This is a genomic window from uncultured Roseicyclus sp. (assembly GCF_937892565.1).
GTDB lineage: Bacteria > Pseudomonadota > Alphaproteobacteria > Rhodobacterales > Rhodobacteraceae > Roseicyclus.
In genome coordinates this window covers 1-97,884 of the sequence record NZ_CALAHQ010000004.1, presented here as the reverse complement: position 1 = coordinate 97,884, position 97,884 = coordinate 1, and the positions used below count along the sequence as shown (strand labels likewise).

Genomic DNA, 97,884 nt, shown 5'->3' with positions numbered 1-97,884 from the left:
GTCGGTCGGGCTTGTGTCGATCGCCTTTGGCTTGGGTCTGTGCGGCTTTGGGCCGTTGTCAGCCCGATCGGCGGAGGCGGCGGGCTTGCGCGGTCGTTCGACGGCCGCCACGGGCGCGGCTGCGGGTGCCGGCGCGGCCTTTGGGGCGGGGGCCGGTTCGGGTTCCGGCTGCGGTGCGGGCGCGCGGACAGGGGGGGGGGCGGCGATCTCGGCCGCAACCGGGGGGGGCGCGGTGTCTTCGATGGGGCGCGCGGGTTTGCCGCGTGCGGGTTTGGGCCGGTCGGGGTTTGCAGCGCTTGCGCGTGGCGCGCCGCTTGGGGCCGCGCTTTGCCGGGCGGTGATCCCGTCCTCCAGCATGCCATCGCTGCCCAACCGCGCCATCAGGCCCGGCACGGCGCCTTCGGCGATCTCGACCAGGGTGCTGTCCTCTTGCACGCGGATCTTGCCGATCGATGATTTCTCAAGGTTTCCCGCCCGGCACAAAAGCGGCAAGAGCCAGCGCGCCTCGGCGCGCCCGGCGCGGCCGACCGACAGTTCGAACCAGACCGAAGGCCCAAAGGCCTGCCGCTCGGGGCGCGCACCCGCGGCCATGGGCGCACCCAGATCCTCGGGCGCGGACAAGCCCGCGCGATAGAGCCGCAGACAGGCGGTCGCGATCTGGTCGGGGCTGTGGCTGGCCATGAGCTTGGCGGCAAAGGCCGCCTCTGCATCCGTGGCGCTGGCGGTCCAGATGTCATCCGACAAAAGCCGCGTCTCATCGAGTGCCAGAATTTCGTCGGCGGTCGGTGCAAAGGTCCATTCCGCCTCGATCTTGGCCCATTTGAGCAGCCGCGAGGCCTTGTTGGTCATCTTGTCGGGCACGATCATCGCCGAAATGCCCTTGCGCCCGGCGCGGCCGGTCCGGCCGGACCGGTGCAACAGCGTCTCGGTGTTGGTCGGCAGATCGGCATGGATCACCAGATCGAGCTTGGGCAGATCGATGCCACGCGCGGCCACGTCGGTGGCCACACAGACCCGCGCGCGCCCGTCGCGCATCGCTTGCAGCGCATGGCTGCGCTCGTCCTGGCTGAGTTCACCCGACAGGCTGACAACCGACAGCCCGCGATTGGCAAAGCGCGCCGCCAGACGCGCGACCATGGCGCGGGTATTGGCAAAGACAAGAGCGGTCGGCGCATCGTGAAACCGCAACAGGTTGATGATGCCGTTCTCCGCATCCTGCGCCGCGACCTGAACCACCTGATAGCTGATGTCGGCATGCTGGCTGCCGCGCGCCAGTGTGGTCACGCGCACCGCGTCGCGCTGAAACTGTTTGGCCAGTTCCGCGATGGCGGGCGGCACGGTGGCCGAGAACAACAGCGTGCGCCGGTCCGACGGGGCGGCCCCCAGCATGAATTCCAGATCCTCGCGAAAGCCCAGATCCAGCATCTCATCGGCTTCATCCAGCACGATGGCACGGATATCGGTCAGATCCAGAACGCGGCGCATGATATGGTCGCGCAGCCGCCCCGGCGTGCCCACGACGATATGCGCGCCGCGTTCCAGCGCGCGGCGCTCTTCGCGGGCATCCATGCCGCCGATGCACGACACCACCCGCGCGCCCGCCTTGCCATAGAGCCAGGCCAGTTCGCGCTGGACCTGCATCGCCAATTCGCGCGTCGGCGCGATGACCAGCGCCAAGGGGGCGGCGGGCGGGCCAAGGCGGCTATCCTCGCCCATCAGGGTGGATGCGATGGCAAGCCCGAAACCCACCGTCTTGCCCGATCCGGTCTGCGCCGACACCAACAGGTCGGCTTGGGCCAGTTCGGGGGCGGTCACGGCGCGCTGCACATCGGTCAGCACATCGAACCCGCGTTCGGCGAGGGCTTCGGTCAGGGTTGGGATCATCAGGAGGGGTCCGTTGGCAATACACGCATAAGGCGTGCCACACCTCCCTGCTAGGCGATCCCGGCCGATATGTCGAGAACCCGCCGCACGAAAGCTGCCACTCGGCAGACATCGCCCGGATTTTTTCCGATTTTGTGCCCGCTGCCTGCCAAAAGCCTCATGTCCACAAGGATGGCGGGCCCAACAGGCGGGTGCTGCCACGCCCAGCACGCACGCGGCAGCGCCACCCATCGGCCGGAACACGCAGGGCCCACGGATGTCAGCGCCCAAGGCGCGCGCCTCACCCGCTTGACCCCGGCCGGGATCCGCGAAAGGTATCGGGCCTTGGGCAAAGGGCCGGGAGGTCGCGATGAAGGCATCGCTGGTGACATCGGGGCTGGTGGCGGTCGTGGTGGGCTTTGGTGGATCGGTCGCGGTGGTGATTGCCGCCGCGGACAGCCTCGGTGCGACCGAGGCGCAAAAGGCCTCGTGGATCACCGTCTTGTGCCTGTCGATGGCAGCGGGCAGCCTATGGCTGTCCTGGCGCAGCAAGATGCCTGTCGTTCTGGCATGGTCGACACCCGGCGCGGCCTTGATTGCAGCCTCGGTGGGCATCGACATGGAACAGGCGGTCGGGGCGTTCCTGGTTGCGGGCGCGCTGATCGTGCTGACGGGCGTGATCCGGCCGCTGGGGGCCGCGGCCGCACGCATCCCTGCGGCATTGGCCACCGCGCTGCTGGCGGGGGTGCTGTTTGATTTCGTCGCGGGTGCGGTGGTCGACAGCGTGGCGCTTCCGGTGCTTGGGGTGCCGATGGTCGCGGCCTTTTTGCTGGTGCGGCTGTGGTCGGCGGCTTGGGCGGTGATCGCGGCGATCTGTGTGGGGGTGGGGATCGTGCTGGCGGCCGGGATGCACGGCGCTCTGCCGGCCATCGCGCTGTCGCCGCCGGTGCTGATCGTGCCGGTGCTTGATGCGGGCACGGTTCTGGGTCTGGCGCTGCCGCTCTACATCGTCACCATGGCGTCACAGAACCTGCCCGGCATTGCGGTGCTGAGGGCCGATGGCTACGCGCCGCCGGTGCCCGCGATCTTGAACGTCACGGGGGCCTTGTCGGTGCTGACCGCGCCCTTTGGCGGCCATACCACCAGCCTTGCCGCGATCACGGCGGCAATCTGCACGGGCCCTGATGCCCATCCCGATCCGCAGGAGCGCTGGAAAGGCGGTCTTGTCTATGGTGCAGGATATGCCGGTCTGGCGCTGATCGGGGCTTCGGTCGTGGTGATGGCGGCCAGCCTGCCGGGTGCGCTGATCACGATTCTGGCCGGTCTGGCGCTGATCGGGCCCTTCATGGGCGCGCTTCGGGCCGCTTTTGGCAGCGGGGGCGACAGTTTTCCGGCCGCGCTGACCTTTGCGGTGACGGCTTCGGGCGTGTCGTTCTGGTCGGTCGGTGCGCCATTCTGGGGGCTGGCCTTGGGGTTGTTGGCGATGGCGCTGGCCGGGTTGCGGGCGCGGGCCGGGGCGCGATAGGCGCGGTGGGGCAAGTTGGGGCTTGCCTCGGCGGGGCGGGGCGTGCTGATCTTTGGCCATGCCCTATCACGCCGATCTGAACGCGACACGCTACAGCTTTCCCTCGCTCAAGGTGCTGCTGGCCCGCGCCTCGCCCGAGCGGTCGGGCGATGTGCTGGCAGGCCTTGCCGCCGATGGCCCGCTCGAGCGGATCGCCGCCCAGCATGCGCTGGCCGATGTGGCGCTGGGGGATTTTCTGCAAGATGTGCTGGAGGTCGGGGGCGACAGCGTGACCGACCTTATCATGGCCCAACATGACGCGGCCGCCTTTGCGCCCGTGGCCGCGCTGAGTGTGGGGGCCTTGCGCGACTGGCTGCTTGATCCGGCCACGACCGGGGCGGATCTGGCCGCACTCGCCCCCGGTCTGACACCTGAAATGGTGGCCGCTGTCAGCAAGATCATGCGCGCTCAGGATCTGATCGCGGTGGCCGCCAAGGTCGAGGTCGTGACGCGGTTTCGCTCTACCATCGGGCTCAGCGGCCGGATGTCGACGCGCAACCAACCCAACCACCCCACCGATGACAGCCGGGGCATCGCGCTGTCGGCGCTTGACGGGTTGTTGATGGGGGCGGGGGATGCGGTGATCGGGGTCAATCCCGCCACCGATAGCCTGCCCGATTACATCCGGATCTGCGAGGTGCTGGAGGCGATCCGCACCCAGTTGGACATCCCGACGCAAAGCTGTTGCCTTGGCCATGTGACAACGGCACTGGCGGCAATGGCGGCGGGCGCGCCGGTCGATCTGGTGTTTCAATCGGTTGCAGGCTCGCAAAAGGCCAATGAGGGCTTTGGCATCACTCTGGCCATGCTTGATGAGGCCGCCGAAGCCGTGGCAGGGCTGGGTCGCGCGCCGCCGGGCGCACATCTGATGTATTTCGAAACGGGCCAGGGGGCGGCGCTGTCGGCGGGGGCGCATCACGGCATGGACCAGCAGACGATGGAAACGCGCGCCTATGCGGTGGCGCGGCGCTACCGGCCGCTGCTGGTCAATAGCGTCGTGGGCTTTATCGGGCCGGAGTATCTGGCCGATGGCAAGCAGATCATCCGCGCGGGCCTCGAGGATCATTTCTGCGGCAAGCTTCTGGGCCTGCCGATGGGGGTGGATGTGTGCTACACCAACCATTCCTTTGCCGATCAGGAAGACATGGACATCTTGCTGACCGCGCTGGCCGCGGCCGGCGTCAATTTCGTCATCACCGTGCCGGGTGCCGATGACATCATGTTGAATTATCAATCGCTGTCGTTCCACGACGCCCAGTTCATCCGCCAGACGCTGGGCCGCCCGCCTGCGCCCGAATTCGCGGCGTGGATGGTGGCCAATGGCATCGGCGTGCCCGGTGTCAGCCAGCCCAGCCTTGCGGCGGCACTGGGACGGGTGCGGTTGCCGGGGTCATGAGCGATCTGCCCGCATCGTTGCGCGCCGTGACACAGGCACGGCTCACGCTGGGCCCGCGCGGCCGGGCGCTGGCCACCGCCGACAGGCTGGGCTTTGCGCTTGATCATGCGCGCGCGCGTGCCGCCGTGCTGGCCGAGTTGGACCTGCCCGAACTGGGCGCGACGCTGGACCGGCTTGGGCTTGCCCATCATGTGGTCAGCAGCGCGGCCACCGGGCGCGACAGTTTCATCCGCCGCCCCGATCTGGGCCGCCATCTGCCCCAGGATGCCGCCCGCGCGCTGGCCGATATCGGCCCGGCCGATGTCGCCCTGGTGTTGGGTGACGGCCTGTCTGCCACAGCCGTGATGCTGAACGGGGCAGCCTTCATGGCCGAATTGGCTTTGCTCTTGCGTCAGATGGGGCTCAGGGTTTCGCCCGTCATCTTGGCGCGGCAGGCCCGGGTGGCGCTGGGCGATGGGATCGCGCGGGGCTTGGGGGCTCAGAGCGTGGTGATCGCCCTGGGCGAGCGGCCGGGCCTGTCGGCCGCCGACAGCCTTGGGGTCTATATCACCCACCGCCCCGCCGCTCGGACGCAAGACAGCGCGCGCAACTGCATCTCCAACATCCGCGCGGCAGGCACAGGCGTGACGGATGCCGCCGATCAGGCCGCCCGCCTGATCGCCGCGATGCGGTCATCTGGCCTGTCGGGTGTGGCGCTCAGCCAAGCGATGGCCAATGCGCCGCTGCCTGCTGCGGGGGATCAGACGCATCGCTGATGGTGTCGGCCTCAAGGCGCGATCCGCAGGGTGTCGCGCAGCGTCACGCTTTCGAAATCGCTGATCAAAAGGCGAAGCGTCACCTCCCACGCACCGGGACGGGGCAGGGTGAAGGGGGCCGTGTGCCAAAGCCCATCCGCACCGGGCCGTGCGGTGATGCGCAAGGGCTCGAGCCCATAGCCGGGCTGCGCAAGGATCACCGTCACCTCGCGCGGGACCAGCGCGGTGAAATCGCCCGTCTGAACGCCAAGCGTCATTTCCCACGCGGCGGCAGGGCCGGGGCTGAGGCGGATATCGGCCATGGCACGCTCGCCGTGAAAATGGGCATGGAGCGGTTCTGGCACGGCCAACAGCGCGCGGGGTGGCGGCACCAGCCGGAGCGATGAGGCCAAGATCACGATCACGATGGCCAGCACGATCTCGGCCCGGATCGCGCGGGCCAGACGTGGGGCAGCAGCCGGCGCATCGGCCGCCAAGGCGGGCGTCAGGACCAGCCGGTTTCGCAGCGCCAGACCCAGAAGTGCCCCGACCAGCGCCAGCTTGGCCGAAAGGATCACGCCCCATGGCGCGCCGAACAGGTCCATGGGGTTTCTTGTTTGAAGCCATGTCAGCACCAGACCGCTCAGGATCAGCACCGCGACCAGCGGCGTGATCAAGCGGCCAAAGCGCGCCAGCGCAGGCGCGCCACCCTGCGCGCGCGCCAGCCGCACCAGCGGCCAGAGCGCGCCCAGCCAGACCAGAAGCGCGCCGCCATGCAAGACCAGCACAGCCCGCGCCACGGCCTGCGGTTCGGCGGTCGCGCCATGGCCCGACAGCGCAAAGGATGCAGCGCCCAGCGCCCAAGCGACCAGAGCCAGCACCAGACGCCGCCCCCGGTCTTGCGGGCCTGGCGCCAAGGCCAGCGCAACAAACCCAAGCGCCAGCCCGATCACCGCAACGGCCGCGACCAAGGGTGTGGCCTGAACGGCCCGCCATGGCGCAGACGTGAGCAACGCCCCGGGCGGCAGCGACACCAGGGCCAGCCCTTCGGCCGCAACCAGCGCCAATCCCGCGACGCTCCCAAGCGCTACCGCGACCAGCCCGCCTTGGCGCAAGATCCGGTCCGGCGGCGTTGCGGTGATCAGGCCGGGCGCCAGCACAGCGCCAAGCGCGATGGCCAGCGACAAGGTCAAGATCGCCCGCGCCGCGACCGCCACCCGCGCCGCTCCCGATGCCGGCGCCTCGGTCGCTTCCGCCCGTGCCGTGGCCGTGCCGATGTGAAAGCTGTGCGTGCCGCCCACGCCATGCCCATCGGCCGAGACCACGCGCCATGATACAAACTGCGTGCCCGGCTTGATGCCGGCGGGCGGGGTCATGATGAGGCTGTCGCCTTGAGCCTCGGCGGCAAGATCGGTGATGGCCCCATCGGGCCCGATCCAGCGCAAGACCAAGGGCGTCACAGGCTCATTGAAGCGCAGTTGGACCTGTTGGGGTATCTCGGCCAGCATCGCCCCCGGCGCGGGATCAGCGCTGCGCAGTTGCGCATGCGCCAGAGCGGCCCCGGGCAGGACCAGCATAAGGGCAAGACCAAGCAAGAGCGCGCGCATCGGGGCATAATCCTTGGGGCAAGGGGAGGGGCCGCGCCAGATCGCGCGGCCCCTTGCGGATTTGGTCCTCGATCAGTGGCTGTGACCGGCGGGCATCACCATCACGCCCGGAGCGGGGCCTTCCAGATCGCCCGAGGTCTGGCCGGGGCCGGGAATGTCGATCCAGCGTTCGGCCCCGTTGGCGCATTCCTGCACCACGGGGATGTAGAGCATCTCGCCAGCCGGGGCTTCCTCGGTCACGCGGGCGCGGAACACGAATTCATCGTAAAAGGCATCGGGCAGCTCGCCCGACCAGATGATCTCGCGCACGCCCTCGGTCACGGTGCGGCCGTGCACGGTATGGGCGTTTGCGTAAGGGCCTGTCACGGTTTCCAGCGCCCACCCGGCTTTGACCATGGGTTGAGCGGAGATGACGCCCTCGGGGATCTGGATGCGCACGCGCAGCGTGGCCTCGTCGCCGCAGCCATGGGGCACGCGGAGCGTCAGGCGGGCGGTCTGGTTCTGAACCACCTCGGTTTCGGCGAAGGTGGCATGGGCTGCGGTCTCGGTGGCGACGGCAAGCGGCAGCGCAAGGGCTGCAAGAGCAATCAGGTGTTTCATCGGTTTTGATCCGTTCATCTATGTTGGAATGGCCGCAGCCCGCGGGGGGGCCGTCCGGCAGGGGCGCAAGGGCCCGATGGATCGTGCTGATCAAGACAGTCGGCAGCGCGCAGGGTCTTGAGACCCAAGCCAAGCCGCAAGCTGCGCTCTGGGGATTAGATCACCGCGGCAACCGGGGGGGCGCGTGCCTCGGGGAGATGGGGAACAGGGCCGATGGGAACCGCAAGCGCAGGCCAGATCGCACGGGTCTTGCCGCAACCCACTGGCGCGGATGGCCCGGCCTGCGCGCCCGCAAGCGCCATGCCCTTGCACAGCGTGCAGGCCGGGCAGTCCGAGAGCATCCCCTCATGCTCGCCATGCCCGCCCGGATCATCGGTCAGGCACAGATCATGGAGCGAGCCGCCAAGCGCCAGATAGGCCGCGATCTGGGGCTCGGGCAGGGGCTGGGCGGCGGGGCGATGGGCAAAGCCCGACAGCGCCAAGCCCAGCACGACAAGTGCCGCGGCAAGCCTGTTGCGGAGAATTGCGCCAAACCTTCCCATGGAGGAAGGTTCTGCCGCACCCCCGCGCGAATTCCAGTGCGACATGCGGCCTCAGGGGGGCTTGTCTAGGGTTGGGCCGTCCGGCGCAGGAAAGCGTTCACCGCATCCAACAAGGCCGGCGCACGGGCTTCGGCATTGATGAAATGCGTGCCGCCCGCGATCTCGACATAGGTGCGATCGGTGGCCCCCAAGCGGTCGAACAGCGCCAGCGTGTCGGTGCGGGTCGAGGTCGGATCCTGTGCGCCCCGGATCAGGAGCGTGGGGCAGGTGATGGCGCCCGGGTCATGGATGGGCCGGCCATTGAAGCATTCCCACAGATCGAGAAATGTGCCGTTGGGCACGCGGAAATGATCGGATGCCCCGCCATCATCGTCGATCGAGGCGGCAACCATCGCCTGCAACACGGCCTCATCGCGCCAATCGGCCCCTTGCGGCAGTTGCGCATCCCAGCGCGCGCGGGTGTCGTCGAGCGTGACATGGCGATAGGGGGCGAAATCGCGGTGGCGGGTCTTGTCGGCGGGGTCGGCCATGACGGCGACCCATTCCGCGTTCACCTCGGCATAGATGGGCGCGTAAAGCGCCAGCGCGCGGATCTTGCCCGCGCCCGCCCCCAGCGCATAGCGCGATGTGGTCAGCGTGCCCCATGACCAGCCCACCAGCGCCACCCTTGCTCCGCCATGGCGCGCCGCGATCCAGTCGACGGCATCGCCGATATCGGCGATGGCCTCGTGGCCCTGGGCATAGGCCCGGCCTTCGGGAAAGGCATCGGGTTTTGACAGCCCATAGCCCCGGATGTCGATGGCATAGGCGGCAAAGCCCGCATCGGCGGCCACCTGCAGCCAGTTCAGACCGGGATGAGGGATGTCGAAGAGCCGCCCCGAAAAGGTCGCGCCATGCACGAACAGCACCGGTGGCCCCGCCGCGCCGCGCTGACGCAAGGTCAACATCAGACCCGGCGTGCCGGTCGAGGCGATCCGGTGACGCCGCGACAGGTCGTGATCGCGCCAATCGCCCATGCTCAGATCACCTTGAGGATGATCTTGCCGATATTGGCCGAACTTTCCATCCGCGCATGCGCCCGGGCCGCTTCGGCCAAGGGAAAGACGCTGTCCATCACCGGGGCAATCGCGCCGCTGTCCAGATGCGGCCAGACCTCGGCCAGAAGATCGCGGGCGATGGCGGCCTTGGCCGCGTGCGATTGCGGGCGCAGTGTCGATCCCGTGATCGTCAGCCGCCGCGTCATCACCTGCATCATGTCAAGCGAGACCTTGGAGCCTTGCAGATAAGCGATCTGCACCAGCCGCCCATCCATCGCCAGCGCATCGAGATTGCGCGCGATATAGTCGCCCCCCACCATGTCGAGGATCACATCGGCGCCCTTTTCGGCGCGCAGGGCGGCCACATAATCGGTGGTGCGGTAATTGATCGCCTGTTCGGCACCCAAAGCCACGCAGGCCGCGCATTTCTCATCCGAGCCTGCGGTGGCAAAGACCCGCGCACCGCGCAGGCGCGCCAGTTGAATCGCCGTCGTGCCGATACCCGAGGATCCGCCATGCACAAGGAATTTCTCGCCCGCCGTCAGGCGGCCGCGCAAGAACACATTGGTCCAGACGGTGAAAAACGTCTCGCAGAGCCCCGCCGCGGCCTCCAGCGACATGCCGCGCGGCACGGGCAGGGCGTGATCGGCGGCGGTTACGGCATATTCGGCATAGCCGCCACCCGGCAAGAGCGCACAGACCGCATCGCCCACCGCCCAGCGCGTCACGCCGGGGCCGATGGCCGCCACATGGCCCGAAGCCTCGAGCCCCGGAAGGGGCGAGGCATCCTTGGGGGGCGCATAGTTTCCGGCGCGCTGCAAGGCGTCGGGGCGGTTCACCCCGGCATAGGCGATCTGGATCAGGATCTGGCCCTCGCCGGGTTGCGGCACGGGCGCTGTCGCAGGCAGCAAGACCTCTGGCCCGCCGAATTGCGAGATTTCAACCACGGTCATGGTGGCGGGAAGGGGCATGATGTCCTCATCTGTCAGGTCGCACAACACGCGGGGGCCGGCGCACCGGCCCCCGCAGATCTTGACACTAGGCGATCAGGCACGTCCTGTCATGCGCAGGAATTCGTGCAGCATTTCACCCAGACGACCGCAATAGGTCGGGTCTTGCACCGAGAAGTCATCCACGACCGCCAGCGAGGCGGTGCGCAATGCTGCCAGCGCCTCATCATCGATGCGCACCAGTTCACCGCCCATTTCGGCAACGAATTTCTGCTTGAAGGTGATATCGCGATAGAGGAAATGCGCCGCCGCCTCGGCCGAGGTGGCGCGCACGATTTCGGTGACGACGGCGCGATGGTCGTCGCCGACCGCGTTCCAGGCATCCAGACCCACCATGACTTCGCCGTTCAGATGGCCAAGCAGATCGGGCTCCATGATGTATTTGCACACTTCCTGGAAATTCATGCCCCATGCGGTCGAGGTCGATCCCCAATGCGCGCCTTCGACCACGCCCGACTGCAGCGCCTGATACAGCTCGCCGCCCGGGATCGACACGGGCGATGCGCCCATCTTGGCCAGCACAAGGCCCGCCGCCCCCGTCGAACGCACCGGCCAGCCCGCGAAATCGGCGGTGGTGCGCAGCGGGCGGTTGCCCCACAGCGTCAGACCCGAATAGGACACCGGGCCCACCTGATGGACACCTTGCTCGGCATAGGCTTCGCGGATCACATCCAGCGCGCCCATTTCATAGTAGAAGATGTCCATTTCCTCGTGGCGGTCCCAGACGCCGATATGGCCGTTCAGGTGACCTGCGGCGGGCACGCGCCCGATCCAGTAGGCCGGATAGATGAAGGCGCTTTCCAGCAAGCCACGGCGCACGGCGTTCAGCACTTCGCCGGTCGGCACAAGGCTTTCGGGGGCGTGGGGTTCCACGGTCAGCTCGCCGCCGGTGGCCTCGGTGATGCGGTTGCAGAACTTCACGAAGACATCTTCGTAATACCAGTTGCCGGTCGGCCAATGGGTCTGCATGCGCCAGACGGTCTTGGATTGTGCAATCACCGGCGGTGCAGCCAGCGTGACGCCAGCAGCAGCGCCTGCCGACGCGGCGAAAAAGCCGCGGCGTGAAAGCGGTTGGGTCTTGTCTGTCATGGTCTTCTCCTCCTCTGGTGGGCAGTCGCCCCGGCGCCTCAACGCGCGGGGATGGCGGTGAAGCTGGTCACGATTTCGGGGAACAGGAAAATCGCGGCCCCCGTGGCCAGCATCAGAAAAAAGAACGGGAAAATCGCCTTGTAGATCTCAAGGATCGGCGTCTGCGGGCTCAACGTCTTGAGATAGAACAGATTATAGCCAAAGGGCGGCGAGATGTAGCCGATGCACAGGTTCAGCTGGAACAGGATGCAAAACCAGATCGGATCATAGCCCAATGCGGTGACGATCGGGAAAAAGATCGGCAGCACCAGCAAGATGATCCCGATGGGATCCAGAAACATGCCCAGGATCAGCGTGATCAACTGCATCAGCAAGATCATCATCCAGGGCTCGATCTCGATGCCCAGCAGAAAGCTGGTCATGAAGCGCGTGCCGCCGCCGCCGCCATAAACCGCCACAAAGGCCGAGGCGCCAAACACGATCCAGATCACCATGCCGGTCATCGACGCGGTGTCATGGCTGATCTTGCGCATGTAATCGAGCGTCAACTCGCCCCGGATCGCCACCGACAGAACCACCGCCAGCGCGCCCACGGCGGCCGCTTCGGTGGGGGTCGCGATGCCCGCAAAGATCGACACCAGAACCGACAAGATCACCATCAAGGGCAAGATCACCGCGCGCAGCGACCCGATGCGCTCCGCCAGGGGTGCGGTGGTGTCGGATGGCGGCGCAAGGGCGGGATTGCGCCAGCTCTTGATCGCCACATAGGCCATGAACATGGCCAGCAGGAACAGCCCCGCCACCAGCCCGCCCATGAACAGCCGGCCCACCGATTGCCCGGTCTGCATGCCGATCAAGATCAGCGTGATCGAGGGCGGGATCAAGATCCCCAAGGTGCCCGATGCCCCGATGGTGCCCAGCACAAAGCGCCTGTCATAGCCGCGCTGCGCCATGGCGGGCATGCCCACAAGCCCCGTCGTCACGGTCGAGGCCGCGCAGCTTCCCGTCATCGCCGACAGCGTCGCGGCAAAGCCCGAGGTGCCGATCAGCAATCCCCCCGGCATCCGCCCCGACCACAGGTAGAAGGCGTGATAGAGATCCTCGGCGATCCTCGATCGCGCCAGCGCCACGCCGATGAACACGAACAGCGGAATGGCCGACAACAAGATCGACCACATCGATCCGAACATGGTCGACACGATGGTGAACATGCCGTTGGGACCAAACATCAACAGCCCGAACACCACCGCCGTGCCGCCCAAGGCAAAAGACAGCGACACGCCGAGCAAGATCGCGACCAGCAGCATGCCGAACATGCCCAGCGTCAGAAGTTCGGGGGTCATTGTGCGGCACTCCCCGCGGTTGCGGCACGGCCAAGATCGGCGTCCGGATTGACGATACGGATCATCGCGCGCACTGCTTCCACCACGCCTTGCAACGTGATCAGCGCGACACCCGCGAACATGGCCAGCTTGACCGGCCACATCGGGTGGCGCAGCGCGCTTTCATCGACCTCGCCAAAGCGCCAGCTGTCTTCGAAAAACCAGAACGCCTCCCAGGACAGGACCGCGCCCCAGATGATCAGGAAGCTGAAATTGAGCAGATCGAGCAGCGCCCGCCGCCGCGCAGAGCCCGTGTTGAGCAACAGATCGACCCGCACATGATCGTTGCGGATCAGCGTATAGGCGCCCACCAGCACGAAATAGGAGCCAAAGATGCGCTGCGTGTAGCCATGTGCCCAAAGCGTCGGCTGGCCAAAGATGTAGCGCGCCACCACCTCGTAGCACAGCACCACGATCCCCGCCCAGATCAACAGGCTGATTGTCTTGCCAATCGCGATGTTGAGTGCATCGATTGCCTTAAACAGCACCATGGCTTGCCCCCTGTGATGGTTCGATGGCCGCGATCACCTCGCGTGCGCGGCGTGCAAAGCGTTCGGCCAGTGGGCCAAGATCGGCCGCTTCGCGCGATGCGGCCGATCCGGCCCGCGCGCGGTCCGCGATGCCCACAAAGATCACCGCAAAACGAAACAGCGCAAACGCGATGTGAAACGGCAAAAGCGGGCCGGTGGGGCGCGCATGGGCCAGATATTCGGCCACAAAGCCATCGCGTGCGGGAATGCCGGCGGCCTGCCAATCGCTGCCCATAAGCCCGCCATATTCATCGGGGGCGCTGTGCCACGGGATGGCACAAAAGCCCAGATCGGCCAGCGGATGGCCGAGCGTGGACAATTCCCAATCCAGCACCCCGATGATGCGGGGCTCGGTCGGATGCCACATCATGTTGCCCAGCCGGAAATCGCCATGCGCGATTGCGACCGCGCCGTCATCTGGCGGCATATGGCCGGGCAGCCAGTCCACCAGAAAATCCAGCGCCGCGATGCGCGGCCCGGTCGACCCGGCGTATTGCGCGCTCCAGCGGCTGATCTGGCGGGCAAAGTAATTGCCGGGCTTGCCGAAATCGGCCAGCCCCACCGCATCGGGGCGCACCGCATGCAGCCGCGCCAGAACGCGCGCCATGTCCAGATACATCGCGCGCCGTTCAGCCGGCGACAAGCCGGGCAGGCTGGTGTCGTTGAACACCCGCCCGTCCAGCCGCTCCATCACGTAAAAGGGCGTGCCTAGGATGTGTGTGTCTTCCTCAAGCCACAGCGCGCGGGGAACCGGCACATCGCTGTTCCACAGCGCGCGCAGCACGCGAAATTCGCGCTCGACCGCATGCGCCCCGGGCAGGATCGGGCCTTGGGGCTTTTTGCGCAGCACAAGCCGGGCGGTGCCCCAATCGACGAACCATGTCGGGTTGGATTGCCCGCCGCCGATGGGGGTCAGCGCGGGCAGACCCGATCCCGGCAGGCGCTGGGCCAGCCATTCGGCCAAAGCCACGCGATCGATGCCCGCGCCGCTCATGCGACCGTCTCGGCGGCGATGGTGTCGGCCGCGTGCGCGCGCAGCACGAACTTCTGGATCTTGCCGGTGGCCGTGCGGGGCAGGGGGCCGAACACAAAGCGCCGCGGGCGCTTGTAGCCCGCGAGATTGTCCTTGCAGAACGCCTCCAGCGCGGCGGCGCTGGTGCTGGCACCCTGGCGCAATTCGACAAAGGCCCAAGGCGTTTCGCCCCATTTCGGATCGGGTGCGGCCACCACGGCGGCCAGCAGCACATCGGGGTGGCGGTAAAGCACCGTTTCCACCTCGAGGCTCGAGACATTTTCGCCGCCGGTGATGATGATATCCTTGGCGCGGTCGCGGATCTGGATCTGTCCGTCGGGATGAACCACCGCCAGATCGCCCGACCAGAACATCCCGCCGCGAAACGCCGCCTCGGTGGCTTCGGCGTTGCGGAAATAACCGGCCATCAGGGTGTTCCCGGCCAGCACGATCTCGCCCATGGTTGTGCCATCGGCGGGCACGTCATGGCCGTGTTCATCCAGCACGCGCGCGCGCCCGGCGGTGGGGTGACGCCGGCCCTGGCGGGCCATCAACGCCGCGCGCGTGTCCGGGTCGGCGGCCGGATCGCCGGGGTCGTTCAACGTGGCGGGCCCATAGCTTTCGGTCAGCCCATACATATGCGTCAGATCAAAGCCGAGTTTCGACAGCCCCGCCAAAAGCGCAGGCGTCGGCGCCGCGCCGCCAGTCGTCACCCGCACCCGCACGGGCGGGGCCTGTGTGGCATGGTCAAGCAGCATGTAAAGCACCACCGGCGCACAGCTCATGTGGGTGACGGCATGGCGGTCGATTTCCGACAGGATCAGCCCCGGATCGACCCGGTCGAGGCAGACATGCAAGCCCCCCGCCGCCGTCACCGCCCAGCCCTGACACCAGCCGTTGCAATGAAACAGGGGCAGCGTCCACAAATAGCGGCTGTCGCAGGTCAGCCCCAGCGCCAGCACATTGCCCACCGCGTTCAGGTATGCGCCGCGATGGGTATAGACGACGCCCTTGGGTTTTCCCGTCGTCCCCGAGGTGTAGTTGAGCGCGATGGGCTGCGCCTCGTCCATGATGGCGCCCGTCAGGTCAAGATCGGGCAGAGGTCCGGAAAACCAGTCGATGCCGTCGCCCGCGCCGGGCGCGCTGCACAAGACCAGCCGGGGCAAAGGCGCATCGGCCGCATCGGGCAGATAGGCGGCCTCGGCCACCAGGATCTTGCTGCCCGCATGATCAAGGATATAGCCCAATTCCGCGCTGGACAGGCGGATGTTGAGCGTGTTGAGAACCGCCCCCAACGCGGGCACGGCGAAATGGGCGGCCAGCATCTCGGGGCGGTTGCCAAGCGCCACCGACACGACATCGCCCGGCCCCACGCCCTGTGCGGCCAGCGCGCCGGCCATGCGCGCCACCAGATCGCCGAACTCCGCATAGCTCCAGACATGGTCGCGCCATGCCACGGCCGGGCGTGCGCCATGGCATTCGAGCGTGCGCGCCAACAGGTCAAGCGGCGTCAGCGGCCGGAAATTCGCCGCGCGCGGGGCCAGATGCGGATCGCTGAACATGGCGTGTCGTCCCCCCTTGCCCTGATTTCAGCCAGACGCGCTGTCCCAGCGCCAGAAATCGCGCCCCTCGTCGGCCAGATGGCGGTTCAACACCATCTGGTGCACCTCATCGGCGCCATCGACGAGCCGCGCCTGACGGGCGTAGCGGTAAATCCATTCCAGCACCGTGTCGCAGCTGTAGCCGCGCGCCCCGTTGATCTGGATCGCCACATCGGCAGCCTTGTGCAACAGATTGGCGACATGGATCTTGGCCATCGACACCTCTTTCCTGGCAAATCCGCCGCGCTCCAGCTCCCATGCGGCCTTCATCACCAACAGGCGGCCGATCTCGATGCCCATGGCCAGATCGCCCAGCTTGATCTGGATGCTTTCGCGATCCGACAGGCGCACGCCGAACCCATGGCGGCTGTCGGCATAATCGCGCGCGATTTCCGTGCAGCGCTTGGCCAGACCCAGCCAGCGCATGCAATGGGTCAGCCGCGCAGGCCCCAGCCGCATCTGCGTCAGCTTCAGCCCCAGGCCTTCGCCCAGAAGGATCCGGTCGGCGGGCAGCACCAGATCCTCGAACACCAGTTCGCAATGCCCGCCATGTTCCTCGGGGCCCATGATCGGGATGCGGCGGTCGATGTGCCAGCCCGGTTCGTCGCGGTCGAACAAAAAGGCCGTCAGCCCCCGGCGCGGATCGTCCGAGGTGCGGGCGAGCAAGATGAAATGCTGCGCCTCTGCCGCCCCGGTGATGAACCATTTGCGCCCCCGGATCACATAGCTGTCGCCGCGTCTGGTCGCCGTGGTCCGCATCATGCCGGGGTCTGATCCGCCGCCCGGATGGGGTTCGGTCATCGCGAATGCCGACCGCACGTCGCCCGCCACGATGGGCGCCAGCCAGCGCGCCTTTTGTGCGGGCGTGGCGGCCTGTTCCAGCACCATCATGTTGCCATCATCGGGGGCGGCGGAATTGAACACCACCGGCCCGAAGATCGAGCGGTTCATTTCCTCGTAGCATACGGCCATGCCGATCTTGCCCAGGCCCTGACCGCCGGTTTCGGGCCTGAGTTGCAGGCACCACAACCCGTCCGCGCGGGCGCGCGCGCGCAGATCGTGCAGCGGCGCATGGGCGATGTTGCCATGCGCGTCCCACTGCGTGCGATCGGCCTCAACGGGCATCACCGCCTCATCGACGAAGCGCGCGATCCGGGCGCGAAAATCCTCGATGCGGGGGGAAAGGGTGAAATCCATGGGGGTTCCCTGCGTTCAGCCGCTCAGAGTGAGGTGACCAGATGGCCGCCATCGACCACGATATCGGCACCCGTGATGTAGCGGCCCGCATCCGAGACGAGCAGCAGGAGCGCCCCATCAAGATCTTCGGGTCGGCCCAGCCGCCGCTGCGGGATGCGCCGGATCAGCGTCGCCCCGGCCTCGGTCGCGAAGAAATCGGCGTTGATCGGGGTTTCGATGTAGCCCGGGCAGAGCGCGTTGACCCGGATGCCGTGGCGCGCCCATTCCAGCGCCAGCGCGCGGGTCAGATGCAGAAGCCCGGCCTTGGATGCAGCATAGGCTGCGGTGCGTGCCGTCACCCGATGGGCGAGGATCGAGGCGATGTTCACGATCGCGCCCCCGCCCGCGTCGCGCATCCCCGCCGCCACCGCCCGGGCCACGTGGAAGGCGCCCTTTAGGTTGACGTCGAGCATGGCGTCGATCTGGGCTGTGGTCTGTTCAAGCGCCGAACCGGCATCGCCGATGCCGGCGTTGTTGACCAGGATGTCGAATCGGCGCCCGGAAAGAACCCGTTCGACCGCGTCGGTATCGCCCACGTCGAGCCCCAGCGCCTCGGCCGTGCCGCCCGCAGCGGTGATCTCGGCGGTGAGCGCCACCATCGGATCCATCCGCCGCGCGGCGAGCGTGACCATGACCCCCTCCCGCGCCAGAAGCCGCGCGAAATGCGCGCCCAGCCCAGACGACGCGCCCGTCACAAGTGCGGTTTTCCCGGTCAGCCCGGGCCATGGATTGGCGGCAATCTGCGACACGGTCGTCAAGGCCTCCCTTCCTTTTCGAGCGATCGTTCGATAGATACTGGTAGACACCGACCCCGAATTTGGCAACAGATTCCTGCCTGGACCAAGGTGTATCGATGATCAAAGCCAGCCCAACCCCTGACCCTGTGCCGGGCGCCATTGTGGCGATGCCCACGATCGAGGAATTGTGCCGCTCCATTCTGGCGCGCCATCACGACACGATCAGCGTGCGCAAGCCCGCCGTGGCCGTGCCGCGGCTTGCCCGCATCCTGGAGGCGGCCCTTGATCTGTCGAACCGCGGCGGGTTTCAGGCGATGTCGCTGCGCGATCTGTCGCAAGCCTCGGGGCTGTCGGCGGGGGGGCTTTATGCCTATTTCGACAGCAAGACGACGCTCTTGAAAATGATCCTGGCCGAGGTGGCCGATCTTGTGCAGCGCGTTCTGTCGTCCCCGCCCGAGGCAGTGACGCAAGATGCGGTTGCGCATCTGACATGGCTGATCGATACCCATCTGCGCCTGACCGAGGCGCTGTTGCCATGGTTCACCTTTGCCTTCATGGAGGCCAAGAATTTCCCCCCCGCCGAACGCCGCATGGCCGTGGACAGCGAAATGCTGACCGAGCGTTTCTTTACCGATGTGATCGCGCAAGGTATCGCGACCGGACAGTTCCGCCCCGAGACTTCGCCGCTGTTGCCCGCGCTGATCAAGCCGCTTTTGCAAGAATGGTATGTCAAGCGCGCCAAATATCGCCGCCGGGGCATCACGCTTGACAGCTACAGCCTTGAGGTTCAGGGCGTCGTGCTCAGCGCGTGCTTGCCCGATGGCGTTGTGCTGGCCCCGCGCAGCATCCGTCCGGTCATTGGCTAGCAACGGGGCGCCCGTCAGCGCCCGCCCGAGATCTCGACGATGGTGCCGGTGACATGGCTGGCCGTATCCGACAACAGCCAGACCACGGCTTGGGCGATTTCATCGGCCCTTCCGACCCGGCGCGATTGCACGTCGCGGCACAGCGTTGCGGCCCCCATGCCCCGCCTGCCGCCCGTGACCATCACCGGACCCCGATCAGAAGGCGACACCATCCGCCCCTTTCAGATCGAGCATCTGGCGCGCCTCATCCGGGCTGGCCACCTCGAGGCTGAGGCCGGTCAGGATCTCGCGCACCTTGCGCACCTGATCGGCATTGCTTTCGGCCAGCCGCCCCGGCGCGATCCAGAGCGAATCCTCCAGCCCCACACGCACATTGCCCCCTTGGGCGGCGGCAAGGGCTGCGACCGGCATCTGGTTGCGCCCCGCCCCCAGCACCGACCAGACATAGGCATCGCCAAACAGCCGGTCGGCGGTGCGCTTCATATGCGCCACATCCTCGGGGTGGGCGCCGATCCCGCCCAAAAGGCCAAAGACCGTCTGTACCAGAAAGGGCGCCCTGACCAGACCGCGATCGACAAAATGGGCAAGATTGTAGAGATGGCTGGTATCATAGCACTCGAATTCGAAGCGCGTGTGGTTGGCGTTGCCGATGCGCAAGATATGCTCGATATCGGCAAAGGTGTTCTTGAACACCAGATCGCGGCTGTTTTCCAGATGCGCCCGTTCCCAATCATGGCGGAATTCCTTGAAGCGGTCGAGCATCGGGTAGAGCCCGAAATTCATCGACCCCATGTTGAGCGATGCCACCTCGGGCTTGAGGTCTGCGGCCGGGCGCATGCGTTCGGCCACGCTCATATGCGGCGAGCCCCCCGTGGTCAGGTTCAGAACCGCGCCCGTGGCCTGTTTGAGTTGCGGCAAGAAGGCCCGGAATGCGTCGGGGTCTTGCGTCGGGCGGCCCGTTTCGGGGTCGCGCGCATGCAGATGCAGGATCGTGGCCCCGGCTTCGGCGGCCTTCAGCCCGTCGGCGATGATTTCCTGTGGCGTCACCGGCAGATGCGGCGACATTGACGGCGTGTGGATCGCGCCCGTCACGGCGCAGGAGATGATCACTTTGCGGGTTTTGGCGGCCATGGGGGCGGTCCCTTTCCTTGGGTCGGCTCTGGGGTCAGCTTTGGGGTGTTTCGCGGCGAAAATGCGCCATCAAGGCCATCAGGCGCCGGTCGCGGCGGGTCTGTGCCTTGGGCAGATCGGCAAGCGGCAGCGCGGCACGGCGCGCGGCCTCGATCCGGTCGAGCGTTGCGCCCTCCCAATCGGGGAGCGTCGTCTGACGCGCGCCGATGATGCGATACATCGGCCCGTAGCGGGCCACATAATCGCGCACGCCGCCGGGCGCGTTCAGATCGATCGCCTCGAACGGGCCGCACAGCGACCAGCGCGGCGCAAGCCCGTCGCGGATGCCGGTGTCGATATCCTCAGGCGTTGCGATGCCATCGGCCACAAGGCGCATCGCCTCTTGCAACAGCGCGCCTTGCAGCCGGTTCATGATGAAGCCGTCGATCTCGCGCGCCATGCGGATGGGCTTTTGGCCGATCCCCGCCATGGTGGCGGCGCAGCGGTCCATTGCGGTGGCACCCGTCCATGGGGCGGGCACGATTTCCACCGCAGGGATCAGGCTGGGGGGGTTGATCGGGTGGGCCACCAGACAGCGCGCGCGGCCCTTGAGCGTTTCGGTGAAGCTGGAGGGCAGAAGCGCCGAGGTAGAGCTTGCCAGGACCGCATCGGGAAGCGCCGCGGCATCAAGGGCGGCAAAGACCGCGCGCTTGACATCGACATTTTCAGAAACGTTTTCTTGGACATGAAGGGCGTTCTTCACGCATGTTTCAAGATCGGGGGCCAGCGTCACACGCGCCGCCACCTGCGCGGGCGTTTGCCCGTCCAGCAGCCCAGCGGCCTGCATGTCGGTGGCAATTTCGGTCACGCGGGCGTGTGCCGCCTGCGCGGCCTCTGGCCATTGATCCCAGAGCGTGACCGGGTGGCCCGCGCGCGCAAAGCCAAAGGCCCAGGCCGAACCGATCAGCCCCGCGCCGATCACCGCGATGGGGTCGGGGCGCATCACAACCCCTCCACGCCGGCGCATACGCTCAAGCTTTGGCCGGTGATGTTGGCCCCAGCGGGTGCTGCCAGAAACAGGCACATCGCCGCGATGTCCTCGGGCGCGACCATGCGGCGGAGCGAGACCTTTTCAAGGGTCTGCTTTTCGGTTTCCGCATGGCTTTGGCCAAGGTGCTGGGCGCGTGCGGCGATGACGCGTTCGATGCGCGGGCCGCGCACAATGCCGGGCAGGATCGCATTTGCCCGCACCCCTTGCGGGCCCAGTTCCACCGCAAGGCTTTTGACCAGCCCCACAACGCCCCATTTCGACGCCGCATAGGGCGTGCGCAGCGCAAAGCCCATTCGCCCTGCGACCGACGAGATGGCGATGAAGCTGCCGCGGCTGGCGATCAGATCGGGGGCGCCAAACCGCGCCGCCAGATAGGCGCCGCGCAGGTTCACCTCGAGCGTGCGGTCCCACGCGGCCTCATCGACATCGGCGATGCCGACGGTCGGCCCGGCGATGCCGGCATTGGCGATCACCACATCAAGCCCGCCCATCGCCGCGCGGGCTTGCTCAAATAGTGCGCGCGACTGGTCCGGGTCGGCGGCATCACAGACCGTGCCGATGCATCCATTCTGCGTCGCCTGCGCCACCGCCCCGGCATCGATATCCGAGACATGGACCGCCCCGCCCGCCTCCAGAAAGCCGCGCGCGATGGCCTGACCGATCCCGGCCGCGCCTGCGGTGATCACAACCCGCAGACCCGGCGGCGGCGTCAGGGAGCGAAGGATGTTCATTTCGCGGTCTCTTCCTTTTGGCGGTGGGTTGCGGCGGCCGTTCCCGCGCCGACCAGGGTGGCGCGGATGTCGCGGGCGGCGGTGGTGATGTCGTCAAGAATGGCCGCCCGCAGCGCCGTGGCATCGCGCAGCGCCATGGCCGCCACCATGGCGTCATGATGCCCCATCGAGCGGCTGACATGCCCCTGATCGGGCACGCTGGCGCGGATCGACGGGCCCACGATCAGCCAGAGCCGCTGGATCATGCCCAGCAAGAGCGGCCAGCGCGCGGCGGCATAGATGCCGGCGTGAAAGCTTGCATTGGCGGCCAGATAGCGGTCGGCATCGCCGTGATCGGCGGCCTGCGCCAGATCGGCATGCAGCGCGCGGATGCGGGCGATGTCGGCGCCATCAAACTGTTCCCCCGCGCGTTGGGCGGCCATGCCTTCCAGCCGGGTACGAATGGCCGTCACCTCATCGAAATCTTCGCGCGAAAGCACCCGCACCCGCAGCGTGCGGCTGGCGGTCAGTTCCAGCGCCCCTTCGGCGGTCAGCCGCGTCAAGGCCTCGCGCACGGGCATCGCGCTGACGGACAGTTGCTGGGCAAGCCCGCGGCTGGAGATCGCCTCACCGGGGCGAAAGGCGCCTGCGATCAGCCCGGCATGCAAGCGGTCGTAAATCTGCTGTTGCAGGCTGTCGCGCTGAAGCGGCGATGGCTCTGCACCGTTGATGGCCGCCAGAAACTGCTGCATATCCGCCCTTTGACGCCGCCATCCTTGATCTGAGATCGCAGATTGCACCGCGCCAAGGCGCAAGTCAACGCACCCTGTGGGCTTAGCGTTCGGTGCAACGCGACATGGCGCCAAAGCCCGCCGCCGAACAGATATACGTGCCGTGACCCGGTGCGCGCATCTGTCTTGCCGAGGGGCGCGGGGCGCGCGCGGCCGGATCGGGGCGATTGGCCAGCCAGTCGAACTGCACCGGGCGACCGCCGCCTTGGCGCGGGGGCGGGGCCTGTGTCGCGCCGGCCTCTGGCGGGCGGGGGCTGTGGGCAAGCGCCGCCGATTGCAACGCCATCACCGCAAGGCAAAGTGCCGCCATGGCGGATCGTGTGAAAAATGTCATGTCAATGAGCCCCCTTGCCCGCGCTGTGCAGCACCGACCGGGGCAGGGGCCGTGGCCCGCTGCATGGCTGCGCCGCGCACCTTAGCTGGCACGCGGACACAGGGCCGTCAAACCCACCCAACCCACAGCGACAGGCGCAACGGGAACAGCCCGCGCGGATCCTTGTGAAATCCGCGCGGGGTCAAAATCTTGCCCGGCAAAGTTCGATCAGCGAAACCCTGCCGATCGTGTGTTGCGATCAGCTCGACATCGCGATCAACCGCTCATTGACCCGCCAATCGGGGCGGCCGAAATCCTCGGGCCAGTCATAGACCTCGGGGTAGTTGAAATAGACCACGCCCACCAGGGTGGGAAAGCTGGTGGCCAGGCTGCGCACATCGCGGTCCCACGCGGCCAGATAGGCGGCATCGCCGCTATAGCCCAGCTCTGCCACCACCACCGGTTTGCCAAAGGTCGCGGCGCGGTCGTAGCGGGGCCCAAGGATTTCCCCAAAGCTGCGGTCGCGGCCGTATTTGGCCCGGTCCCATGCTTGCAATCCAAAGACCGTCAGCCCGGTCAGATCGACATGATCATCGCCGGGATAATAGGCCTCCATCCCCGCATCGCCCAAGGGTGACCACATCAGATTGATGCCGGGCACCGTTTCACGGGCGATATCGGTTATGCGCCGATAGGCGGCGATGTAGTCATCTGGCTGCCAGCCAGCCCAGATGAACTGGCCGTTGTCGTCATCCATCTCGTGGCCCCAGCGCAATGTCAGCGGGCTTTCCAAGGCGGCCAGCACATTGCAGATGGATCGCATCGTGGCGTCATAGGCGCCATCGCGGATGCCACGACGCAGCGCTGCGGGTGTGTTGCGCTCGCTGCGCGACCATGTCCATGGCTCAAGCGTGACCAAAAGCGCGCGGTTGCGGTCGCGGGCGTAGCGGTCGGCGTCAAAGAGCGAACTGATCGCCACATCTTCCCAGGGCAAGAACAGGTGTTCGATCACGAAATCGGTTTCGTCGGCGAAATCGCCACCGGGGTCATAGGCGCCAAAGGGGATCGTGCCGGGCGGCACGGAGCCGGGCGAGGGCCGCAAGGACAAGGCACTTGCCGCACCTGCGGCTATCGTGCCAAGCACCATCGTCCGGCGCTGAAGGAAGAACGGCATGCTGCTAGGGGGTAGCATCGGGGGTCTCCTTTTCGGGGGTGGCCGCGCGGGGCCAGGTCAGAGATGGGGTGTTGAACCGGATGCGTGCGGCGCCAACCTCGGCCCCGCTGGCGGCACCCGAGACGATGAATTCGGTGCGTGTCAGCGCGGTCAGGCCCGTGCCATACGTCAGCGCATGCACGCCTTCGGCCGCGCGCAGCGATATGGCCGAGACCACAAGCACGGCCCCCAGCCCGGCGGTGCCCAGATGCGGGCGCATCTCGCGCCACCAGCGATGCGGCCCCCGCGCCAGCCCGGTTTCGCGGATATGGCCCAAGACCGCGACCCAGAGTATGGCCGCATAGAATAACCCGTTCAGGGCCGATAACAGGTAAAAGCCCGCCGCATCCTCGACCCGGTCAAGGATCAGCACAGGCGCCACCGCGCCGATCAGCAATACGCCATAGACCGCAAGGATCCGATAGGGCAAAGGGGCGGCGCTGTCGGCGCCCTTGGGCGTGATGCGGAAATCCACAAAGCGCCCCGTCACCCGGTCACGCAGCGCCATGATGCAGCCCCACGCGACCCAGGGCCATTGCACCAGCAAGAACAGCGCCTTTTCCCAACTGATCACGCGTGCATCTTGCGGCCGGAACAGCCCATCGCGCCGGATCTGCCATGCAAAGAGCGTGATCGCCGCCACCGTGGGCAGGCTGTGGCCCAGAAACCCGGCATAGGTGACATGGGCATAGGGCTGATCGAACCACAGCGCGGCAATCGGCAGGGCATAGATCAGCGCCGCACTGAGCGCGAGCATCGGATAGAGCGCCTGACAAAACAGAAACTGGAACCGCAGCCGCCAGGGCAAGGCCCGCAGATAGCGCGGCGTATGCGTCAAGAGCAGCGCCACCAGACTGCGCGACCACTGGAATTCCTGTGTGACCATGTCGGCCAGTGTGCGCGGCCCGTCGCCGATGGCGATGGCGTCCATCGCATGCACCCCGCGCCAGCCGCCCGCGTTCAGGATCATCGAGGTCGAATGATCCTCGGCCAGTTCCGGGCCAAGCCCGCCCACCGCCTTGAGCGCCGCCGTGCGCACCGCGTAGTGCGACCCGATGCACATCGGTGCAAGGCTGCCCGTATAGCCAAGCTGGAACACGCCATGAAACGCCGCCTCTGATTGCAGCCGCGCCCGCGCGGCCCAACTGGCATCGGCATTGGCCGAACAGATCGAAGGCGCGCTGACATAGCCCACGGCCGGATCGGCAAAGGGGCGCACCATTTCGCGCAGATAGCCCGGCCCGGGCACATGATCGGCGTCAAGCTGGGCCACGATGTCATAATCGCGATAGCCCCAATGATCGTAGAAATAGGCCAGATTGCCCTCCTTGCAGCGTCTGCGGCGGGGCCATGCCGGGTTGTGGTATCGCGGATCGGTCTTGCGGCTTGAGATCTTGACGCCATGGCGCGCGCACCATGCCCGCGTCAGATCATCGGGGTCTTCATCGGCCAGCCATGTGTCGTGGGGATAGTCTTGCGCCAACATCGCGCTGAGCGTGGGGATCAGCACGGCAAGTGGCTCGGACGGGGTTTTCGTCACCACCATCGCCACGCGGAACGCGCCCGGCCGGGGGGCCGGCGCGGCCGAACGCTTGGCGCCCAGAAACACCGCCACAAAATACAGCTGCAACCCATAGATCCAGCCCAAGGCCAGCGTTGACAAGGCATAGCCCAAGGGGCTGGCCACATGGCCGGGATCCAGCCACCACAGCCAGAACCACGCCACACTCAGGCCCCAGAGCGCGGTGATCGCCAGATAGCGTGCGCGCATGCCCCCGGTCAGCACCGAGGCCAGAAGGGCGGGATCAAGCCGTCGCTGCATGGCGCACCTCATGGCCGAACCAGGGGGCCGCATGGGCGATGATCGTGTCGATGTCCTGGAACCGCGGCACAAAGCCAAGCCTGGCCGCCGCCAGTCTGGGGTCGGCCACCAGCGTCGCGGGGTCGCCTGCGCGGCGCGGTTGGGTGCGAAAGGGCACGACGCGCCGCGTCACACGGGCGATGGCGTCCAGAACCTGTAGAACCGACACGCCGCGGCCGCTGCCCAGATTGAGCGTCAGCGGCCCGCCCCCTTGCATCAGATGACCAAGCGCCAGAACATGCGCGCGCGCCAGATCATCGACATGGATATAGTCGCGAATGCAGCTTCCGTCGGGCGTATCGTAATCGGTGCCGAACACCGCCAGGGGCGGGCCCCGGCGCGACGCCGCCAGCAAGGCCAGCGGGATCAGATGCGTCTCGGGGCTGTGGGCCTCGCCCAACTCACCGGCGGGATCGGCACCCGTCGCGTTGAAGTAGCGCAAGATCGCGGGCTGCATGCCATGGGCGGCCACATGGTCAAGCAGCATCCGTTCGCAAGCCAGCTTGGTAAAGCCATAGGGGTTGATCGGCACCTGCGGCGTGCTTTCCACGATCGGCCCGGGGCCCGCATGCCCATAGGTGGCACAACTCGACGACAAGACCACCCGTCGCAACCCCGTCTGGCGGCACGCATCGAGCAGGCCGATCATGCCGCCGATGTTGTTGTCGTGGTATTTCAGGGGGTCTTTGACCGACTCGCCCACATAGGCCGATGCCGCAAAGTGCAGCACCGCCGCGATGTCATGGCGCAAGATGGTGTCGCTGAGCGTTGCGCGGTCACGCACATCGGCAAAGACCGATGGCCCCCAGCGCACATTCGCGGCATGCCCGGTGGACAGATTGTCGTAAACCACCGGCCTGTAGCCCGCCGCCGCCAGTGCCTTGCACACATGCGCGCCGATGAACCCCGCGCCGCCTGTCACCAGAATGGCTGGCCGATCGCTCATGACAGCACCACTTCCTTGGGGGTGCCCAAGGTCTCGGCGAAATGCGCGATCATCCGGTCAAGCCCGTCGTTCAGGCTGACGGTCGGCTGCCAGCCCAGCACCATCTGCGCCCGCGTGATATCGGGGCGGCGCTGGCGCGGATCGTCGGGCAGCGCCTGCAGGTAGCGCAGTTGCGAGCTCGATTGCGTCTTGTCCAGCACCAGCTGTGCCAGTTCCAGCACGGTGAATTCGCGCGGATTGCCCAGATTGACAGGCCCGCCAAAGCCGATGTCGGCCGCCATCAACCGGATCAGACCTTCGATCAGATCATCGACATAGCAAAAGGACCGTGTCTGCCGCCCGCTGCCATAGATGGTGATGTCTTGTCCGCAGAGCGCCTGAACCACGAAGTTCGACACCACGCGCCCGTCTTCGGCATCCATACGCGGGCCATAGGTGTTGAAGATGCGCGCGATGCGCGTGTCCGCGCCAAAGCGGTGGGCATATTCGTAAAACAGCGTCTCGGCGCCGCGCTTGCCCTCGTCATAGCACGCTCGGGGGCCATAGGTGTTGACCGCGCCGCAATAGCTTTCGGGCTGGGGCGAAAGCTCGGGGTCGCCGTAGACCTCGGAGGTGGAGGCCTGCAAGATGCGCGCATCGTGCTTGAGCGCCAGATCCAGCATGTTTTGCGCCCCATCGATCGAGGTGCGAAAGGTATGCACCGGATCACGCTGGTACTTGGGCGGCGAGGCAGGGCAGGCCAGATTGTAGATCGCCCCGATCTGGCCATCGATTTCCACAGGCGCGATGATGTCGTGTTCGATCAGTTCGAAGCGCCCGGTCTGTTCCAGATGCGCCACATTGCTGCGCCGCCCGGTCGACAGGTTGTCGACAGCAATCACCCGGTGGCCCATGTCGAGCAAGCGGGCGCACAGATGCGAGCCCAGAAAACCCGCCCCCCCCGTGACCAGCGTGATCCGGTCCGGATCGCTGCAAAAGGCCATCGGCCGAAGGACGGGCGCGGGGGTCGTGGTGGCTGTGATCGGGGTCATGGGCATCCTCGTTTCCTGACAATCTGGCCCATCCGGGCCAAAGGGGCGTGCTGCGACCGGGCCTCGGCCAAGGCTCCGCCCTTGCGGGGCAAAGCCCACATCCGGCGAATGGCCAAAGCCCGTTTCGGGCACAGGTGGAGGTCGTGAGATGACTTTGACTCAAGATGCGGATGATTCATTGACGGTGATCATTATATTGATCGCAACCGGATGGTGTCGGTTCGGTTGCGGAAAGAATTCAATCAAATATCTGAATTAATGAGATAATTTTTCTGTCCCGCTGCCATGGGCCGGGGGGTTGGCCCGCATGGCTTCGGGATGGACGCAGCGTCTTGGCCCGGTTAGCCTGATGCAGGTCACCAACCAAGGGAGCGATCATGGACCATTCTGAGACCCGTGCCGATCTGGCTGCCGCCTTTCGCCTGACCGCGCGCGAAGGGATGAACGAAGGGGTTGCCAATCATTTCTCGATGGCGGTCAACGCCGATGGCACGCAATTCCTGATCAATCCGCGCCGCCATTTCAGCCGCATCCGCGCCTCGGATCTGTGGGTGATCGACGCCAACGACCCGGACACCGCCAAGGGCCACGATGCCCCCGATCCGACCGCCTGGGGTCTGCATGCCAGCCTGCACCGCCATGTGCCGCATGCACGCTGTGCCATGCATGTGCATTCGACCTATGCCACGGTTCTGGCCAGCCTGGCCGACAGCCGTTTGCCGCCCATCGATCAAAGCTCGGCGATGTTTCACAACCGCATCGTGATCGATGAACACTACGGTGGTCTGGCCCTTGAGCAAGAAGGCACGCGCTGCGCGCAGATGTTCCAGGATCCCTCGATCCGCACCATGGTGATGGGCAATCACGGGGTGCTGGTGATCGGCGAGACGGTCGCGGAAACCTTCATGCGGATGTATTATTTCGAGCGCGCCGTGCGGACCTATATCATCGCGCTGTCGACCGGGCGGCCCTTGCGCGAGCTCTCGCCCGAGGTGGCCGAGATCACCGCCCGCCAGCAAGAGGGCGACCCCCAGGCCGAGGCTGATTTCATGCGCGGCATGCGCTTGGTGCTTGATACGGAAAGCCCCGATTACGCCCATTGACAGGTTCCGCATGCCCGGCACGCGTTGCTCACGCGTGCCGGCGGGCGCCATGGTCTGGCCCCGCGCCTAGCGCTGTTCCATGGCATTTTCCCATTCGGCCAGAAAGGCGCGCCGGTTCAGCGGATCGAGATAGACCATCAGCGCGGGGCCCAGCCGGATCGGGCTGAACCCTGCCTCATCCACGCCGCCCGACTGTCCCAGAGGGGGCAGGGGCCAGTCGTCAGCCGTGGTCCTTAGCCCGGTTTCCAGCAACAGATCGATCAGCGCGCCGGCTGCCTCTACCTGTTGGGCCATGCGCGGAATGATCGCGGTGCGCAGCATGATATTCTCGAAATCCTCCATCCGCAGGATTTGCACCCGCCCGCCGGAATCCCGCGCCAACCGCTCGGCGGCATAGCTTCCAAGCACGTTGTAGGCGACCGCCAGACGCCCCGTCGCCACATCATCGATCATCTGGCCCGAGCAGCAGTAAAGCTGTGGGTCAAGCCGCCCCATCACCTCGGCCAGTCGCCAATAGACGTCGGTTGACCGGGTTTCCTTGGTGGCAAAGAGATATCCCAGCCCGCTCTCGCGCACATCATAGGTGCCGACCGCGCCATGAAAGCGCTGCGGATGGTCGCGCAACAGCGCGATCAGTTCCTGGCGTGTCGCCGGAAGCGGCAGCCCCGCGATGCGTTCGGCATTGACCACCACGACCGCGCGTTCGGCGCTGAAGGCAAAGATCAGGTCGCGCCAGCGCGCCCAATCGGGCAGATCGGCGGTGATGGGCGAGCGATAGCTGCGCGCGAACCCGTCATTGGCCAGTTGGAATTGCAGATCCATCGCCGATGACAACGCCAGATCAAAGGGCGCGCCATCGCGGATCGCTGCGGCCAGATCGGCCGATGAGGTGACGGTGTAATCGATCCCGATGTCGGGGCGCTGTTGCTGAAACGCCAGCAGATAGGGCGTGAACACCGCCAGATCGGCGGTCGAGATGATGCGCAGCACCCGCGTGCCCGTGCCGGGGTAGAACCGCTGTTCCTCGACCTCAAAGGCCAGAACCGGCCCAGCCAGCCCAAGGATCAGGCCAAGGGCAAGACCAAGGATACGCATGCGCCCCTCCCATGTTCGCCATGTTGCAGATCCAGATGCCCGCCATGGGCCACGACCACGTCGCGCGCGATGGTCAGGCCCAGCCCCGACCCGACGATCCCGGCGGTGTTTGCGCCCCGGCGAAACCGTTCGGTCAGCATCTCGGTCGGTCCATCGCCCAGGCCCGGCCCCTCATCGGTGATGGTGATGCGGCCCATCTTGCCCACTGTGGTCAAGGTGATGGTGACGGTCGTGTCCTCGGGCGAATACTTGATCGCGTTGTCCAGCACATTGCGCAACGCGCTGTCGAGCAACACCGCATCGCCCGCAACCGCCACCGGAACCAGATCAAGATGCAGTCGGATATCGCGCAAAGCGGCCGTCGCTTCGAGCGTGGCGGCGGTTTGTCGGGCCAAGTCGGCCAGATCGATCGGATCGCGCGCCAGATCATCGGCGCGAAAGGCGACGGTGGCGTGGTCCAGCAATTGCCCCGCCGACCGAGAGCTTTCATCCACCGCCCGGATAATGCCACGCATCCTTTGGCGCTCGGTCTCGTCGCTGATGGTATGCAATGCAATTTCGGCCTGTGCGCGCACGGTGGCCAGCGGCGTGCGCACGCGGTGGGCGGCCTCGGCGATGAAATCCTCGGAACGGCGGATCGATTGCCCAAGCCGGTCCATCAGCCGGTTCAGCGCGCTCATCAGCGGGGCCAGCTCCGCCGGGGCCGCCCGCCGCAGCGGCCGCAGATCAGAGGGGCCGCGCCGCGACACGGCTGCCGCGATTTCGTTGAGCGGGCGCAGCGATGTGCGCGCGGCAATCGCCGACAGACCGACGGCGACGACGAAAAACCCCACCGACAAGGCCGCAGCCAGCCGCGACATCTCGGTCGCGATCTCATCGACGCCTTGCCGGGTCTGGGCGACCGTCACCGTGACGGGCACCGGCTGTGCGCCCGCCAGAACCACGCGCTGCACCGCGACCATGCGGATTGCTTCGCCAGAATAATCGCCGGTCTGGAAATGCACCCGCCCGGGCAAGAGCGCCTTGTCGGGGTCGGGCAGATCGGCGTAGCCGGTCAACAGCGCCCCCGCCGCCGTGACCCGATAAAACACCCGGTCCTCACCGATGGCGTCCAGCATCGAAAAGGCGGAATAGGGCAGTTCCAGCCGCACCTCGCCCTGTTCGCTGCGCAGTGTCTCGGCGATGGTGGTGGCCGATGCCACAAGCACATTGTCTTGCGTGCGTTCGGCCGCTTCGCGCGCCAGCCCGGTGACAAGGCTCCAGCTCAGGAACGACAAAAGGGCAGCCACCCCCGCCAGCAACAGCGTCAGACGACGCCCGATCGAACCTGTCGGCGTCACGCGGCCCCCGTTTCGATCCGGTAGCCCAGACCGCGCACCGTTTCGATCCTCAGGCCCACCGCCTCGATCCGGCGGCGCAAGCGGCCCACATAGACCTCGATCGCGTTTTCGGTAACGGCGGTGTCATAGGAAAACAACCGATCCATCAGATGCGCTTTCGACAGGATCTGTCCCGGATGGCGGGCAAAAACCTCGAGCAGGCGAATTTCGCGGTTCTTCAGCTCCAGCACGGTATCGCCGCGGCTGAGCGTGCCCGAGAGCGCGTCGAACACGCACGCGCCCAGGCTGATCTGGTTGCGCGCCGCCCCCCCACGGCGGCGCAGCACCGCCCGGCAGCGTGCCTCCAACTCCGAGAAATCGAATGGCTTGGTGATGTAGTCATCGGCCCCCTGATCGAGCGCGCCCACCCGGTCAGAGACCTGACTGCGCGCGGTCAGAACGATCACGGGCGTCTCAAGGCGGGTTCGGCTGCGCGCCAGAAAGACGCGCCCATCGCCATCGGGCAGCATCACGTCAAGCAAGATAAGGTCATAACTGGCCACAGCCAGACAATCCTCGGCCTCCGACAGGGTTGCTGCATGATCCACGGCATGACCATCAAGCACCAGCCGGCCGATCACGGCTTCGGCCAGTTCCTGATTGTCCTCGACCAGAAGATACCGCATCACCCCCCCCTTGCTCAGCCGCCCCGCCGGACGGCGTTTTCCCCTGTCAGGCTTCTGTCAGCTTGTCGTGATCGTGTCGCAGAATGGGCGGCACGGGACCGCCTGTCAAACGGGAGGACGATCATGAACACCTTTGGGTGGACCCGCCGCGCGCTTTTGGCTGCGGCAACTGCAACTTTGGCCGTTTCGGGCGTGGCAAAGGCACAGCCGATGATGGAAGCTGTTCATTTCCTGATCCCCGGCGGCGCCGGCGGCGGCTGGGATGGCACCGCGCGCGGCACGGGCGACGCGCTGGTCGCGGCGGGCCTGTTGGGCACGGTGACCTATGAAAACCTGTCGGGCGGCGGCGGCGGCGTGGCCATTGCAAGCCTGATCGAAAATGCGGCCTCGAGCGATGGCACCTTGATGGTCAATTCGACCCCCATCGTGATCCGCGCGCTGACCGGCGAGATTTCCCAAAGCTTCCGGGATCTGACCCCCGTGGCGGGCACCGTAGGCGATTACGCGGCCCTCGTGGTGACCGCCGACAGCCCCATCACCACGATGGAAGAGGCGCTGGCGATGTATCGCGCCGACGGGATCGGCTTTGCCATTGGCGGCGGTTCCGTTCCGGGTGGCATGGATCACCTTGTGGCCGCGATCGTGATGCAGGCCGCGGGCGAGGATCCGACCGCCTTCAACTATGTCGGCTATGATGCCGGCGGCGAAGCGATGGCGGGCCTTCTGTCGGGCGAGATCGACGCGCTGTCCACCGGCTTTTCCGAGGCCATTGCCCTTTCGGCGCAAGGTGTCGTGCGCATTCTGGGCGTGACCGCGCCCGAGCGCGTGCCCGCGTCGGCCGACACGCCGACCTTTGTCGAACAGGGGATCGACGCGCAGTTCGTCAACTGGCGCGGTTTCTTTGCCGCCCCCGGCATGGATGCGGCCAAGGTCGAAGCCTATCAGGCGCTGCTGGCGGCGATGCTGGAAACCCCGGAATGGGAAGCCACCCGCGCCAGCATGGGTCTGGTCAACATCTGGCGTCCCGGCGCGGAATTCACCGAATTCCTCGAGGCGCAGGAAACGCAGCTTGGCGATCTGATGCGCCAGCTTGGCTTCCTCTGACCCACAAGGGGGGGCGCCCGCCTTTGGCGCGGCGCCCCCTGCTTGGGCCGGGCTGCCGCGCGACAGGGCGCAGTCCGGCCCTCTTTGCCTGAACCGATCCCCAACCCCGGGAGGGATGACCATGGCGCTGGATCGCTGGGTCGCGCTGGCCTTCATCACGCTGTGCTGCGTGTATGGCTATGCCGCCTTTTTCACGATGGATGACAGCTTGCCGCCGATCTTGCGGCGCAATCCGATCTGGCCCTCGACCTTCCCCAAGATGCTGACGGTTGCGGGCATCATCGTGGGCATGATGGTGCTGTTTGCGCCCAGATCCGCAAATTCCCCCAAGCCCACCGCCACGTCGGATGGCACGATGGATATCACCCGGCTGCGCGACTATCAGATCATCCCGGCGCTGGCGCTGGTGGTCTTGATGATCGGCTATGCGATGACATTGCGCCCGCTCGGGTTTCTGGGCTCGACGACCCTGTTTCTCATGCTGGGCGCGATGATCCTTGGCGAGCGCAAGTTCCACATCCTGATCCCCGTATCCGCGCTGGCTGCGTGGTCGATCTGGTATCTGGTGCAGGAGGTGCTGGGCATATTCCTGCGCCCTTGGCCGGCTTTTCTGGCCTGAGGAGGGCGCATGATGCTTGAAGGTCTCCTGCTTGGTCTGGCCGCTGCGGTCACGCCCTTCAACCTGATGATGGTCGTGCTGGGCTGCGTGATCGGCACCGTCATCGGGATGCTGCCGGGGCTGGGGCCGATGTCGATCATCGCCATCATGATCCCGGTGGCGATCAGCATCGGCGATCCCGCTTCGGCGCTGATCTTGCTGTCGGGGGTCTATTACGGCGCGATTTTCGGTGGCTCGACATCATCCATCCTGCTCAACGCGCCGGGGGTCGCGGGCACGGTCGCCACCAGCTTTGACGGCTATCCCATGGCGCGCAAGGGGATGGCGGGCAAGGCGCTGACCATTGCCGCCATTGCCAGTTTCGCGGGCGGCACGATCGGCACGATCTTGTTGATGATCTTTGCGCCCGCCTTGTCCTCGGTGGCGCTGTTGTTCCATTCGGCCGAATATTTCGCCCTGATGGTGGTGGGGCTGTCGGCCATCGCGGCCTTTGCGGGCACGGGTCAGGTCGGCAAGGCGCTGATGATGACGATCCTTGGCCTGATGATGGGCACGGTGGGCGAGGGCGCGCTTTCGAACATGCCGCGCTTCACCTTTGGCATCATGGAGCTGCAATCGGGCTTTTCCTTCATCACGCTGGCCATGGCGATGTTTGCGCTGCCCGAGGCGCTGTTTTTGGTGATGAACCCCGCCCGCGCGGCCACCGGGGCCGGCGGCAAGATCACCAATCTGCGCATCAGCCGCGCCGAGGCGCGCACCATCGCCCCGGTGATCGGGCGCCAATCGCTGCAAGGGTTCTTTATCGGCGTTCTGCCCGGCGCCGGGGCAACCATCGCCTCGTTCCTTGGCTATGCGGTCGAACGCAATCTGGCCAAGGGCAAGGAGCAAGAGGAATTCGGCCATGGCTCGATCAAGGGGCTGGCAGCACCCGAGACGGCCAACAACGCGGCTTGCAGCGGGTCCTTCGTGCCGCTGTTGACCTTGGGCATCCCGGGATCGGGGACCACCGCGATCCTTTTGGGTGCGCTTCTGGCGCTGAGCGTCACACCGGGCCCGCGCTTGATGGTCGATGAGCCCGACGTGTTCTGGGCGGTCATCGTCTCGATGTATATCGGCAATCTGGTGCTGTTGATGCTGAACTTGCCGCTGATCCCCTATATCGCAAAAATCCTCACGATCCCAAGGCAGTATCTGATCCCCTTCATCTTGTTTTTCACCTTGATGGGCAGCTACATCGGGCAAAACAATTCCACCGAACTGCTGATCCTGGTGGGCTTCGGGGTGATCGCAACGATTTTGCGCTTTGCCGATTATCCGCTGGCGCCGCTTTTGATCGGGTTCATCCTTGGCACGATGATGGAGGATAATTTTGCCCGCGCGATGCAGCTTTATCAGGGCTTTGGCTTTATCCTCGATCGGCCGATGACCTTGGGTCTGTTGGTGCTTGCGGCCATTTTGGTGGTGCTGCCAAGCTATCGGGCGCGCCGGGCGCGGCTCAGGGCGGCGGGCGTGGCCGATGGCGACTGACGCAACCGCGCCCCTTGCAGGGGTGCGGGTTCTTGATCTGACCAATGTGCTGGCGGGGCCGTTTGCCTGCCAGCAGCTTGCCCATCTGGGCGCCGAGGTGATCAAGATCGAGGCTGTGGGGCGCGGCGATCTGGCCCGCAATCTGGGTGCCGATCCCGCCTTGTCGGCACGCGGCATGGGGATCAGCTTTCTGGCGCAGAATGCGGGGAAATCCTCGATCACGCTCAATCTCAAGGATCCGCGCGGGCGCGTGATTCTGGAACGGCTGGTGGCAGACGCCGATGTGCTGGTCGAAAACTTCCGCCCCGGCGTGATGGATCGGCTGGGGGTGGGGCCCGATCATCTGCGGGGCCTGACCCCACGGCTGATCTATTGCGCCATCTCGGGCTTTGGTCAGACCGGCCCATGGGCAGACCGCCCTGCCTATGATCAGATCGTGCAAGGCGCCGCAGGCGTCATGGCGATCACGGGCGACAGCGCCAGCGCGCCCTTGCGCGTGGGCTATCCGCTGGCCGACACGATCGGCGGGCTGACGGCGGCCATGGCCATCGGGGCCGCGCTCAATGCCCGCCCGCGCGGCGCCTTCATCGATGTCTCGATGCTCGAGGCTGTCTTGGCGACGATGGGGTGGGTGGTGTCGAACCATCTGGTGGGGGGCATCGCGCCGCAACCGCAGGGCAATGAAAACCCGACATCCGCCCCCTCGGGAACCTTTCAATGCCGCGATGCGCCCATCAACATCGCCGCCAATACCGATGAGCAATGGGTTGCACTGGCCCGCCATCTGGGGCGGGCCGATCTGTGTGAGAACCCCGATTTCGCCACCCGCGAGGATCGCAAGCGCAACCGCCACCGCCTGCGGGCCGAGCTTGAATGCGTGCTGACCACGCGGCCCGCCGAGATCTGGGCCGAGCAATTGGCCACCATCGGCGTGCCGGCAGGCGCGGTGATGAGCGTGCCCGCGATCCTGGCCCATCCCCAGATCACCAGCCGCGATTTCATCGGTCGGTTCGACGATGTGCCGGGCCTGGGCCGGGCGGTCGATCTGGTGCGGCTTGGGGCGATGATCGATGGCGCGCGCCCCAGCGTGACGGCCCCGCCCCCCGCCCTTGGCCAGCACAGCGATGACATCTTGCAGCGCCTTGGCTATGACGCGGAGCAGATCCAAACCCTGCGCGCGGAGGGCGTGATTTGACCGACACAAACGATGTCGCCGATTGGTGGCGCACCCGCATCATCGATATGGAACCGGGGCGCATCACCTTGCGCGGTCATCCGGTGCAAGAGTTGATCGGCACGATCGGTTTTGCGCCGATGATCTGGCTGATGGTGATGGGCGACAAGATCGAAGGCCCGCGCGCGGCCCTGTTCGAGGCGGCCCTGGTTTCGGCGGTCGATCATGGCCCGCAAGCCCCTTCCATTGCTGCGGCGCGCATGGCGGCGACCTGTGGTGTGGGTCTGCAATCGGCCATGGCCACGGGGCTGAACATGCTGGGCGATGTGCATGGGGGCGCGGGCGAACAGGCGGTGGCGCTGTATCATGCCGTGGCTGATGCCGATGATCTGGCGCGCGGTCTGGATCAATGGCGGGCGACACATGGCCGCTACCTGCCGGGATTTGGCCACAGGTTTCACAAACCCGTCGACCCGCGCGCCCCGCGCTTGTTGGCGTTGGTCGATGCGGCCGCCGCGCAAGGGGCGGTGTCTGGCCGTTTCGCCGGCATCGCGCGCGCCATCGGCGCGCATCTGGAGGGTGAGCGGGGCAAGCCCGTCGCGCTCAACATCGATGGGGCCACGGCCGTGATCTTTGCCGAACTGGGTTGCCCCGCGCCGCTTGCGCGGGGGTTTTTCGGCCTGTCGCGGTCGGTCGGCATCCTGGCCCATGCCTGGGAGCAACGCGAGCAAGGCGGCCGCAACAAGGGCCCGACCCCGCCCGGTTATCGCTGGACCTTTGATCCATCCTGATCTCGCCATCTTGACAAGACCGCCTTTGGCTATGATTCCTGTCGTGTGACGGGGGCGTCCGGGCATGGGTCCGGGCTGAGAAGCACCCTTTGAACCTGAACCAGATCATGCTGGCGTAGGGAGTCCGTGACCGGGTGCATCGGGGCCATAAGCCTGCAGGCGCCCGCCATCGGCCTCCCCCCAGCTGCGGGAGGACAAGATGGACACGACCGGCCACCATTTGCACCAGATGCGCGCCACCGCGCCCTTGGTGCACAACATCACCAATTTCGTCGCCATGAACATCATGGCCAATGTGCTGCTGGCCGCAGGTGCGTCGCCCGCCATGGTCCATGCGCGCGAGGAGGTGGCGGAGTTCGCAGGTCTTTCGCAGGCGTTGACCGTCAATATCGGCACGCTTGACGCCCCATGGGCCGAGGCGATGGAGACGGCCGCCGCCGTCATGGCGGGTTTGGGGCGGCCTTGGGTGCTGGACCCGGTGGGGGTGGGGGCCACGCGCTTTCGGCAAGATGTCTGCGCGCGGCTGATGCGGTTGCGCCCCGATGTGATCCGGGGCAATGCGTCGGAAATCCTGGCCCTGTCGGGGATCGGGGCCAAGGGGCGGGGCGCGGACGCCGCCGATCCGGTCGAGGCGGCCGAAGCGGCCGCACGCGATCTGGCGGCGCGCACGGGCGCTGTCGTGGCGGTATCCGGTCCGGTCGATTACATCACCGATGGCGTATCGGCCTATCACGTCGCCAACGGTCATGCGCTGATGCCGCGCGTGACCGCCTTGGGCTGTTCGCTCAACGGTGTGATCGCGGCGTTTCTGGTGGGCCAGCCCGCGCTTTGCGCAACCGCTGCCGCCATGGCCTATTACGGGCTTGCGGGCGAGCGCGCGGCGCACGCCGCCACTGGCCCCGGCGGGTTTCAAGCCGCCTTTCTGGATGCGCTCTACACCATCACGCCCGAGGATCTGAGCATGGGCGCGCGGATCACACGCGCATGAAGGGCCCGCTTTACGTCGTGACCGATCCAGAGGCTGCGCTGCCCGTGCCAGATCAGGTGCGGGCGGCGGCCAAGGGCGGGGCGCGGATCATCCAGATCCGTGACAAGACCGCGCCCGATGCCCGGATCGCGGCGCTTGTGCATGCGCTTTTGCCCGAGATGGCGGCGCTGGGCGTGTGCCTGATCGTCAATGACCGGGTCGAGGTGGCGCTGGCCGTGGGCGCGCATGGGCTTCATATCGGTCAAGGCGATGGCGATCCGGTGGCGATCCGTCGGCGTCTGCCACCGGGGATGATCCTTGGCCTGTCGATCGAGACCGAGGCACAGGCCAGACATGTGCCCCCTTGCGTCGATTATGCGGGCGTGGGCCCGGTGCGCGCCACACCGACAAAGCCCGACCACGCCGCCCCCATCGGGTTTGCGGGGCTGGCGCGCATCACCGCGCTTTTGCCCGTGCCAAGCTATGCCATTGGCGGGATCAGGCCCGGCGATGCGGCAGCGCTGCGCGGGGCAGGGGCCGTCGGCATGGCCGTGGTCAGCGCGGTGACGCGCGCGGCCGACCCGGTGGCGGCTGCCCGCGCTCTGATTGAAGAATGGAACACGCCATGATCCCCAATATCCTGTCGATCGCCGGGTCCGACCCCTCGGGGGGCGCGGGCATTCAGGCCGATCTCAAGGCAATTTCAGCGACGGGCGGCTACGCCATGGCCGCGATCACGGCGCTGACCGCACAAAACACCCAAGGCGTGCGCGCCGTGCAGATGATCGAACCCGCGATGGTGACGGCACAGATCGCCGCGATCCGGGCCGATATCACGCTTCACGCGGTCAAGATCGGCATGCTGGGCACGCCGCCGATCATTCGCGCGGTGATGAACGCGCTGGACGGGCTCGATGTGCCCATCGTGCTTGACCCGGTGATGGTGGCCAAAAGCGGCGATCGCCTGCTTCTGGCCGCGGCGGTGGCGGCGCTCCGCGCGGTCTTGCCGCACGCCACGGTCATCACCCCGAACCTGCCCGAAGCGGCCGATCTTTTGGGCCAGCCCGAGGCCATCAGCCGCGATCAGATGGAGGCACAGGCCCGCGCGCTTTTGGCTTTGGGCCCACGGGCGGTGCTGCTCAAGGGCGGGCACCTGCCGGGGGCCGATTGTCCCGATCTTTTGGCGGGGCCAGGGGGGGTCACCTGGTTGGCCGGCCCGCGCCAGATCACCCGCAAGACCCATGGCACGGGCTGCACGCTGTCATCGGCGCTGGCCTGCTTCTTGGGCCACGGGCTTTCCCTCGATCAGGCCGCAGCACGGGCCAAGGATTACGTGGCCCGCGCGATCGCCCATGCCGATGCGCTGAATGTGGGCCTTGGCCATGGCCCCACCCATCATTTCCACGCCTTTCAAAAGGATGCTCTCACATGACCCGTTCGCTTGCCGATCAAACCGTTCTTGTCACCGGCGCGGGCCGGGGCTTGGGTGGCGCCATCGCGCGCGCCTTTGCCCGTGAAGGGGCGCGGGTCGCGATCAACTATCGCCAGAGCCGCGAGGCGGCCCATGCTTTGGCCGCCGCGCTTGGCCCCCGCACAGCCGCCTTTCAGGCCGATGTGACCGATCCCGAAGCGGTCGCGGCGATGGTCGAGCAGATCACCGCACGGCTTGGTGCGCCCGATGTGCTGGTCCATAACGCGCTGGCCGATTTCGCCTTTAACGGCGATGCGCGCCGCAGCCTCGACCAGATGACATGGTCCGAGATTGCCGCACAGGCGCAAACCGCAGTGGGCGGCGCGCTGCACTGCATCACGGCGCTCAGGCCCCATTTCGCCGCCCAAGGCTATGGGCGCGTCATCACCATCGGCACGAATTTGATGCAAAATCCGGTCGTGCCCTATCACGACTACACGGCCGCCAAGGGCGCGCTGCTGGCGCTGACGCGCACGGCCGCCAAGGAACTTGGACCCTTGGGGGTGACGGTCAACATGGTCTCGGGCGGGCTGTTGCGCACAACGGACGCAAGTGCTGCCACGCCCGAGTTCGTGTTCGACATCGTGGCCGCCCAAACGCCCCTTGGCCATGTGACCACCCCGGCCGAGATGGCCGATGCGGTGCTGTTTTTCGCCTCACCCTGGGCGCGCGCGGTGACGGGGCAGAACCTGATCGTGGATGGCGGCTTGGTCTTTGGGTGAGCGGCGGCCATCCATTCCGGCTGTGCTGACAGGGCAGCGCTGTTCAGGTCAGCCGCGCGGGAAAGCCCTCGGCGCGCAAATCGGTGCCCAGCGCATCCTCGAGCAGTTTGACGATCTGGGTCGATTGCGCCTCGCCGCCATAGACGGCCCGGCCCTTGAGAAAGGTCTGGTTGGTCATGCTGGCAAGATCCAGCGGCACGCCGAATTCGCGGCCAAAGCCCATCGCAAAGCCCAGATCCTTGAGCGCCAGATCCATGGAAAAGGCGATGTCGTAGCTGCCGTTCAGGATCAATTGCCCCTCGGTCTCATGCACAAAGGAACTGCCCGAGGAGGCCGTGATCGCCTCCCACGCCGTCTTGAGGTCAAGCCCGCCACGCTTGGCCAGCATCAAGGCTTCGCCATCGGCCACCAGATGGATGAAGGCCAGCATGTTGGTGATCACCTTGATGATCGCGGCACTGCCCAGGGGGCCCATATGGAACAGCCTGTTGCCGATCACCGCAAGCGCGGGACGGTGCAGCGCGACCAGATCGGCGTCACCGCCCGCCAGCACCGTGATCTCGCCGCGCGCGGCCAGATGCACGCCGCCCGTCACGGGTGCCTCGAGCAGACGGATACCAGCGGCCGCGGCCACCCCACCCAGCCGCACGATGTCGTCGCGGCCAAGGGTCGAATTCTCGATCCATGTGGCGCCCGGTTTCATCTTTGGCAGGATCTCGGCCAGCACCAGTTCTGAGACAGCAGGCGAGGGCAGGCAGGTGAACACATGATCTGTCGCCGCTGCGACCTCGGCCGCGCTGCCGGCCACGGTTGCTCCCATTTCGGCAAGCCGCACCGCAAGGCTGGGGTCACGGTCGTAGACCGTCACCTGATGGCCCGCGCGGATCAGGCTTGCCGCCAGATGCCCGCCCAGATTGCCCAAACCGATATAGCCGTAATTCATGATCCGTATCCCACCAGTGCCTTGATTTCGCAAAAGTCGTGTATGCCCCAATCGGCATATTCGCGGCCATTGCCCGATTGCTTGTAGCCGCCGAAGGGGGCGAAGGTATCCCAGTCGGGGCCGTTGATATTGACCTGTCCGGCGCGCAGCCGTCGCGCCACGCTGCGCGCCTGATCCAGCGGACCGCTGACATAGGCGGCCAGCCCATAGACCGTGTCATTGGCCATTTCGACGGCGTGATCGACGCTGTCATAGCCGATGATCGACAGCACGGGACCAAAGATTTCCTCGCTCGCGATGGTCATCTGGGGCGTGACGTCGCCAAAGACGGTCGGGCGGACGAACCAGCCTGTGTCGCAGCCGTCGGGGCGTCCCGGCCCGCCCGCAACCAGATGCGCGCCTTCGGAGATGCCGGTTTCGATCAGCGCCTGAACCTTTTGGAACTGCGCGCCCGAGATCAGCGGACCCATGCTGACAGCCGGATCGGCAGGATCGCCCACCACCACGCTGTGGGCCGCTGTCTGAGCGGCGGCGCAGGCATCGGTCATTCGTGCCATCGGCACGAACATCCGCGTCGGCGCATCGCAGCTTTGGCCGGTATTGCCGAAACAGGCCAGTGTTCCGGCCTGAACCGCCGCATCCAGATCGGCGCCGGGCAGGATGATATTGGCCGATTTTCCGCCCAATTCCTGCGCCACGCGCTTGACGGTGGGCGCGGCGGCTTGCGCCACCGCCACACCCGCCCGGGTCGATCCGGTGAAAGAGACCATATCGACCTCGGGATGGGCGGCAAGCGCCGCGCCGACATCCGCGCCGGTGCCATTGACAAGGTTGAAGACGCCGGCTGGAACGCCCGCCTCATCGCATAATTCGGCGAACAAGAGCGCAGACAGCGGCGCAAGCTCCGAGGGTTTCAAGACCATGGTGCAGCCCGCCGCGAGTGCCGGGGCCACCTTGCACACGATCTGGTTCATCGGCCAGTTCCACGGCGTGATCAGCGCGCAAACGCCGATCGCCTCGCGGATGATGCGGGTCGTGCCGCGCGCCTCTTCCCAATGGAAACTGCGCGCGGCCTTGATGGTGGTTTCAAGATGGATCTGCCCCGCCCAGGCCTGTGCGCTGCGCGCTTGCGTGATGGGTGCGCCCATCTCGGTCGACATGATCCCGGCGATCTCGTCAAAGCGTGCGGTGTAGCGGGAAAGGATCGCCTCAAGCAGCGCGATCCGATCGGCCACGGGCCAGCCTGAAAAGCCGTCAAAGGCCCCGCGCGCAGCCATTACCGCACGGTCGGCATCGGCCGCCCCGCCCAGAGACAGTTGGCCCAATACCGCGCCTGTGGCGGGGTTTTCGAATGCCATCTTGTCGCGGCCCAAGGGCGCGTGCCACGCGCCCCCGACATAAATCTGGGAAAGCCGGTGCAGCATGCGCGCTTACTGGAAATAGATGTTGAAGCGCGACCGGATCGCCGTGTCGATCTCGGGCGAGACCTGACAGCCCGCGCTGGCCAGGATCGCGTTCTTGCGCGCGATCGCGGTATCAAGCAGCAAGGGTTGGCCCGCCTCGACCCATTCCTTGGGGCTCATCCGGTTGCCGACCTTGGGATAGATGTATTCCGTTTGCATCAAGCCCAGCGTCTGATCGGTGCCAAGGTAATGGCCGGGGCCGCCAAGGCACACCTGTTTCATCGCGTCGATCGAGGTGCTGTCCTCGGTCACGTCGATGCCGCGCACAAGGCGCATGGCCTGACCCAGCAGATCATCGCCGAGGATCAGGCTTTCCAGACAGAACCCCAACAGCGAGGCATGCATGCCCACCGCCTCGTAGCACATGTTCAGCCCCGAAAGCCCCGCAAGGGAATTGGTGATGCCCTGTTCCCAGCCCGCCTGCATGTCGGGCAGCTTGCTGTCGGAAATGCCCGAGGCTGCCCCACCGGGCAGATCGTAGAAGCGGTGCATCTGTGCGCAGCCCGCCGTGAGCAGCGCCTGTTCGGCCGATCCGCCCGACATCGCCCCCGTGCGCAGATCACTGACAAAGGGCCATGTGCCAAAGATCGCGGGCGCGCCTTTCTTGATCGCGTTGACATAGACGACGCCGGCAAGGCATTCCGCCACCGCCTGAACGATGGCCAGCGCGATGGGGGCAGGGGCCGTGGCGCCTGCTTGGCCCGCAGAGAGCAGAAGCATCGGCATGCCACGGCGGATGCAATCCTCCATCGTGATGCAGCTTTCTTCGGCGAATTTCATCGGCGGCACAACGAAACAGTTGGAATTGCTGACAAAGGGGCGTTCCAGCCATTTGTCCTCGCCGCCTGCCACCATGTGCAGCATCTCGAAGCAATCGGCGACATGGGCCGGGTCGCTGAACGAGGTGCCGACATGTTTTTTCGTGCCCGCCAGACAGGCATAAAGCGTGTTGAGGTCCATCTCGCGGTTGTCCTTGACATCGCGGCAGACCATCGTGCGCTGGTAGAAATGGATGTTGTCGAGATTGTCGACCAGCCGTGCGGCATCATAGAGGTCCTGCGCGGTGGATTCGCGGTAGTCATGCGTGACCGGATCGACGATATGCACCGCCGCACCCGCCGTGCCGAAATGCACGTTGCTGCCCGACAGATGCATGTCATGCTTGGGGTCGCGCGCATGCAGCGTGATGTTGCGCGCGGCAACCGTCAGCATGTCCTCGACAAGGGCGCGCGGAAAACGGATGCGCCCGTCATCGCCCAGGATCGCGCCAGCCCCGGTCAGGATCTCGACCCCTGAGGGTGGGGCATCGGCCAGACCGATCACCTCGAGCGCCTCGAGCGCGCTTTGGTGAATTTTCTGGACACCCGCATCGGTCAATGGCCGATACTGGCCACCCGGCATGCCGGGGCGCACGGGGCGCATGTCCTCGGCCAGGGGCGCGGCGCGCAGTGCCACACGGGCCGCCCGCCCCCCCGCCCGCCGCGCGCGGGCCGGTTCGCAACTTGCGCCGATCTCTGACGTGTCGATATCTGCGATATGGTCTTCCGGTATCATGCTCACATCCGCACCCGTTCGGCTTTGGGGTCATAAAGGGGGGTCAGGCTGGCGCGTGCCTTGTGTCGCACGCCCGCCACATCGATCTCATAGCGCGAGGCCAGAACATCCTCGGCGGTCTGGTCGGCGCAGGGCACATAGCCCATGCCGATCGCACCACCCAGCGCATGGCCGTAATTGCCGCTGGTCACCGGCCCCACGATCTTGCCATCGCGCAAGATCGCCTCGTTGTGAAACAGCAGCGGCGCAGGGTCTTCCAGTTGGAACTGCAGCATCATCCGGCCCAGCCCCTGATCTTGCTTGCGCAAGACCGCGTCGCGGCCGATGAAATCGGGTTTGGCCGTCTTGACGGCGAAACCAAGCCCGGCTTCCAGCACATGATCCTCATCGGTGATGTCATGGCCGAAATGGCGATAGGCCTTTTCGATGCGACAACTGTCAAGCGTGTGCAGACCGCAGAGCTTGAGCCCATGATCGGCGCCCGCGTCACGCAGGGTTTCAAAGACATGCGCGGCCATGTCGGTGGAAACGTAAAGCTCCCAGCCCAGCTCGCCCACATAGGAAATCCGGTGCGCCCGTGCGATGCCAAGCCCGATTTCGATCTCGCGCGCGGTGGCATAGCCAAAGCCCTTGTGGCTCAGGTCATCGGGGCTGACGGCCGACATGAGATCGCGCGACTTGGGGCCCATGACGCAAAACACGGCTTCGGCCGCGGTCATGTCGATGATCGCCACGGCCCGGTCGCCCTGATGGCGGCGCAGCCATGCCAGATCGCGCTGGAGCGTCGCCCCCGGCACCACCAGCAAGAACGCTGTTTCCGACAGCCGCGTCACCGTCAGATCGCTCTCGATCCCGCCGCGCTCATTGAGCATCTGGGTATAGACGACGCGGCCGGGCGCCACATCGATCTGATTGGCGCACAGGCGGTTGAGCAAAGCGCACGCCTCGCGCCCTTCGACCCGGATCTTGCCAAAGGAGGTCATGTCGAACAGGCCCACGGCATCGCGGACCGCCAGATGTTCGCGGCGTTGATTGTCAAACCAGTTCTGCCGGCCCCAGCCATAGCGGTAAGCGCGGTCCTGACCGGGGTCGGCGAACCAGTTGGCGCGTTCCCAGCCCGCCACCTCGCCAAAGACGGCACCTTCGGCCTTCAGATGGTCATGGATGGGCGAACGCCGCACCCCGCGCGCGGTTTCGACCTGACGATAGGGCCAGTGATCGGCATAGAGCAGGCCGAGTGTTTCGGTCACGCGTTCCTTCAGGTAGCGGCGGTTGCGCTGAAATGGCTGGGCGCGGCGGATATCCACCTCCCACAGGTCAAAGGGCGGGGTGCCGTCCTCCATCCATTGTGCCAGCGCCATGCCCGCGCCCCCCGACGACACGATCCCGACGGAATTGTAGCCCGCCGCGATCCAGTAGCCTTTCAACTCGGGCGCCTCGCCCAGATAGTAGCGGTCATCGGGGGTGAAGCTTTCGGGGCCATTGAAAAAAGTGTGGATGCCTGCGGTCTGGAACATCGGCATGCGCCGGGTCGCCATCTCAAGGATCGGTTCGAAATGCTCGAAATCCTCGGGCAGGGCATCGAAACAGAAATCCTCGGGGATGCCGCCCATGCCCCATGGCTTGGCCTTGGGCTCAAACGCGCCCAGCATCATCTTGCCCGCATCCGATTTGTAATAGGCGCATTCATCGGGCACGCGCAGAACCGGCAAATGACCCAGCCCCTCGATGGGTTCGGTCACAAGGTAGAAATGTTCGCACGCATGCAGCGGCAGCGTGACGCCTGACCGGGCCGCCAGATCACGGCCCCACATGCCGCCGCAATTGACCACGATGTCGGCCGCGATGTGGCCCTGTTCGCTGCCAGTGTCCCAGTTCACACCGGTCACGCGCGCACCATCATTCGTGACGGCCGTGACCTTGACGCCTTCGAGGATCTGGGCGCCGCCCATCCGTGCGCCCTTGGCCAAAGCCATCGCGATATTGGCCGGGTCGCATTGGCCATCGCCCGGCAGATGCAGCGCGCAGGTGACATCGCCGATTTCCACATGCGGATACATGGCGCGCACTTCGGCGGTGGTGATCTCATGAACCTCGACGCCAAAGGTGCGGGCAACCGTGGCCTGTCGCAGCAATTCCTGACGCCGGTCTTCGGTCAGCCCCAATGAGATCGAGCCCACCTGACGCATGCCGGTAGCCACCCCGGTTTCCGCCTCCAGCCGCTTGTAGAGATCGGCGGAATACTTCGCCAGCCGCGTCATGTTCTGGCTGCCGCGCAATTGGCCCACCAGCCCGGCCGCATGCCATGTGGTGCCACAGGTCAGCTGTTTGCGTTCCAAAAGAACGACGTCTTTCCAACCGAGCTTGGCCAGATGATAGGCGACCGAGCAGCCGGACACGCCACCGCCGATGATGACCGCACGTGCATGTTTGGGGGGGGTGGTCATGGATCAGGCCTTCAATCTTGTGTTCTCGGGATCCCAGAGCGGGCGGTCTTCCTGCACCACGGCACGGCAGCGCTGGCCGAAGATATCGACCTCCAGCACGGTGCCGGGCGTTGCCAGATCGGCGCGCAGCATGCCCAGTGCCACAGACCCGCCCACGCGGTAGCCCCACGCGCCGGATGTGGTTTCGCCCACCACCTGTCCGTCATGCCAGAGCGTCGACATGTAAGGCGCATCGGCGGCCCCCGCATCGACGCGCAGCGTGACAAAGCGTTTGGTGACGCCTGCCTGTTTCTCGGCCAAAAGTGCTTGCTTGCCGGGGAAATCCTGCGGTTTGTCAAACCGGATGAACCGGTCAAGGCCGCCCTGCAACAGGCTGTAATCGGTGGACAAATCGCCCTTCCACGCGCGATAGCCCTTTTCGATGCGCAAGCTGTTGAGCGCGAACATGCCAAAGGGTTTTGCCCCATGCGCCAGGATGGCATCGTAAATATGGGGAACATGTTCGTTTTCAGCGTGAACTTCCCAGCCAAGCTCGCCCGCAAAGGACACCCGCGCCAGCCAGCAGGCCCGCCCCGCCAGTTGGGCGGTCTGATGGGTAAGCCATGGCAGGGTCAGATCGGCATCGGTGCCGATGGCGGCCAGAAGATCGCGCGATTTCGGGCCGGTCACGATCAGCGTGCCGATCGCGCCGCTCTGGTCGCTCAGCGACAGGCCCGGCGCCAGATCGCGGTCCAGCCATTCGCGGTCATGCCATTGCGCCACCGCGGCGGTGATCAGCGTGTAATCATCGACCCCGTGACAGGCCACCGACATCTCGGTCACGATGCGGCCACTTGTATCGGGGAAATAGGCCAGCCCCAGCCGCCCCGGCTTGGGCAAGCCGCCCGCGATCTTGCCCAAGAGCCAATCGCCCGCGCCATCCCCCGTCAGGCGGAAGCGCGAAAAGCCGGGCAGGTCGAGAACCCCCACACCATCGCGCACCGCCTCGCATTCCTCGCGCAGGCGCGCCTCCCACGGGCCGGCGCGGTTCCAGGTCTGGGTTGCCGCCTCGGAGGTGTCATCGCCGGGATGTGCAAACCAGTTGGCGCGTTCCCATCCGGCATAGGCGCCCATCTGACCGCCCATCGCCTTGACGCGGTCATGCACGGGCGAAAGCTTGCGGTCAGGCGCGGCGGGCCAGCGGTGCATCGGGAAATGCATGGCGTATTCATGGCCATAGGCCTCCATCCCCTTTTGCACGCAGTAGTCGGGATCGGTGTAATCGGTGAAGCGGCGCGGGTCGCATGACCACATGTCCCATTCGGTCGCGCCTTGCGTCACCCATTCGGCCAGGACCTTGCCCGCGCCACCGCCCTGCGCGATGCCAAAGGTAAAGACGCACGCCTCGAACGCATTGGGCACGCCCGGCATCGGCCCGATCAGCGGGTTGCCGTCGGGGGTATAGGGGATGGGGCCGTTGATCACACGCGCCAGCCCTGCTTCGGCCAGCACAGGCACGCGCGCCATCGAATCCTCGATCTGAAAGGACAGCCGTTCCAGATCGTCGGGATAAAGCTGAAAGCTGAAATCCTCGGGCATGGGGTCGGACGGGTCGGCCCAATGCGCCCGGCACGGCCGCTCATAGGGGCCCAGATTGAAGCCGTTCTTTTCCTGTCTGAGGTAGTAGGAGGTATCGACATCGCGCAACAGCGGCAGCTTGTGGCCCGCTTGCGCGGCCCAGTCGCGCACGGCGGGCACCTCGTCGAAGACCATGTATTGATGGCTCATCACCATCATCGGCACGGTGCGCCCGCCATGGGGCTTGAACCACTCGCCGACGCGCTGGGCATAATAGCCGGCCGCGTTCACCACGATCTCGCAGCGGATGTCGCCCTTTGCGGTGTGCACGATCCACGCGCCCTTGTCGCGGCTCACGCCCGTGGCGGGGCAAAAGCGCAAGATCGTGGCGCCCAGATCGCGCGCGCCCTTGGCCAGCGCCTGGGTCAGTTGCGCGGGGTCGATATCGCCATCGGCCGGATCGTAAAGCGCCCCCTTGAGGTCGTGGGTTTCGATGAAGGGATATTTCGCCTTGATCTCATCAGGGCTGAGGATTTCCAGCGCCATCCCCTGATACAGCCCCATGCCGCGCGCGCGGGCAAATTCCTGCATCCTTTCCTCGGAATGGCCCAGCCGGATCGACCCCGTGACGTGATAATTCATCGGGTAATCCACCGCCGCACCCAACCCGCGATAAAGCTCGGTCGAATAGCGCTGCATGTTCATCAGCGACCATGATGTCGAAAAGGTCGGCACATTGCCCGCCGCATGCCATGTGGACCCGGCGGTCAATTCGTTCTTTTCCAACAGCACGCAATCGGTCCAGCCCAGCTTGGCCAGATGATAGAGCGAAGACACGCCCACCACGCCGCCGCCGATGATCACCACACGGGCCTGATCGGGTATGTCTGACATGATGCGCGCTCCCTTATGTGTTGGTGCAAGTATTCCCGCTGCGCGATGACAGTTCAATTCGCTGCGTGACTGTGTATTGATCGGGAAAACCGATCAGGAACGCCCATGAACCTTGAACAGATCGATACCTTTCTGGACCTGTGCGAAACCCGCAGCTTCAACCGCACGGCCAATCGGCTGGGCGTGACGCAATCGACGATTTCCGGCCGGGTGCAGGCGCTTGAGGCCGCGCTGGGCTGCAAGCTTCTGGATCGCAGCCGCGCGGGCACCGAGCTGACGACCGAAGGCCTGCGCTTTGAGCCGCATGCCCGGGCGCTGCGCAATGGCTGGACGGCGGCGGGCCAGGCGGTGCGCGGGGCGGGCACGGCGGCCATGGCGATGCGGATCGGTATTCAACATGATCTTCTGGGCGATCAGGTGGCCGCTTGGGTCAAGGCAGTGCAAGGGGCGGTGCCCGACATGGCGCTGTATGTCGAGGCGGATTATTCCGCCCAGATGTGCGCCGATGTGCGCGATGGCCAGCTTGATCTGGCCATCCATTACACGCCCAAGCCCCATCCCGATCTGCATTTTGAAGGCTTGGGCGAAGTCGCGTATGTCATGGTCTCGACCGAGGCCGATGATCTGGGCAGCATCCGCCCCGACAGCTACATCTTGCCCAATTATGCGCCCGCCTTTTCGGCCACGCATGCAGCACTTTTGCCGATGCTGTCGGGGGGCGCGGTGTCAAGCGGGCAGAACGCGGTCATTCGCGGGCTTTTGATCGCCTTGGGCGGCAGCACCTATGTCTTGCGCGAAACCGCGCTGGAGCTGACGCGCATGGGGGCCGCCCGCCGGGTGGCGGGTGCGCCGCAAATCCATCAGCCCGTCTATGGTGCGGTGCATCTGCGCAATCGTCACCGGGGCGCGCATCGCCGCATTCTCAAGGCGTTGCGGTCGCTTTTGCAAACGCGGACGGGATGACCGGGCCGCGGTGTGCGGCCTCGGCCAGAATCCATGCCACGCAGGCCATGATTTCGGGGCGGTGATGATTGCCCGCATGCGGCAGGACCAGATGATGGCTCAGCCGTTCGGGCAGATCGGCCGCGCAGGCCACGACCAGATCGCCGCGCGCCAGATAGGGGGCGGCCAGAATATCGGCGACCAGCGCATAGCCATGCCCATCCTTGGCCATTTCCAGCGCGATCAGCGATTGATCGACCACCGCCACCGGATCGGGCAGGGCATGGCCCGGCAGGTGATCTTGCTGAAACTGTGCCCAGGTATCGACCGCCCCGGTGATGTCGATAAGCGGGCCTTGCAAGATGTCCGCCACGGGGGCCGCCAGACGCGGCACGCAGACGGGCATGACCCGCCCCTTGGGCAAGGCGATGACCGCGCCATCGGGCCATGTGCCGTCGCCATAGCGGATGTCGATGTCGATGGGGTCGCGGCCACCGCTGTCTGACCATGAGCTCGACAAGAGGCGCAGATTGATTTCAGGGTGTTTTGCTCGAAACGCCCCCATGCGCGGCACCAGCCACAACAGGTTGAACGAACTCAGGCAGCGCAAGGTGACCGTGGCCGGGCGCTGTTTGCCAAACAGCCCCGACGTGCCGGTGTCGATCACCGCAAAGGCCTTGGCCACGACGGGCAGGTAATTCTGCCCCAGCCGCGTCAGCGTCAAAAGCCGTTGCCGTCGATCAAACAGCTTGTGGCCCAGCTCCGCCTCCAGCGCACGGACCTGATAGCTGACCGCCGACGGGGTAAGGCACAATTCCTCGGCGGCGCGGGTGAAATTGCCAAGCCGGGCGCTGGCCTCGAAGGCGCGCAGCCACGGCAAGGGGGGCATGTTCTTGTACATCCGGGCATTCAACGAATTATTTGGTGGTCGTCTCGAAATTTTTTTCGCTATGTGGCGCGCGCAAGCCATGACCACTGTGCAGCGCGTGCACAAGAGGCATTTCACCATGGAAAGCTATGATTTCGTGATTGTCGGCGGCGGCTCGGCGGGCTGCGTTCTGGCCGAACGGCTGACGCGATCGGGGCGGCATCGGGTGCTGCTGCTTGAGGCGGGCGGTTCGGATTGGTCGCCCTGGATCAGCCTGCCGCTGGGCTATGGCAAGCTGTTCCATCACCCCACCCTGAACTGGCAGTTCCAGACCGAACCCGAGACCGCGCTGGCCGGGCGCAGGGGTTATTGGCCGCGCGGCAAGGTTCTGGGCGGATCGGGATCGATCAACGCGATGGTCTATGCGCGCGGCCTGCCCGGCGATTTCAACGATTGGGAAGCAGCAGGTGCCACCGGCTGGGGCTGGGACAGCGTCGAGCGGGTCTTTGATGAGGTCGAAACCCAGGTTGCCCCGGATGGAACCGAACAGGGCCACGGCCCCGTGCATGTGCAAGATGTCTCCGATCAGATCCACCCGGCCAATCGCCACTTCTTTGCCGCCACAGCCGAGCTGGGTTTTCCCGTCACCCGAAATCTCAATGGCGCCCAGCCCGAAGGCGCGGCGGTCTATCGCATCAACACCCATCGCGGGCGGCGCGACAGTTCGGCCCGGGCCTATCTGGCCAGGGCGCGGGGGCGGTCCAATCTGCGCATCCTGACCCATGCCCATGTCGACCGCATCGAGTTCGAGGGGAAGCGGGCGGTTTCGGTCAGCTTTCAGCGGCGCGGCGCGCGCGTCACGGTGCGCGCAGGGCGCGAGATCGTCGTGTCGGCGGGCGCGGTTGCCTCGCCATTGATCTTGCAACGCTCGGGGCTGGGTCCCGCGTCCGTGCTGAAGGGGGCCGGCATTGCGCCCGTGGCCGATCTGGCCCATGTGGGCGAAAACCTGCAAGATCATATCGCGGTCAGTTATTTCTTTCGCGCCACCGAACCCACGCTCAACAACGAACTGGCCCCCCTTTGGGGCAAGATCCGCGCTGCCCTGCGCTATGGGCTGTCCCGGCGGGGGCCGCTTGCGCTGTCGGTCAACCAGTGCGGCGGCTATTTCCGGTCGCACCCCACGCTCGACCGGCCCGACCAGCAGCTTTATTTCAACCCCGTGACCTATACCACCGCCAAGGAAGGCAAGCGCACGGTGATTGCGCCCGATCCGTTCCCGGGCTTCATCATCTGTCATCAGCCCTGCAGACCCACCAGCACGGGCACGATCACAATTTCGGGTGCCGATCCCTTGGCCCGCCCGATCATCCAGCCAAATTCGCTATCGACACAAGCAGACCGCGCCAGTGCGATCGCGGGGGGGCGGTTGTGTCAGGATTTGGTGCGCACCAAGGCGCTGAGTGGGCTGATCGCATCCAGCATGGACCCAACCGATCTGCGCGACATGGATGACGCGGCCATTCTGGAGGATTTCCGCGCCCGCTGCGGCACTGTCTTCCACCCCGTCGGCACCTGTCGCATGGGGCAAGATGCGCGGGGGTCGGTGGTTGATCCGGTCTGCCGGGTGCATGATGTCGCGGGGCTCAGGGTGATCGATGCCTCGGTCTTTCCCAATCTGACATCGGCCAACACGAATGCACCCACGATGATGTTGGCGCATCGCGCCGCCGATCTGGTATTGGACAGCCTATGAGCATTCCCTATTCCGCCTCGGGCGCTGTGCCGCTGGCCACCCCGCGGGGCTTGGACGATACCGGCCCACGCATCACGCGCATCGAAACCTTTGCCACGCCCCTGATCGGTTTCGTGCGGGTCACGGCCGAGGATGGCGCACAAGGCTGGGGGCAGGTGTCGACCTACAACAGCGACATCACCTGTCAGATCCTGCATCGCCAGGTGGCGCCCTGGGCGCTGGGTCGCGGGGCTCACGCGCTGGAGGATGTGATCGCCGAAATCCCGCTGCGCGAACACAAATACCCCGGCACCTATCTGTGTCGTGCGATGGCGGGATTGGACACGGCCGTGTGGGACCTGCGGGGAAGGGCGGTGGGCCTGCCTGTCGCGGCCTTGTTGGGTGGCACGCCCGGGCCGATCCGTGCCTATGCCTCGTCCATGCGGCGTGACATCACCCCCGAAGCTGAGACCGCGCGCCTGATTGCCTTGCGCGATGCGCATGGGTTTGATGCCTTCAAGGTGCGGGTGGGCGCCGAATGCGGGCAAGACCGGGATGAATGGCCCGGCCGGACCGAGGCGATCATCCCCGCCATGCGCCGGAGCTTGGGCGCGGATGCGGCCCTTCTGGTCGATGGCAATTCCGGCTTTTCGCCAGGGCGTGCCATCGCCGTGGGGCATCTTTTGCAAGATCACGGCTATGAGCATTTCGAAGAACCCTGCCCCTATTGGGAGCTGGAACAGACCGCCGAGGTCGCCGCGGCCTTGTCCATGGCGGTGGCGGGCGGCGAACAGGATTGGGATCTGCAGAACTGGCGGCGGATGATCGCGCTCGGGTCCGTCGATATCGTGCAGCCCGATGTGCTGTATGTGGGCGGCATGATCCGCGCGATGCAGGTGGCCCGCATGGGCCATGCGGCGGGCCTGCCGTGCACGCCGCATGCGGCGAACCTGTCGATGGTCACGATCTTTACCATGCATCTGTTGCGCGCCGTGCCCAATCCGGGGCGCTATCTGGAGCTCTCGATCGAGGGCGATGATTATTACCCCTGGCAGCGCGATCTGTTCGTGAACGATCCCTATCGGGTGCAAAACGGTCATGTCACCGTCACCGACGCGCCGGGCTGGGGGGTAGAGATCAACCCCGAATGGCTGGCCAGATCGGCCTATCTGGTCAGCGACCGGGCGTGATGACAGCGGGCGCGCGCATGGCGCGCGGCGACAGGCCAAAGGTGCGGCGGAAATTGCGCGTCATCGCCGAGGCATCGGCATAGCCCACGCGCCCCGCAATCTCGGCCACGGAAAGCGGTGTGTCTTGCACAAGCCGTTGGGCCTCGGCCATGCGGATCAGCGCGTAAAGCCCTTGCGGCGACTGTCCGGCGGCCGTCTGGCACCGCTGTTCCAGCCCGCGCTGGCTCAGCCCCAGATGGCGGGCGATCTCGGGGATGGACAGTGGATGTTCCAGATGCCGCCGCATCAGCGCAGCGGCCGCCCGCACCACCCGGTCGCCCGCCACACCGGGCAGAAGGGGACCGACACCGGGGCGCTCGCCATGCATGAACAGCGCGCCCACATCAAGGCTCAGCATCGGGCCATGGTGGCGCGCGATCAGTTCCAGCATCAGCTCCATCGTGGTGGTGGCGCCCCCGCAACTCAACCGGTCGCGGTCGATCACAAAGCGGTCTTGCACCACTGTGACCTCGGGGTAGCTTTCTTCGAATTCGGTCAGCACATCCCAATGCGAGGTCGCCCGGTAGCCATCCATCAGGCCCGCCGCCGCCAAGACAAGGCTGCCCGTGTCCAGACCGACCAGTGCCGCGCACCGCCCCGCCGCCGCGCGCAGGCGGCGCAAGATCGGCGCGCGCAGGAATTCGCGGTGTCCATAGCTTGGCATCACGCACAGGTAATCCGCCCGCACCAGATCGGACAGGGCCATTTCGGGCGTGACCGGCAAGCCGCTTGACGACAAGACCGGCCCCGCATCCAGCCCGATGAAATGCCATTGATACAGCGTCTTGCGCGACAGCGTGTTGGCCGCGCGCAACGGCTCGACCATATTGGCAAGGCACAGGTTCGAGAATTGCGGAAACAGCAGAACGGCGATCTGGCGATGCATCGGATAATTTCGAATCCTGCATGATAAATGCTGAACTCAGCATGATGTAGCCGGGCGCCGCTTTCTAGCATTTTTGCAGGCGCGCAAGGGAGAGCGGCGTGGAATTCGGCCTGAATCCGGAACAACAGATGATCGTCGACACGGTCCGCAGCTTTGTCGAAACCGAGATCTACCCCCATGAGGCCGCCGTCGAGCGCGCGGGCGCCGTGCCGCCCGATCTGGCTGCGGACCTGCGCCGCAAGGTGGTGGAGATGGGCTTTTGGGCCTGCAACTTTCCGACCGAGGTGGGCGGTGGCGGGCTGAACCATCTGGAATTCACCCTGGTCGAGCGCGAATTGGGGCGCGGGTCGATGGCGCTCACGCATTTCTTTGGCCGGCCTCAGAACATCCTCATGGCCTGCACGGGCGATCAGCGTGAACGCTATCTGTTTCCGGCCGTGCGGGGCGAGCGGATGGATGCGCTGGCGATGACCGAACCCGATGCCGGATCGGATGTGCGCGGCATGACCTGCAGCGCGCGGCGGCAGGGCGGCGATTGGGTGGTCAACGGCACCAAGCATTTCATCTCGGGCGCCGACCACGCCGATTTCTTCATCGTCTTTGTTGCCACGGGCGTTGATGACACGGCCCATGGCCCCAAGAAACGCATCACCTGTTTTCTGGTCGACCGCGGTCATCCCGGCTTCAGCGTGCGCGACGGCTACAATTCCGTCAGCCACCGCGGCTACAAGAACTGCATCCTCGAGTTTGACGATTGCCGCCTGTCCGATGCGCAAGTTCTGGGCGCGGTCGATGGCGGCTTTGACGTGATGAACACCTGGCTTTATGCCACCCGCCTGACGGTTGCGGCTTTTGCGGTGGGGCGGGCGCGGCGCTGTTTCGATCACGCCGCCGATTACGCCGCCCAGCGCCGGCAATTCGGCCAGCAGATCGCAAGGTTTCAGGGCGTAAGCTTTCAGATCGCCGACATGATCACCGAGATCGACGCCGCCGACTGGCTGACGCTGGCAGCCGCCTGGCGGCTTGACCAGGGCCTGCCCGCCAACCGCGAGATCGCATCGGCCAAGCTTTACGCCACCGAGATGCTGGCGCGCGTCACCGACACCACGCTGCAGATCCACGGCGGCATGGGATTGATGGATGATTTGCCGATCGAACGGTTCTGGCGCGACGCGCGGGTGGAACGGATCTGGGACGGCACATCCGAAATTCAGCGTCACATCATCGGGCGCGAGATTTTCCGCCCCAAGGGTGCTTGAGGATGGAACCGCTGTCGCGTCTGTTGCGCCCGTCCTCCATCGCGGTGATCGGTGGCGGGGCGTGGTGCGCGAATGTCATCGCGGAATGCCGCAAGATCGGCTTTGGGGGCCCGGTCTGGCCGGTTCACCCGACCAAATCCGAAATCGCCGGGCTGCCCGCTTATGCGTCGGTCGCTGATCTTCCCGCTGCACCCGATGCCAGTTTCATCGGCGTCAACCGCGAGGCCAGCATCGAGAGCTTGCGCGCGCTTGCCGCACGCGGCGCGGGGGGGGCTGTGTGTTTTGCCTCGGGCTTTCGGGAGGCTGCCGCCGAAACCGGCGATGGCGCAGCACTCGAGGCGGCGCTGGTCGAGGCCGCGGGCGCGATGCGCATCCTGGGGCCCAATTGCTACGGATTTCTGAACCTCGCGGATGGGGCGGCGCTGTGGCCCGATCAGCACGGGGCGTTGCGCGCGGATCGCGGCGTTGCCTTGATCACGCAATCCTCCAACATCGCGATCAATCTGACGATGCACACCCGTGGCCTGCCGCTGGCCTATGTGGTGACGGCCGGCAATCAGGCCCAGACGGGCATGGCCGAGATTGCCAGCGCCCTGCTCGACGATCCGCGCGTCACGGCCCTTGGTCTGCATATCGAGGGGATCGGCGATCTGGCGGGCTTTGCTGCCATGGCCGCGCATGCGCAGGATTTGGGCAAACCCATCGTGGTGGTCAAGGCCGGCGCCTCCGATCAGGCGCGCTTGGCCGCCGTGTCGCACACAGGCTCTCTGGCGGGCAGCGATGCGGGGGCGGATGCGCTGTTTGCGCGGCTTGGCATCGCCCGGGTGACTGGGCTGGCCGAATTGCTCGAGACACTGAAAATCCTGCATGTGGTGGGCAAGCTGGCATCGCCCGACATCGCGTCCATGTCCTGTTCCGGGGGCGAGGCCGGGTTGATGGCCGATCTTGCAACGCGGGCGGGGCTGAATTGCCCGGCCCTGACCCAGCGCCAGCACGCGGATTTGCGCGCGGCCCTGGGCCCCAAGGTGGCGCTGGCCAACCCTCTGGATTACCACACCTATATCTGGGGCGATGAGGGCGCGATCACGCGCGCTTTCAGCGCGATGATGGCCCCGCATCTGGCGATGGGGGTTGTGGTGCTGGATTTCCCGCGCCCCGACCGATGCGATGGTGCTGCATGGGATCTGGTTGTCAACGCCGTCGCAGCCACCCGGAAAGCGACCGGGCGGCCGATGGCGATCTTGTCGAGCCTGCCCGAAACCATGCCCGAAGGCGTTGCCGCCGACATGATCGCGCGCGGCATCGTGCCCCTGGCCGGGATGGCCGAAGGTCTGGCCGCCATAGCGGCGGCGGCACGGATCGGGGCACATGGGCCCATGTCCGCGCCCCTGATCCTGCCCGGCCCTGAACCGGTCGCGACGCGCCTTTTGACCGAAGCCGAGGGCAAGACCGTGCTTGCCGCGCATGGCGTGACGGTGCCCCGCGGGGTCTTGGTCACTACCGCCGCCGCCGCCGCCGAGGCCGCCCAGTCCATCGGTGGTCGCGTGGTGCTCAAGGCCTTGGGCCATGCCCACAAGACCGAGGTTGGGGCGGTCGCGCTGAATTTGACCTCACCGGATGCTGTAGGCCTTGCCGCGCAGCGTATGGGTGGTCATCAGTTTCTTGTAGAAGAAATGGTGGAAGGTGCGGTGGCCGAACTCCTCGTGGGGGTCTTGCGGGACCCTGCGCATGGCTTTGTCATGACGCTTGGGGCGGGGGGCGTTCTGGCCGAGATCATTGCCGACACAGTATCGGTCTTGCTGCCTGCAAGCGCTGCCGCGATCGACGCCGCGCTCGACAGCCTGCGCATCGCGCCGCTGCTGTCGGGCTATCGCGGCGGTCTGCCTGCCGACCGTGCGGCGCTGCGGGCCGCAATCATGGCGGCGCAAGACTATGCCATCGCGCAGGCGGACGCCTTGATCGAGTTGGAGATCAATCCGATGATCGTCACACCTGACCGCAGCGTTGCGGTCGATGCTCTGATCAGACTGGGAGACAGACCATGACCGAGACGCCGATCAAGACCCTGCGTCGTGGGGCGGTGCTGGAGGTCACGCTTGACAGACCCCGCGCCAATGCCATCGATGCGCCCACCAGCAAGATCATGGGTGCGGTCTTTACCCAGTTCCGCGATGATCCGGATCTGCGTGTGGCAATCGTGACCGGGGCTGGCCAGAAATTCTTTTGCCCCGGCTGGGATCTCAAGGCAGCCGCCGATGGCGAGGCGCCCGACAGCGATTACGGTGTCGGCGGATTTGGCGGCCTGCAGGAATTGCGCGGTCTGAACAAGCCTGTGATCGCGGCGGTCAATGGCATTGCCTGTGGCGGCGGGTTCGAGCTGGCGCTTTGCGCCGACATGATTCTGGCGGCTGACCATGCGCGCTTTGCCTTGCCGGAAATCCGTTCGGGAACGGTGGCTGATGCGGCCTCCATCAAGCTGCCCAAACGCATCCCCTATCATATCGCGATGGAGATGTTGCTGACCGGGCGGTGGATGGATGCCCAAGAGGCCGAGCGCTGGGGCTTGGTCAACCGCGTGCTGCCTGCCGCAGATCTGATGACTGCCGCGCGCGCCATCGCCGACGAACTGGCTGCGGGCCCGCCATTGGTCTTGGCCGCGATCAAGGAAATCGTGCGCGAGGCCGAAGCGATGGCGTTTCGCGATGCGCTCAACCGTGTCACGAAAAGCCAGTTTGAAACGGTTGAGCGGCTTTACCGCTCGGACGACCAGAAAGAAGGCGCACGCGCCTTTGCCGAGAAACGTGACCCGGTCTGGACGGGGCGCTGACGGATTTTCGTACGAAAATCCGCACCATGCGATTTTTCGTACGAAAAATCGGGACAGGAAAGGAAATGACATGCCGCTGACCATGAGCCGAGAGGTCTTCATCACCTGCGCCGTGACGGGATCGGGCGCAACGCAAGATCGCAGCCCGCACGTGCCTCGCAGCCCCAAACAGATTGCCGACAGTGCGATTGCGGCGGCCCGCGCAGGGGCGGCCATCGTCCATTGCCATGTGCGCGACCCCGACACTGGCGCCCCGTCCCGAAGGCTTGATCTTTATCGCGAACTCACCGACCGCATTCGCGCGTCCGAGGTCGATGTGATCTTGAACCTGACCGCCGGGATGGGGGGCGACATGGTTTTTGGCCCGACCAATGCCCCATTGCCCTTGAACCCCAAGGGCACCGATATGGCAGGCGCGGAAGAACGCGTCGCCCATGTGGCCGATTGCCTGCCCGAGATCTGCACGCTCGATTGCGGCACGATGAACTTCGCCGAGGCCGATTACGTCATGACCAACACGCCCGGCATGCTGCGGGCCATGGGGCGGATGATGACCGATCTGGGCGTCAAGCCCGAGATCGAGGCCTTTGATACCGGGCATCTGTGGTTTGCCAAGGAATTGGTGCGCGAGGGGGTTCTGGACAGCCCGGCTCTGGTGCAGCTGTGCATGGGTGTGCCATGGGGCGCGCCCGATGATCTGAACACCTTTATGGCGATGGTCAACAATGTGCCCCCCGATTGGGTCTTTTCGGCTTTCTCGCTCGGGCGCAACCAGATGGCCTATGCCGCGGCCGCCGTTCTGGCGGGCGGGCATGTGCGCGTCGGGCTGGAGGATAACTTGTGGCTCGACAAGGGTGTCCTGGCCACCAATGCCCAGCTGGTCGAACGCGCGGCAGGCGTGGTCGAGGGCATGGGCGCACGCATCATGACGCCGGCGCAGGTGCGCGACAAGCTCGGCCTTGTGAAACGGGCCCCTCGGTGAGCCGCCGGGTCGTCATCACCGGCGGGGCCTCGGGTCTTGGCCTTGCGATGGCACAGGCCTTTTGCGATGCGGGTGATCGGGTGGCGGTGTGCGATGCCGATCACGCGGCGGTGGCGGCCGTGCCGCCAGCGCTGCACGCGGTGCAGGCCGATGTGACCGACGCCGCCGCCATGGCGGCGTTTTTCGCCCAGATCGAGGCGGAATGGGGCGGGGCGGATGTGGTCATCTCCAATGCGGGCATTGGCGGGCCGGCGGGGCCGATCGAAACCCTTGAAGTCGACGATTGGCGGCGCTGTCTTTCCGTCAATCTGGATGGCGCCTTTCTGACCTGTCGCTGGGCCGCGCGGGTGATGCGGGCGCAAGGGGCGGGGGTGATCTTGCTGACAAGCTCGGTCTCGGGGCTGTTCGGCTTTCCGTGGCGCACGCCCTATGTGGCGGCGAAATGGGGGATCGTGGGGCTGACCAAGGCGCTGGCCTCGGAGCTGGGGCCGGCCGGGGTGCGGGTCAACGCGATCTGTCCCGGCGCGGTCGAGGGGCCCCGCATGGGCCGCGTCATCGCCATGGAGGCACAGGCCCAGGGTCGTTCCGAGGAGGATGTGCGCGCGGGCTTTACCCAAGGCGTGGCGCTGCGCCGCTTTGTCACCGCCGATGAGGTCGCGGCGATGGCGCTTTTTCTGGCCTCGCCGGGGGCGGCCTCGATCAGCGGACAGGCGATGACGGTCGATGGACATACCGAAAGGACAACATGATGGGACAAAAGGCAGCGATCATCGGGGGGGGCGTGATCGGCGGCGGTTGGGCCGCGCGGTTCTTGCTGAACGGCTGGGATGTGGCCGTGTTCGACCCCGACGCCGAGGCGGAACGCAAGATCGAGGCGGTGCTGCAAAATGCCCGCCGGTCCTTGCCGGGGCTTTATGAGCGCGCCCTGCCGCCCGAGGGGCGATTGAGCTATCACGCGGATCTGGCCGATGCGGTGGCGGGTGCCTCCTGGGTGCAGGAAAGCGTGCCGGAACGGCTGGATATCAAGCACAAGGTCTTGGCCGAGATCATGGCATCCGCCCCAGAGACGGCAGTTCTGGGAAGTTCAACATCGGGCTTCAAGCCATCGGAATTGAACGAAAAGGGCGCCACGGCTATCGTTGCGCACCCGTTCAACCCCGTCTATCTTCTGCCGCTGATCGAATTGGTGGGCGCGCCCGATCGGTGCGAGAAAGCCGCCCATATCTTGCGCGGCATCGGCATGTATCCCCTGATGGTGCGCAAGGAGATCGACGCCCATATCGCCGATCGCTTCCTCGAAGCCGTCTGGCGCGAGGCGCTGTGGCTGGTCAAGGACGGCATCGCCACCACCGAAGAAATCGACGAGGCGATCCGCATGGGCTTTGGGCTCAGATGGGCGCAGATGGGCCTGTTCGAGACCTATCGCATCGCCGGCGGCGAGGCCGGGATGCGGCATTTTCTGGCGCAATTCGGCCCTTGTCTGACATGGCCCTGGACCAAGCTGATGGATGTGCCCGAATTTACCGATGAACTGGTCGATCTGATCGCGGGGCAATCGGATGCGCAATCGGGCCATCGGTCGATCCGCGAATTGGAACGGCTGCGCGATGACAATCTGGTTGGGATCATGCGCGCGCTCAAGCGCACGGGCAGCGGGGCGGGGGGGGTGATCACGGCCCATGAGGCGATGCTGCCGCGCCGCGAGGTGGGGCCCGATGGCTTGCCCGTGACGGTACAGATGCAGGTCCCCACAACCTATGTCGATTACAACGGCCACATGAACGAGGCACCATACCTTGAGGTGTCGGCCCGCGCCTCGGACCGCTTCATGGAAATGATCGGGGCCGATGCCACCTATATCGACGGGGGGCTCAGCTATTTCACCGCCGAAAACCACATCCGCTATTTTTCGGAAATCGACATCGGCGCGCAGATCACCGTGACGACACAGGCCCTGGGCGGGGATGGGCGAAAGCTGCATCTGCTCAACAAGATCTGGGCGGGTGGCGACAGCCCGGCGGCCACGGTGGAAACGCTTTTGCTGCATGTCGATCTGTCCACCCGCCGCGTCATGGCCCCAACCGGCCTGGTGGCCGAGCGCGCGGCCGGCTTTGTTGCGGCGCATGCGGACCAGCCAAGGCCCGAGCGGTTGGTGATCGCGGTGTAATGCCTGTTGGGCAACAGCATGGGGCGCATGCATGCCCCAAACGAGAAGCGGATGGCCGTCCCGCGGCCAGCCGCCCCCCGTTTGTCTGATCAGCCGGGCAGGGCGGCGCGGCGGTCCAGCAGCCGCGTCAGCCAGTCGGGGTCCATTTCCGGCACGGACGACAGCAACAGCTCGGTGTAGGGCTCGTGCGGGGGCGTGAACATCCGGGCCTTCGGGCCCTGTTCGATCACCCGGCCCTTTTGCATCACCACCACATCATCGGCGATGGCGCGCACGGTGGCCAGATCATGGGTGATGAACATATAGGCCAGTCTGAATTCATCTTGCAGCCGGGTCAGAAGCTTCAGGATGCCCTCCTGCACGATCTGGTCCAGCGCCGATGTCACCTCGTCGCAGATGATGACCTTTGGCTCGGCTGCGAGCGCACGGGCGATGCCGATGCGCTGTTTCTGCCCGCCTGACAATTCGCCGGGCAGCCGATCGATATAAGTGTCGGGGTCCAGTTCGATCAGGTCAAGCAGATCGCGCACCCGCGTTTCCAGCGCCTTTCCCTCAAGGCCCAGATACATCTGCGCGGGCCGCCCGATCAATTCGCGCAGGCGCAGCTTGGGGTTAAGCGCCGTATCGGCCATCTGATAGATCATCTGCACCTGTCGCAGTTGATCACGTTTGCGCCCCTTGAGCGCGGGTGGCAGGGGCTTGCCCTCAAACAGCACCGCGCCGCTTTTGGGCGGCAAAAGCCCGGTGATGACACGCGCGGCGGTCGATTTTCCCGACCCGCTTTCGCCCACAATCGCGATGGTGCGGCCCGGGTGAATGTCGAAGCTGACGTCTTCCAGCACCGCCACCTTGCCATAGGCGGCGGTGACATTGCGCACCGACAGGATCGGGGCATCGGTCGGGGGCGGCTGTTCGGGTCGGGCAAAGCTGCGCACGGCCCAGAGCGATCTGGTGTAATCCTCGCGCGGGGCAGCCAGCATGGTGCGGGTTGGGGCCTCTTCCACCTCTTGCCCGCGCAAAAGCACCTTGATGCGGTCAGCGGCTTGGGCCACCACGGCCAGATCATGGGTGATATAGATCGCGGCGGTGTCGAACTGGCGCACGATATCGCGGATGGCGGCCAGCACTTCGATCTGGGTGGTGACATCAAGCGCGGTTGTGGGTTCGTCAAAGATGATCAGATCGGGGCGACAGGCCATGGCCATGGCGGTCATCGCGCGCTGCAACTGGCCGCCCGACACCTGATGGGGGTAGCGAAAGCCGATGTCTTCGGGGTTGGGAAGCTGCATCCGGCGATAAAGGTCGATGGCGTCGTGTTCGGCGCGGGCGCGATCCATCACGGCGTGGATCACGGGCGCCTCGCAATACTGATCGATCAGCTTGTGCGCGGGGTTGAAGCTGGCGGCGGCTGATTGCGCGACATAGGCGATGCGCGCACCCCGAAGCGCGCGGCGTTGCGGCTCGGGGGCCGTGCGCAGGTCGATCCCGTCGAACATGATGCTGCCCCCGGTGATGCGGCATCCGTCACGCGCAAAGCCCATCGCGGCCAGACCCACGGTGGATTTTCCTGCCCCCGATTCCCCGATCAGGCCCAGCACCTCCCCCTTGTGCAGCGTCAGGTCGATGCCCTTGACGATCTCGGTCCAGCCATCGCCGGCGCGGCCTTCGATCCGCAAGCCTTCGATCTTGAGCAAAATCTCGCGGGCCATCGTCATTGCTCCTTCAGGCCCGAGGCGCGGTGCAGTTGCCAGTCCACGACGAAATTCACCGCCACCGTCAACAGCGCGATACACCCCGCGGGCAACAGCGGCGTCACATCGCCAAAGGTGATCAGCGTGGCGTTGTCCTTGACCATGCTGCCCCAGTCGGCCGTGGGCGGCTGGATGCCCAGACCCAGAAAGGACAGCGACGAGATCGACAGGAACACAAAGCAGAAGCGCAGCCCGAACTCGGCCACCAGCGGCGCCATGGCGTTGGGCAGGATCTCGCGACGGATCAGAAACCACGACCCTTCGCCGCGCAGCTTGGCCGCTTCGATGTAGTCCATCACCACGATGCCTTGTGCCACCGCACGCGCAAGGCGAAAGACGCGGGTGGCATCCACGGCTGCAATCACGAGGATCAACGTGATGACCGAGGTGCCAAAGATCGTCAGCAGCAACAGCGAGAAAATCAGCGCCGGAATGGCCATCAGCGCATCGACAAACCGCGACAGCCCCTGATCAAGCCAGCCGCCCACCAGTGCAGCCCAAAGCCCAAGAACCGCACCCACGACAAAAGCCAGGGCCGTTGTCGCAAAGGCGATCCCCACGGTGTTGCGCGCGCCATAGATCAGCCGCGACAGCATATCGCGCCCGATCCGGTCGGTGCCCAGCGGGTGCGCGGCCGACCATGCCTGAAACTGGCCGCCGACGATCTCGCGCTCGGGAAAGGGCGCAAGGGCGGGGGCGGCAATGGCGACGGCGGCATAGACCCCGATGACCAGGATGCCAAAGGCCGCCGTCAGCGGCATGTCATGCGCGATGGCCCGCGCAGAACCCGCAAACATGGCCCGCGCCCCGGCGCGCATGAGCCACGCAATCGCAAACAGCCCGGCCAGCCCAAGGGCCACAGAGGTGGCGAAACCCATGGCGCTACCTCCGATGCATCAGGCGGGGATTGGTGATGGTCGACAGCACATCCGCAATCAGGTTCAGCGCCACATAGGCGGCCGCAAAGATCAGCGCCACCGCCTGTACCACGGCGATATCGCGGTTCGAGACCGCATCAACCATCAACTGCCCAAGGCCGGGATAGACGAACACCACCTCGACCACGACGACGCCGGTGATGAGGTAAGCAAGGTTCAGCGCGATCACATTGATGATCGGCGCCAAGGCGTTTGGCAGCGCATGGCGCAACACGACGCGCAAGGGCGACATGCCCTTCAGCCGCGCCATTTCGATATAGGGGCTGGCCATCAGATTGATGATGGCCGCCCGCGTCATGCGCATCATGTGCGCGGTCACCACCAGCGTCAGCGTCAGCGCCGGCAGGAACGTCATGTAAAGACGTTCAGCCAGACCGGTTGTGGGGTTGATGCGCACCATTGACGGAAAGAGACCCGTCTGCGCCAGCCACAGCACAAGGATATAGGCCACGAAAAACTCTGGGAATGAAATCGCCGTCAGCGCGCCGGCATTGGCGGCGCGGTCAAAGAACGAATTGCGCCAAAGTGCTGCCAGAATCCCAAGGATCAAGGAGATCGGCACCGACAGGGCGGCGGCGTAAAGCGCCAGGAATACGGTGTTGCCAAGCCGTGCCGCGATCAGGTCGGAAATCGGTCGGCCATTGCCCATCGACATGCCGAAATCCCCCGTCAGCGCGCCGGTCAGCCAATTCCAGTAGCGCAGCGGTGCCGGATCGTTCAGCCCCAATTGCGCGCGCAGCGCCGCCACGGTTTCCGGCGTGGCCGATTGACCCAAAAGCTGGGTGGCCAGATCGCCCGGCAAAAGCTCGGTCGCCCAGAAGATCACGAGCGAAACGACGAATAACAGCCCAATCCCAAGCGCAACACGCGTCAGGATCATCGCGATGACGTTTGACAGCGACCTGTCCTCCCCGGTTGAACGGATGAAGGGAAATCCCCGGCGCGATCTGCGCCGGGGATCAGGACAGGCTCAGGCCATCGACCAGCGCTCGACGCAGCGGAACCCGTCAAAGTTCCAGTTCGACGACAGGCGCTCGGGCGTGGATACGGCTTTTGACACACCCATCACATAGTTGGTGTACATCGGGATGATGGTCGATCCTTCGAAGGACACCAGCTGCTGCATCTCTTGATACATGGCGCGGCGGTTGTCTTCGCTGACCTCGGAGCGTGCCGCGACGAGCAACTCGTTGAAGCGGGCATTCTCCCAGAAGCTTTCGTTCCACGCCGCGCCCGAGGCATAGGCGGTGGTGAACATGTGGTCTTCGACCGCGCGCCCACCCCAATAGCTGGCACAGAAGGGCGTGTTGCCGTTGGGATTGAGCCAGACATTGTCCCAGTAGCCGTCATTCGGCACCCGGTCGACGGTCAGGTTGATGCCCGCCGCGCGGGCCGTTTCCGAGAACATGGAGGCAGCATCGACCGCACCCGAGAAGGCGGCATCGGCCGCCGACAGCGTCACATCAAGGCTGGTCAACCCGGCCTGCTGCAGATAATAGCGCGCCTTGTCGGGATCATAGGTCTTGGCTTCCATTTCCGCATGGAAATAGCGGTTGGCCGGCCCGATCGGGTTGTCGTTGGCCACCGCGCCATGGCCGCCAAGGATGACATCCACCATTGCCTGACGGTCAATCGCGTATTTCAGCGCCAGCCTGACATTGTTGTCATTGTAGGGCGCGACGCGGCTGTCCATCGGGAACACGTAATGGCCGGTGCCGGGGATCGACAGGATGTTGGCCACACCACGGCTTTCGAGCATGCCGATGGTCGCCGGATCGATCTGGTCGATCAGGTGAACCTCGCCGGTGATCAGCGCGTTCAGACGCGCCGCCGGGTCGAGGATCGACAAAAGCTCGATCCGGTCAAACCAGGCACGATCCGATTTCCAGTAGTTGGGGTTGCGGTTCAGCGTCGATTGCACGCCATGCTCGAAGCTTTCGACGATATAGCCGCCGCAGCCATCGGTCGAGGTGACATCGATCTTGCCGTCGATGCCGGGCATGACCGGGATGTGGTAATCCGTCATCAGATAGGGCAGGTCGGCATTGGGGGCTTCCAGCGTCACGACGACGGTGTTTCCGTCGGCGCGCACATCGGTGGTCGGCGCCAGCAGCGATTTCACGGCCGAGGTCGTGGCCTCACCGCGGTGATGGTTGATCGAGGCCACCACATCATCGGGCGTCAGGGTCTTGCCGGAATGAAAGGTCACGCCCTGACGGATGGTGAACACCCATGTGCTGGCGTCATCGCTCGACCAGCTTTCTGCGATCTCGGGCTTGAGTTGACCATCCGAATCCACCTCGATCAGATAGTTGTGGCGCGCGGCGGCAAAGGTCTGGACATAAAGCTGGTCCCAAAGGCCCGGATCAAGGCTGTCGGTGGTCGAGCCATGGCCGATCCCGATGCGGAAGGTGCCGCCGCGGGTCTGCGCGCGGGCCGCCGTCGCGCCATATGGCAAAATCAGCCCGGCCGCGCCAACCGCTGCCGCGCCCTTCAGGACGCCGCGCCGGCTGATTGGGGCAAACCCCTGTCCTGTCGTGTTGAAATTCGTCATCTGTCGTCTCCCTGTGGTATGCGCCGCCGGTTGTTTTCGGTGGCTCTGGTCTGAACCGGGGGTTGTGCCCGGGGGTGTTGCACGATCAGCCGCCTTGCGTCGGTGACGTCGCCACGTCGCTCTGGCCCGATGCTGCGATATTGGCCATGTCCGCGCGGCTTTGTCACCCTATTCCTTGCGTCTGACACGATGGTGACAACGCCACCGGGAAAAACCATAACAAAAAAAACCTTGTCCATAGGGTGAAAAAATTCGTGGCTTGGCAAGATCATCCTTGCCGCCGCGTTTGTCGGTGGATTTGAGCCTTGGGCCCGCAAAATAATTCCGCGCCAGCTTTGCCCAAGGCTTTGAAACAATGCGGCTTTGGTCTAGGGTGGCGCAGCAGGCAGGGGAGAGCTGGCATGACGGCGATGTTGCGCGGCGGGGCGGGGCTCAAGGCGCCCGATCAGGTTTTCATCGACGGCCAATGGGCCAACCCGACATCGGGGCGCATGATCGACGTCATTTCCCCCATGACGGAAGAAAAGCTGCTGTCTTATCCCGAGGCAGGCACGGCCGATATCGACCGCGCGGTCGCCGCTGCGCGTGCCGCTTTCGATCATGGCCCTTGGCCGCGCATGGCCCCGGCCGAACGCGGCGCGTATCTTCAGCGTGTGGCCAGCCTGATCGAGACGCGGCTTGATGACATCGCCTGGGCCTGGACCCATCAGGTGGGCGCGCCGATCAGCCTGACCAGAAAGCTGGTGGGCCAGAACGCCACGCTGTTTCGCTATTATGGCGGCTTGATCGCAACCTATCCGTTCCGCGATGACCGCACGCGCGATGATGGCGGGGCGGTGCGCATCCTGCGCGAGCCCATCGGGGTCTGTGCCGCGATCTCGCCTTGGAATGCGCCGATGGTCTTGCTGAGCTACAAGATCGCGGCGGGTTTGGCGGCGGGCTGCACCATGGTGGCAAAGCCCAGCCCCGAAACCCCGCTCGAGGCCTATATCATGGCCGAATGCATCGAAGCGGCGGGCCTGCCGCGCGGTGTGTTCAACCTTGTTCCGGCGGGGCGCGACGGGGGCGATCACCTGATCCGCCACCCGGGCATCGACAAGGTGGCCTTTACCGGCTCGACCGAGGTGGGCAAGCACATCATGCGCGTCTGTGCGGACCGGTTGGCGCGCGTGTCGCTGGAACTGGGTGGCAAATCGGCGGCCGTGCTGATGCCTGATGCCGATTTTGCCCGCGCGATGCCCAGCCTGATGACCTATTGCATGCCGATCACGGGCCAAGTCTGTTTCTCGCTCACGCGGCTTTTGGTGCCGAATGCGCGCAAGGCGGAATTTCTTGACATGTTCTTGTCGGGGGTGCGCAGCATCAAGGTCGGCGATCCAGGCGATCCGGGCACACAGATGGGCCCGCTGGCCATGGCGCGGCAGCGCGATCGGGTCGAGGGCTATATTGCCGCCGGTCGCGCGGGTGGGGCCACGGTTGCCTGCGGCGGCGGGCGGCCCCGCGGTCTTGATCGCGGGTTTTTCATCGAGCCGACCGTGCTGACCGATGTGACAGCCGACATGAAGGTGGCCCAAGAGGAAATCTTTGGCCCGGTCGTGTCCGTCATCGGCTATGAGGATGAAAACGATGCCGCCGCCAAGGCCAATGCCACGGTCTATGGGCTGAACGGCGCGGTCTATGGCCAAGATGTCGAGCGCGCCTATGCCTTTGCCCGCCGGATGCGCACGGGCGGGCTGACGATCAACGGGCTGATCGTGGACCCCAAGCACCCTTTCGGCGGCTATCGCCAATCGGGCATGGGCCGCGAGGGCGGGCCCGAGGGTCTGGACAATTACCTTGAGGTCAAGACCATCCACATCGCCTGAGGCGCCGGGCAAAGGTTTCCGGCTGACAGCGCGCGGGCCGGCCATCCGCTGCCCGTTTTGGGCATGTGTTCCACATGCTGTTGCCAACCGGGCGGGCCCCGCTTGATCCCTACCCCCTACGCAAGGAAAAAGGGGCGGCGTGAGCCACCCCTTTCTTGTGCGATGCGCGGATGATCACTCGTCGCGGCGGCGGCGGCGGTCTTTGCGGTCCAACGTGCCATCGCGGATTTCATCGCCGATCTGGTCCAGAACGCGGTGCAGGTTCGGGGCATGCACCGCCTGTTCCAGCACCGAATCGAGCGCCTGCAAGATCGCGCCGCGCGAGCCTTCGACGCTGCCCACTTGCGTGATGTCGATCTTGCCGATCTTTTCGATCGGTTTGACCATCTCGGCCACGATCTTGGGCATGGACTCAAGCCGGGCCAATTCGATTTCGTGGGCAAGCGTCGCCTCGGAGCGGGTGTTTTGCGCCGCGATGTGACCGGCCATGGCTTCGGTCTCGGCGCGGCGGGTGGCCAGCATCGCCTCGGCGTCGAATTTCGCGGTCTCGACCCGGTCCTTGGCCACCTTGCGGGCGGTTTCGGCGGCAATCTCGGCGCGGCGGGCTGTGGCGGCGGCGTCGCTTTCGGCGGCGATGCGCGCCAGATCGCGCTTGCGCTCGGCCTCGGCCGATGCCCGCGCGCTTTCGATAGCCTCATGGGCGCGCACGGCCTCGGCGCGCGCCAGATCGGCCTCGGCCTGTGCGCGGCTTTCCTCCTGGCTTTTGGCCAGCACCTGCACGCTGCGATCTTGTTCGGCGATTTCCAGCGTCTTGGCGCGCAAGATCTCGGCTTCGCGGATGGCCTGTTCGCGGGCGATGTCGGCGGCTTGGATCTCGCGCTCCATATGGATGCGGGCTTGCGCGGCGGCGCGTTCGGCCTCGGCCTTGGCGCGGGCGATCTCGGCCAGTTGTGCCGACATCAGCGCCTCGACCTGTTGGGCCTGGGCAATCTCGGCGCGGCGTTCTTCAAGGTCGATTTCCATCTTGCGGCGTGCGGCCTCCATGGCGGCACGGCGCACGCTGACTTGCGTGTCGCCCTCGATTTCGGCGCGCTCGCGCTTTGACAGCGCAATCACCTCGGCCAGTTTGCGAAGGCCCACCGCGTTGAAGGCGTTGTTTTCGTCAAGCGCGGAAAACGGCGTCTGGTCAAGGGCTGTCAGCGACACGCTGTCAAGTGACAGGCCATAGCGTTCCACCACGGGCGACAGGGCGGTGCGGATTTCGGCCACGAATTCGGCACGGTTTTCATGCAGCTCATCCATGCTGTGGCGTGCTGCCACAGCGCGCAGCGCATCGACAAACATCCCTTCGATCAGAAGCCTCAGATCTTCGGGCTGAAAGCTGCGCTTGCCAAGCGCTTGCGCCGCGCGCGTGATCGAGGCGGCGGTGGGTGGCACGGACAGGTAAAACTCTGCCCCCACATCAACGCGCAGCTTGTCGCGGGTGATCAGCGATTGATCACCCGCGCGCCGCACCTCAAGGCGCAGCGTCTGCATGTTGACGCGCGCGACCTCATGAAACCACGGCAGCGCGATGAAGCCGCCATCGATGGCGACGCGCCGCCCGCCGATGCCGGTGCGCACAAGGCTGATCGCGTTGGAGCTGCGCTGATAAAAGCTCGCGGCCAAAGCCACGAGGATGGCCAGAATGACGATCAGGGCGATTGTCCAGAAGATGGTGTTCATCGCGTGGTCCTTTTCTTCGTGCTCAAAGCCCTTCGAGGCTTGTTTGGGTCTCGGCCGACAGACCGCCATCGGCGGCAAGCGCTGATCCGGTCATGCCGGCAGCCAGCGCAGAGAACATGAAAACCGCCGCTTGTGCGGCCTGGTGCTGGCCCATGCCTGCCTCAAGCCCGCGCGCGGCGGCAATGTGGGGCGGCAGGCGCCCATCGGGGCTGGCCGTGACAAGGCATGCGGTGCGCGGTCCCTGCGGTGCCCAGGACCAGCGGTGCTGCATCACCCATGCCTCCATCGCCCAGGCGATCAGCCTGGGCGTCAGCGCGGGTTCGGCCGCAAGCCCCCAGCGCTGGCCAAAACCCTCAGCGCTGTCCCGGCGCAGCGCAAGCGCCGCACGGATCAGGCCCAGATGCTGGGCGCGCGCGCCATCATGGGCTGTGCCCTGTGTCACGATTGCCCCGCCCGCCGCCATGCGGGGCGCCAGCCGCAGGGCCAGCCGCGTGGGGCCCATCACGCCGCGCAACAGCGCCTGTTCGACCGTGTCCGCCGGATCAAGGGCCGGCACAAGGCAAAGCCCGTCCAGCCCATCAGGCAGCGCCTCGGCCAGCCGGTCGATGGCGGCGGGCTCGCCCGGATCAAGGCGGAAGAACTCGCTCACATGCGCAAAGCCCGCCACCGCGTCGATGCCGATCACCTCGGCCCCGGCCTCGGTCGTGGCCTTTGCCACCGCCAGCCCAAGCCCGCGCGCCGATCCAAGGACCGCGATGCGTTTGCCGGACAAAAGGGCGGGCATGTGCGACATCAAAACACCGGCGGATAGGGGCGACCGCCGCGATCAAGCGTGATCCAGCGGGTTTCGGTAAAAGTCTCGATCGACCAGCGCCCGCCATGCCGCCCAAGGCCAGAGGCCTTGGATCCGCCAAAAGGCACATGGGGTTCGTCATTCACCGACGAGCAATTGACATGGCACATGCCCGTTTCCAGCCGCCGTGCGATATCGAGTGCGCGCGCCTCATTGGCGGTGAAAACCCCGGCTGACAGCCCGTATTCGGTGTCATTGTTGATGGCGATGGCGTCCTCATCGGTGGCAAAGGGGATCACGGGAACCACCGGGCCAAAGGTTTCGTCGCGGTAGACCAGCATATCGGGCGTGACATCGGCCAGAATGGTGGGTTCCACAAAGCGGCCATTGATGCCGCCGCCCACGATCACGCGGGCGCCCCTGGCAATGGCGTCGTCAAGCTGTGCTTTCACGCGCGCCACCTGACGGTCGTTGATCAAGGGGCCGATCACGTTGGATTTATCCGCCGTGTCACCCACCTTGAGCCGGGCTGCGCGTTCGGCGAAACGGGCAAGGAATTCGGGGTAAATGCTCTCTTGCACCAGCACCTTTTCCACGCTCATGCAGATCTGGCCCTGATGCATGAAGCTGCCGAAATTGGCGGCCTGGGTGGCGCGCTCCATCTCGGCGTCTTCGAGGATGATCAGGCTGTCCTTGCCACCCAGTTCCACACAGGCCTTTTTCAGATGTGCCCCCGCCTTGGCCGCGATTGACCGGCCCACGGGTGTCGATCCGGTGAACGAGATACCCTTGACATAGGGGTGTTCGATCATCTCGTCGCCCATGGCGCCCACATTCTCGCGCGCGCAGGTGATGACGTTGAACACGCCGGGGGCAAAACCCGCCTCGTGCAGGATTTCCGCGAAATAGAGCCCGCCGCTATAGGGCGTGTCTTCGGAGGGTTTCAAGACAATGGTGTTGCCCGCGGCCAGCGCAAAGGCAAAGCCCCGCGCGGTCAGGATGCCTTGGAAATTCCACGGGCTGATGACCGAGATCACCCCCATCGGATAGCGCACAGCGGTCGAGAACTTGCCGTATTCCGAGGGCAGGATTTCACCCAGATTGTGATAGCAGGCAGCCGCCGCCGAGCGAAACACCTCGGCCACGTAATGCGCCTCAAAGGCACCCTTGCCGACCCAGCCGCCGCCTTCGGCCTGGGCGGCGGCGATGTAATCAGGTGCGCGGCGTTCCCAGATATCGGCGGCCTTGTGCAACAGATGGGCGCGCTGGGTGTATTTCATCGCAGCCCAGCCCTTGAACGCAGCATGGGCCGCCTCGATCGCCATGCGCGCCTCGGGGCGGGCGCCGTCGGGCGCTTCGGCGTAAAGCGTGCCGGTCGAGGGGTTGATATCGGCAAACCTGCGGGCGGTCTGAACCCACTGGCCGCCGATATACATGCCGCGAAGGGTCTGGGTCTGGGGCATCTCAGATCTCCGTGCGTTCGAATTGCGACGTGCCGGGGCGGCGGCGATAGCGTTCCAGCGTGCCGCCGGTGGTCTCGCTCAAGCTCGGCGTCGGGGCAGGGGCGGGTGATGCGGGGGCCGGTGCTGCGGTCGCGGTCGCGGCCGGGGCTGCGGGTCGTGCGGTGGGGCGCAGCGCCGGCAGGGCGCTGGTCTCGCGTCGCCCTGTCATCGCGCGGCGCGCGGCCTCTTCCATGCTGGTCATCATCTGTGACAGCGCGGCATCCCGGGCTGCACCCAGAATGGCTGGCGGGTTGCCCGGACGCGGCACAAGGGTCGGGCGGGGGCCTGTGGTCTCGATCGCCTGCCGCCCGGCCGCAGCCACGACCGCGTCGATATCCACGCCCGAGATCTGCGAGGCCGAAACCGACATGCTTGCAGCGGGGCGCACGCCAAAGGCTTTGCGCGGCGCATCCGCAATGGCTTGCGCGGCGCGTGCGGGGGCAGGGGTCGCGCCACGATGGCCCGCCGCACCGCCCAGATAGGCCGCCTGTACCGCCGGATCGCGTTTCAGGGTATCGGCGCGATCCTCACGCTCGACGCGGCCATTCTCAAGCAGGTATCCGCGATCGGCGATGCCAAGCGACAGCTTGGCGTTTTGTTCCACCAGCAAGATGCCAAGCCCCGCCGCCCGCACCGCTTTCAGGCTTTGGAACAGATCCCTCGACAAAAGCGGCGACAGGCCCAGCGACGGCTCATCGAGCATCAGGATCGTCGGGTTCGACATCATGGCGCGCCCGATGGCGACCATCTGTTGTTCGCCCCCCGACATGGTCGAAACGGTTTGCCCCGCCCGGTCGGCCAGCTTGGGAAACAGCCGGATCAGCCGGTCATAATTCCCCTCTGCCTCATCGCGGGCGCGCGCGGGGTTGGCGCCCAGCATTAAGTTTTCCTTGACCGTCAGCTCACCGAACACGCCGCGCCCTTCGGGCACCAGGGCGATGCCCTGTTCTACCACCTTGTGGGCGGCCAGACCCAAAAGCGGCTCGCCGCCCATGCTGACCGGGCCCGAGGAATGCCCCTCGCAAATCCCCGCGATGGCCTTGAGCAGCGTGGATTTGCCCGCGCCATTGGCGCCAAGGATGACGACGATCTCGCCCGGCTTGACCGTCAGCGATACCCCCGACAGCGCCCGGTGCTTGCCATAGGAAACCGCAAGATCGCTGACCTCAAGCATCCTCATCCTCTCCCAGATAGGCGCGGATCACGCCGGGGTCCGACAAAACCTCGGCCGGGGTGCCTTGGGCGATCTTGGCGCCCGACGACATCACCACGCAGCGGTCGCACAGGCTGCGGATCGCGTCCATCACATGCTCGACCAGAATGATCGTGCGCCCCTCGTCGCGCAAGCTGCGCACAAGATCGATGCCGGTGGCAAGCTCGGTCGGGTTCAGACCGGCCAACCATTCATCCAGCAGCAGCACCGCCGGATCGCCCGCCAGCGCGCGCGCCAGTTCCACCCGCTTGGTGTCGATATAGGTGAGCGAGGACACAGGCAGGCCGATGGCCCCCCCAAGCCCCACCCGATCCAGAAGCTGGCGGGCATGCAATTCGGCGGTTCTGCCCCATGTGCGGCGATGACCGAAAACCGCGCCTGCCACGACATTTTCCACCACACTGAGTTCCGGCAAAAGCCGCACAAGCTGGAACGTGCGCCCCACACCCAGGCGCGCGGTCTTGTGTGCGGGCAGCCCGGCCAGATCCGCGCCATTCAGGCGGATCGACCCCTCGCTTGGGGCAAACAGCCCCGAGATCATGTTGATCATCGTGGATTTGCCCGAGCCATTGGGCCCGATGATCCCCATCACCTGATGCTCGGTCACATCAAAGCTCATGTCGCGCACCGCGACCAGACCGCCAAAGCGCTTGGTCACGCCTTGCACCTGAAGAACGGTCCGGCTCATGCCCCGCCCCCCTGATGAAAGCGCCGCCGGATGCGCGCCCAAAGTCCGACAAAGCCTCCGGGAAGCACATAGACGATCAAAAGAAACACCACGCCCAGCAGCAAGAGCGTCTGGTTGGGGGCTTGGCGCGTGATGAATTCCCACAAAAGCGTAAAGGGAATGACGCCCGCCAAGGGCCCCCAAAGCCGCCCCGTGCCGCCCAGAAGCGCCATGATCACGACCTGAAAGGACAAGAGCGGCGCAAAGGCGGTCGAGGGTTCGATATAGATGTAGCGCGGGGCCAGCATGGCACCGACCGCCGCCGCCGCCATGCCGGGAATGGTGAAAAGCGCCACCTTGGCCAGCGCCGTGTCGATGCCGACATGACGCGCGACGGTTTCGTCATTGCCGATGATGCGCAGCGCAAAGCCCAGCTTCGAGCGCCCGATCAGCCAGCCCGCCAGATAGACAAGTGCCGCCAACCCCAGAAGCATCCAGTAGATGTCGCGCTCGGTGATCGAGGTCAGCACATACATGCCGCGCTGCCCGGTCTGGTTTTGCACCCATGTCACGACCTGGCGCACCAGTTCGGCCAGCCCCAGCGTGAAGATCACGAAATAGACACCCGACAGGCGCAAGGTCACCATGCCGACCAGCGCGGCCAGGATCCCGCCAAGGCCGGCGGCAATCAGCGGCAGCATCCAGAAGGGAAGCGTCTGGAACCCAAGGCCCGTGACAAAGGTGCCCACCCCGAAAAATGCCGCCGTCGCCAATGAGATGTAATGCGTCGGTCCCGAAAACAGCGCCCAGGACGTCGCCAGCACGACGAACATCGCCATGGTGGTGGCCATGCTCAGCCAATAGGGCCCGGCCACGAACGGCACAAAGACAGCAGCGATCAGCAGCGCCACCCAGGGAAGGGCCTTGAGAAATTCCTGTCCGCTCATGTCGGTTTCTTTCCGAACAGCCCCTGTGGCCGGAACAACAAGACGCCCAGAAACAGCACATAGGCCGCCGCCAGCGTCAGGCCCGGGTCGATCAGCCGTGCGACGGCGGTTTCGCAAATGCCCAGGATCATGGCCGCCACGATCGTGCCGCGGATATCGCCGACCCCGCCCATGATCACGATGATCAGCGCCTTCATGGTGAACAGGATGCCGACCGATGCATCAAGCGTGAAGAACATCGAGATCAACGCGCCCCCCACCGCCGTCACCGCGCCGCCAAGCCCAAAGGCCAGCGCGGATGCCGCGCGCGTGTCGATGCCCACCAGCCGTGCCGAGGACGGGTTGACCGCCAGCGCCCGAAGCCTGAGGCCCGCGCGCGTGTAGCTCAGCCACAGCCACAGCCCCAACCCGATGATCGCCGCCAGCACAAAGGCCACCAGCCGGTTCTGGCCATAGGACGACCCGAAGATGTCGACGGGTTGGGCCAGATAGGCGTAATTGAAATAGCCGCCCCCAAACAGCGCGGTCATGATGCCGACCAGCGCAAAGGACATGCCGAATGTCGCAAGGATGCTGTCGACCTCAAGCGCGCCGCGGCTTTTGGCGCGGCTGACCAGCGGTTGCAACATGATGCGGTAGATCAGCCAGTTCAGCACGAACGCAATCGGCGCGACCAGCACAAGTGCTGCCACCGGGCTGACCTGTGCGGCGGTATAGGCCCAGAAGGCCGCGAAACCGCCCGCCACCAGAAGCTCGCCATTGGCAAGGTTCATGATGCGCGCGACGCCGTATTGCAGGTTCAGCCCCAGCGCGATGAGGGCATAGGTGCCCCCCAGCAGCAGGCCGGTGATCAAGATGAACATGTTGCGCCCTGTTCCCGAAAGAGACGGGCGGCAGGACAAGGCCCGCCGCCCGCATCAGATCAGATCAGTTCCAGCCGTCGAACAGCTGAACGTCGACGGCCCCGTCCCGGCCGCGCGCGGCCACACCACGGAACACGCCGTTCTGCCACTGTCCCACGGTCCAGTAGCGCTCGTTGTCGTTGTTCTCGTTGAAGTTGACGGGGCCAAGGATGGTTTCGTAGCTGTTGGCGCGATCCTGAAGATGCGTCAGCACCGCCGCGCGGTCGGCCGAACCGACAGCCTCGATCGCCTGACCCAGAACCTCGAGCGTGGCATAGGTCGCGGCCGAGGCCCAGAAATCGGGGCCCTGTCCGGCCAAGGCGGTGTGCGCCTCGACAAAGGCCTTGAAGGCCGGGTCATCGGCATTGACGCCGCCCATGCCCATCACGCCCTCGATCTGGTCGCCAAAGCGGGCAGCATAGCCCGGAAAGGCGGTCGCGACGGCGGTGAAGAACACGCTGGGGGCAAAGCCCTGCACGATGGCCTGATCGGTCAGCGCGAAGGTGTCGCCGGGATAGGACCATGCGATAAAGGCGTCGGCTTCGGCCGATTTCGCACCGTCGATGATCGGGGCCAGATCCTGTGTGCCCAGCGGGTAGGACGATTCATACACGATCTCGAAGCCCGCGTCTTGCAGCACGGCCTTGGAAATGCCCAACATCTCGATCCCGAAGGCATCCGCCACATTGACCAGCGCCACGCGGTTGCCGATCGAACCCGCTTCGCGCAGTTCCACCAGAACGCGGGCGGTGTCTTCGGCCATCACGCCGGTGCGGCCCAGCAGGAAGAACATGTTGGGAAACTGAGCGGCCAGTTCGGGCTGCTGGTTGGTCACGGCGGTGCCCGTGATCTGGGGATAGCCAAGCTGGGCAAAGATCGGGGCTGCGGCAAGGTTCAGGCCCGTGGAATAGGGCGAGACCATGAAATCCACCTGATCTTGCGTGGCCAGACGCTGGGCGGCCTGAATGGCCTGCTGCGGGTTTGTCTGATCGTCATATTCGACCAGCTCGATCATGGCCTTGCCATTGGCAAGCTGCAGGCCACCCGCTTCGTTGGTCTGATGCACCCAAAGCCGCACGGCGGGCCAATGGGTGACGGCAGCGCCGCCCGCAAGCGGGCCCGACTGCGGCGCGGCCGCGCCAAGACGAATCGTCTCTTGCGCCGATGCGGCGCCAAGACCGGCTATGGCCAGCGCCAATGTGGCGGTGGCCGTCATGAGTGTTCTGCGAAGCATCTTTCCCTCCCGATCTGGGGCATGTGCCATGCAATTGCATGCAAACATCAGCCCCGGTTCCCTGTTGCGGCCGCTTTGACGGACGGGCGGATTGTCAGATCGCGCCTGTAAGCCTTGCGTTTGGGCGCTGTGCTGTCCTCCACGGCACGCCGCGAGCGCATTTTGCTTGTATACATTTCGAGATCAAGCGCTCTGCGGATATGCTGCACATTTTAAACCAGAGGTTGCACCGTGCTGGCTTAATCCGGGCAGGTGCTGGTCGTTTCCGGGCCTGACCGCGCGGGCAGGAAAAAAGCCGCGCAACCGCGCGGCTTTTCGTGGGCCATGACCGGGTGCCCGGGCGCGCCCGGTGGTCGTGGCGGGGCTTCAGACGACCTTGACCGTCAGATCGCCGACATGGGCCACATGACCTTCCATCACATCGCCGCGCTGGATCGGCCCGACACCTGCCGGGGTGCCCGTCATGATGACATCGCCCGGGCACAATTCGAAATAGCGCGACAAGATCGCGATCATCTCGGGCACTTTCCAGATCATCTGGTTCAGATCGCCCTCTTGCTGCACCACGCCATTGACCTTGAGCCAGATTGCGCCTTCGCTGGGGTGGCCGATCTCTGACGCCGGAACCAGGGCCGTGCAGGGGGCGGATTTGTCAAAGGATTTTCCAACCTCCCAGGGGCGGCCAAGCTTTTTGGCATCGCCCTGCAGGTCACGCCGGGTCATGTCAAGACCCACGCCGTAGCCATAGACATGGTCGAGCGCCGTTTCCACGGGGATGTTCGATCCGCCCTGTGACAGGGCCACGATCAATTCGATCTCGTAATGCACATCATTGGTTTCGGTCGGATAGGGGAAATCGCCGAAGATGATGTTGTCGGGGCTTTTCTGAAAGAAAAACGGCGGCTCCTTGTTGGGGTCATGGCCCATTTCTATGGCATGGGCCGCATAGTTGCGCCCGATGCAATACACCCGGCGCACTGGAAATGTCTTGTCCGAACCCGCGACAGGAAAGCGCGTGATCGGGGCTGGGTCAAAAAGGTCGTTCGATTGTGTCATTGTCGGGTTCCTTGGTGGTGGTCTTGCGGCGGGTGATGCCTTACCCCGAAGGGTAGGGCAACCGCCGTCAACTGTCGGTCACGGTGCTGGATTTGTGCCAGAACACAAAACGGCGCTGGGTCCAGACCACGGCCATGAAGATCGCCAGTCCGATGACGCTGAGATAGATGATCAGCGCAAAGACGCGTGCGGTATCGAGATTGGTGGAGGCCACCCGGATCAGATCGCCAAAGCCCCGGCCACCGCCCAGAAACTCGCCGGTGATCGCCCCCGCCATCACGCCGACCGAGCCGATTTTCAGGCCGGTAAAGAAATGGGGCATGCCCGTCGGCAGCTTCATTTTCATCAGTGTCTGAAACCGCGTGGCCCCCATGGTCTTGAACAGCATGCGGGCGTTGTCATCGGCTGCATGCAGACCGGCGGCGGTGCCCACGATGATCGGGAATGTGGCGATAAAGGTCGCCAGCGCCACCTTGCTTTCGATGCCAAAGCCCAGCCATGCGATGAACAGGGGCGCGAATGCCACCTTTGGCATGGTGTCGATGGCCACCAGATAGGGCATCACCGCGCGCTCGCCAAAGGCAGTTTCGCCCACCAGGACCCCCAGCGAAAAGCCGATCGCGGTTGCCAGCAAGAATGCATACCCCACCGTCTTGAGCGTGATCCACAGCGGGGTCAGCATGTAGCCGCCGGTGAACAGATTATGGCCCACGAAATAAAGCTGGTTTGCCGTATCGCCGGGCGACGGCAGCAAGATCGGCGACACAAGCCCCGTCAGATGCGTCAGCTGCCAGATCACGATGAAGATGACGAAAATCGCCAGCATCGCGACCCAGCGCGGCACGCGGTCGAACCATGAGACATTTTCGACCCAGACCGTGCTGGGAAAACCGCCAGAGGCGGCGTTGCCTTGATCCATCAGGGTCATGCCAATGCTCCTTCGTCCAGTTGTGACCGGATCCGGTCGACCAGCGCCCCGAATTGCGGCGTGGTCATCATCTCAAGCGTGCGCGGGCGCGGCAGATCGATCACCACCTCTTCCACAAACCGGCCGGGGCGGGGCGACATGACATAGACCACATCCGACAAGATCACCGCTTCCTGGATGGAATGGGTGACCAGAAAGGTCGTCGCATTGCGCTCGCGGCAGATGCGCTGAAGCTCCATGTTCATGAAGTCGCGCGTCAACTCGTCAAGGGCGCTGAAGGGTTCATCGAGCAATAGAACCGATGGCTGCGACACCAGCATCCGACAGATCGCCGCGCGCTGGGCCATGCCGCCCGACAATTCGTTGGGAAACACATGTTCGAAGCCGGTCAGACCGGCCATCGCCAACAGATCGCGGGCGCGATCATGGGCCTGCCGGGCGGCAGCCTTGCCGTCGCGGATCTCGATGGGCAGCACGATGTTTTCCAGGACCGTCCGCCAGGGAAACAACGTGGCTTGCTGAAACATCATGCCGATGTCTTCGCGCGGGCCCATCACGGGCTTGCCTTCCAGCATGACGCTTCCTGCCGAGGGCGGCGTCAGACCCGCCATGATCTTGAGCAGCGTGGATTTCCCGCACCCGCTGGCACCGATGACGGAAGAAAAGCTGCCTTCGACAAGGGTCAGGTTCACGTCGTCAAGCGCATGGATACCGCGCTTGGCGTAGAATTTGTTTACGCCCCTCAGGACGTAGACCGGCCGCGCATCCTGTGCGGCCGGTTCCTTTTGTTGCGGTGAAACGCTCACGGAAGCGTGTTCCATGCTTCGACGAAGGCATTGGAATAGACGACCGAGACATCGGGCAAAGCAGCCGGAAGATCGCCAGAGGCCACGAGGTTGTCGTGCCAGACCTGCCAATGCTCGGGGTCGTTGTAGCCCCAGCCATTGTCGGGGTTATGCGGCAAGCCCTTGGCCAGAACGGCATCAAGCAGCGCATTTGCAAAACCACGATCCTCGATCTCTTGCGGGTTGGCCACTTCGAGATGGTCCAGCACGCGATCGCGGTTGGCGGGATCACGGGTGAAGATGGTCGCGCGCACCAGCGCCCGGCCGAAGCCTTCGACGATTTCGGGGTTCTCATTCACATAGGCGGTCATGGCGGCGTAGCCATTCCCAAAGAGTGTGTCGAACTTTTCGGGGGTGATGTCGCGCATCGGCATGCCGCGGAAGGTGATGATCGCGCGGTCTGCCAGGGACCCGACATAGGCCACGATATCGCCGCGCTGAAGGCCCGCCGTTGCAGGCCCGCCGTCACCCACGGGGATGAAGGTATAGTCTGCCGGTTCGCTCATGCCGTAGTCGGACAAGATCGCGCGGGCAAAGCCCACTTCGGCACCATCGGCCGTGCCGACCCCGATCGTGGCACCGCGAAGATCCTCGGGCGACTGGATCGGCGATCCTTCCTGCACCAGGATGCCGAACGAGCTGCGCGGCAACGAGTTGTAAAGGAAGGTCACCTCGACACCGCGCGAATTGGCGACGATGACGGGGGCAGGGCCGGGACGGCCGAAATCGGCCTGACCTGCGGCCAGTGCCTGAAGGATCGCGGACGAGCCGTTGACCGCCTGTGTGGTGACCGAAAGCCCCTCATCAGCGAAATAGCCTTCGCCCACGGCCACATGGACCGGGAACGAGTTGATGGCCGACGGGCTGGGCGAAACGAAAGTGATCTCTTTCACATCCTGTGCCGCCGCCGCCAGAGGCATAAGCCCCAGCGTGGCTGCAAGGATGCCCTTGCGCGTGAAACGAGCCAAGGTCTTCATGTTTGCAGTCCTCCCTGTTGGTGAGAATGTCCCGCCGGAGATGTCTCCAATCATCGCCGTCCGGGTCTTGATTGGTCGGTCCTGGCACGGGCCAACCAATTGCACTGGTCCCAAGCCCTCAGGCCGTGACCTTGTCCTCGCTGGCCGCATATTTTCCACTGGTCTGTGGCGGCAGGGGGCCAAGCCCCTTGGACGTGCGTTCCAGCCGCGTCTCGCGGGGCCATGTGCGGTGCAGATCATCGTGGACCTTGATCATCAGCCGCCCCAGATGGGTGCATTCCAGTTCGATCGTGTCGTCATGCTGGATGCTGCTGAGGCCGCGATGATTGGTGCCGGTGGCCAGAATGTCGCCCGGTTCCAGCGTGTGGATCGAGCTTGCCCATGAAATGCAGCGCGCGATGTTGTGGGCCATGTCGCTGGCGTGAAAATCCTGTTTCAAAACGCCGTTCACCCATAGTTTCAGCGAAATGTCATAGGGATCGGCGATCTCGTCGGCGGTCACGATCCAGGGGCCGGTGGGCGCGAATGTCTCGCGCGATTTGCCCTGAAAGAACACGTTGCGATCGGGCGGCAGGCCACGGGCCGAGCCATCGAGAAAGTTCATGTAGCCAAAGATATGGCCCATCGCATCCGCTTCCGCGACATTGGAGGCGCGCTTGCCGATGATCACGGCGAATTCCGCTTCGCATTCGAAATTGGACGCGGGCGCATCGGGCAAGATCATGCGCTCGCCCGGGCCGATCACGGCGTTCGAGACCTTGTGGAAGGCATTGATCGGCGGCGGCGCGGGCAAGGTGCCGTCTTCCATGTAATTGGTGGCCATGCACACGATGTTGCGCGGGCGCGGCAGCGGTGCGCGAATGCGGATGGAGGCGAGCTTGACGCCGGGCGCGCTTGCGACATGCGCCTCGATCCGGGCGCGGTAGGCGTCGAAGTCAGCAATCAGCGCGGCCATCAGATCTTCGCGCCGCAGATGCGGCAAATCGGTCAGAAGCCCCGTCACATTGACGCCTTCATCCCCCCGCAGCACGAAAACCTCGTGGTCATTGCCGTAGAACAGCCGCATGCGTCTTCCCCTTGTGTCGGTTGCTGTTGTGATTCTTTGTTGCCTTTATCCGAAGGATTGTCGATTATTTTCTTCGCGGCAAATCTTTTTCGGAAAAGATCATCCGATCGGCACTTTGTCGAACCTGCTTTTCATCGGACTGTGCTTTGCCAAGGGAAGGCCTGCGTGAGATGTCGGGCGTTTGTGTCGTGATTTTGAGGACTTGCCGGATTAAACACGATGGCTTAGGTGCCGGGCGTCAATTTGGCCGGGAAAGATCGGCTATGGGAACGGGTTATGTCGGATAAGGCTCAATCGCTCGGCATTTCGGTCTTTCACGAGATCAAGCGCGATATCCTTATGGCCACGCTGCCGCCGCGCCAGAAACTCGGGCTCAAGATGCTGTCGGATCGCTATAATTGCGGCACCTCGCCCATCCGCGAGGCGCTCAATCAGTTGACCGTCGAAGGCTGGGTGCAGCGCATCGACAAGCGCGGATTTTTCGTGGCCGATGCCTCGGCGGTTGATTTCGGCGACATCTTGCAAAACCGGTGCCTGCTGGAAGGTGAGGCGCTGCGTCGGTCCATCGCCCAGGGCGACAGCCGGTGGGAAGAACACGTGGTCGTCGCCCATTTCCGGATGAGTGCGCTGGACCGAGACGCCGACGACAAGCCCGGCGCCGTCGTGTCAGCCTGGGAAGTGGCGCATCGCAACTTTCATCAGGCGCTGATTTCGGCCTGTGGTTCGCGCATCTTGTTGGAAAACTGCGCCCGGCTATACGAATTGAACATCCGCTACCGTGTCTTGGCGCGCGGAAAGTCGCGCGTGGTGCGCAACGTCTTGCATGAACATGACGAAATCAAGGCTCTGACCCTCAAGCGCGATACCGAGGGGGCGGTCGATGCGCTGGTGCGTCATTACATGGCAACGGGGGAATTCCTGTTTCCCAAGACCTGACCACGGGCCACAGGCATGCGCCAGCTATGCGGCGCGGCTCAGCCCGATCCCTTCGATCAGATGGCGCAGACCCAGCCAGCCGCCCAGCCAGATCATGGCCGCCACCACCGGTGCGTGCACCGACAGGACCGACATCGCCCCCAGACCTTGCCCGACCGAACACCCCGCCGCCAGCACCGCGCCAATGCCCATCAGGACCGCGCCGCCCATCTGGCGCTTCAACTCGCGCGGATCATCACAGGCTTCCCAGCGGAACCCATCGCGGATCACGCTGCCGATCAGCGCCCCGATGACCACGCCCAAAACCGAACCGATGGCGAAATCGGGTTCCAGCCCTGACGACAGCATCGTGTAACGGATGGTGTCGCCCACCGCGGCGGTGAAGCTGTGCGAATGCACCGCGACAGGGTCAAAGCCGTTGTCGGCCACCCAATAACTGCCCACAAACCCCGAGGTGATGGCAAGCCCGGCCATGCCGGCCCAGAATATTTCCGTGTGGCGCCTTGCCCGCAGCAACGCCATCGCCGCGCCGCCCGCCAGGATGACCCCAAGCCCCCCCGCGACCGCAACGGCCGGCAGGGCGCTGGCGGCCCCGATCACATGCGCCCAGCCCTGTGGCGTGTCCTGCATCGGATCGATGGGGAAAAAGCGCGCCCGTATCGCGGCCAAAGGCCCAAAAAGCATGACATAGGCCGTAACCCCCATGATCAGCGCGATGACCAGCGCCCGCAGATCGCCGCCGCCCAGCCGCGCCAGCATGCCGTAGCCGCAATTGCCCGCCTGCGCCATGCCATAGCCAAAGAGCAACCCGCCCAGCGCCGCCCCGCCCAGCGTAAAGCCGTTTTGCAGATAGATGGTTTGGTCAAGCCGGATCAGCCCGGCGGCCTCGGCCGCGAAATTGGCGGTCATGGCCACGCCCAAGGCCAGCACCCACATCCACAGCCGCCCGCGGTCATTGCCGTAATGGACATCCTCGATCATGCCCAGAGTACAAAAACGACCCAGCCGCGCCGCAAGCCCAAGCACAACACCACCGCCAAGGCCGATCAGGGTGATCGTCCAGCTTTCTCCAACAAGTTCGAGCACGTTCCCTCCCTTGCCGCCAGACGCGCGCCGGTCTGGCGGGGCGCGTCAGGTGCAGAACAACTCGTAGACACGTTCGATGATCATGCGTGCCCGGTCATCTGTCAAACTGTAATAGATCTGCTTGCCGTCGCGCCGGGCCGTCACCAGCCCCTCAAGCCTGAGCCGCGACAGCTGTTGCGACACAGCCGCCTGCCGCGAAGACAGCATTTCCTCGATTTCGGTCACGGATTTCTCGCCATTGGCCAGCGAACACAAGATCATCAACCGGCCCTCATGGCTGATCGCCTTGAGAAAATCCGATGCGGTCTGCGCATTGTCGCGCAAGCGGCGCCATGTGGCCTCGTCTATGTCCTGGTCCACCCGTGGCAAGACGGATGCGCGCATCTCCGCCCGATCCAGCGGGTCAAGCCCAGCCAATTCGTTGTGCACGGTCATGTCATGATCCCCTTTGCGCGCAAATTGTCGCCTTGCGCCGGCAAATCAAGGGCAAAAACGGGCGATGGTCTCATCTGCCTGCATCCTGTGTCGCCCAATCCGCATCGTCTTGCCGCAACAGCCGATCAAGCAGCGGCCAAAAGAAATCTTCGCCCGGATAGCCCTCGATCCGGCCGATTTCCTGCCCGTCACGCACAAGCACAAAGGTGGGGGTGTAGACGGGGCGGCGCGCAAGGGTCAGATCCTTGGGCAACGCGTGCAGATCGACCACCCGCAGCGGCGCCGCGCGGCCTTCGGGGGTGATGGGGTATTCGGGGCCGACATCGGCGTGCCAGCTTATGCAATAGGCACAGCCGCGCTGTTCGACCATCACCAGTTCCAGCCCATCCGCCCGCAAAGCGCCGGGTGCCAACAGCAGCGCACAGATCAGCAGCCCCGCAAGCTGCACAACCATGCGGCGAAAAAACTGTTTTGACTGCAACGTTGACGAAATTCCCATGAGGCCACTAATATGAATTCTTGAATGTGAAGTCCACGGCAGGTCCCTCAAATGTTCGACATTTCCATGACGGGTGCCTTTTTTGCCGGGCTGTTGTCATTTCTGTCGCCCTGTATCCTGCCGATGGTGCCATTCTACCTGAGTTATCTGGGCGGGATGAGTGCGTTCGAGGTGGCCCAGGGCGGCGCCGTGACGCGGGCGGTCCGGTTGCGTGCCATCCTGGGGGCGGCGGTCTTTGCGGCGGGCGTGCTGACGGTGTTTGTGGCGCTGGGCGCCTCGGCGTCGGTCTTTGGACAGGTGCTGCGCGACTGGTTCGATGTGCTGCGCTATGTGGCGGCCGCGCTGATCATCGCCATGGGTCTGCATTTTCTGGGCGTGATCCGCATCGGCTTTCTCAATCGCAGCTTGCGCGCCGAACCCGGCGACAGCGCCAATCTGGGCTTGGGCGGCGCCTATCTGATCGGGCTGGCCTTTGCCTTTGGCTGGACGCCCTGCGTGGGCCCGGTGCTGGCGGCGATCCTGTTTCTGGCGGGATCGACCGGATCGGCGGGGCAGGGGGTGGCGTTGCTGGCCGCCTATGGGGTGGGGATGACGCTGCCCTTCGTGCTGGCGGCTGGCTTTGTCGGGCCCTTCATGCGGCTGATGGGCCGCTTCCGGCGGCATCTGGGCATGGTCGAGAAAATCATGGGCGGCGCGTTGGTGGTGTTTGGCATTTTGATCGCCACCAATGCGCTGCTCTACATTGCAGAGTGGATGATCAACACGTTCGAGGTGTTTCAGACCATCGGGTGACGCACCCCGCCACAGCCAAGGGCAGCAGGAGGCCCAATGCCATGTTTGCAAGACTGACAGGATGGATTGCCGCAGCGATGTTCGCGCTGGCCACGCCTGCGCTGGCCGAGTTGGGCGATGACGGGCTGCACATTGCGCCCTGGATCCATGAGACCTTCCTCGACCTGCGTGAGGATCTGGCCGATGCCAACGCCCAAGGCCGCCGCTTTGCCGTGATCATCGAACAGCGCGGCTGCATCTACTGCTCCAAGATGCATGAAGAGGTCTGGGTCGTGCCCGATATCCTCAAGATGCTGGAGGAAGATTTCTATTTTGTCCGCATCAACATGCATGGCGCGACCGAGGTGACCGATTTCGACGGCGAGACGATGGAAGAGCGCCAGATCGCGCGGCGCTGGCGCAATCTGTTCACGCCGACGATCTTGTTCTTTCCCGAAGCTGTCCCCGAGGATGTGACCGGGATTGAAGCGGCAGCCGTCGTCATGCCCGGTGCCTTTGGTCGCTGGACCACCTTCAACATGCTCAACTGGGTCCTGGAACAAGGCTATGCGGGCGAGGAAGATTTCCAGCGATATCATGCCCGTATGTTCGCACAGCAAGCCGCGGCGGGGGCTGTCGATTGACCTGCGGGTGGCACAAGATGGCGCTCACATGCAAAAAATCAAATGTGTTGTTGCAATCATTGCGCGTGTAGGTCTACGGTATACCACGGCCTACTGACTCGGCCAAAGGGAGGGAATCGAAGTGAAGCGCCAGATCATGCTGGCGGCAGGGCTCATGCTCGCCGCAACCAGCCTTCAAGCCGATGTTGTTGCTCCAAACGATGTGGTGGCAAATGAATACGGTGAAATCGCAGCGTCCTTGACCGGACAGGCCGGCAACCCGCAACGCGGTGCCGAGATCATGGTCAGCCGGGCTGCGGGAAACTGCCTTGCCTGTCATCAGGTCAGCGCACTGGATGAATTCGCCTGGCATGGCGAAGTTGGCCCCTCGCTCGACGGTGTGGCCACACGCTGGGACGAGGCCGGATTGCGCGGGTTGATCGTCAATGCGGATGTGATGTTCCCCGACTCGATCATGCCCTCGTTCTACCGCATCTCGGGCTATACCCGTCCGGGCGATGCCTACACAGGCAAAGCACCCGAAGGCGAGCTTTCGCCCCTTTTGGCAGCACAAGACATCGAGGATGTCGTTGCCTATCTGATGACCCTGACCGACTACTAGGCCGGTCGGTATTCGTACAAGAATTCAAGGAGAATAGTCTCATGACCCAGACACGCAGGCAATTCGTCGGCAACGGTTTGGCGATTGCGGCGGCCTTTTTCGGTCTTCCGCATATCGCAAACGCCGCAACGCTCGAAGAGGCCATCGCCACATTCACCGGTGGTTCGGACGCGGCTTCGGACGGTATCACCCTGATTGCCCCCGAGATTGCCGAGAACGGCAATACCGTTCCAATCGAGGTAGATGCACCCGGTGCTGCCGCGATTATTCTGTTTGCCGCTGGCAACCCAAACCCCGATGTCTGCACCGTCAATTTCGGCCCTGCTGCCGGATCGCATATGGTTTCGACCCGCATCCGCCTGGCCGGTGAGCAAGAAGTTGTCGCGATCGCACGCATGGCTGACGGCAGCTTCAAGCAGGCGCGTCAGAATGTGCGTGTGACCATCGGCGGCTGCGGCGGCTGAACCAGTTAGGACAAGGAGATAAGACAATGGCAGAGAATGTTGTTCCCCGCGTCCGCGTTCCGCGTGATGCTTCCGCTGGCGAGAGCGTATCGGTGCGGACTTTGATCAGCCACCCGATGGAAAGTGGCATGCGTCGTGGCAGCGATGGCAATCTGATCCCGCGTCAGATCATCAACCGCTTCACTTGTGCCTTCAACGGCGCGATGGTGGTCGATGTCGAGATCCAGGCGGGTGTCGCCACGAACCCCTATTTCCAATTCGATGCCAAGGTGGACCAGAGCGGCAGCTTTGAATTCACTTGGTATGATGATGACGGATCGGTCTACACCGAAACGGCAGAAATCGCAGTCGCCTGACGGCGGCGACAAGATCAGACCGAGCCGTCGCAAGGGAGGATTGACGACCATGACTGGAAAAACGCTTCTTGGTGGCGTCGCGGCGGCAGGGCTTGCCGTCGGGGTGGCCGGGATCGGTTTTGCCGATATCCGGACGGGTGACAGCCTGGTGATCAATGGCGATCTCGCCATGATCACCGAGGCACCAGCGCCCGAGTTTCTGCAAGATCGTGTCACTACGATCTATTCAGGCTGGGTGTTTCGGACCGATGAAACCCGCGCCATGCAGGCAGATGATTTCGACAACCCGGCCATGCTTTATGCCGAGCAGGGTTTGACAGCCTTTGAGACCGCGATGGGCAGCGAAGGCAAAAGCTGCGCTAGCTGTCATGAAAATGCTGAAAGCCTTGCGGGTGTGCGGGCCAGCTATCCCAAGTGGGATGCCGAGCATGGCGCGGTGCAAACCGTCGAGATGCAGATCATCGAATGCCAGACCGAGCGTATGGGCGTTGCTGAACCCTATGGCTATGACAGCCAAGCCATGCGCAACATGGCCTCGCTGATCGCATCTGTTGGGCGCGGCCAGACGATCAATGTCGCCATCGACGGCCCCGTGGCCGAGACCTGGGCCTTTGGTGAAGAGATCTACTATACCAAGTATGGTCAGCTCGAACTCAGCTGTGCGGATTGCCACGAGAACAACTATGGCAACCTGATCCGCGCCGACCATCTGAGCCAAGGCCAGATCAACGGCTTTCCGGCCTATCGCCTGAAGAACGCCAATGTGAACTCGGTCCATGGTCGCTTTCGCGGCTGCATCCGTGACACGCGCGGCGAAACTTTTGCAGTGGGTAGCCCGGAATTCGTGGCGCTTGAGCTATACGTCGCCTCGCGCGGCAATGGCTTGACGGTCGAAGGGCCGTCGGTGCGCAACTAATCCATCGACAACGCCGTCCCGGATGCAGTCTGGGGCGGTGTCTACGTTCATACATTCATATTTTGGAATAACATCAGAGGTTGCATCATGATCTCGCGTCGCCATTTCGTGCAGGCCGCGCTGGCCACCTCGGCGCTTTACGGGGCCTCGGGCTTTGGCAACTGGGCGCGGCTGGCCGCGCAGCAAACGCTGTCCCAAGACGATCTGATCGGCACGGGCGGTCCGGGCAATGTGACGCTGATCCACATCACCGATATCCATGCCCAGACCCAACCGATCTATTTCCGCGAGCCGGAATTCAACATCGGCGTGGGCATCCATGCGGGCCAGCCGCCGCATCTGGTGGGGGCGGAATTTCGCGCGCGCTTTGGCATCACGCAGGGCTCGGCGATGGATTACGCGCTGACCTACACCGATTTCGAAGCCATGGCGCGCGGCTATGGGCGCATGGGCGGGCTTGACCGCATCGCGACCGTGGTCAAGGCGATCCGGGCACAAGCCCCCCACGCGCTGTTGCTGGATGGGGGCGACACATGGCAGGGTTCGCTGCCCAGCTTGCGCACGCGCGGTCTGGACATGGTCCAGCTGATGAACGCGCTCGGCGTCGAGGCGATGACCTCGCATTGGGAATTCACGCTGGGCTCTGACCGCGTCAACGAGCTGCTCGAGAACCATGTCGATCCTGCCTTTCTTGGTGCGAATATCTTCGATGTGGAGTGGGATGAACCGGTCTATGATGACTACAAGATCTTTGAGCGCAATGGCACCGCCATCGGTGTGATCGGTCAGGCATTCCCCTACATGCCGATTGCCAATCCCGGCTGGATGTTCCCTGAATTGAGCTTTGGCTTGCGCCGCGATCGCATCGCCGAGGTGGTGCAAGAGGTCCGCGCGGCGGGCGCCGAGGTGGTGGTGCTGTTGTCGCACAACGGCTTTGACGTGGATCGCCAGTTCGCCCGCGACATTCCGGGCATCGACGTGATCCTGACGGGCCACACCCATGACGCGCTGCCCGAACCCATTCAGGTCGGCAATACCTTCCTGATCGCCAGCGGGTCGCATGGCAAATTCCTCAGCCGCGTCGATCTCGATGTTCAGGATGGCGCGATGACGGGCATCAGCCACCGCCTGATCCCGATCCTTTCGGATGTCATCGCGCCCGACCCGGAAATGACTGCGCTGGTGGCCGAGACCCGCGCCCCCTACAGCGCCGAAATGGCCGAGGTGATCGGCCAGTCCGGATCGCTCTTGTATCGGCGCGGCAATTTCAACGGCACCTGGGATGATGTGATCTGTGACGCGCTGATTTCCCAGCGCGACGCCCAGATCGCCCTTTCCCCCGGCTTCCGCTGGGGGGCCGCTGTTCTGCCCGGTCAGGACATCACGCGCGAAGATATCTACAACGTCACCGCAATGACCTATCCCAATGCCTACCGCATGGAGATGTCGGGCGGGCAGCTGCACACCATCATGGAAGACGTGGCTGCCAATATCTTCAACCCCGATGCCTATTACCAGCAAGGCGGCGATATGGTGCGGGTGGGCGGCATGGGCTACCGCATCGACACCACCCAGCCGCAGGGCAGCCGCATCACCGAAATGACGCTGCTGGCCACCGGTGAACGGCTGGTGGCCGATCAGAATTACGTGGTGGCCGGATGGGCCAGCGTGAACGAAGGCACCGAAGGCCCAGCCATCTGGGACGTGGTCGAAAACCACATCCGCGCGCAGCGCACCGTCACCCTTGAACCCAACAACACAGTCGACGTGGTGGGCGGCTGAGGCCGCAACCGGAACAACAGAGGTATCGAAACATGACCGACACCCCCAGACAGACCCCATCGCGCCGCCAGTTTCTGGCCGGTGCCGCCGTGGCGACAGGGGCGGCTGCGACCGGCAAGCTGGTCCATGCCCAGGTGGCAGGCCCCGACCCGAAGATCACCGAATTGCAGCCCTGGATGCAGTATCTGGGCGACGGCGTCGATGCCAAGCCCTATGGCTTTCCCTCAAAGCACGAGGCCAATGTCGTCCGCCGCACGGTGCCATGGCTGACCGCCGATGCGGTTTCCTCGATCAATTTCACGCCGCTGCACGAGCTTGAAGGGATCATCACGCCCAACGGCTTGTGTTTCGAGCGGCACCATTCCGGCGTGGCCGACATTCCCTGGGCCGATCACCGGCTGATGATCAACGGGCTGGTCGACAACCCGATGGTCTTCACCATGGATGACCTGATGCGCTTTCCGCGCGAAAACCGGACCTATTTCCTTGAATGTGCGGCCAACACCGGCATGGAATGGCGCGGTGCGCAGCTCAACGGGGTGCAGTTCACCCATGGCATGATCCATAACGTCGTCTATACCGGCGTGCCGCTGCGGCTGTTGCTGCAAGAGGCGGGCGTGCGGACCACGGGCACATGGCTTTTGGCCGAAGGGGCCGATGCCTCGGGGATGACGCGGTCGATCCCGATGGAAAAGGCGCTCGATGATTGTCTGGTGGCCACCCATATGAATGGCGAACGGTTGCGGGCCGAACAGGGCTATCCGGTGCGTCTGGTCGTGCCCGGCTGGGAAGGCAACATGTGGGTCAAATGGCTGCGCCGGATCGAGGTGGGCGACATGGCCTGGCACCACCGCGAGGAAACCTCCAAATACACCGATCTTCTGGCCAATGGTGTCGCGCGCCGCTTTACCTGGGAGATGGACGCCAAATCCGTCATCACCAACCCCAGCCCGCAAGCGCCGATCACCCATGGCCCGGGGCCCACGGTCCTGAGCGGGGTTGCGTGGTCGGGGCGCGGCACCATTCCGCGTGTCGATGTCACCATTGATGGCGGCATCACCTGGCATCAGGCGCGCATGTCGGGCCCGTCCTTGGACAAGTCGATGCATCGTTTCTACTATGAATTCGACTGGGATGGGCGGCCGCTTTTGCTGCAAAGCCGCGCCCATGACAGCACCGGCTATGTCCAGCCCACCAAGGACCAGCTGCGCGTCGTGCGCGGGTTCAATTCCATCTACCACAACAACAGCATCCAGACTTGGGCTGTCAATGAAGCAGGCGAGGCGGAAAATGTCGAAATCGGTTGAGATGATGAAGAAACTTGCCCTTTGCTCTGCGCTTGTCGTCGTTGGTGCGGGCCATGCCCTTGCCGAAACCCCGGCCCCCGCGCGCGACGGCGGCTTTGGTCTGGGGCGCACGGCCTTGCCCGAGGAAATCGCCGCCTGGGATATCGACATTCGCCCCGATGGCTTGGGTCTGCCCGTGGGGTCGGGCGATGTCTATACCGGCGAAGAACTCTACATCGACAACTGCGCGGCATGCCACGGCGATTTCGGTGAGGCAGTGGGCCGCTGGCCGGTTCTGGCGGGCGGGCGTGGCACGCTCGATGGTGAGGACCCCCACAAGACCATCGGCTCATACTGGCCGTATCTGTCGACGGTGTGGGATTATGTCCACCGCGCCATGCCCTATGGTGGAGCGCAATCGCTCAGCAATGATGATGTCTATGCAATCACGGCCTATCTCATGTATCTCAATGACATGGTCGATGATGATTTCGAACTTTCGAACGAGAATTTCCTTGAGGTGGCGATGCCCAACGAGGCCGCTTTCCTCATGGATGATCGGGCCACAACGGAATTGACCGCCTTTGCGGCCGAACCTTGCATGGAAAATTGTCGTGACAGCGTGGCGATCACCGCACGCGCCACGGTCTTGTCGGTGACCCCGGAAACCGAAGGCGCCGCAGCCACGCCTGCCGCCGTGGTCGAGACAGCCACAGCACCGGCCCCGGCCGCAGCCCCCGAACCCGTTGCATCGGCCGGGCCCGACCCGGAACTGGTCGCGGCCGGCGAGGCGCTGTTTCGGCAATGCGCCTCGTGCCATCAGATCGGCGATGGCGCCAACAACCGCACAGGCCCCATGCTCAACAACACCTTTGGCGCCCCCGTCGGCAGCCATGACGGGTTTCGCTATTCGCCCGCCTTCGTGGCGGCCCGCGACGCCGGCATGGTTTGGGACGAGGCAAGCCTGACGGCCTTTCTTCAGGATCCGCGCGGGACGATTGCGGGCAACCGAATGGCATTCCGCGGCCTTCGGTCCCCAGAAGAAGCGGCAGCCATGATTGCCTATCTGCGCGCCACCGGCGGCGAGGCGCCATGACAGGGTTGCGCGCATTCACCGGCGCGTTGACCTTTGCGGTTTTGGCAGCGGCGACCTTCCCGGCGCTGGCCGAAGGCGACCCGGCACAGGGCGAGACCCTGTTTCGCCCGTGCCGGGCTTGCCACATGATCGGGGACGGCGCGGTGCATCGCGTCGGGCCCCATCTGAACGGGATCGTGGACCGCGCCATCGGGGCGTCTCCGGGGTATCAGTTCTCGGATGCGCTGGCCAATGCAGGGGCTGAGGGGCGCGTCTGGACCGAAGGCTCGCTGGATCGCTACATGGCGGGCCCGAGCGATTATTTCCCGGGTACGCGCATGGTGTTTCGCGGCGTCCGCTCCGAGCAAGATCGCCAGCATCTGATCGCCTATATGCTGGCAGCAGGCGGGCGCAGCGAAGCGGGCGCGGAATTGGCCGAAGTGGCCGTTGCCCCCGAAATCGCCGCCATTCTCGAGATTTCAGGCGATGTGCCCTATGGCGAATATCTGTCGTCTGAATGCACCGCATGCCATCGCGACAGCGGCGGGTCCGACATTCCATCGATCCGGGGGCTCGCGCCGTCGGTCTTCATTGCAGGAATGGTTGCCTATCGGGATGGATCGCGCGAACATCAGGTGATGAACACCGTCGCACGGCGGCTGGGCGATGAGGAACTTGCGGCACTTGCCGCCTATTTCGCGGTGGCTCATTGAGGTAACGGTCAAATAAAACATGCGTCACAAGATCGGCGCCACAACATGACGCCCCACAGGGGCAAAAAAGGGAGAAATGACATGACCATCAACAGACGCGCCTTTCTGGGGACATCGGTTGCCCTGACGGCATCCTTGGCCGCGCCGATGATTGCCCGCGCACAGGCCACGCCGCGCGTGGTCGTCGTGGGCGGCGGATCGGGCGGGGCCACGGCGGCCCGCTATATCGCACGCGACAGCGCGGGTGCCGTCGACGTCACGCTGATCGAACCTCAGCGGACCTATCACACCTGCTATTTCGGCAATCTCTATCTGGGCGGGTTCTTCAACTATGACGACCTCGGCCATGGGTATGGCGGGCTTGCCAGCAACTACGGCATCAATGTCGTGCATGACTGGGCTGTGGGCGTGGATCGTGATGCCAAGACGGTGGCGCTGGCCACGGGTGCCAGCGTTCCCTACGACAAGCTTGTGTTGAGCCCCGGCATCGATTTCGTCGAAGGCAGCGTTGCGGGCTGGTCGGTGTCGGCGCAAAGCCGCATGCCGCACGCCTACAAGGGCGGCACCCAGGTCGAATTGTTGCGCGCCCAGATCGCGGCGATGCCACAGGGTGGTACATTCGCCATGGTCGCGCCGCCCAACCCCTATCGCTGCCCGCCCGGCCCCTATGAGCGGATCTCGATGGTGGCCCATTACCTGCGGGAAAACAATCCGACCGCCAAGATCTTGCTGGTCGACCCCAAGGAAACCTTTTCCAAGCAGGGGCTGTTCGAGGATGGATGGAACCGCCATTATGCGGGCATGATCACCCGCATTGGCCCCGATATGGGAAGCGCGGTGGTCGAGGTTGATCCGGCCGCGATGACCGTGACCATCGATGGCGTGGTCGAAAAGGTCGATGTCTGCAACGTCATCCCCGGCCAGCGGGCGGGTCAGATCGCCTTTGCCGCGGGCATCACCGATGGCAACTGGGCGCCCGTGTCGGCCTATGACATGTCGAGCAAGGTCGATCCCGACATCACCGTTCTGGGCGATGCGGCCGCACAGGGCGCGATGCCCAAATCCGGTTTCTCGGCCAACAGCCAGGCCAAGGTGGCGGCCAACGCCATCGTGTCGGCGCTGACCGGATCGCGGGCCTTTCCGGCGCGCTATTCCAACACCTGCTGGTCGCTGCTTGACACCGATGACGGCATCAAGGTCGGTGCGACCTATGAAGCCTCGGCCGAAGGCATCGTGGCGATCGACAACTTTGTCAGCCAGATTGGCGAAGCCGCCGATCTGCGCGCGGCGACCTATCGCGAAAGCCTCGATTGGTACGCGGCCATCACCACGGACATGTTCGTCTGATCACAAGGGCCCGCGGGCGGCATCGTCTGTCCCGCGGGTTCCACCAACCGGAGGCGGCACCCATGACGCGATACTTGAGCTTCGGCCTGACCCTGGCCATGATCCCCATGACCGCCATGGCACAAGACGCCATCACATTTCCCTATCCGGGCAGCTTCGAGGATGCCAGCTTTGCCGTTGAAAGCGCGATCATCGACCGTGGTCTGGTGATCGATTTCACCAGCCATGTGGGTGACATGCTCAACCGCACCGGGGCCGATGTCGGATCGGCGGAAGTGATCTTTGACAATGCGCAGATCTTTCTTTTTTGTTCGGCCGCCGTATCGCGCCGGGTGATGGAGGCCGATCCGATGAACATCATGCACTGCCCCTATGGGATTTTTGTTGCCGAACGCGAAGGCGCGGTGTTGATCGGCCACCGCGATTATCCCGATGGCCCCATGCAAGAGGTCGAGGCGCTGCTCGATGCCATCATCCTTGAGGCGATGGCACAGTGAGCGGCGACAATCGGTATGACCGCTTTTTTGGTGCCGAACTGGACGCGCTGAAACAGGCCGGCAATTATCGCTTTTTCGCGGATCTCGAACGCCGCCGGGGGGCTTTTCCCGCAGCGCTGAACCGCCATGCCGGCGGCGCACGGCAGATCACGGTCTGGTGTTCGAATGATTATCTGGGCATGGGCCAGCACCCCGATGTGCTGGCGGCCATGCATGCGGCGCTGGATGCGATGGGCGCGGGCGCAGGGGGCACGCGCAACATATCCGGCACGACGCACGCCCATGTGACGCTCGAGGCGGAACTGGCGGATCTTCATGCCAAACAGGCCGCGCTGGTGTTTACCTCGGGCTATGTGTCGAATTGGGCCAGCCTTGGCACGCTGGCGGCGCGCATGCCGGGGTGCGTGGTGGTGTCGGATGCCGGCAATCATGCCTCGATGATCGAGGGTATCCGCCATTCCCGTGCCGATCGTGTCCTGTGGAAACACAATGACATCATGGATCTGGAGGATAAGCTTAAGGCGATACCTCAAGACCGGCCCAAGATCGTGGCCTTTGAATCCGTGTATTCGATGGATGGCGACATCGCCCCCATTGCCGCGATCTGTGATCTGGCGGAACGCTATGGCGCGATGACCTATCTTGATGAGGTGCATGCCGTGGGCCTGTATGGCCCGCGTGGCGGCGGCATCGCCGAGCGCGAGGGGCTGATGGGTCGGATCGACGTGATCCAGGGCACGCTGGGCAAGGCTTACGGCGTGGTCGGTGGCTATGTCGCGGGCTCGGCGGTGATGGTCGATTTCCTGCGCAGCTTTGCCAGCGGGTTCATCTTTACCACCGCCCTGCCGCCCGCGGTGGCGGCTGGTGCCGCGGCGGCGGTGCGTCATCTCAAGATCAGCACGGCCGAGCGTGCCGCCCATCAGGCCCGTGTGGCCGAGGTGCGCGCGCGCCTTGATGCGCACGCCATCCCGCATCTGGCCAATGACAGCCACATCATCCCGGTGATGGTCGGCGACCCGGTCAAATGCCGCTGGATTTCCGACCAACTCATGGATCGTCACGGCATCTACATCCAGCCGATCAATTATCCGACCGTGCCCAAGGGCACCGAGCGTTTGCGCATCACGCCATCGCCCGTCCATTCGGCCGAAGATATCGACCATCTGGTGGGCGCGCTGGCGGATCTGTGGTCGCAATGCCGCCTCGCGCGTCAGCCCCTGGCCGCACAATAGCGCCTTGATGCAGGCCAACGCGCCCAAGGGTGCGGCTGTCTTGATCCGCTGAAAACCAAGCGGCCCAGACATGCTCGAAACCCCGCTGTCGGCCCGTGGCGAACCGCTGGTTCCGGCCGGG

General features: G+C 64.9%; 90 protein-coding genes, 1 pseudogene and 1 riboswitch. Of the genes and pseudogenes, 38 read left to right on the top strand and 53 right to left on the bottom strand.

Translation table 11 applies throughout. From position 1 onward, the window contains the following. Nucleotides 1-1,884: DEAD/DEAH box helicase (locus Q0094_RS00575; RefSeq protein ID WP_297614113.1), on the bottom strand; the 1,884-nt coding region annotated here is incomplete at its 3' end. Nucleotides 1,885-2,233: 349 nt separating this feature from the next. Here Q0094_RS00575 and Q0094_RS00570 point away from each other — a divergent pair. Genes Q0094_RS00570 through eutC form a run of 3 tightly spaced genes read left to right on the top strand, consistent with a single transcriptional unit; the run spans nt 2,234 to nt 5,578 of the window. Continuing rightward, nucleotides 2,234-3,388 carry a benzoate/H(+) symporter BenE family transporter gene (locus Q0094_RS00570; RefSeq protein ID WP_297614111.1) on the top strand — a complete coding sequence of 385 codons (1,155 nt, stop codon included), beginning with the start codon at nt 2,234-2,236 and terminating at the stop codon, nt 3,386-3,388. 58 nt (nt 3,389-3,446) lie between these two features. Further along, nucleotides 3,447-4,823, top strand: a complete 1,377-nt coding sequence (locus Q0094_RS00565; RefSeq protein WP_297614109.1) for an ethanolamine ammonia-lyase subunit EutB — start codon at nt 3,447-3,449, stop codon at nt 4,821-4,823. Further along, the gene (gene eutC, locus Q0094_RS00560) at nt 4,820-5,578 is read left to right on the top strand and encodes an ethanolamine ammonia-lyase subunit EutC (protein WP_297614107.1); all 759 of its coding nucleotides are present in this window, start codon (nt 4,820-4,822) and stop codon (nt 5,576-5,578) included. Before Q0094_RS00565 ends, eutC begins: the two co-directional genes overlap by 4 nt. An 11-nt stretch (nt 5,579-5,589) precedes the next feature. Here the strand turns inward: eutC and Q0094_RS00555 are convergent, their stop codons facing one another. From Q0094_RS00555 to Q0094_RS00500, 12 genes are all read right to left on the bottom strand, one after another. Continuing rightward, nucleotides 5,590-7,164, bottom strand: coding sequence for a CopD family protein (locus tag Q0094_RS00555; RefSeq protein WP_297614105.1), 1,575 nt, complete (start codon nt 7,162-7,164; stop codon nt 5,590-5,592). A 72-nt stretch (nt 7,165-7,236) separates the two neighbouring features. Continuing rightward, nucleotides 7,237-7,764, bottom strand: coding sequence for a DUF1775 domain-containing protein (locus tag Q0094_RS00550; protein ID WP_297614103.1), 528 nt, complete (start codon nt 7,762-7,764; stop codon nt 7,237-7,239). A gap of 155 nt (nt 7,765-7,919) precedes the next feature. Further along, nucleotides 7,920-8,306, bottom strand: coding sequence for a hypothetical protein (locus tag Q0094_RS00545; protein WP_297614101.1), 387 nt, complete (start codon nt 8,304-8,306; stop codon nt 7,920-7,922). Between the two features lie 65 nt (nt 8,307-8,371). After that, nucleotides 8,372-9,322: an alpha/beta hydrolase gene (locus Q0094_RS00540; protein ID WP_297614099.1), complete on the bottom strand. Its 951-nt coding sequence runs from the start codon at nt 9,320-9,322 to the stop codon at nt 8,372-8,374. A gap of 2 nt (nt 9,323-9,324) precedes the next feature. Then, nucleotides 9,325-10,314, bottom strand: a complete 990-nt coding sequence (locus tag Q0094_RS00535; RefSeq protein WP_297614097.1) for an NAD(P)H-quinone oxidoreductase — start codon at nt 10,312-10,314, stop codon at nt 9,325-9,327. Between the two features lie 75 nt (nt 10,315-10,389). Next, nucleotides 10,390-11,442, bottom strand: a complete 1,053-nt coding sequence (locus tag Q0094_RS00530; protein WP_297614095.1) for a TRAP transporter substrate-binding protein — start codon at nt 11,440-11,442, stop codon at nt 10,390-10,392. A 38-nt stretch (nt 11,443-11,480) separates the two neighbouring features. Beyond that, complete coding sequence (locus Q0094_RS00525) at nt 11,481-12,785, bottom strand: TRAP transporter large permease subunit (RefSeq protein ID WP_297614093.1); 1,305 nt, start codon at nt 12,783-12,785, stop codon at nt 11,481-11,483. Then, nucleotides 12,782-13,315: a TRAP transporter small permease subunit gene (locus Q0094_RS00520; protein WP_297614091.1), complete on the bottom strand. Its 534-nt coding sequence runs from the start codon at nt 13,313-13,315 to the stop codon at nt 12,782-12,784. Before Q0094_RS00520 ends, Q0094_RS00525 begins: the two co-directional genes overlap by 4 nt. Continuing rightward, complete coding sequence (locus tag Q0094_RS00515) at nt 13,302-14,348, bottom strand: phosphotransferase family protein (RefSeq protein ID WP_297614089.1); 1,047 nt, start codon at nt 14,346-14,348, stop codon at nt 13,302-13,304. The genes Q0094_RS00520 and Q0094_RS00515 overlap by 14 nt, the downstream gene beginning before the upstream one ends. After that, nucleotides 14,345-15,928: an AMP-binding protein gene (locus Q0094_RS00510; RefSeq protein ID WP_297614087.1), complete on the bottom strand. Its 1,584-nt coding sequence runs from the start codon at nt 15,926-15,928 to the stop codon at nt 14,345-14,347. The genes Q0094_RS00515 and Q0094_RS00510 overlap by 4 nt, the downstream gene beginning before the upstream one ends. A 27-nt stretch (nt 15,929-15,955) precedes the next feature. Beyond that, the gene (locus tag Q0094_RS00505; protein WP_297614085.1) at nt 15,956-17,164 is read right to left on the bottom strand and encodes an acyl-CoA dehydrogenase family protein; all 1,209 of its coding nucleotides are present in this window, start codon (nt 17,162-17,164) and stop codon (nt 15,956-15,958) included. A gap of 23 nt (nt 17,165-17,187) precedes the next feature. After that, nucleotides 17,188-17,952, bottom strand: coding sequence for an SDR family oxidoreductase (locus Q0094_RS00500; RefSeq protein WP_297614125.1), 765 nt, complete (start codon nt 17,950-17,952; stop codon nt 17,188-17,190). 104 nt (nt 17,953-18,056) lie between these two features. Between Q0094_RS00500 and Q0094_RS00495 the strand changes: the two genes are divergently transcribed. Next, nucleotides 18,057-18,806: a TetR/AcrR family transcriptional regulator gene (locus tag Q0094_RS00495; RefSeq protein ID WP_297614083.1), complete on the top strand. Its 750-nt coding sequence runs from the start codon at nt 18,057-18,059 to the stop codon at nt 18,804-18,806. A 14-nt stretch (nt 18,807-18,820) separates the two neighbouring features. Here Q0094_RS00495 and Q0094_RS14450 read toward each other — a convergent pair. The 10 genes and pseudogenes from Q0094_RS14450 to Q0094_RS00445 form a co-directional block, all read right to left on the bottom strand. Continuing rightward, nucleotides 18,821-18,928, bottom strand: a pseudogene (locus Q0094_RS14450) (SDR family oxidoreductase); the annotation flags it as partial. Nucleotides 18,929-19,001: 73 nt separating this feature from the next. Next, on the bottom strand, nt 19,002-19,937 hold the full coding sequence (locus Q0094_RS00485) for a 3-keto-5-aminohexanoate cleavage protein (protein WP_297614078.1): 936 nt from the start codon (nt 19,935-19,937) through the stop codon (nt 19,002-19,004). Between the two features lie 34 nt (nt 19,938-19,971). Next, nucleotides 19,972-20,919, bottom strand: a complete 948-nt coding sequence (locus tag Q0094_RS00480; RefSeq protein ID WP_297614076.1) for a 3-hydroxyacyl-CoA dehydrogenase — start codon at nt 20,917-20,919, stop codon at nt 19,972-19,974. Next, entirely contained in the window at nt 20,919-21,698 is a 780-nt protein-coding gene (locus Q0094_RS00475; protein WP_297614074.1) for an SDR family oxidoreductase, read from the bottom strand. The genes Q0094_RS00480 and Q0094_RS00475 overlap by 1 nt, the downstream gene beginning before the upstream one ends. Next, entirely contained in the window at nt 21,695-22,429 is a 735-nt protein-coding gene (locus Q0094_RS00470; protein WP_297614072.1) for a GntR family transcriptional regulator, read from the bottom strand. Before Q0094_RS00470 ends, Q0094_RS00475 begins: the two co-directional genes overlap by 4 nt. Nucleotides 22,430-22,511: 82 nt before the next feature. Then, nucleotides 22,512-22,802, bottom strand: a complete 291-nt coding sequence (locus Q0094_RS00465) for a hypothetical protein (protein ID WP_297614070.1) — start codon at nt 22,800-22,802, stop codon at nt 22,512-22,514. A 238-nt stretch (nt 22,803-23,040) separates the two neighbouring features. Then, nucleotides 23,041-23,973: a glycoside hydrolase family 26 protein gene (locus Q0094_RS00460; protein ID WP_297614067.1), complete on the bottom strand. Its 933-nt coding sequence runs from the start codon at nt 23,971-23,973 to the stop codon at nt 23,041-23,043. Next, the gene (locus tag Q0094_RS00455; RefSeq protein WP_297614065.1) at nt 23,960-25,816 is read right to left on the bottom strand and encodes a glycosyltransferase family 2 protein; all 1,857 of its coding nucleotides are present in this window, start codon (nt 25,814-25,816) and stop codon (nt 23,960-23,962) included. The genes Q0094_RS00460 and Q0094_RS00455 overlap by 14 nt, the downstream gene beginning before the upstream one ends. After that, nucleotides 25,800-26,801, bottom strand: a complete 1,002-nt coding sequence (gene galE, locus Q0094_RS00450) for a UDP-glucose 4-epimerase GalE (RefSeq protein ID WP_297614063.1) — start codon at nt 26,799-26,801, stop codon at nt 25,800-25,802. Before galE ends, Q0094_RS00455 begins: the two co-directional genes overlap by 17 nt. Further along, nucleotides 26,798-27,784, bottom strand: coding sequence for a UDP-glucuronic acid decarboxylase family protein (locus tag Q0094_RS00445; RefSeq protein ID WP_297614123.1), 987 nt, complete (start codon nt 27,782-27,784; stop codon nt 26,798-26,800). Before Q0094_RS00445 ends, galE begins: the two co-directional genes overlap by 4 nt. 425 nt (nt 27,785-28,209) lie before the next feature. Between Q0094_RS00445 and Q0094_RS00440 the strand changes: the two genes are divergently transcribed. Continuing rightward, on the top strand, nt 28,210-28,935 hold the full coding sequence (locus tag Q0094_RS00440) for a class II aldolase and adducin N-terminal domain-containing protein (protein ID WP_297614061.1): 726 nt from the start codon (nt 28,210-28,212) through the stop codon (nt 28,933-28,935). A gap of 66 nt (nt 28,936-29,001) precedes the next feature. Here the strand turns inward: Q0094_RS00440 and Q0094_RS00435 are convergent, their stop codons facing one another. The 3 genes from Q0094_RS00435 to Q0094_RS00425 are packed head-to-tail and all read right to left on the bottom strand — an operon-like array spanning nt 29,002 to nt 32,035. Then, nucleotides 29,002-30,030: a substrate-binding domain-containing protein gene (locus tag Q0094_RS00435; protein WP_297614059.1), complete on the bottom strand. Its 1,029-nt coding sequence runs from the start codon at nt 30,028-30,030 to the stop codon at nt 29,002-29,004. Further along, a complete protein-coding gene (locus tag Q0094_RS00430; protein ID WP_297614056.1) occupies nt 30,000-31,370 on the bottom strand; it encodes a sensor histidine kinase in 1,371 nt (456 codons plus the stop codon). Before Q0094_RS00430 ends, Q0094_RS00435 begins: the two co-directional genes overlap by 31 nt. Then, nucleotides 31,367-32,035, bottom strand: coding sequence for a response regulator transcription factor (locus tag Q0094_RS00425; protein ID WP_297614054.1), 669 nt, complete (start codon nt 32,033-32,035; stop codon nt 31,367-31,369). Before Q0094_RS00425 ends, Q0094_RS00430 begins: the two co-directional genes overlap by 4 nt. 123 nt (nt 32,036-32,158) lie before the next feature. Between Q0094_RS00425 and Q0094_RS00420 the strand changes: the two genes are divergently transcribed. The 9 genes from Q0094_RS00420 (at nt 32,159) to Q0094_RS00380 (ending at nt 40,410) form a co-directional block, all read left to right on the top strand. After that, nucleotides 32,159-33,139 carry a tripartite tricarboxylate transporter substrate binding protein gene (locus tag Q0094_RS00420; protein WP_297614052.1) on the top strand — a complete coding sequence of 327 codons (981 nt, stop codon included), beginning with the start codon at nt 32,159-32,161 and terminating at the stop codon, nt 33,137-33,139. A gap of 121 nt (nt 33,140-33,260) precedes the next feature. Further along, nucleotides 33,261-33,758, top strand: a complete 498-nt coding sequence (locus Q0094_RS00415) for a tripartite tricarboxylate transporter TctB family protein (protein ID WP_297614050.1) — start codon at nt 33,261-33,263, stop codon at nt 33,756-33,758. 12 nt (nt 33,759-33,770) lie between these two features. Beyond that, complete coding sequence (locus tag Q0094_RS00410) at nt 33,771-35,285, top strand: tripartite tricarboxylate transporter permease (protein ID WP_297614048.1); 1,515 nt, start codon at nt 33,771-33,773, stop codon at nt 35,283-35,285. Further along, nucleotides 35,275-36,480, top strand: coding sequence for a CaiB/BaiF CoA-transferase family protein (locus Q0094_RS00405; protein ID WP_297614046.1), 1,206 nt, complete (start codon nt 35,275-35,277; stop codon nt 36,478-36,480). The genes Q0094_RS00410 and Q0094_RS00405 overlap by 11 nt, the downstream gene beginning before the upstream one ends. Beyond that, nucleotides 36,477-37,250 (top strand): citryl-CoA lyase, encoded by a 774-nt coding sequence (locus Q0094_RS00400; protein ID WP_297614044.1) that lies wholly within the window; start codon nt 36,477-36,479, stop codon nt 37,248-37,250. The genes Q0094_RS00405 and Q0094_RS00400 overlap by 4 nt, the downstream gene beginning before the upstream one ends. A gap of 40 nt (nt 37,251-37,290) precedes the next feature. Beyond that, nucleotides 37,291-37,389, top strand: a riboswitch (TPP riboswitch). Nucleotides 37,390-37,449: 60 nt separating this feature from the next. Next, nucleotides 37,450-38,238: a hydroxyethylthiazole kinase gene (thiM, locus tag Q0094_RS00395; RefSeq protein ID WP_297614042.1), complete on the top strand. Its 789-nt coding sequence runs from the start codon at nt 37,450-37,452 to the stop codon at nt 38,236-38,238. Beyond that, on the top strand, nt 38,235-38,846 hold the full coding sequence (gene thiE / locus Q0094_RS00390; RefSeq protein WP_297614040.1) for a thiamine phosphate synthase: 612 nt from the start codon (nt 38,235-38,237) through the stop codon (nt 38,844-38,846). Before thiM ends, thiE begins: the two co-directional genes overlap by 4 nt. Beyond that, nucleotides 38,843-39,649, top strand: a complete 807-nt coding sequence (thiD, locus tag Q0094_RS00385) for a bifunctional hydroxymethylpyrimidine kinase/phosphomethylpyrimidine kinase (RefSeq protein WP_297614038.1) — start codon at nt 38,843-38,845, stop codon at nt 39,647-39,649. The genes thiE and thiD overlap by 4 nt, the downstream gene beginning before the upstream one ends. Further along, nucleotides 39,646-40,410, top strand: coding sequence for a 3-oxoacyl-ACP reductase (locus Q0094_RS00380; RefSeq protein ID WP_297614036.1), 765 nt, complete (start codon nt 39,646-39,648; stop codon nt 40,408-40,410). The genes thiD and Q0094_RS00380 overlap by 4 nt, the downstream gene beginning before the upstream one ends. A gap of 43 nt (nt 40,411-40,453) precedes the next feature. Here Q0094_RS00380 and Q0094_RS00375 read toward each other — a convergent pair whose 3' ends face one another. Genes Q0094_RS00375 through Q0094_RS00355 form a run of 5 tightly spaced genes read right to left on the bottom strand, consistent with a single transcriptional unit; the run spans nt 40,454 to nt 49,268 of the window. Continuing rightward, entirely contained in the window at nt 40,454-41,353 is a 900-nt protein-coding gene (locus Q0094_RS00375) for an NAD(P)-dependent oxidoreductase (protein ID WP_297614034.1), read from the bottom strand. Beyond that, the gene (locus tag Q0094_RS00370) at nt 41,350-42,777 is read right to left on the bottom strand and encodes an aldehyde dehydrogenase family protein (protein ID WP_297614032.1); all 1,428 of its coding nucleotides are present in this window, start codon (nt 42,775-42,777) and stop codon (nt 41,350-41,352) included. The genes Q0094_RS00375 and Q0094_RS00370 overlap by 4 nt, the downstream gene beginning before the upstream one ends. A 6-nt stretch (nt 42,778-42,783) precedes the next feature. Then, nucleotides 42,784-44,370 carry a trimethylamine methyltransferase family protein gene (locus tag Q0094_RS00365; protein WP_297614030.1) on the bottom strand — a complete coding sequence of 529 codons (1,587 nt, stop codon included), beginning with the start codon at nt 44,368-44,370 and terminating at the stop codon, nt 42,784-42,786. Between the two features lie 2 nt (nt 44,371-44,372). After that, nucleotides 44,373-46,817, bottom strand: coding sequence for an FAD-dependent oxidoreductase (locus tag Q0094_RS00360; protein WP_297614028.1), 2,445 nt, complete (start codon nt 46,815-46,817; stop codon nt 44,373-44,375). A 3-nt stretch (nt 46,818-46,820) separates the two neighbouring features. Then, a complete protein-coding gene (locus tag Q0094_RS00355; RefSeq protein ID WP_297614026.1) occupies nt 46,821-49,268 on the bottom strand; it encodes an FAD-dependent oxidoreductase in 2,448 nt (815 codons plus the stop codon). Nucleotides 49,269-49,373: 105 nt separating this feature from the next. Between Q0094_RS00355 and Q0094_RS00350 the strand changes: the two genes are divergently transcribed. Beyond that, nucleotides 49,374-50,231 carry a LysR family transcriptional regulator gene (locus Q0094_RS00350; protein WP_297614024.1) on the top strand — a complete coding sequence of 286 codons (858 nt, stop codon included), beginning with the start codon at nt 49,374-49,376 and terminating at the stop codon, nt 50,229-50,231. Here the strand turns inward: Q0094_RS00350 and Q0094_RS00345 are convergent. Beyond that, nucleotides 50,191-51,099 carry a LysR family transcriptional regulator gene (locus Q0094_RS00345; protein WP_297614022.1) on the bottom strand — a complete coding sequence of 303 codons (909 nt, stop codon included), beginning with the start codon at nt 51,097-51,099 and terminating at the stop codon, nt 50,191-50,193. The genes Q0094_RS00350 and Q0094_RS00345 overlap by 41 nt on opposite strands. Nucleotides 51,100-51,217: 118 nt before the next feature. Between Q0094_RS00345 and Q0094_RS00340 the strand changes: the two genes are divergently transcribed. Both Q0094_RS00340 and Q0094_RS00335 read left to right on the top strand, forming a co-directional pair. Then, on the top strand, nt 51,218-52,831 hold the full coding sequence (locus Q0094_RS00340) for a GMC family oxidoreductase N-terminal domain-containing protein (RefSeq protein WP_297614121.1): 1,614 nt from the start codon (nt 51,218-51,220) through the stop codon (nt 52,829-52,831). Continuing rightward, nucleotides 52,828-54,000 (top strand): mandelate racemase/muconate lactonizing enzyme family protein, encoded by a 1,173-nt coding sequence (locus Q0094_RS00335; RefSeq protein ID WP_297614020.1) that lies wholly within the window; start codon nt 52,828-52,830, stop codon nt 53,998-54,000. The genes Q0094_RS00340 and Q0094_RS00335 overlap by 4 nt, the downstream gene beginning before the upstream one ends. Here the strand turns inward: Q0094_RS00335 and Q0094_RS00330 are convergent. Further along, nucleotides 53,984-54,925: a GlxA family transcriptional regulator gene (locus Q0094_RS00330; protein WP_297614018.1), complete on the bottom strand. Its 942-nt coding sequence runs from the start codon at nt 54,923-54,925 to the stop codon at nt 53,984-53,986. The genes Q0094_RS00335 and Q0094_RS00330 overlap by 17 nt on opposite strands. Before the next feature lie 98 nt (nt 54,926-55,023). Between Q0094_RS00330 and Q0094_RS00325 the strand changes: the two genes are divergently transcribed. The 6 genes from Q0094_RS00325 (at nt 55,024) to Q0094_RS00300 (ending at nt 62,160) form a co-directional block, all read left to right on the top strand. Further along, nucleotides 55,024-56,184 carry an acyl-CoA dehydrogenase family protein gene (locus Q0094_RS00325; protein WP_297614016.1) on the top strand — a complete coding sequence of 387 codons (1,161 nt, stop codon included), beginning with the start codon at nt 55,024-55,026 and terminating at the stop codon, nt 56,182-56,184. A gap of 2 nt (nt 56,185-56,186) precedes the next feature. Further along, complete coding sequence (locus Q0094_RS00320) at nt 56,187-58,229, top strand: acetate--CoA ligase family protein (protein ID WP_297614014.1); 2,043 nt, start codon at nt 56,187-56,189, stop codon at nt 58,227-58,229. Next, nucleotides 58,226-59,011, top strand: a complete 786-nt coding sequence (locus Q0094_RS00315) for a carnitinyl-CoA dehydratase (RefSeq protein WP_297614011.1) — start codon at nt 58,226-58,228, stop codon at nt 59,009-59,011. Before Q0094_RS00320 ends, Q0094_RS00315 begins: the two co-directional genes overlap by 4 nt. Nucleotides 59,012-59,081: 70 nt before the next feature. After that, a complete protein-coding gene (locus Q0094_RS00310; RefSeq protein WP_297614009.1) occupies nt 59,082-59,993 on the top strand; it encodes a 3-keto-5-aminohexanoate cleavage protein in 912 nt (303 codons plus the stop codon). Further along, on the top strand, nt 59,990-60,742 hold the full coding sequence (locus Q0094_RS00305; RefSeq protein ID WP_297614007.1) for an SDR family oxidoreductase: 753 nt from the start codon (nt 59,990-59,992) through the stop codon (nt 60,740-60,742). Before Q0094_RS00310 ends, Q0094_RS00305 begins: the two co-directional genes overlap by 4 nt. Then, nucleotides 60,742-62,160: a carnitine 3-dehydrogenase gene (locus Q0094_RS00300; RefSeq protein WP_297614005.1), complete on the top strand. Its 1,419-nt coding sequence runs from the start codon at nt 60,742-60,744 to the stop codon at nt 62,158-62,160. The genes Q0094_RS00305 and Q0094_RS00300 overlap by 1 nt, the downstream gene beginning before the upstream one ends. An 89-nt stretch (nt 62,161-62,249) precedes the next feature. Here the strand turns inward: Q0094_RS00300 and Q0094_RS00295 are convergent, their stop codons facing one another. The 4 genes from Q0094_RS00295 to Q0094_RS00280 all read right to left on the bottom strand — a co-directional run bounded on the left by Q0094_RS00295 (nt 62,250) and on the right by Q0094_RS00280 (nt 67,403). Next, a complete protein-coding gene (locus tag Q0094_RS00295) occupies nt 62,250-63,875 on the bottom strand; it encodes an ABC transporter ATP-binding protein (protein ID WP_297614003.1) in 1,626 nt (541 codons plus the stop codon). Further along, nucleotides 63,872-64,729, bottom strand: coding sequence for an ABC transporter permease (locus tag Q0094_RS00290; RefSeq protein WP_297614119.1), 858 nt, complete (start codon nt 64,727-64,729; stop codon nt 63,872-63,874). The genes Q0094_RS00295 and Q0094_RS00290 overlap by 4 nt, the downstream gene beginning before the upstream one ends. Before the next feature lie 64 nt (nt 64,730-64,793). Then, nucleotides 64,794-65,747 carry an ABC transporter permease gene (locus Q0094_RS00285; RefSeq protein WP_297614117.1) on the bottom strand — a complete coding sequence of 318 codons (954 nt, stop codon included), beginning with the start codon at nt 65,745-65,747 and terminating at the stop codon, nt 64,794-64,796. Nucleotides 65,748-65,819: 72 nt separating this feature from the next. Further along, complete coding sequence (locus Q0094_RS00280; RefSeq protein WP_297614001.1) at nt 65,820-67,403, bottom strand: ABC transporter substrate-binding protein; 1,584 nt, start codon at nt 67,401-67,403, stop codon at nt 65,820-65,822. 401 nt (nt 67,404-67,804) lie between these two features. On the opposite strand from Q0094_RS00280, the gene Q0094_RS00275 reads away from it, so the two are divergent. Beyond that, nucleotides 67,805-69,268: an aldehyde dehydrogenase gene (locus Q0094_RS00275; protein ID WP_297613999.1), complete on the top strand. Its 1,464-nt coding sequence runs from the start codon at nt 67,805-67,807 to the stop codon at nt 69,266-69,268. Nucleotides 69,269-69,442: 174 nt separating this feature from the next. On the opposite strand, the gene Q0094_RS00270 is transcribed toward Q0094_RS00275, so the two are convergent. The 13 genes from Q0094_RS00270 to Q0094_RS00210 form a co-directional block, all read right to left on the bottom strand. After that, the gene (locus Q0094_RS00270; RefSeq protein WP_297613997.1) at nt 69,443-70,993 is read right to left on the bottom strand and encodes a flotillin domain-containing protein; all 1,551 of its coding nucleotides are present in this window, start codon (nt 70,991-70,993) and stop codon (nt 69,443-69,445) included. Nucleotides 70,994-71,015: 22 nt separating this feature from the next. Further along, nucleotides 71,016-71,777 (bottom strand): hypothetical protein, encoded by a 762-nt coding sequence (locus Q0094_RS00265; protein WP_297613995.1) that lies wholly within the window; start codon nt 71,775-71,777, stop codon nt 71,016-71,018. Nucleotides 71,778-71,785: 8 nt separating this feature from the next. Further along, nucleotides 71,786-73,249 (bottom strand): aldehyde dehydrogenase family protein, encoded by a 1,464-nt coding sequence (locus Q0094_RS00260; protein ID WP_297613993.1) that lies wholly within the window; start codon nt 73,247-73,249, stop codon nt 71,786-71,788. A gap of 1 nt (nt 73,250) precedes the next feature. Then, entirely contained in the window at nt 73,251-74,462 is a 1,212-nt protein-coding gene (locus Q0094_RS00255) for an ABC transporter ATP-binding protein (RefSeq protein ID WP_297613991.1), read from the bottom strand. Beyond that, nucleotides 74,455-75,189, bottom strand: a complete 735-nt coding sequence (locus Q0094_RS00250; protein ID WP_297613989.1) for an ABC transporter ATP-binding protein — start codon at nt 75,187-75,189, stop codon at nt 74,455-74,457. Before Q0094_RS00250 ends, Q0094_RS00255 begins: the two co-directional genes overlap by 8 nt. Then, on the bottom strand, nt 75,186-76,115 hold the full coding sequence (locus Q0094_RS00245; RefSeq protein WP_297613987.1) for a branched-chain amino acid ABC transporter permease: 930 nt from the start codon (nt 76,113-76,115) through the stop codon (nt 75,186-75,188). The genes Q0094_RS00250 and Q0094_RS00245 overlap by 4 nt, the downstream gene beginning before the upstream one ends. Further along, complete coding sequence (locus Q0094_RS00240; protein WP_297613985.1) at nt 76,112-76,978, bottom strand: branched-chain amino acid ABC transporter permease; 867 nt, start codon at nt 76,976-76,978, stop codon at nt 76,112-76,114. Before Q0094_RS00240 ends, Q0094_RS00245 begins: the two co-directional genes overlap by 4 nt. A gap of 64 nt (nt 76,979-77,042) precedes the next feature. Next, on the bottom strand, nt 77,043-78,251 hold the full coding sequence (locus tag Q0094_RS00235; RefSeq protein ID WP_297613983.1) for an amino acid ABC transporter substrate-binding protein: 1,209 nt from the start codon (nt 78,249-78,251) through the stop codon (nt 77,043-77,045). A gap of 366 nt (nt 78,252-78,617) precedes the next feature. After that, on the bottom strand, nt 78,618-79,307 hold the full coding sequence (locus Q0094_RS00230) for a fumarylacetoacetate hydrolase family protein (RefSeq protein ID WP_297613981.1): 690 nt from the start codon (nt 79,305-79,307) through the stop codon (nt 78,618-78,620). A 67-nt stretch (nt 79,308-79,374) separates the two neighbouring features. Beyond that, nucleotides 79,375-80,235 carry an ABC transporter permease gene (locus Q0094_RS00225; protein WP_297613979.1) on the bottom strand — a complete coding sequence of 287 codons (861 nt, stop codon included), beginning with the start codon at nt 80,233-80,235 and terminating at the stop codon, nt 79,375-79,377. Beyond that, nucleotides 80,232-81,041 carry an ABC transporter ATP-binding protein gene (locus tag Q0094_RS00220; protein WP_297613977.1) on the bottom strand — a complete coding sequence of 270 codons (810 nt, stop codon included), beginning with the start codon at nt 81,039-81,041 and terminating at the stop codon, nt 80,232-80,234. Before Q0094_RS00220 ends, Q0094_RS00225 begins: the two co-directional genes overlap by 4 nt. Next, nucleotides 81,038-82,057 carry an ABC transporter substrate-binding protein gene (locus tag Q0094_RS00215; RefSeq protein ID WP_297613975.1) on the bottom strand — a complete coding sequence of 340 codons (1,020 nt, stop codon included), beginning with the start codon at nt 82,055-82,057 and terminating at the stop codon, nt 81,038-81,040. Before Q0094_RS00215 ends, Q0094_RS00220 begins: the two co-directional genes overlap by 4 nt. A gap of 118 nt (nt 82,058-82,175) precedes the next feature. Next, nucleotides 82,176-83,123: a fumarylacetoacetate hydrolase family protein gene (locus Q0094_RS00210; protein ID WP_297613973.1), complete on the bottom strand. Its 948-nt coding sequence runs from the start codon at nt 83,121-83,123 to the stop codon at nt 82,176-82,178. Nucleotides 83,124-83,399: 276 nt separating this feature from the next. Between Q0094_RS00210 and Q0094_RS00205 the strand changes: the two genes are divergently transcribed. Continuing rightward, nucleotides 83,400-84,059 carry a GntR family transcriptional regulator gene (locus tag Q0094_RS00205; protein ID WP_297613971.1) on the top strand — a complete coding sequence of 220 codons (660 nt, stop codon included), beginning with the start codon at nt 83,400-83,402 and terminating at the stop codon, nt 84,057-84,059. A gap of 24 nt (nt 84,060-84,083) precedes the next feature. Here the strand turns inward: Q0094_RS00205 and Q0094_RS00200 are convergent, their stop codons facing one another. The 3 genes from Q0094_RS00200 to Q0094_RS00190 all read right to left on the bottom strand — a co-directional run bounded on the left by Q0094_RS00200 (nt 84,084) and on the right by Q0094_RS00190 (nt 86,034). After that, nucleotides 84,084-85,145, bottom strand: a complete 1,062-nt coding sequence (locus tag Q0094_RS00200) for a YeeE/YedE family protein (RefSeq protein ID WP_297613969.1) — start codon at nt 85,143-85,145, stop codon at nt 84,084-84,086. Between the two features lie 45 nt (nt 85,146-85,190). Then, a complete protein-coding gene (locus Q0094_RS00195) occupies nt 85,191-85,529 on the bottom strand; it encodes a metalloregulator ArsR/SmtB family transcription factor (RefSeq protein ID WP_297614115.1) in 339 nt (112 codons plus the stop codon). A 121-nt stretch (nt 85,530-85,650) separates the two neighbouring features. Continuing rightward, nucleotides 85,651-86,034, bottom strand: a complete 384-nt coding sequence (locus Q0094_RS00190; protein WP_297613967.1) for a thioredoxin family protein — start codon at nt 86,032-86,034, stop codon at nt 85,651-85,653. 96 nt (nt 86,035-86,130) lie between these two features. Here Q0094_RS00190 and Q0094_RS00185 point away from each other — a divergent pair, with 96 nt between their 5' ends. The 13 genes from Q0094_RS00185 (at nt 86,131) to hemA (ending at nt 97,763) form a co-directional block, all read left to right on the top strand. Further along, on the top strand, nt 86,131-86,871 hold the full coding sequence (locus Q0094_RS00185; protein ID WP_297613965.1) for a cytochrome c biogenesis protein CcdA: 741 nt from the start codon (nt 86,131-86,133) through the stop codon (nt 86,869-86,871). Nucleotides 86,872-86,912: 41 nt separating this feature from the next. After that, on the top strand, nt 86,913-87,494 hold the full coding sequence (locus tag Q0094_RS00180; protein ID WP_297613963.1) for a thioredoxin family protein: 582 nt from the start codon (nt 86,913-86,915) through the stop codon (nt 87,492-87,494). 121 nt (nt 87,495-87,615) lie between these two features. Next, nucleotides 87,616-88,095 carry a sulfur oxidation c-type cytochrome SoxX gene (gene soxX / locus Q0094_RS00175; RefSeq protein ID WP_297613961.1) on the top strand — a complete coding sequence of 160 codons (480 nt, stop codon included), beginning with the start codon at nt 87,616-87,618 and terminating at the stop codon, nt 88,093-88,095. A 41-nt stretch (nt 88,096-88,136) separates the two neighbouring features. After that, a complete protein-coding gene (gene soxY, locus Q0094_RS00170; RefSeq protein WP_297613959.1) occupies nt 88,137-88,559 on the top strand; it encodes a thiosulfate oxidation carrier protein SoxY in 423 nt (140 codons plus the stop codon). Between the two features lie 26 nt (nt 88,560-88,585). Next, a complete protein-coding gene (soxZ, locus tag Q0094_RS00165; RefSeq protein WP_297613957.1) occupies nt 88,586-88,915 on the top strand; it encodes a thiosulfate oxidation carrier complex protein SoxZ in 330 nt (109 codons plus the stop codon). Nucleotides 88,916-88,964: 49 nt separating this feature from the next. Next, the gene (gene soxA / locus Q0094_RS00160) at nt 88,965-89,831 is read left to right on the top strand and encodes a sulfur oxidation c-type cytochrome SoxA (protein WP_297613955.1); all 867 of its coding nucleotides are present in this window, start codon (nt 88,965-88,967) and stop codon (nt 89,829-89,831) included. A gap of 87 nt (nt 89,832-89,918) precedes the next feature. After that, a complete protein-coding gene (gene soxB, locus Q0094_RS00155) occupies nt 89,919-91,613 on the top strand; it encodes a thiosulfohydrolase SoxB (RefSeq protein ID WP_297613952.1) in 1,695 nt (564 codons plus the stop codon). Between the two features lie 32 nt (nt 91,614-91,645). Further along, nucleotides 91,646-92,920, top strand: coding sequence for a sulfite dehydrogenase (gene soxC / locus Q0094_RS00150; protein WP_297613950.1), 1,275 nt, complete (start codon nt 91,646-91,648; stop codon nt 92,918-92,920). A gap of 1 nt (nt 92,921) precedes the next feature. Continuing rightward, nucleotides 92,922-93,995 (top strand): c-type cytochrome, encoded by a 1,074-nt coding sequence (locus tag Q0094_RS00145; RefSeq protein WP_297613948.1) that lies wholly within the window; start codon nt 92,922-92,924, stop codon nt 93,993-93,995. After that, the gene (locus Q0094_RS00140; protein ID WP_297613946.1) at nt 93,992-94,687 is read left to right on the top strand and encodes a c-type cytochrome; all 696 of its coding nucleotides are present in this window, start codon (nt 93,992-93,994) and stop codon (nt 94,685-94,687) included. The genes Q0094_RS00145 and Q0094_RS00140 overlap by 4 nt, the downstream gene beginning before the upstream one ends. Nucleotides 94,688-94,768: 81 nt before the next feature. Further along, nucleotides 94,769-96,034, top strand: a complete 1,266-nt coding sequence (locus Q0094_RS00135; protein WP_297613944.1) for an NAD(P)/FAD-dependent oxidoreductase — start codon at nt 94,769-94,771, stop codon at nt 96,032-96,034. A gap of 62 nt (nt 96,035-96,096) precedes the next feature. Next, nucleotides 96,097-96,531 (top strand): DUF302 domain-containing protein, encoded by a 435-nt coding sequence (locus tag Q0094_RS00130; RefSeq protein ID WP_297613942.1) that lies wholly within the window; start codon nt 96,097-96,099, stop codon nt 96,529-96,531. Then, nucleotides 96,528-97,763, top strand: coding sequence for a 5-aminolevulinate synthase (gene hemA / locus Q0094_RS00125; RefSeq protein ID WP_297613940.1), 1,236 nt, complete (start codon nt 96,528-96,530; stop codon nt 97,761-97,763). The genes Q0094_RS00130 and hemA overlap by 4 nt, the downstream gene beginning before the upstream one ends. Nucleotides 97,764-97,884: the final 121 nt, after the last annotated feature.

Excerpts from the sequence above, each read along its gene's own strand:
- Q0094_RS00570 (WP_297614111.1), top strand. The coding sequence starts at position 2,234 with ATGAAGGCATCGCTGGTGACATCGGGGCTGGTGGCGGTCGTGGTGGGC.
- Q0094_RS00565 (WP_297614109.1), top strand. The coding sequence starts at position 3,447 with ATGCCCTATCACGCCGATCTGAACGCGACACGCTACAGCTTTCCCTCG.
- eutC (WP_297614107.1), top strand. The coding sequence starts at position 4,820 with ATGAGCGATCTGCCCGCATCGTTGCGCGCCGTGACACAGGCACGGCTC.
- Q0094_RS00555 (WP_297614105.1), bottom strand. The coding sequence starts at position 7,164 with ATGCGCGCGCTCTTGCTTGGTCTTGCCCTTATGCTGGTCCTGCCCGGG.
- Q0094_RS00550 (WP_297614103.1), bottom strand. The coding sequence starts at position 7,764 with ATGAAACACCTGATTGCTCTTGCAGCCCTTGCGCTGCCGCTTGCCGTC.
- Q0094_RS00545 (WP_297614101.1), bottom strand. The coding sequence starts at position 8,306 with ATGGGAAGGTTTGGCGCAATTCTCCGCAACAGGCTTGCCGCGGCACTT.
- Q0094_RS00540 (WP_297614099.1), bottom strand. The coding sequence starts at position 9,322 with ATGGGCGATTGGCGCGATCACGACCTGTCGCGGCGTCACCGGATCGCC.
- Q0094_RS00535 (WP_297614097.1), bottom strand. The coding sequence starts at position 10,314 with ATGCCCCTTCCCGCCACCATGACCGTGGTTGAAATCTCGCAATTCGGC.
- Q0094_RS00530 (WP_297614095.1), bottom strand. The coding sequence starts at position 11,442 with ATGACAGACAAGACCCAACCGCTTTCACGCCGCGGCTTTTTCGCCGCG.
- Q0094_RS00525 (WP_297614093.1), bottom strand. The coding sequence starts at position 12,785 with ATGACCCCCGAACTTCTGACGCTGGGCATGTTCGGCATGCTGCTGGTC.
- Q0094_RS00520 (WP_297614091.1), bottom strand. The coding sequence starts at position 13,315 with ATGGTGCTGTTTAAGGCAATCGATGCACTCAACATCGCGATTGGCAAG.
- Q0094_RS00515 (WP_297614089.1), bottom strand. The coding sequence starts at position 14,348 with ATGAGCGGCGCGGGCATCGATCGCGTGGCTTTGGCCGAATGGCTGGCC.
- Q0094_RS00510 (WP_297614087.1), bottom strand. The coding sequence starts at position 15,928 with ATGTTCAGCGATCCGCATCTGGCCCCGCGCGCGGCGAATTTCCGGCCG.
- Q0094_RS00505 (WP_297614085.1), bottom strand. The coding sequence starts at position 17,164 with ATGGATTTCACCCTTTCCCCCCGCATCGAGGATTTTCGCGCCCGGATC.
- Q0094_RS00495 (WP_297614083.1), top strand. The coding sequence starts at position 18,057 with ATGATCAAAGCCAGCCCAACCCCTGACCCTGTGCCGGGCGCCATTGTG.
- Q0094_RS00485 (WP_297614078.1), bottom strand. The coding sequence starts at position 19,937 with ATGGCCGCCAAAACCCGCAAAGTGATCATCTCCTGCGCCGTGACGGGC.
- Q0094_RS00480 (WP_297614076.1), bottom strand. The coding sequence starts at position 20,919 with ATGCGCCCCGACCCCATCGCGGTGATCGGCGCGGGGCTGATCGGTTCG.
- Q0094_RS00475 (WP_297614074.1), bottom strand. The coding sequence starts at position 21,698 with ATGAACATCCTTCGCTCCCTGACGCCGCCGCCGGGTCTGCGGGTTGTG.
- Q0094_RS00470 (WP_297614072.1), bottom strand. The coding sequence starts at position 22,429 with ATGCAGCAGTTTCTGGCGGCCATCAACGGTGCAGAGCCATCGCCGCTT.
- Q0094_RS00465 (WP_297614070.1), bottom strand. The coding sequence starts at position 22,802 with ATGACATTTTTCACACGATCCGCCATGGCGGCACTTTGCCTTGCGGTG.
- Q0094_RS00460 (WP_297614067.1), bottom strand. The coding sequence starts at position 23,973 with ATGCTACCCCCTAGCAGCATGCCGTTCTTCCTTCAGCGCCGGACGATG.
- Q0094_RS00455 (WP_297614065.1), bottom strand. The coding sequence starts at position 25,816 with ATGCAGCGACGGCTTGATCCCGCCCTTCTGGCCTCGGTGCTGACCGGG.
- galE (WP_297614063.1), bottom strand. The coding sequence starts at position 26,801 with ATGAGCGATCGGCCAGCCATTCTGGTGACAGGCGGCGCGGGGTTCATC.
- Q0094_RS00445 (WP_297614123.1), bottom strand. The coding sequence starts at position 27,784 with ATGGCCTTTTGCAGCGATCCGGACCGGATCACGCTGGTCACGGGGGGG.
- Q0094_RS00440 (WP_297614061.1), top strand. The coding sequence starts at position 28,210 with ATGGACCATTCTGAGACCCGTGCCGATCTGGCTGCCGCCTTTCGCCTG.
- Q0094_RS00435 (WP_297614059.1), bottom strand. The coding sequence starts at position 30,030 with ATGCGTATCCTTGGTCTTGCCCTTGGCCTGATCCTTGGGCTGGCTGGG.
- Q0094_RS00425 (WP_297614054.1), bottom strand. The coding sequence starts at position 32,035 with ATGCGGTATCTTCTGGTCGAGGACAATCAGGAACTGGCCGAAGCCGTG.
- Q0094_RS00420 (WP_297614052.1), top strand. The coding sequence starts at position 32,159 with ATGAACACCTTTGGGTGGACCCGCCGCGCGCTTTTGGCTGCGGCAACT.
- Q0094_RS00415 (WP_297614050.1), top strand. The coding sequence starts at position 33,261 with ATGGCGCTGGATCGCTGGGTCGCGCTGGCCTTCATCACGCTGTGCTGC.
- Q0094_RS00410 (WP_297614048.1), top strand. The coding sequence starts at position 33,771 with ATGCTTGAAGGTCTCCTGCTTGGTCTGGCCGCTGCGGTCACGCCCTTC.
- Q0094_RS00405 (WP_297614046.1), top strand. The coding sequence starts at position 35,275 with ATGGCGACTGACGCAACCGCGCCCCTTGCAGGGGTGCGGGTTCTTGAT.
- thiM (WP_297614042.1), top strand. The coding sequence starts at position 37,450 with ATGGACACGACCGGCCACCATTTGCACCAGATGCGCGCCACCGCGCCC.
- thiE (WP_297614040.1), top strand. The coding sequence starts at position 38,235 with ATGAAGGGCCCGCTTTACGTCGTGACCGATCCAGAGGCTGCGCTGCCC.
- thiD (WP_297614038.1), top strand. The coding sequence starts at position 38,843 with ATGATCCCCAATATCCTGTCGATCGCCGGGTCCGACCCCTCGGGGGGC.
- Q0094_RS00380 (WP_297614036.1), top strand. The coding sequence starts at position 39,646 with ATGACCCGTTCGCTTGCCGATCAAACCGTTCTTGTCACCGGCGCGGGC.
- Q0094_RS00375 (WP_297614034.1), bottom strand. The coding sequence starts at position 41,353 with ATGAATTACGGCTATATCGGTTTGGGCAATCTGGGCGGGCATCTGGCG.
- Q0094_RS00370 (WP_297614032.1), bottom strand. The coding sequence starts at position 42,777 with ATGCTGCACCGGCTTTCCCAGATTTATGTCGGGGGCGCGTGGCACGCG.
- Q0094_RS00365 (WP_297614030.1), bottom strand. The coding sequence starts at position 44,370 with ATGATACCGGAAGACCATATCGCAGATATCGACACGTCAGAGATCGGC.
- Q0094_RS00360 (WP_297614028.1), bottom strand. The coding sequence starts at position 46,817 with ATGACCACCCCCCCCAAACATGCACGTGCGGTCATCATCGGCGGTGGC.
- Q0094_RS00355 (WP_297614026.1), bottom strand. The coding sequence starts at position 49,268 with ATGTCAGACATACCCGATCAGGCCCGTGTGGTGATCATCGGCGGCGGC.
- Q0094_RS00350 (WP_297614024.1), top strand. The coding sequence starts at position 49,374 with ATGAACCTTGAACAGATCGATACCTTTCTGGACCTGTGCGAAACCCGC.
- Q0094_RS00345 (WP_297614022.1), bottom strand. The coding sequence starts at position 51,099 with ATGCCCCCCTTGCCGTGGCTGCGCGCCTTCGAGGCCAGCGCCCGGCTT.
- Q0094_RS00340 (WP_297614121.1), top strand. The coding sequence starts at position 51,218 with ATGGAAAGCTATGATTTCGTGATTGTCGGCGGCGGCTCGGCGGGCTGC.
- Q0094_RS00335 (WP_297614020.1), top strand. The coding sequence starts at position 52,828 with ATGAGCATTCCCTATTCCGCCTCGGGCGCTGTGCCGCTGGCCACCCCG.
- Q0094_RS00330 (WP_297614018.1), bottom strand. The coding sequence starts at position 54,925 with ATGCATCGCCAGATCGCCGTTCTGCTGTTTCCGCAATTCTCGAACCTG.
- Q0094_RS00320 (WP_297614014.1), top strand. The coding sequence starts at position 56,187 with ATGGAACCGCTGTCGCGTCTGTTGCGCCCGTCCTCCATCGCGGTGATC.
- Q0094_RS00315 (WP_297614011.1), top strand. The coding sequence starts at position 58,226 with ATGACCGAGACGCCGATCAAGACCCTGCGTCGTGGGGCGGTGCTGGAG.
- Q0094_RS00310 (WP_297614009.1), top strand. The coding sequence starts at position 59,082 with ATGCCGCTGACCATGAGCCGAGAGGTCTTCATCACCTGCGCCGTGACG.
- Q0094_RS00300 (WP_297614005.1), top strand. The coding sequence starts at position 60,742 with ATGGGACAAAAGGCAGCGATCATCGGGGGGGGCGTGATCGGCGGCGGT.
- Q0094_RS00295 (WP_297614003.1), bottom strand. The coding sequence starts at position 63,875 with ATGACGATGGCCCGCGAGATTTTGCTCAAGATCGAAGGCTTGCGGATC.
- Q0094_RS00290 (WP_297614119.1), bottom strand. The coding sequence starts at position 64,729 with ATGCGCGCCGGGGCGCGGGCCATGTTTGCGGGTTCTGCGCGGGCCATC.
- Q0094_RS00280 (WP_297614001.1), bottom strand. The coding sequence starts at position 67,403 with ATGACGAATTTCAACACGACAGGACAGGGGTTTGCCCCAATCAGCCGG.
- Q0094_RS00275 (WP_297613999.1), top strand. The coding sequence starts at position 67,805 with ATGACGGCGATGTTGCGCGGCGGGGCGGGGCTCAAGGCGCCCGATCAG.
- Q0094_RS00270 (WP_297613997.1), bottom strand. The coding sequence starts at position 70,993 with ATGAACACCATCTTCTGGACAATCGCCCTGATCGTCATTCTGGCCATC.
- Q0094_RS00265 (WP_297613995.1), bottom strand. The coding sequence starts at position 71,777 with ATGCCCGCCCTTTTGTCCGGCAAACGCATCGCGGTCCTTGGATCGGCG.
- Q0094_RS00260 (WP_297613993.1), bottom strand. The coding sequence starts at position 73,249 with ATGCCCCAGACCCAGACCCTTCGCGGCATGTATATCGGCGGCCAGTGG.
- Q0094_RS00255 (WP_297613991.1), bottom strand. The coding sequence starts at position 74,462 with ATGCTTGAGGTCAGCGATCTTGCGGTTTCCTATGGCAAGCACCGGGCG.
- Q0094_RS00250 (WP_297613989.1), bottom strand. The coding sequence starts at position 75,189 with ATGAGCCGGACCGTTCTTCAGGTGCAAGGCGTGACCAAGCGCTTTGGC.
- Q0094_RS00245 (WP_297613987.1), bottom strand. The coding sequence starts at position 76,115 with ATGAGCGGACAGGAATTTCTCAAGGCCCTTCCCTGGGTGGCGCTGCTG.
- Q0094_RS00240 (WP_297613985.1), bottom strand. The coding sequence starts at position 76,978 with ATGTTCATCTTGATCACCGGCCTGCTGCTGGGGGGCACCTATGCCCTC.
- Q0094_RS00235 (WP_297613983.1), bottom strand. The coding sequence starts at position 78,251 with ATGCTTCGCAGAACACTCATGACGGCCACCGCCACATTGGCGCTGGCC.
- Q0094_RS00230 (WP_297613981.1), bottom strand. The coding sequence starts at position 79,307 with ATGACACAATCGAACGACCTTTTTGACCCAGCCCCGATCACGCGCTTT.
- Q0094_RS00225 (WP_297613979.1), bottom strand. The coding sequence starts at position 80,235 with ATGACCCTGATGGATCAAGGCAACGCCGCCTCTGGCGGTTTTCCCAGC.
- Q0094_RS00215 (WP_297613975.1), bottom strand. The coding sequence starts at position 82,057 with ATGAAGACCTTGGCTCGTTTCACGCGCAAGGGCATCCTTGCAGCCACG.
- Q0094_RS00210 (WP_297613973.1), bottom strand. The coding sequence starts at position 83,123 with ATGCGGCTGTTCTACGGCAATGACCACGAGGTTTTCGTGCTGCGGGGG.
- Q0094_RS00205 (WP_297613971.1), top strand. The coding sequence starts at position 83,400 with ATGTCGGATAAGGCTCAATCGCTCGGCATTTCGGTCTTTCACGAGATC.
- Q0094_RS00195 (WP_297614115.1), bottom strand. The coding sequence starts at position 85,529 with ATGCGCGCATCCGTCTTGCCACGGGTGGACCAGGACATAGACGAGGCC.
- Q0094_RS00190 (WP_297613967.1), bottom strand. The coding sequence starts at position 86,034 with ATGGTTGTGCAGCTTGCGGGGCTGCTGATCTGTGCGCTGCTGTTGGCA.
- Q0094_RS00185 (WP_297613965.1), top strand. The coding sequence starts at position 86,131 with ATGTTCGACATTTCCATGACGGGTGCCTTTTTTGCCGGGCTGTTGTCA.
- Q0094_RS00180 (WP_297613963.1), top strand. The coding sequence starts at position 86,913 with ATGTTTGCAAGACTGACAGGATGGATTGCCGCAGCGATGTTCGCGCTG.
- soxY (WP_297613959.1), top strand. The coding sequence starts at position 88,137 with ATGACCCAGACACGCAGGCAATTCGTCGGCAACGGTTTGGCGATTGCG.
- soxZ (WP_297613957.1), top strand. The coding sequence starts at position 88,586 with ATGGCAGAGAATGTTGTTCCCCGCGTCCGCGTTCCGCGTGATGCTTCC.
- soxA (WP_297613955.1), top strand. The coding sequence starts at position 88,965 with ATGACTGGAAAAACGCTTCTTGGTGGCGTCGCGGCGGCAGGGCTTGCC.
- soxB (WP_297613952.1), top strand. The coding sequence starts at position 89,919 with ATGATCTCGCGTCGCCATTTCGTGCAGGCCGCGCTGGCCACCTCGGCG.
- soxC (WP_297613950.1), top strand. The coding sequence starts at position 91,646 with ATGACCGACACCCCCAGACAGACCCCATCGCGCCGCCAGTTTCTGGCC.
- Q0094_RS00145 (WP_297613948.1), top strand. The coding sequence starts at position 92,922 with ATGATGAAGAAACTTGCCCTTTGCTCTGCGCTTGTCGTCGTTGGTGCG.
- Q0094_RS00140 (WP_297613946.1), top strand. The coding sequence starts at position 93,992 with ATGACAGGGTTGCGCGCATTCACCGGCGCGTTGACCTTTGCGGTTTTG.
- Q0094_RS00135 (WP_297613944.1), top strand. The coding sequence starts at position 94,769 with ATGACCATCAACAGACGCGCCTTTCTGGGGACATCGGTTGCCCTGACG.
- Q0094_RS00130 (WP_297613942.1), top strand. The coding sequence starts at position 96,097 with ATGACGCGATACTTGAGCTTCGGCCTGACCCTGGCCATGATCCCCATG.